We start from the raw sequence: 115343 nt of genomic DNA, 5'->3' as shown, positions 1-115343 counted from the left end.
AGCCGGCTGCTTGTGCGTGCGAATAATCCCCCCTTTCAAGCGATGGACATCCTTTTCCTTCCTTAAATAAAGCGCTTTCGAAATCGATCAAACGGCATGAGCCGACCTTTGCTCTTGCTGCTCAGATCCGGCTCATGCTGCTTCCATGCAGATTCCAATAAGAACACAAGCTCCCTTGTGCTTTGCGATTGCACAGATTAACAGATTGTACAGGCGCCTCTTAGATAGGAGGCTCCTGCCTAGCCTTCGTTAGTAGAGCGCTCTGAAAGTCATGTAATCATGTAGCAATATAGGAGCGGTGGCGGGGTTACGGTTAACGGACCTCAGAGTCTCTATTTGCAGCATTTTCGCGATATTGAAAATCTAACGGACTCAGATGACGCTATTTGGTGCATTTCCGCCCATTCTATGCGGTTTTGACGTAAGTAAGGTCGTCTGTGTCCGTTACAATTTGAACAGGCCCCATTTTTGTGAAATAGCGACTTTGGTGTCCGTTACGATCAGCCTTTACTTAACTGCGCTGCCGTCCACAATGAATCGACAACCTCATATGGGACCGTAAGAGCGACAATTTCTTGGTTTTCCGGACGTTTGGGACCGCTAAAAGTACGCCATGTCCGTTAGCCGATCCCGATACCTATGCAGGTATGGGATGGGAACGTTCTACTAGCTTGCGTGTTCGGCGCGCGCCGACACCGCGTTTTGAATCAGCCGTCCCTCCTCCTTCAGCCACCGGTCCGCATCGGGCAGGTCGAAGTAGCGGAGCATCCCCGGCAGAATAAAGCTGAGCGAGTCCGTCTCGTCATAGAACGGCTCCCTGATCCAATCGCCGATGCTGTTCATCCGTCGATCCGTCTGCACTCCTCCGATGCGCGGGTCCAGCAGAGCGGCAAGCAGCGCATAGATGCCGTAGCGGCCGCTGCCGTATAACCGGATATCGCGGTCATCCACGTTGGCCAGACCGCTGACCAGCTCGACCGCGCGCAGCACGTCGAAGGTGCGGACGGCGGCCATACTGTCGCCCAGCCACATCAATTCGTCCGTGAACCGGTCCATCAGCCCGAAGCGCTTGAACGGCTTCTCCTCCGGGTGATTCAGATGAGGCAGCAGCGCACCGATGCCCGTCGGATTCAGCACGATGACGAGGCGGCCTGACGCGCTTGTCTCCTCGATCCAGTCGGCGTGCTCCTCCAGACGGCTTGTGCCTCCGTCCCAAACGGCGATCGTGACAGGAAGCGGCTGGTCGGCCAGCCTCGCTTCAAAGAACTGAAGGGCATGCCCGAGCAAGCCCGGCTGGCTCCACCATGCGGTGCGAAGCACCCACATGCTTCCGATCTCTCCCCCTCCCGATAGCCGGGGATTCAGCTCGCATGGCGGACGGTCCTTGAAGACGCGCTCGCGCAGCCACGCAATCGCCTGCTGCTTCTGGCTGGTATCATCCGTTTCCCCGCGCAGATGCTCAAAAACAGTCAGCCGGCCTGCGTTCTCGGCATGCACGTTTAGCGCCCCGGGCCAGTCCGCATTCACTTGGCCGCTTCGCGTGCAAAGCAGCTGATCGGCCGGAAGCAGCTCAACCACATCCGCTGCCGGTTCCACTCCCTTCCCGAGCAAATGCTCGGAGAAGAATCGGGCCGCGCCCCTCACCAACGGGACTGAGAACTTATGGACATTCACGTCCTCGCAAATCCCGAGCTTGTCGCCCTGTCCGTACAGCTCCCAGAACCTGCGGTTCACGGCTACCGTATGGCGCGGGGCTTCGATGGGCACGGAATCGTAGGTGGTCGCCAGCACAAGTACCGGGCGCGGGGCCATTGCCAGCACGATGTCCTCGTGATCGAAGCCAAGCTCGGAAAATCCGGGCCATTTCTGCTCCGCATCCTGGGCTTTGCCCGTCAGCAGGAAATACGGGCGGTTCATAATAAAGCCCGCCGGGGCTGCGGCCGCTATCCGCTTGTCGTACATCATCAACAGCGCCGTCTGCGTCCCGCCGCCGGAATGGCCCGTTACGCCGATCCGCGCCGGATCGACTTCCGCGCGCGTGCACAGATAATCGATCGCCCGCATGGCGTCATGAAGCATATACTTCGCATAGCTGTCGCCAAGCGGCAGACACTGACGGCCGACATTCTCATGCTCCGTCACGCTCGTCATCGGCGCCACGCCTGCTGCCGGATCGTAGAATCCGAACCGTTCTCCCTGTCCTACCGGGTCCAGCGATAGAACGACCAGTCCCGCATGCGTCAAGTATTGGCAGACCGTCTGGTATTCATCGCAATGCTTCGCCTGCTCCCGGTGGCCGCACAAGACGAGCACCGCTCCGCGAGGTTCTGTCAACCCGTCCGGAATATACAGATTGGCCGTGGCATAGACACGCGGCCTTGGCTCGAACACAACCTTGTCGACCCGAAAGCCGTTCCCCGTCACCATCCCCGTGACCCTCGGGTTCAACGGCGTATCGGAAGCCGGGAGCCCTCCCAGGCATTGCTCCAGCCCTTCCTTAATAGCCTGCTGCCGGCGCTCGACATCCGAAATATCCTTCAAGGCCTCCCGTGCGGCTTCTCCCTCCCGGGCTGCGTTCATGGCCTTTTCGTAGATCCATCTGGGCAGCTGGCTTTTGACATCGAAATGCGCGATTTGAACATTTTGCAGCTTCTCGTACAACATTTAACCTCCTCCTATTCCGGTCGGCTCCGATGGAACGAGCAGCTCCTCGATCCGTACCGGCTTGCCCGTCCGTACCGACTTCCATACCGCTTCTCCCGTCAGTACGGAGCGTGCTCCGGCCGCTGCGCCCGCCAGAATATCATAGGACCTAAGCGGGTCCGGACCGAGAAACAAATCCTCCAGCAGCAGCGGGTCTCCTCCGCCGTGCCCTCCTGGCCTCGGGACGACATGGATCGTTTCCTTGCCTCCGAACAGCGGATAATAGTCGATCGTCTGCGGAGGCACTTCGAAGGAAGCGCGCCCCGAGACCATCTCCATCGTCTCCAGCCTGCCCTTCGTTCCATTAATCGCGAGACGATAGCCCTCGTACGGCAGCGAGAAATTGACGGAATAACTCAGCAGTGCGCCGCGGTCGTACTTCACGACCGCTGTATACGTATCCTCGATGTCGATCTCGGAATCGAAGATGCAGGCATCCGCCCGGTATCCCGTGTAGCTGCTGGGCTTCACCTCGATCTGGCCGACGTGGTCGTCGGCGGGTACCGTTTCCTTGCTCCGCGATGACCATCGCATGGCATACGTACAGGCCGGCTTGACGCGGCATGTTCCGCAGAACCGGCCATCCTCCTTCGCCGGATTCAGCTCCCCTTCAGCGCCATAGTAATGCAGCGCCCCATATGAGAACGCTTCCAATGGAACTTGGTCAATCCACCAGTTGACCAGATCAAAGTGATGGGTGCTTTTATGGATGGACAAGCCGCCGGAGTGGCTCCGCTTGCGGTTCCATCGTTTGAAATAGCTAGCTCCATGATACGTATCGAGATACCAGTTCAAGTCCACCGACGTTATTCGTCCTACCCGTCCCTCAAGAATAAGCTCCTTGATTCGCGTATGGACCGGTGAGTACCGGTAGTTAAACGCCACGTAAAGCCGGCCGTGGCTGGCCGCCTGCGCATCCAGCACCCGCTTGCAGTCCGCTCCCGTGGTGACCATCGGCTTCTCCGAGATCACGTCGAGGTTTCGTTCCAGCCCCTTCACAATATAGTCGGCATGGGTATGGTCGGCACCGGCTACGAGGATGACGTCCGGCTTCGTTTCCTGAATCATCTGGTCGAACTGGTCGGGCCTGTAGACCGGTTTGCCGCTCAGCGCCGGAAACTTGGCGAAGCAGTTGCGGAACCGGGCCGGGTCCGCATCCAATAAGCCGACGATCTCGCAGTAGGCTTGAAACGTATCCAGCATGTTGCGGATGAACATGCCGTTCGCCCGTGCGCTCACGCCGCAGATCACATATCGTTTTTTGGTCAACCTGGCTCCCTCCTGTCTACTGTCCAGTATACAAGCCGATGATTCGCCCACCAGTAGCGGAAACGACCGTCATTATAGGGGGATCATGCCGATGGAAAAATAGGCGGCACCCCATGAATAACCCCTGCCGGAAATCCGGCAGGGGCTGGGTGGGTTACGGATCAAGGATAGAGAATGAACCGTTTTTTCTTAATGCCATGCGTCGACGCCAGATAGAGGGTAAACTCCTTGATATTATTCCGGCTCGGGTCTCCCTTCCGTGTGTAAACCAACTTGAAGTCAGGACTGACGGAGATCGTATCGCGTTCTTTATGGGCCGGATCCGTATACGGCTCGATGTACTTGACATTGCCCACGAACATCTTCACATCCATTAAGCCATTATAGATGGGAATATTAAAATCGATGGTGTGACCGTATTGGTCGCGGATCTGGAAGTTGGCTCTGTTATTGCCGATCAGTTCCTTATCCCAGAGACTCAACCCGTTCAGATTCAGCGTAGCCCCATTCGTTTTGACGACATCGCTGTCATTCATCTTCGACTCTTTGACATACAGTTCGTCCGAATTGACCGACACATCCTTGGATACGGATTGAATATCCCCATTGTACGCTTCAAAAAAGGCCGTGACGGTAGCCTTACCGCTATCCAGTCCGACTACCTTCTCTTTGTTGTCATGTCCGATGACTCTCGTCGCGTTCGAAGTAATCCCGATGATCGGAATCGTCCGCTTGTATTCCGTGCCAAGCGCATTCTTTGCTCGGACTTCGACCTTTTTGCCAAATTCAGTGTAATGCTTAAGCACATAGGTCGCATCCGTTACGCTGCTGATCATGTTCCGGTCGTACAGAGCCCGGCCGGTAGCAAACAGACTGTCAGGCAAGTCTAGCTCATACTTCACATAAGCGGTCGCCGGGTTTACTGCCTCCACTGTCGAGATCAGCGAGCCGAGAGTCCGAACGATGCTCTGATCGACGGGATTGACCTCGACCAGAGAAGCGGTCAACTGGTAGCTGCCCACCAGATTGGCAGAGGCTGTGTACTTAATTTCCCTGGAAGAAAAGTCCTTCAGCTCCAGCCGTGTCCCATATACGTCATTGACGACCACGTTGTTAATCTTGGTTTGCGTGATCGAGCCCGTTTGTCCGCTCGTTTTCTCCAGCTTCAGGTCCACCTTGAAATTCGTTTTTTCTTGCCTGAATTCGTCTCCATACTGATCCACTACCTTGAAGGTCGGGCCGGCCTCGGTACCCCAGAGCAGCGAATAATGAAGCGGCTTTACGACTTCCACGTCGTTCTCATCCTTTTGCGTTCCGGAATTGATCGCATTGGCTGTCCGCTTCTCCTTGATTTCGAGCGGCAGCGTTTCCATCATATTGAGCTCCACCAGCCTGACCATTACACTCGCAGGCCCTCGACCGTTAATTTCCTTGATGCGAATTTTCCCTTGCGAGCTCCCTTTGCTTTGGACCTTTAACCCGTTTACGAGTTGCCCGGAGCTATTGGTTCGGCTCGGTGCATCCGACTCCAGCACGAGCGGTCCGGTGCTGCTGATCGCAAGCTGACCCTGCAGCTCCGCGTACACAATTTCGCTGACGGTCAGCTTGTAGCCGGTGGCGTCCTTGACGATTATCTCCACGAATTTCTCGGCATCGCCATCGGCCAGCGTCTTATCCCACGCGTAGAATTCGACGGATGCGGGTGCTTTTGGAGCAGCTACCTTCAAGGTTTTGGACACTTCGTCTCCGCCGCCCGGAGCAAATAAATGAACCGTTACCTCTTTATCGATTTTGAGGTTGGGATACGTATCCAGCTGCAGCTCCGGATAGCCGTCATTATCGATGTCCTGGAAGTTATTGATCGTTTTGTCGTAGTTGATGACATCGCCAGGCGTCATAAACACCTGAACGCCCATCCCGCTGTTCAGCACGCCCGTATCAACCACCCGGTTGCCGTATTGATCATAGGCTTTGAAGTTCAGGAATGCCCGGAAGCCTGTCTTGAGGACCGATTGGCCATCCTGAAATTTCAAGTCTCCGACTTCTACCTTGGATACGATCGGCTTGTCTCCCACCGTAAAGATATGGCTGGCCTGTTGGAAGTTCTTGTGGTCAAACAGAGATACGAAGACTTGACTATCCCTTACCTCCTCGCTCAGATCCAGGATAAGAAAGCGGCTGTTCGGGACCATGATCGGAGTCCGATTTCTCGCCCCTATCGAGATGTTCACATTGCTCGCCTTCAGACTCGTTTCTTCGTCATACTGGTTGATCGCCTTGTAGGGAATCATCACCTTCGATTGAGGCAGCTTATCGGAGGTCGGGACGAACTCGATGTGACTGATCTTCTCCTCCTCCGCTTCGAATTCAAAGGTGCCCTTCTCTACATCGCTCTCCGGCAAGCCCTTCAGCTCGATGATATACTTCCCTTGCTCCAGCTTGAGATCAAGCTCCATCGTCGCCTCGGTCAGGCTGGCATCGGTCCATTGGACGAAGGCGGCCAGCGGTTTGATTTCCGTCGTGGTCGTCGACTGGCTGTCGGTGGTTGTCGTGTCCTTCAATCCTTTTTTGATAATGACCAGCTCTGCCGTCGTATCGACCTCACGGTCCAGCTTGATCAGCAGCTTATTCGACTTGATCGCTTTGACCTCGATGATCGATACTTTATCGGGTTTGTTTTTCTCCTTCTCCACAGCCTTGGCGTATTGCAGTACCTCGTAGGCGGCCAGCGCAAGCGTTTTGCGCGTAGCCGGCAGGCTGCCTTCGAATAGGCCCCCGGCTTCTGCGGTCATGAGCTTCTTCTCAAGCGCCAAAGCGACATGCCCTTCCGCCCAGACACTTACCGTTTCATCATCGCCAGGTTCGGCTTGGCCGGCCTCCTCCTCAAGTCCGAGCCCGCGAATCAGGAACACAGCAAGCTCCTGCCGGGTTACCTCGCCGGAGGGATGGTACAGCTTTCCTTCCGCATCGTATCCGGTCGTAAGCCCCGCTTTCTTCAAAGCTTCTACATACGGCAGCGCATACGAATGGGCCGGATCGTCCGCCGACACGTCCTCGAAGCTCGACTGTTTCAGCGTGTTGTCTACCTCCAGAGAGAAGATCAGAGCGGCGATCTTGGCGAATTGGGCGCGATTAACCTTCTCATCGATCCCGAAGGTATCGGCGGAAATGCCTTCAAAGATCCCCTGCTTAAGCAACTCGTCGATAGCAGCCTTCTCTTCTTCCGATAAATCCTTCAGATCCGCGAAGTCATCCGAAGACCTGCCTGTCTTCGCCGGCTTTGCCGTGCTCTCTCCCGCTGCATCGGACGAGGGGGAGGTTGACGCCGCAGGAAGCCCCTGCTCCTGCACTTGCGTCTCCGCTCCCTTCGTGGCGGGTTCCTCCGCATGAACCAGCGGAGTCAAGCACGAAAGCGCCAGTGCGAAGGATAATATCGTTGCTACTCGTTTAACCAAAATGACACCTCCGTATGAAATAGTATGTATGCGCTTTCTTAAATCTATTACAACCTTATCTTCCGGGCATGGGGGTGTTTCTGCTACTTTATAGGTTATTCAAGTCATCGTGACTTCGGCGGCAGAAGGACGATCTTGCCTTCCTCCAGCGTAACCTGCACTTTGTTGGATTGACGGGCGCCGATCGATTCCAGAAAGCCCGCGGGAATTTGCACCCTTCCCGCCTGGTCGAGTACGGCGTATTCCACATGGGAATCCTCCTCGCTCGCCGCATCCTCTCCAACCCCTTCCTCAGCCGATGCTCCCGTCTTCCGGCGCACAAGTTCCGAGGAGGTCTTCCCGTCGCGTATGGCCACCACCCGGTCCACCTTCTTCGCCAGCAGCGGATCATGAGTGACGATAACTACAGTCAACCCTAAGGTATGGGATAAATGGCGGAACAGATCGAGAATTTGATTAGCCATGTTCGTATCAACCGAGCCCGTAGGTTCGTCCGCCAGCAGCAGCCTGGGCCGGTTCGCCAGCGCGATGGCAATCGCCACCCGCTGCTGCTCGCCCCCGGAAAGCTGATGCAGCCGGTTATGCTGCCTGTGCCCGAGCCCGACCGCTTCCAGAAGCTCGCGGGCGCGTTCCCGTCTGCGCTTCCCTTGAAGGAGCATAGGAAGCTCCACATTTTGCAGCGCCGATAAGTATGGGATCAGATTGCGGGCGTTATTTTGCCAGACGAAGCCAACCGTCTCCCGCTTGTAGCGGATCAGATCCTTCTCCGACATGTTCAGCAGATCCTGGCCGTCCACGATGAGCCGGCCGGCGGACGGGCGGTCCAGGCCGCCGAGCATATTCAGCAGCGTCGACTTGCCGCTTCCGCTATTGCCGATGATGGCCATCACCTCTCCGGCTTGCACCTGCAGATCCAGCCCCTGCAGCGCGACGACCTCCAGATCGGCGATTTTATAAATTTTCACCAAATTATCGCAATGAATCATGGTTAATCCTCCCCGAGCTTCACAGCCTGATGAATGCGGATGCGGGACACGATCACCGCGATTACCGACAGCCCAAGCGTCATCATCACCGTCACGATGGCATAAAGCCTGGTTTGATCCCGCGGATCGAACATCACCTGGAAGGGCGGGACCTGGGCGCGAGGATCGAAGGACATTTCGAACAGGGGGACGAACAATTGACTCGTTAAGCTGCCCGTCATCATGCCGATGGCGATGGCTGCGCCAGAGATCATAATCTGCTCGCCGACCAGCATCCCGACCAGCTGCGGCAAGGAAATGCCCATGGCCCGAAAGATGCCATACTGAAGAGTTCGGGCATGAAGGGATAGAATCCAGTACAGCAGGAAGCCGAAGAAACAGATGCTGACCGATATGAGAAAGCCGAGCGTCATCACGCCGTTAATCGCCAGCTGGAACGGATCCTTGAGCGCCCGAATCTGCTCCTGCTTGGCATCCTGCAGCTCGTCGATCTGGAAGCCTTGATCCGTCACGGCCTTGTATACCGCCTGACTGGGCGCGTCAGGCTTCAGCTTCAGCCAGATCTGGTACGGCTCAAGACCCAGGTTGTTTTGGATGTACGTCAAATGCCCGATGACCAGCATCGGCTTGCGGACCTTCGTCGCATTTCCGTCCTTCGACGTCACCGTGACGGAGCCGGCCGCTCCCGGATTCGGATTCCAGGAAGGCCAGTAATCGATAACCCCGTAGACGGTAAACGATGCTTTCTCCACACCCTTCCATCCGATCGAAATCGTCTCTCCGGGCTGAATCCCGTGTTCGTCTGCAAGCGATCGGGAGATCAGCACGGCGGACGGACGGGGAGCGATCAGGTTCAAGTAATCCCGGATATGATGATCCAGCAGCTTGTCGCGCATCCAGGCCGTTTCGCCGAAAGCCTTCGTATCGATCCCCATCAGCTCGACGGTTTCGGTCGTTTTGCCCTTCTCCAGCTCCGCTTGAGGCTGTACAAACACCTTGGCAGCGCTTTGGACTCCCGGCAGCTGGGTGAAGGGCAGGAAGGACGGCTCGGCATATTGGATTCGGCGAGGCGGCTCCTTCTCCGCTTCCCCTTCGTTCTGCCCGCTGCTTGCCGCTTCCTCCTCCTCCTGCATCAAGCTGTAAAGGATGACAGGAGGGGCGTCATTCTCCCAGCGGATATCGAGGGTAATATCCGCGCCAGCCGCATAGCGGATTTTATCCATCGTATTGGCATTGATGGTGCGTGTGGCGCTGGCGCCGTACAGCCCTGTTGCGATCGTGACGATCAGAAAGACCATGATGACCTGGTATTGGAGCGTCGAGCGGCTGACCTGAATGATGGTGGCATACAAGGAGGGCGGCCACCAGCGCCGTCCGGCTTGGTAGATCAGCCTCATCAGCCATGGATATAAGCGCAGCACCAGCAGGCCGGTACCGAGGATGAACAGAGCCGGTATCAGAAACAGCAGCGGATCTATCCGAAGATCCCCGGACTTCAGTCCGAGCGACTGCAGGTCCTCCATACGCGTCCTGTAGGTATACAAGCCGTACAGAGCGATCCCGATCAGCGCGAAGTCGAGCAAGTATTTGTGCCAGAACGAGGTCGTCCCCTGCCTCGCCGACTGCTGCTTGTGACCGACGATCGATACCCGCATGGCGAGTGCCACAGGAATGAGCGTCATGATCAAAGAGACGGCTACCGCAATCAGCGCGTACAGGTAGGCGTCTCCGTTCAGACTGACGTCGACCTTGGCGCGCTGCACGAATTCGAGAAAACCGCTGGAAGCGCCAAGCATCCGGGTCAGAACAAGGCCCAGATACGGACCGATCAGGAAAGCCAAAGCGCCAAGCACGAGTCCCTCCGCCACATAGCTGCCCATGATCTGCAGCCGGCTCGCTCCCCGGCTGCGAAGCACGGCGATCTCGGTTTTTTGCCTTTCCGTAATCAGGTTCGCCACCATATACAGGTAAAATGCAAGCATCAGCATCACCGGCACGTTCAGCGACCAAAGCAGCTGCCTGAGGCTGGTTTCCTTCACGTAATAAGTGCCCAGCGTCCTCATCGCCGGTGCATTCTTGTTATGCGCCTCATAGCGCTCATCCATATGCTTCTGGATCATCCGGTCCGCTCTCTGGAAGTCGGTGGCTGAAGCAAGCGTCATCTGGGTATAATCCAGGGCCGTATACCAGTAGCTGGACTGGACGTTCAGCTTGCCCGAGTCCGTAAAATCCCGCTCGAATAGGGCGAAATCGATCAGGAAACTGTTCTTGTAGCTGCTTGGGATGTTATACCAGAACAGGTCCTGGTAATCGCTGCGCTCGAACACGCCGACGGGCTTGACATAGACGGGCGCCTCTCCCTGCGGAACGCCCAGGGCGAATTCGTGGCCGAGTACCATCCCGAGCTCCGTCAAGGCATCGGGTACGACCAGCGCTTCATATACGCCGTCCAAAGGCTCCGCTGCCGGCATTCTGCCATCGATCAGACGAATGTGCTGCTCCATCCCTTCGATCGCCGTCATATCGGCCGAACGCTGCTTCCCGGGATCCGCCTTGTTGGTCAAGGCCGGAGTCAGGCTATATCGCTGGGTCGCTCTCTCCCGGACATAGGCTTGCACCGGCAGGTCGAACCAATGGACGGCCTCGCTCATGAAGACGTCGGTTTCGGACACCTTGGAACGGCTTGAGGCTTCACCCGAGGGCAGCTGAGCCGACAGCCAATATATGCCGGGATATTGACTGTTAGTAAGCTGCAGCTGCTTCAGCTCCTGAACCAGCAAGCGCTGCAGGATAGCATTCGTATAGATCGGCATGCTGCTGGCGAGCGCGACTGAGAGCACCAGACCGAACAGCAGGCTGAGCTCCAGCCATTTGTTATTGATCATTTTGCGCAGGATCATGAGAAACAAAGCCAACGTCCCAGCCTCCTAATTGTTCAGAATGATCCGCTGACCTTCTGTGATCCCCTTGCGAATCTCAACCTCCGTAGCGGCAACGATGCCTTTCTCCACGTCAACCTCTTTGCGGCTGTCGCCCTCCATCACCTGTACATAGTCACGGCCCATATAGCTGCGCAGCCCGGCTCTTGGAATCACCAGCACCTTCTCCCGCTGCTCCGTGACGATCGTGATATCGGCATGGGAGCCGATCTTCGTCTCAGGCGGCAAACCATCGACCTGAATAACGAGCGATTTCGCATTCTTATCGTCGATCGCTTTGTTGCCGGTAGGAGGCGCGCTGAGCGGCGTCTGGACGACTTGACCCGTCAGCGTCATGTCCTTGAGCTTAACCCCTACCTCCATATGCAGCTCCACGCCCGCCAAATCATTGGAAGTTGCGGCTGTATACACAAGCTTCATCCGGGTGGGGTCCGATAAGGTGACGATGTCTTTGTAGGCGGACACTTGCTCGCCGGGCTTGATGGGATCGAGATAGGTGACGATCCCGTCCATCGTAGCGACCAGCTGAGAGCGCTTAACTTGTTCCTTCAGCGATTTCATCTGAATCCGCGCGCTTTCCAGGTCAAGCACCTTCAGACGGATCGCAGGATCGTCCATCGATTTATCCACCAGCTCCTGCTTCAATGCAATTTCGATCTTCTCGATCGCGATTTCCTGCAGCCGGATTTTATTATCCATATCGTTCATCTCTGTCGTCGCTACCACATCGCCGGCCTTTACCCGATCATTAAGTCTGACGTTCAGACCGACGAGGCGCGCTCCGGATTCGGTATAATGCAAATAATCCATCTTATCGGAAGCGAAAGTGGCGACGCCGGTCAACTGCTTCGTAATATCGGCACGCTTCACCTCGTAGATCGTCAGCGTTTCCTTGACGGGCTCGACCAAAGGCGGCTGAAGCTCCTCCTCCTCGACCGGAAGCAAAGAACAGCCTGCCAGCATGGCCGACAAGGCTCCGATAGCGATGGCATGCCGCAGCGATAGTCTAGGTTTCCTCCACAATTCGGCCATCCTCCAGTGTATACACATGATCGGCGATACTCATAATGGCAGGGTCATGCGTGGTCAGGATCACGGTAATGCCCTCTTCCTTCACCAGCACTTGAAACGCTCTCATCACCTGCAGGCCCATCTTGCTGTCAAGCTCGGCCGTCGGCTCGTCCGCCAGAATCAGCGATGGTTTATGAGCGATCGCTCTTGCGATGGCCACGCGCTGCTGCTCGCCTCCCGACATCTCGAAGGGACGGTGCTTCATCCGCCCCTTCAATCCGACCAGGTCGAGTGCCCGCTCGGCATACGGCTTGTGCAGCTCCGGCTTTACGCCTGCAATCCGCAGACCGAACTCGACATTTTCGTAAGCCGTCATCAGGGACACCAAGCCGAAGGACTGAAAGATAAGTCCCATCCGCGTTCTTCGCAGCTCATTGCGACGGCGCTCAGACAGCAGGCCCAGATCGATCCCGTCAAAATAAACCTGTCCGTCCGTCGGCCGGTCCAGCGTACCCAAAATATTGATCAACGTTGTTTTGCCCGAGCCCGATCGTCCGCGAAGCGCAATCAGTCGCTTCGCTGGAATATGCAGGTCTGCGCCATTCAGGGCATGCACGGCTGCAGAGCCTTTGCCGAACACCCGGGATATGCCGACTGCCCGGATAAGGGGCACTGAACTTGGCTCCACATGAGATATCAAGGTTTCCGCCCTCCTTCTCGGACCCCGCGGGGTCCGTTCCGCTTGTCAAGCCACGCCTGCCTCCTCAGGGACAAATAGCCCCAATCCGGTTAGATTGGGGCGGGGCCGCTTACGTTATTTGTTCTGCAAGGCCCAGAGGAAGGTGGCTTCGATCAGCTTCCAGGCGGTATCCGTCGTTTTGGTGGACATGCCGGCCGCCATGTAGAAGAACACGGTGCGGGCTGGAACCGGCTCGCCTTTCAGATTTTTAGCGCCCTTCTCATACGCATAGATGGTCGCTTTCTTCTCATCCCCGGCGACGGTAGCAATGACCGTAGCTTCTTTGGCGGGCACGCCGTAGTAGATGATGCCGTCTTCCGTATACACCTCAGGCGTGCCTGTCACACCGGCTGCCAGAGGATGGCTGGCATTTTTGATCGAGATGGTTTTCACCTTGTTCACACGGCTGTTTTCCGACGTTTCAGACAGCTGCAGGTCGCCCATAGATATCGATTTGTTATAGATTACCGGGATCGTCAGCTTCTTCATCTCATCCAGGTTGCTCTGCACATACTTGGAGTTCGTCGTTTCGCTGATGAAGATCAGATCGAAATCCTTGATTCTATCGGGAGCCAGACGACGGTCGACGAGATAGCTGACCACAAATCCAAGCGCCTTCATGCGGTCGCCGATCACTACATCCTCTGCGGCTCTCTCACGACCTACGATGAGCAGCTTTTTACCCTTCGGCGAAACCTCGCCTGCAGGCTTCTCCTTCCCGGGTTCCGGGGCCGGAGCGGCCGGCTGGGCAGGCGTTTGCGCCGGCGGCGTCGCAGTGCCGCTGCTGCCGAGCTGCTGCTTGGCTTCATAGCTGGCAAGGACCAGCATGCGGCGCGTCGCCGGAGACTTGCCGTCAAACTCTCCGCCTTGTGCAGAAGTCAGCAGCTTCTTCTCCAGCGCGAGGCTTACGTAACGCTTAGCCCACTCATCTACAGTCGAATCGGCAACGGCTGTTGCTTTACCCGCCGCTTCCTCCCAGCCGAGACCGCGGATCAGGAAAGCGGACAGCTCTTGTCTGGACACGGGCCCAGCAGGGTTATAGAGCTTCCCTTCACTGTCATAGCCATTCGTCAATCCTGCTTCCTTCAACGCCTCGATGTAAGGAAGCGCATAGGAGTTCGCCGGATCATCGGCCCGAACATCCGTGAAGGAGGAAACCGCCAGCGTCTGATCGACAGTCAATCCGAATATGATCGCTGCGACCTTGGCGAATTGAGCCCGGTTCATCTGGACATCAAGCCCGAAGGTATCATCCGATACTCCATTGAACACGCCGTCGGCCAGCAGCTTGTCGAACTTATCCTTCTGTTCCTTAGGCAAATCCTTCAAATCTCCGAAATCATCGGCCTTCTTCGCAGCCGCGATCCGAACCTCGCCGGCCGCTCCGGCGACTGCCGTGAAGGAAAGCACGGTCATCCATACGAGCATCAGGGACAGCAGGACCAACATACTCTTTTTCAAACGGTTCACCTTCTCTTCTCGAATTTATGGGGAAGACTGCTTCAACGTCTGGATCGCTTTGGTAGACTGCTCTTCCATCATCCTCAGCGCCGTGACGGAATCCTTGGATTCCTTGAATATTAACGGATCGAATACATTTTGCATCGGAACGTCGTACCAGACTAAGCCGGACATGCGGGCTGCGGGAGGCATCGCCGGTTGACCGTAAAAAATCGACGGTACATGCTTGCCTCGCATTTGCGGCAAATGCTGCCCGAATGCTTCCTGCACCGCCTTCGATTCCAGCGGACCGATCACCCCCTCCTTGGCCAGCTCGATCTGATGCTCCTCGGACAAAATGGCGGCCATCGCTTGGAAAGCCAAATCCTTCTTCGTCGATTGCTTCGTGATATACATCGAATACACATTCGGCTGATACCGCATGCCTGGAGCTTCTGCAAAGGAAGGAACCGAGACGATATCGAAGTTCAACTGCTTATTCTGCTCGTAAAAAGAAACCAGATGATCGACCGTAGCGACAGCCATCGCGATATTCCCCTTGGAAGCGAATACCTCCACCGTATCGAACTGGTTGGCCGGAATCTCATAAAACCGTCTCAAATTATCGACAACCGTCTTCCACTCGGGCGAGTTTAAACTCGCCTTATCCTCCGTGAGACTGAGCGGAGACAACGACAACTGATTGTAATTCATGTAATGCCCGGGATTTTGCGCAAAGCCCTTGTAGGTGATCTCGCCTTCCACGCGCGTCAATTGTTTGGCCAGCTCATAGATCTGATCGTACGTCATCCCATCCGTCGGATAATCGATACCGAATTTGTCAAAGATGTCTTTGTTGTAAAACAGAACAAAGTCATTATTGTTAAAAGGCAGCCCGAAGATTTTTCCCTCCGTCGACAAATTTTTCATCTGCGCAAACAAGGACGGATTCAATCGGGACGTATCAAAGTTATATTTCTTGATCAAATCGCTAAGGTCGTATTGAAGGTCATTCGCGAAAATCCATCTTTGCACGTTCATCCGGGTATTATCGAAAATTATATCGGGGATCGTCCCCGCTGCAATCAGGTCCTTATACTGCCGACCCGGATTGTCCCAATGGATATGCTTGATGGTGACATCGGGAAATTTCTTCTTTAGCAGCTGACCGACCTGCTTCTCGAAATACTCTTCCTTGGCAAAGTAAGGCGGATTTACCGTATAAATCAGCAGTTCATTGGCAGACGACGCGCCGGCTGGCTTCGTCTCCCCCTGCTCCTTTCCCGAGGCTGGGTTGGCAGGCGCCGCTTCGCAGCCTGCCAGGAAAACGAGCGAAGCCGCAGCCGCAAGCAACCCTCTCATACCTTTACCGAATGTGACCATGAGGCTTGGAACACCTCCTTAACCGTTCTGCAGGGTCCACAAGACGATTCTGTCCAGAAGCTCCCAGCCTGCATCGGTCGAGTTTTCATGCATGCCGTTGCTCCAGAAGTAGAAGGACGTCCGGGCTTTTACCTCGTAGCCGTTGTCGGCCTTAGTTCCCTTGTCGTAGTAATACAAAGCGGCCTTCTTTTTATCTCCGGGAATGGTAGCGATCACCTTAGCTTCCTTGCCCGGCAGCCCGTAGCTGACGCCGAACTTGTCTCCGGCTTCCTTGAAGACATCGATCTTCCCTGACAGACCGCCCGCAACCTTGTGCTTGCTGTCTGTGATTTCGATCGTCTTTACATTTTTCTCCGTAGCGTTTTCTTCAATAGCGGACAGGCCCAGGTAATACATCCCATGATTTTTAACGTAAACCGTCGGGATGGCGATATCCTTCATGAAGCCGTCCTTCAAGTATTTGGAATTGGTAGTCTGGCTGTAATAGATCAGATCGAACCCTTTCACCTCATCGGCATTCACATCGCGGTCTTCGAGATTGGTTATCTGGAAGCCGAGCGCCTGCAGACGTTTGGCTACGGCCACATCCTCCGCCGGGGATCTTTCACGCCCGACGAAAAGCAGCTTTTTCCCCTTGGCGGAAACCTCTTCCGCCTGGGGCGCCGCTTCGGGCTGTGCCGGAGGCGTAGCAGGAGCCGGCTTGGCCTCGGGTTTAGCCTCAGGCTTGGGCTCGGGTTTGGGTTCCGGCTTGCTGTCGGAGCCGGCTGCCGGCTTAGCTTCCGGCTGAACTGTCGACGGCTGAGCCGCCTTACCGTCTGCCGGCGGCTGCGTATCGGCCGGTTTAGCGTCAGGCTGGACAGCACCCTCCGGCTTCGTATCCGTTGCCGGAGGCGCTGTCGTTTCGGGCTTGGACGCATCAGCCGGCGGTGTGGTTCCGGCAGGCTTCGCAGGCTCCGGCTGCAGCGCTACAGCCTGCTCCGAGGGAGCAGGCGTACCCGGAGCCGCCTCTTGACCTGCGCCGGATGAGCAGGCGATCAGCGAGAAAGCCATCACGGCGATGATCAGCCAGGTTAGGTATCGTTTCATGTTAGCCAATCCCCTTTCGTTCGTTATTTAGCCGCTTTCTCCGTTTGAATGCCCTTGGTCGTCTGCTCTTCGATCATCCGGAGCGCGGTGGCGGAATCCTTCGACTCGCCGAAGATGAGCGGAGCGAACACGTTATGCACCGGCACATCGATATAAGTCAGTCCTTTAGCGCGCGCTGCCGGCGGCATGGCGTTTTTGCTATAGAAGATCGCCTGCGTATTTTTGCCCTGCATCTGAGGCAGGTTTTTGCCGAAGGCCTCCTGCACGGCCTTGCTTTCGAGCGGACCGATGATCCCTTCCTTCGAAAGCTCGATCTGCATTTCCTCGGAAAGCAAGTAAGAGATGACCTGAAACGCCATATCCTTCTTGGTCGACTGCTTCGTGATATAGGCTGCATACATATTCGGCTGAGCCTTCGTCTGCGGAACGTCGGCAAACGACGGCATAGCCGCAATGTCGAAGTTCAGGTTCTTGTTCTGCTCATGCCATTGAATAATTTTCTCCGACACGTGAACCGACATGGCCATCTTGCCCTTCGGAAAGTCATCGACCGAAGTAAACTGGTTGGCCGGAATTTCGTAGAACCGCCGCAAATTGTCGACCGCCTTCTTCCAGCCGTCCGTGCCGAGCTCCGCCTTATCCTCGGTCAAGCTGAGCGGGGACAGCGAAAGCTGGTTGTAGTTCATGTACAGACCGGGATGCTGCTGATAGCCCTTGTAGGTATTTTCGCCTTCTACGCGGGTCAGCTTCTTGGCAATTTCATAAATTTCGTCGTACGTCATCCCGTCCTTCGGATAATCGACCCCGAATTTATCGAAAATATCTTTATTGTAGAATAGGACGAAATCGCTAAGCTGGAAGGGCAGCCCATAGATATGGCCCTCCGGCGTCACATTTTTCATCTGCGCCATGGCGGCCGGATTTAATTTGCTCGTGTCGAAATTATATTTCTTGATCAGCTCGGTCATATCATATTGCAGGTCGTTGGCCAGGATATACCGCTGCAAGTTCATGCGGGCATTGTCGATTATGACATCGGGAATGGTGCCGGCCGCGATCAAATCCTTATACTGGCGCCCCGGATTGTCCCAATGCACATGCTTGAAGCTCACATCCGGGAATTTCTTCTTCAGATGCTGGCCGATCTGCTTCTCGTAGTTTTCCTCCTTTGCGTAGAAAGCCGGATAGACCGTATAAATGAACAGCTCATTATCCGGAGCCTTCTCTCCCTTTTGAACCTCCTGCGCCTTGTCGGAACCTGCGGGTTCGTCCGTACATCCTGCTGCAACAGACATTGTCAAGGCCAGCGTCAACACGGCTGAAATAAACTTTTTCATGCTGGTATAGAGCCTCCCTTTTCCATTCATACTTTCCTTCAAAGCCATCAACCTGCATATAGTAAACGCTTACTTGACTAACTTTAATACGAAAGCAGCTCGCTTTCATTAGGGGTGCAATTCCAATATATAGGTTATTTGGCGCATGTTACTTCGCGCTCGTTACCCAGCGTACGGCCGCATCGAACAGCTTCCAGCCGTCATCGGTCTGATTGATTTCCTCGCCGTAAAATAAGTAGTACAGCATTTCGCGGGCCGGAACGGTCTCGCCCTTCTCGTTCTTCGAGCCCTTCTCGTAGGCGAATATCGTTGCATTCTGATCCTCGCCCGGTACTGTCGCGATGACGATCGCTTCCTTGCCCGGAGTAGCGTAGCCCATCTTGCCATTCTCCTTGTAGACGTCGATCTTCCCTTCAAGTCCAGCTGCCAGCGGATGCTTGCTGTCCTTGATCTCGATCGTCTTGGCGGCATTCGCCCCGCCCAGATGACCGTAAGATTCAGGCGGCGACAGCCCGATATCTGCGGTCGCCTGAACTTCGGCATAGATGACCGGTACGGGAGCGCTCGAAAAATTATCCCGGATTTTGCCCGAGTTGACCGACTCGCTGACATACACCAATCCATAACCGGCAGACGATTCCTTCGTTACCTCCTTATCCGCGATTACGGTAACCTCCATGCCGTGCACTTCGCGAAGACGCTTCGCTATGATCGCGTCCCCTCCGCTTTCCTTGCCGACCAACAGCGTCTTATTGGAGACATTGATCTTCACCGCTTCTGTCGAAGCGGACTGGCAGGAGACAAGTAACAGAAGTACCAGGACTAACGAGATGGAGCCGAGCCAACGTATCATATCGCTTCCCCCTATTTCGTCGGATTTTGGACTGCCCATGCCAGAGCCGCATCCAGCAGCTTCCAGCCGTCTTCCGTAAGATTCGCCTCGTCCCCGGTAGGCAGGAACACAAACACCTGCCGAGCCGGGACGGGCTGATCAAGCGCATTGCGCGAGCCCTTCTCATAGGCGAAAAGGACCGCCTTCTTCTCATCGTCCGCAGCGGCCGCGATGACGACCGCTTCCTTGCTAGGCACGGCATAGTTTAGCTTGCCGGCGGACTGATAGACGGCAGGCTGCTCCGTCAAGCCGGCAGCGAGCGGATGCTTCATCTGCCGGATGGCGACCTTGCTGACGCCTTCCAGCTGCCCGTATCCTTGCATCTCTGCCACGCCGGATGTTCCGGCCAGCTGAGGCTTGGCGTACACGACCGGCAGCGCCAGCTTCGTCAATCCGCTGTCCAGCCGGGCCGCATTGACCGATTCGCTGACATAGATCGCCGCGTATCCGGCAGTCTGATCCGCCTTAAACTCATTTTCCGACATCTCGAAAACCAGATAGCCTTGCTTCTCCCAGCGCTTGACCAACAGTCCGTCGCCGCTGCCTTCCTTCTTCTTGAGCAGCAGCAGCTTCTTCGGAAGGTTCGCAGAGGCTGGCTCTTCCCCGCCCCCGGCCGCCGGAAGACTGCAACCGGCGAGTGCGAGGGTCAGCAGAAGCGCCAGAAGTCGCAACCAACTACGTTTCATGTCATTCTCCCTTCTGTACCTTACTCGACCAATCCGGTCCGTTCGACACCCTCGATAAACCAGCGCTGGGTGAACAAATACAGCAGCATTGGCGGAATTATCATCAGGAAGGTCGTCGCCATCCGGATCGCCTCGTCCGTCACCGACGGTCCATACACCTCCGCCTGCTGCTTCAGAGCCGAGGAGATCCGGGAGATGCCCATGGATAAGGGGGCGGTTTCGATGTCCGATAAGTACATGCTGGGCAGATAGAAGTCATTCCATGTCCAGACGAAGGAGAACAGGAAGACGACGAGAATGGCGGGCTTGGCAAGCGGCATCATGACCTTGTAGAAAATTTTGAACACGCCTGCGCCGTCGATCCGGGCCGCTTCCTCCAGTTCCTTGGGCTGTGTGGAGAAAAACTGGCGATAGATAATGACGAACAGCGCCCCTTTCAGTCCGAGTCCGAAAAAAGCGGGGACAATGATCGGGTAAATCGTATTCAGCAGCCCCAGTTCCCGCGCATAGATGATGTTCGGCAAAATCGTCACCTGCATCGGTACGATAAAGGTAAGCAGCAGGAAGAAGAACAGCAGCCGCTTGAACGGAATCTTCAGCCTGGCGAAGGCGTAGCCGGTCACCGCGCAGGAGAGCGTCTGCAGAATGGCGACGGACAGCGATAGCGTCAGCGAGATGCTGAATGCCTTGGGGTATTTCAGCCACACCCAGGCCTCCTGCAGATTTCCCAGATAAAGCGTATGCGGGAACCATTTGACCGACGGGTCCAGCAAATCATCCGCATTTTTCACCATAGTAGCCAGCATATGAAAGACCGGCTTCAGATAAATATAAGCGGCGTCAAGCAAAATTAAATAGATGAAAAACTTGAACAGCAGCCCCTTATCCGCTTCCCTGCCGACGATCGCATACCTCGCCTTGTTCAGCCAAAGCGGCACCGGCTTCTGTCGCATTCGGTTCACTTTTAATTGGATCACTCGGGTACTCCTCCCTAAGCCGTTTCCCGCTGTGAGCGGGTCGCCCTGTGAAATACGAAGAAAATGATAGCCAAGAAGAAGCTGATAATGACGAAATAAATCCAGATCAATGCACTGTACTGACCATACTCGCTCTCCCTCACCCGCTGCAGGATCGGGTTAGTCGGGAAGGTAAATAGATCGACTACCGTATAGATCATGTTCAGGAAAATAAACGGCGTCATCGCGGGCAGCGTGATCTTCCAGAAGGTCTCCCATGGCCCCGCCCCGTCGATCCGGGCCGCTTCGTATGCCGAATTGGAGATCGTCTGACGGCCCCCGAGGAAGATCAGGATCTGAACCCCCGAGTACCACAGCACCAGCACGAAGGAATTCAGGATCGAAAGCAGCGGTGTGGACCACGTCGACGATAAGTAGGCGCTGATGATGCCCGCCACATCGTATTTGGCCATAAAGCCGAGGTCGCCCTCGCCCTGCATAAGGAATTCCTTCACCACCTCGCCTGTCGCCAGAATCACGGGCAGGAAGAAGATGGCTCGGAACGCGGTTCGTCCGGGAAAGTTCTGGTTCAGCATGATCGCGATCAGCAGCGCAAAGATAACAATGATCGGAATCATAAACAAAGCCTGCCTCAGAAACGGCAGCAAATCATTGTACAGAATACTTCCGTTCTCGAACAAAATCGTCCGGTAATGGGTCAAGCCGATAAACTCGGTCGTCGTGCTGGATGCCGTGATGGTCACCTTCTGGAAGCTCATGAACAGCGAGTAGCCGATCGGGAAAGCCATGAATATGAGAAACCCGATCAGCCATGGGGCGATGAATATTGTCCCTTCCATGTATTCGACCAGGGATGCGTTCAAGCGCCATTTCCTTCTCATCGTCCCGCCCCTCCCTGAATCGCGATAAAGTCTTGTGCCGGAACGACCTGATCTCCGATCTGATAAGGCTCCGTCTTGTAATTAACGATAATCCGCTTGCCGCTTGCATAGGTCGTTTCCTTCACGTTCGGAGCGAGCGTCCGGTGATTCGTAATGAATTGATCCTGAACGTCCCCCAGCGCCTCGTTATAACGCTTGTATTGCTCGACGGCATAATTCTCCCAGTTGGGAAAATGGGTATTGTAGTACCGAAGTCCGTAGGCATTCACGAACGTCTTCGTCTCCGCCTGCGTGAAGATAAAGGATGGCACGGCGCCGTACTCGATATCCCTCAGAAAATCATTCACGTCCTCCTGGCGGTTGTTGACATACTCGGAGGAATAGGAAACCAGCCCATGCGCCGCTATTTGGGCAAAAGGAACCGCCTCGTCCGTGAACAAATCGTAGGAATGGTCGTAGACCATCGATTTGATATGATTGACATACGGCAGTGCGTAAAAATTCGACTTGACGCCCTTTACGCCTCCGAGCGTTTCCCCGACTTGCTTCAACAGACTCTCCTGCACATCTCTAGCTTCGTCGCGCGGGGCACCGTAGCTCGTGTTATAGTCGCTGAACAGCCGCCCGCCTATACGGTTCATCACGAGTCCGCTTACCCCCAGCTCCCGATAGGCAGACAGGCTCTCGTTCACGCTTTTCTCGGCGAATTTGTCGCTCACGACCGGCACGCGCTCCGCATTGTACAGCAAGCCCAGCGACAGCTTCCGCCCGGCCTTGTTGACCATCGCGTGAAATTTATCCTCGAAGCCTCCACCGCCCGTATTGTTCGCTCCGTACTCCGTATCGAGGTACACGGGGAAATTGTGACTTTTCGCTTGATCGACGAAAGCCTTGATTCCTGCACTGCCTCCGATGCGCGAGTCAGCAGGCAGCGATCGGCCGAATGCGCTGTAGCCGCCCTTCTGCCAGCCCATATACGTCAGCGACATGCGCGGGATGCCCTTCTCCTTCAGCGCCTCCATCATACGAATGGCGTCGGACGTATCGGTAAGCTTCACATAGCGATCGGTGAGCACCCCCTTCTCCCGGTCTCCGCCGATGATATCCACATGAAGCGGGAGATTCTTGTCGTCATCCTTCACAGACTTAACGCCCTTCTCGCGAATCAGGTATTGGCGGTACGCCTGGGCCATGCCGGCATAATCCGCTTTCGTACGGTCGAGGATATAGTAGCGGACGACGCGGTCGCTTCCGAAAAGCTCATCCCGGTTATAGTCGACATAACCCCATTCGTCCGGGGAATTGCGGCTCGTAAATTGAAGGAAGCTGGCCCGATAGTTCATCTGTGCCGTCGCCCAGTTGTAATTACTCAGCACGCCTGACGGGGATGCGACGATATTCGCATACTCCTCGCCCTCATGCAGCACGGCGAGGAAGCCCTTCTCTCCCGTCTTCATGCCGAACACCGGCATGATGATCGGATTGCGGTTATTGCTTAAGCCGGTGAAGGTTAGATCTTGCCCATACACGCTCTCGTCATACATTTTATTGACATTCAGCATATTTTCCTTATACCGGATCAGGGCGCCGGCACCGTCGGGGATAAACAAATAGCCGTCTTGCCCGGCGGAATGCTCGGCTCCCAGGAATGGAAAGAGCCGTACCCAGATGAGCCCCATTTTCGTTTCCTGAAGGCCTTCGCGGACGATTCTCGTTTGCAGGTAATCCTCCTTCACCGTAACCTCCACGGGGATGGTAAAGCCGGAGACCGGCAGCACATAGGTCAAGGAAAACCCGCCCGGTATCGCCTGAACATCCTTGACCTGACCGCCTTCAGCAGCCATATTCGTTTCCTTCGCCTGGAGAATGCTTTTGCTGAAGTCCACATATTGAACCATGATCGGGGAAGCGAGATGCTTCTTCCAGTTCTCGGATATTTGCTCCTTGGCCCAATATGCAGGCTCTGGATACGAACGGTACACCTGGCCGCTCCGCTTATCCTCGACCTTGAAGTGTCCGGTCTTGTCATCCAGCTCCAGCCGCAGCGTCCCGGAGTCCGCTACGCTGCGAAAGCCGTTCTCGTCCGGAAGCTGAGCTGGAGCGGCTCCTTCGGATGCGGAGGGCGCGGAGCCCGAGGCAGCCATCGCCGTGCGCTCGCCTTCGGCGGCCTTGAACTCTACAGGAATGCGCGTGAGGGCAAACAAAGCGGCAGCCACGAGCAGAACAGCGACAATCGCGATCTTTTTATTCAGCTTGTCGAACCCTCTCATCTCATGACCACCTCCTGGAACATTTCTCTAAGTAATGACAGCAAATCACTGGTCAGCCCGCTTGTCACGAAGAGCAGCACGCCGATCACAAGCATCGTGCACAAGGTCAACGCGATATTGATCGCCGTTTCTCCGACGCTGTAATTATGGATAAACTGGACCTTCCAGAACAGCAGCAGACCGATCCAGATCGACATCCCGTTAAGCAGCAGATTGTACATGGACGATTCGGACATGGTCATCCCATTGGAAAGCAAGGTCAGAGGCACCCCGACTACGAGCAGCGGAACGAGGACATAAGCGCTGCCGATCACAATATCGCGAAGTCGTCCTTCTCCCCGGTAGATCGAGCTTACCAAGTAATTAGCGAGCACCCACGCTACCCAGACAATCAGCACTTGAACGAACAAGGTGTACACATCGACCGTCACCACAGGGTTGAACGCAAAGCCGGTCGCGGCATCCTTCAGCACCAAAGCCAGATAGACGGCGAATAACAGAATAGCTGCGGCCCCGTAGCTTCCCTTACCCTCATAGCGAACCGCCGAGAAGCCGTCGACCGGATGCTTCAAGATGTAGAAGGCGTGCTTCAGATGGAGGACAAGCCCGTTTTGCGACCGGCTCCGATTTTTCCATCGGCTCCGCAGCTTGCTGTTGGCCGTCCATTTATCCGCTACGAGGAGCAGCAGACCGACCAGGACGACAAGCGTAGCCAGCCACGAGAAATTGGTCTGGAACCAGAGCATCCGGATCTGCCAGAACGATTCGGAGTAGCCCTCACGGTCGCCCGCTTCCTTAAACAGGGCCTGAGCCTCCGCATACTGCTCCTTATGGAGAGCCGCCTTGGCAAGTCCAAGAATCGCGGGAGCAAATTGGGCATTCATGCGCAGCACATCTTCCCAAGGAGTGATGCTTGCCTCGTAATGGCCGGCCAGCGTAAGCTGATTCGCCTCATTGACCTTCTGTCCGAATTCGGATAAGCGAAACACCTGCACAATGTTCTCCTGATCGTCCAGAATATACAGCTCGTTGCGCGAATTCACATCGACCGCTACCGGACTTTTCAGCAAGCCGACCTGTGAGGAACCGACCGCTGAGGGGCCGCCCCAGAAGTACAGCAGATTGCCGGAGAAGTCATAATGACTGATGTATTTGAACTGTTGATCCACGACGATCATATTGCCGCTTTCGTCGACGGCGACGTCGATGAGCTGGGGCGTCTGCGCTCCCTGGGGCCCGAACGAAGCCGCTTCCCCCGGTCGGTATTCGCCGAATGTGTTGCGCGAGCTGCGCAGCAGGTTCGCCCCCTTCGAATTCAGCTTTTTCAGCTGCTCGCTTTTGGCCATGCCGCCCGTAACGGTATAAATATAGCCGTTATTGTCTGTCGCTACGCTGTTGATCGTCTCCGGCTTCTTGGCCACCTCATTGGCATACATTTGCTTCGTATACAGCATCCGCTTCAGCGCATCAAGCGGGGATAGCGCAGTCTGGTTGGCGCCGAAGAAGCCCTGGAACGTACCGCGCGGGTCCAGCAGCACCAAGCCTTCATACCCGCCGTGAACGGCGATATACAGAAAGCCGCGCTCATCCACCATCACCTTGGCAGGATCATAGGTGAATGTGTCGGAGACATACTTGGAGTCGGGGCGCTTGAACTCTTGCTGGAGCTTGCCGTCCGGCGAGAGCTTGATCACCCGTTTATTGCCGGTATCGGCGATGTAGATGTCGCCTTCCTTGGTCACGAATACGCCCTCGGGCTTCGCAAGCGGACTTTCCGGCAGCGTGATATAGCGTGCCAGCGCCCCACCCTCCGTCAAATGAACGATCCGGTCGTTGCCGGTGTCGGCAATATAGATTTCATTGCGGGCATCCACGAAAATATCCTTCGGATTGCGCATCGCCGACTTGGTGCGCACAGCCGGATCCTTGAGATCCGTGACGAACAAGTCTTCTCCAAGCACGCCAACCGGATAATAGGCGGGCTGCAGCCAGATCAGATTGTTATAGCTGTCCTTCGTATAAGTGGAATACTTGACTGCGGCCTGCATCTGCAGGGGCAGCAGCGTCAAGCATAAGACGATCGTGACGGTGATGATCATCCACCGCTTGCATCCCTTGGTCATGCCATACCTCCATTTCCGCCTCTATTCCTGCCTGATGTATAGATTGACGCTGCCGTTCAAGCCGTAAGGCCGCAGTTGATAGGCCGGGGTGTAATCGCTTCCTTCCTTGCGAAAGGAAGCCCAGCTCGTCGTCGCCGTATCGCCGGATACCTGATGGAAGGGACCGAGCATATTCCGCGGGCTGCCTACCGTTTCGATCTCAATCACGTTCCGGCCTGTCTGCAGATAGTTTCCGACGTCGAGCCGATTCTCCGAGCGCCAAGGTACATGACCGGCCGTTACTCCGTTGACCTTGACTACCAGCGTGACGGCGTCATAGTCACCGATTTCCAGGATAGCCGAGCCGCCGGTGAAGACGCCCTCCTCCAGCTCATAGCGGTACACCATACTTCCGGCATAATGCGGATACCCTTGCAAGCACCAGTCCCCGAACGCCAGCTTGTCGCTCTCGGCCTCAATCCTCCGCGAACGGTCGACCGCGAAGTCGCCGATGATGTACACATCCTCCACTTCCATCCGGTGATCATACCTTGTAGCCAGCACCAGCTCGTTATCGCCCTTGCGCAGCCCGTGCAGTCTCACCTTATCGAAGGCCCGGTCCAGAAACCAGCCCTCCGCTTTATTCGGAACAAGGCTGCCGTTGAGGGTGATCTCATAGTGCTCAGCGGACTCCACGATCAGATAAACCTCCCGCTCCGGCACTTGCCCGACTTCAAACTTGAACCGGAAGGCAGCCGGCGTGCCGTTGGCCGGATGCGACTCATGTACCCAGCGGTACCTCTGCTCCAGCCCGTTCGCTACCACCTGCCTCATCCCCAGCGCTTCCCGGATCGCCCTCTGAGCCTGCCAGACGCCCGTCTCCTCGGACCAGCTCTCCTCCCCGATGCGGCAGGAACAGCAGTCCAGAGTCAGCACGTTGGGCGCGGTGCGAGAAAAGCTGCACACCGGACCCAGCTCGATGACCGAAGCGGGGCTGCCGGATGCTTGCGCGGCAGCAGGTGGGCCAGCCGATCTCTTAGGCTGGCGGCTATGATGCAGAACGTACAGCCTGGACTCCGCCGGGCCGAACGCAGCCTGGAAGCGCACGCTATTCGAGCTGCTGTCGAGAAGCTCGACTTCGCTCTTGTCGGCTGTAAGCGCCTTCCATTCTTCCAAAGCACCATGTCCTTCTAGAGTAACGGATACCTCATGCCCCATATTCCGGTCGTTGTTCACTAGAAATAAGAGTCGGCAGTCGCCCGCTTCTCTCAGCATGTACAAGAATCCGGGGGCTTCCTCTCCGCTTGCGTCTACGATGCTGATCCGGCGGGGCAACACCTGCTCCAAGGCGGCAATCGCTGCTTGGGGAGCCTCGACGACGGTCATATTCGGATGCCGGTAAAGCTCGCCCGGTCTTTCGTCGGTCCGCCCTTCGAGCAGTAGCGGCGGAGGTCCGACGGCTACCGCTTTCCCTCCCGCATGCAGAAATTCCTGCAGCAGCCGGTACGTGCTCTCCAGCATCGTGCGGATCTGCGGCAGGACCACCACCCGGTAGCGAGCCAGATGAACGGCCAGTCTGCCGTCGCGTACCGATCCCGTCTCCGACATGATCGTTTCGTCGCCCAGGTCGAAATCATAATGCGCGGCCAGCAGCTTCTGAAGAAACCCATTGAACTCATGTCCGAGCTTGTTGACGGCGGAAACATCGCGGTCCTTGCCCCGGGCCGGAAAGCCGTATGGACCCGTACCGATCAGGCTCCAAGCCGTCGACGACGGATGGAGCACCAGCACGTCACGGATCGGGCGGCCTTCGCTTAGGACCGCCGACAGTCTGGCGAAGTAATCCTCTACGATCCGGTTATGGGCCCACCAGCTCGTGTTGTAGTTGAAGACGGGCGGATAATCCCGTTTACGGCAGCCCCGGATCGAATAAAGGGCCAGATGCTGCGAACGGACGTTGACGCCGAGCGCGTACTGGAAGTCGCCGATCCACTTCTGTCCTTCGAAGGTAAAGCCCCACCCGGTGCAGCCGTACGTCTCGGTGAGTACATGCTTTCTCCCGTACTGGTTGGCCACGCTGGTGCACTGCTTCACGGTGATGGCCTCATTCGTCTGCTCGTTCAGCATATCGATGCCGGGCACGTGCTGGTACCGGTAGTTCGGCATGACTGCTCCGCATACCCGAGTAGCCGTACCCATGTTGTTTTCCCACAGGAAGTGGCCGGTGAACGCCAGGCCGTTATCCTCGCACCATTGACCGATCTGCTTGGAGTAAGCCTCGCTAAACCTCTCCGTCACCGTACGCCAGTAATCGTGACGGGCTTGCGAGGATAATTCCCCGTCGAAGAACAAGTACGGGGCGAGATCCAGAAGGTCATACCCCCTCCGTTCCTTGAAGAACCCGGGAAACGACCAGCTCCACGGCATCCAGCCTCTCCCCGGCGTAAACCGGCAGTGCCGGTCATGGATGCTGGGCTCGTCGGTGAACACGCCCCGGATGGTCGTACCGAACCGGTCGCCTACCTCGCGCTTGTAGGCTTCATAGGTAAGGTCGATAAAGGCCCCCACCGTATCGGGATTTAAGTTATCGGGCGGCGCTTCGTGGTTGAACCATTCGCTTCTCTCGGAGATCTCGACACGGAAGACGAGAACCGCCTCGCCCTCCCGAATCGAGCAGCGAACGCCGAGCGGTAGCCGCTTGTGGCACACGAGCCGCCGATCGTCGATCACGGCCTTGAACAGCGCGACAACCTGGGAATCGCCTGCTAGCTCGGAGATGCTGGAAGCGTCGCCAAGTACCTCCATCGTCAAGCCCTTCGCGCGGAAGGCATCCCCGCCCCGGGCTTGGACGAGCCCCCCGGCGAATCCGGACGGCCATCGGTCCTCATCATACAGCCACGCCTGCATGCCGTTCGCTTCGGCCGCGTCCACGGTGGACCGGACCAGGTCCATCCATTCCCTCCCCATATATTCGGTCTCCAGGCCGTCGCGGGAGTGAATGAAGAAGCCGCCCATCCCCTGCTCGTTCATCTCCTCTACCTGGCGGACCAGCTCCTGCTCCTCCAGCAGGTCGTTCCAGCCCCAGAATGGAGCCGAGCGGCATTCGGCCGGCGGATTGTCGAACCGCTGACGCAAGCTGTCGGCTGCGCTCATCTTCCTTCCTCGCTTTCCTCATGCAGGATTAAGACGTCCCGGGGAGCCAGCCTCGTATCTCCTTCATAGATGCTGCCGGTTAGCAAATCTGTCCGCTTCCCTCGGCCCAGCCGGATATCCCGGTGTTGATCGCTATGATTGATCACGAACGTATAACGAGCCCCGTCCTTCCGACGGGAGGCTACTTCGACGTCCGGCGTCGCTTCGCAGGCCGGATGGATGCCTCGTTCTGCGCACAGCTCCTTAAGCCACAGACGCATGAATTCCCGGTCCGGCTCCGTAGCCGCATACCAGGCCTCGCCCTGACCAAAGCGGTGACGCGTCAAAGCGGGTGAACCGCTGTAGTAATCTTCCTCGAACACGGCTACTGTGTCCGCACCCTCCGGGTGAACCACCTCGCAAGCGATCGCGCAGCCGTAAGCTCCCTCAAGCTGTCCCAGCGATTGCTTCATAAGCAGCCGATTGCTCTGTCCCAGGAACATCGGGTCGATCTCCTCCACCCAGATGCCCAGCAGCCGCCGCAGGTATCCCGGATAGCCGCCAGGCACGACCTGATCATGCTCATCGGCTATCCCGCTGAAGAAGGTCGTCAAGAACGTGCCGCCCTGTTCCACGAAGCGTTCCAGGCGGTCGGCCAGATCCGGCTTCGCCATATACAACAGCGGGGCCAGCACCAGCTCGTAACGGCTGAGATCCGCATCGGCCGCTATCAGATCGACGGGGATACCGTTATCGTACAGCGCATCGTACATATGCTGAACCCGGTCCACATACTTGAACAAGGTGGACGGACCGCCTCCCATCTCGACGGCCCACCAGTTGTCCCAGTCGAACATCAACGCGACCCGGCTCTCGGTCCGGGCGTCCAACAGCCGATCGCCGAGCGACTTCAACTCATCTCCGAGCGTGGCGCATTCCCGGAAAATCCGGGTATGCTCATGCCCGCAATGATCGATGACGGCGCCATGAAACTTCTCGTAAGCGCCAAGCGACCGGCGCAGCTGGAAGAACATCACCGACTCCGCGCCGCGGGCGATCGCCTGATAGCTGCGCAGCCGCATGACGCCGGGCCGCTTCGCCGGATTGACCGGCTTCCAGTTGATCGCCCCGGGCGTCGACTCCATCAGGAGAAACGACGCTCCTTCCTTTAGTCCCCGCATCAGATCATACCGGAGCGCCATGACGCTGGGCGGCGTATCGTTCTCCGGGTACATATCGAGAGCGATGATATCCAGATAACGGGCCCACTTGAAATAATCCAGCGGTTTATAGGTGCCGTTGCCCTGAAAGTTGGTCGTGACCAGCGCGTCCGGTATGACCGACTTGATCGCTTCAGCCTCAAGCAGGTAACACTCGAGCCAGCTGTCGGAATTAAACCGGTAATAATCGAGCGTCATGCCTTGAAAAGCCGAATGATCGGAGTTTCCGCCCTGCATTCCTTCGCTCAACCCGCTTGGCAGCACGATATCTTCCCATTCGTAATAAGTATGGCCCCAGAAGCGGGTGTACCAGGCCCGGTTCACGGCGTCGATCGTCCCGTATTTCTTCTTCAGCCATTCCCGGAAGGCCGCTTCGCAGTTGTCGCAGTAGCAGCGAATCCCGATTTCATTGTTCACATGCCAGAGCTGGACGGCGGGATGCGACTTGTAGCGCCTGGCCAGTTCAAGCGCCATACGCGGAGCGAATCGCCGGAAAGCGGGGCTGTTCGGGCAAGAGTTATGTCGCCGTCCGAACTTTCGCTTCTTGCCGTCATACGTCACGGCCAAAATATCCGGATACTTGCGCGCCATCCAGGCGGGATGTGCCGCCGTACTCGTCCCCATACATACGTGAATCCCCTTTGCATGCAGCAGATCCACCGCCTCGTCCAGCCATTCGAACCGGTAGGTGTCTTCATCCGGTTGATTCCAGGCCCAGGAAAATACATTGATCGAGGCGATATCGATGCCTGCCGCCTGAAAAAGCCGCATATCCTCGTCCCATATTTCTCTCGGGAACTGCTCAGGATTATAGTCACCGCCGAACATCAGCTTAGGGAACCGACGCCGCGTCGTCATACGCTTACCTCCTCCCGGAACCGCAAGGCGTTCTGCAGCACCAGGGCCACCACCCAGGATGGATTCCATCGATTGCAATGCCCCCTGTGATTCCAGTTTGTTTGGAACAATCCTTCCGCTTGCTCTCCGATAACATCGAAGCCCCATTCCCCCGGCTCCGTGCATATCCCTTGCCCCATGGCATCGAAGCTTAAGCGCCCCATTCGTTCATAATCGCTGTTGCCCGTAAGCCGTCCGAGCCGCCACAAGGCATAGGTCGGGAAGAAGACGTCCAGATGGTGATTCTGCACGCTCACCCCCGGCCAGCCTGCTGCCCGGAAGTCCGCTTCTCTGAAGGCAGTTCCCCGGTCATAGACGGGACTCCACATAAAGACGAAGGTCAGCAGCCAGTCTGCGGCCAGCTCCGCCCATACCAGGTAATCCGTGCGAGCCGTCGTCTCGTAAAGCTCCAAGGCCGCCTGAAAGAAATACATGCCGGCTTCCTTGTCCTCGCATCTCGCATCCAGCGTAGAGCGGGCAAACGGCCGCTCAAACGTGAGTGCATGCTGCAAGTAATATTGGCTCATCGCCGACTCCGCAGCCTCCAAATATCCGCGCACGCCGGTGACCTGGAAGGCTTTGGCCAGCGCCATCACGCAGGGAAGGCCAGCGGCCGTAATCATCTCATCCGCAGGCGATCCGTCCGGCTGCCAGGCAGCCGGGTATACCCCGGACGGAAGCAGACCGCTGAGCAGGAAGTCCGCGGAGGTCTGGATCGCTTCGATCCAGCCTGCAGGGACTTCCAGTCCCTGCCCGCGGTAGAGCAGAACCATATCCGCCAGGTCGGTCAGCGTCTCCCCCATCGCCCGGCTTGATACGACTGGCTGCTTGTTGGAGCGGAAGTACTCCCAGCGTCCTTCCTCCATATAATAGATCCCCCGCCTCAAGCCCGCCGTCTCCCCCAAGCTTTCCTCCACATAGAAATTGACCGCCTGCTTGCTTCGCGCCAGCCTCGCCTGTTCGCCCAGACGGAAGCCCAGCTTCGCGTCGCACCAGGCCAGCTTCAGACATTGTCCGGTCCAGCCGTACATGTAGTGCGGCGGATGCTTGGAGACATTCCCGAACCCATTGGAGTCCGAGAATTTCACATATCCGGCTTCTCCATTTGCTCCGGCTCTCCACCGGTCATCCAGCGCATTCGTCTTCAGCCGGATCATCTCGTCCAGCGTGAGCGGCTTGGCCCCTTCCGGCCGATACAGCCGCAAGCCTTGACGGACGATTTCACGGAAGGCCCGGCCGGAGCGCTCTGGCCCGCCCATATCGATCGCATAGCTCTTCGTCAGGGCTGCGCCCGGAGCCAAGCTCACATAACCGCCGGCATAGGAGGAAGTTGTGCTTTTAGCGATACAGATGACATCCTTCTCGCCGTTCAGCATCACCGCGCCGCTTAACGCGACGGCTGTCGTAGACGTCTCTTCCTCGATCGCACCCAACGATCCGTAGTGTACCTTTCCTTCCGCCGACTCTTCGTAACACGGGAGCGAGAACAAGGAGATGTATCGAGAGCCGCCTTCGTGCTCAGGCTCCTTCCACTCCACATTCACACAAGGGACGGGCAGCCGGTGCTCCTCGAATATCGAACCGCGGTGAGGGCCAACCCCCAGCCTAGGCACAATCCGCGAAGGATCGGAGGACGGATTGTTGTTGTAGATCATATGAGGAATCGTGACGATCTCCGAGCCGCGCTTCGGTAACCGGAACAGCAGGCCGACCGCTAGATCGGTGAGCATGCCTTCTGCGAGATTGTTCCAGACGGCCTCTAGCCGAAGCAGCTGATTCTCATCGAAGGCAAGCTTCATCGAGAAGGCAAGCCGATCCTTCAGCACGGCTTGCAGCCGGAGAATACCGCCTGTCTCTCCCTCTTCCTGCGTTATGCGGACCGAATCCAGCTGAACGTTCTCGACGCGCCAAGGCTTTCCCTCCGAGAAGGTCAGCATATCGTGCAGATATCCGCTGAAGACAGGAATGACGACGCCCTCTTCCGATAAGCTGAACCGAACGCCCCCCTGCTCGGGGGCTAGCTCGGCTGCTTTTCGCTTATCCGTGCTGTAGATGATGTAGCTGTGCATGGCTTGCTCTCTCCTTTCCCACCAAGCAGCGAGACCAACAGGCGGTCGAGCGGAGGATTCCATCCGACCCTGCCGGTCAACGGCAGACTGACAAAGATCAAACGGCCCTTCCCATACCGTTTCAATCCGACTACCGGCAGCTTGCGCTTTCCATTCGATTCGCCCTCCGTCCGATAGCTGTACAGGATCGGCTCGATACCCTCCCCATCCAGCCAGCAGCGGGCAATTCCATCGATTCGGTCGTTCGATAGATTATAGAAATAACGGAAATCCCCCGGTCTCATCCAGCTCAGCTGTCGCTCATCAGGCTCAGCGCTGCAGGCAAGCGTATACACCTCGCGGAACTTCATGGCCTTGATCGGAGAATCGCCAGCCTCCCACACTCCGGAATCGATGCCTCGCAGCACGCACAGCACGGTGTTTCCTTGCTCAGCCGCTTCCAGCAGCGCAGTGCGGTGACGCGTGAAGGCATCCCGTGAAGTTACCACGACCGGCAGCTCCGGGGGCATCGGTCCATGCTCATAAGATTCCCCCGCAACGCCGAGCAGGGAACAGAGCATCCGGGCCTCGGCGTCCAGACATGCGACTCTCACCGATGTCGGCTGAGAAGGAGACTTTCGCGCGAAAGCCTCGAAGGCGAAGCGCTCCACAAGGGAAGCAACCCCTTGTTCATCGATCAGAACGGCATCCACATACAGCGTCTTGCGATCTGCAACTTGCGGTACGGTGAGGCGGACGGTGCCGGCATAGTGAGCTTGCGTCGCGGGAAGAGGGCTAGTGATCTCATAGTGGGCGTACTCCGTTTCGTCATCTCGCAGCGTGGCCAGGACGCGGCAGTTCGCGTAAGCCTCAGGCGTGTCGTTCAGCAGCCAAGCCTCGATCTCCACCGTTTCTCCCTCATAGGCCCTCCACCTGTCGCAGCGCAAGCTGACGCGCTTGGGCACTAAGCAGTCTTTATAGGCAAAATAAGCAGGCTTCGGTATCCGGTCCACCCCGACAAGCGCTTTCATCCAGCCGGACGGCCAAGCATCGATTAACAGATGGATGGCGGTAGAGACGACCGTATCGGCTCTCCTCCTCCAGGCATCCGTCATCAGCTTCGTAGCCAGCGCCTGATGCTTCTGACTCGCCTCGATCCACTCGCTTATCGTCGATTGCTCCGGGTACCAATCCCCGTGCAGCCCATAGGTTTGTGCGCCATGAATCCGGCTTGGCAGCCAGCGCTCATCTGGCGAGGCAGGCAGCCATTCTTCGGGATAGCGGCCATACATAAGCTCCAGGTTGTCGAGCCCCTCTGTTCCGTATTCCCCGCAGCCGGCCTTCCACCCGTCGCGGATGAATGGCAAGTAGCCTTTGTACATACTGCCGACCGCAACGCCGTTATTCGTATACCAAAGGTTATAGCAGTGAAAGTCAGGCAGTCCTTCCCGCGTCGGCGGGTTATAGTCGCCGTCCGCGTTCTTCACGACGCGATCGGGATTTTCCACGTAGATCGCCTGTCTCGAAGCAACGAAGAAAGCTTCCAGCTCATTGCGGTGCAGATGCCGATGTCCCTTGCGCCGCTTCTCGGTGCGTGACGGCTCGTTGATTAGAGAGACCATCACGGAGGAGGGATGGCTGCGAATCAGCCTCTCCATCTCGGCGGCTTGCCGGACGCCCTCGACGAACTGGCTTCTCCGGATAAAACCGAAGGTCGGCAGATCGCACTGATGCATCATGCCGAGCATGTCGAAGTAATCGTAGATTTCTTCCTGGACAGGACGCTGGGTGATGCGGTAAAAGTTCATATTCGCCAGCTTGGCGATCAAAATATCGTCGATCAGCTGGGCAAAGTCGTTCTTCATGACACATTGCTGCAGATGGCCCATTTCATTGGCTCCCCGCAGGATGATCGGGCGATTGTTCAGGTACAGCGTGCCCTTAGGCGACGCCTCTTCATCCATATGGAACTTCCGCATGCCGAAGGTCCGGTCGAACCGATCGGAGCCTTCGCTGCCATTCAATACTCCGACTCGCGCTACGTACAGATATGGCTGCTCCGGCTTCCACAGACGGAAGTCGGGGAACTCGACCTTATACCGGTAGTAATTCAACCCTGGCCCGGCGTAGGCGACCGGAAAGGTAAGGGGTCCCAGCTTTTCGCCTTCGAAGTTTTTCGGCATGAGCTCCAGACTCAGCTCGAAGTTTTCCTTCAGACGATCGGCCGACTGGATGACATCCACCCACACTTCCACGTAGCTTTCGTCAATATTAGGGCGGACGAACACATCCTGCACGAAGATGGACGGACGTTCCTCCAGATATACCGCGTTATAGATACCCGCTCCCGGGGGACAATGCTTCCACCCGCTGTAGGGATCGTCCCACCCCGGACCTGTCGCCGCATACAGCTTCTCCCCATCCAGCTTCGTACCATCAACGCCCATCATCGGATAATCGTTATATACCTCGACGACCAGCGTGTTTCGCTCCTGCAGGTAATCGGTCACATCAAACTCGAACGGGGAAAAAAATCCTTCATGACTCCCTATGCACTTGCGGTTCACGTACACCGTCGCTTTGTAATCGACTCCTTTGAAGACGAGATAGACCCGCTTCCCCGGGGATATGGGGCCCGAGACAAATTCCGTACGGTAGAACCCCGTCCACCGGCCTCTCGCTCCCGTCGGCCCGCGGAAATCAGGGATGCTCACCGTCTCCCAGCTCCCCGCCCCCTCGAGCACGCGGGTAAAATCCGCATCCTCCGGCGTTTGATAACGGAACTGGAACCGGTCGAGCACTTGGCGGGAGCGGCGCACAGCCGTCGCCTCCGTCAGATCGCGCATATAGGGAAGATAGGCTTCCCGCAGCTCCTGCAGCTCCTTGTGAAAGCCAGCCAGCTGCGTCGCGTAGGATGGTCCTGCACCATCAGGCGCCTGTTCCGTACCCGGTGTAAAATATTGCTTGTCGTAGCTGACGGGAGGAACTTCCCTTCGTTCATCCCCGCTTCCGGGATGTTCGCGAAACGCAATTTCCGCGAACGGATCCTGATGCTTGTTAGGTTCCACTCTCATCTCCACCTTCATCCCACATCATAGGGCCGCAATTTCGAAGTCCAGCGTGAAGCCGTTCTCATCCTTGGCCGCCATCCTTACTTCTGTATGTCCGAACCTTTGAGTCCATTCACGCCCGGTTCCGAGAAAAGGCTCCGCCGTCTCCAGCACCCGCTCGTCGAGAAAATGCTCCGTTACGATCCACTGGCCGAACCCTTGCTTGCCGCTGCTTCTTAGCTTCGAAGGACAGTCATCGGGCAGGGCCTTCCTCTCGATGATGACAACGCCGCCGGCTTCCGCCCTCGCGACGACTGCCTTGAATGTCTGCTCGGAGGGTGGCGCAACGCCGCCTACCAGCGTCAGCTTAGGCTCTCCCAGCTGCCGGGCATCGACCTGATCGTCGAACGCAAGCACATTCCGTACCGGATACCAGAGCGGATGCATCGGCTTGAGGACAGCTGCTCTGCCTTGTTCCAGCGGAAAGCTGTCCAGCGCTACGCTGCTCTTCAGCTCATGTCTCGGAAACTCAAAGCCCGGAATATGCATGCAGCTTCCATGAGCGGGTATCGTTCCATGGCTGAGCACGTGCCAGATATGGAACAGGCTCTGCGAAGCCTCTTCTACACCAAGCGTGCGATTCCCGAACAATCGTTGATTTTGTCCGTAATTGGCGTCATCCGTATGGATAACCGCGATATCCGCCTGCGCCTGCGCGTGGCTCCATGTAAGCGGATGCGCAGGAATGAACGACCGGACGAACCGCTCCCAGACATCGCCGAATTCGGTATGTCGGAAGCCGGCATGCGTATGCCGCATGAGAACATCCACGTTCTCCACGAACAAGTGGGTCGGCCCCATATAATAAGCCATCTTCAGTGCGGATTCGAACTCCTCCGGGGAATGTCCGGGCAAGCCGGGCATCCGGGTAAACCAGTCTCCCGCATCCGGTCCCCACAGGTCTGCGCATATCCACAGCGAACGGCCATACTGACTTGCCGCTCCCAGAGCCGTCGACAGCTGCAAGGACTGAAACGATTCCTTCATGACCTTGGGGCAAAGGTCCATTCCGGCCCTGGCGAACGTATGGAACATGGTCGGAAATACATGCTCTGCGATCAGCGGCATAGAGCCGCTGGGCAGCCCGCTGCGCTCCAGCACGCTTCGGACCTGCTGTCCGCGGGCATCGATCGCTTGCTCCACCCGTTCGCGCGAGGCTTCCAGGCTGAGTCCGTCCGTATTCCCCCAATGCGGGAACCAGCCGTCCTTGCGGTATTGCCCCGCATTAATCTGCAGATGCTCCGGCTCATCATACAGCAGCCCAATGCATCGCCCCGTGGAAGCGGCCTGGCGGATCGTCTCGTCCTCCACGTCGTACCGATTCGTTCCTTCGATCCACGGACCGTTGATATTGCCGTATTCGTTGCCGAGGCAAACCTCTAGATCCGCCTCCGCTATATCGGTCAGCAGCTGCGAGTAATCGCTCATCCCCGGGATGACGTGATGGACGTAAAAGTCCGCCCCCAGCCTGCGCAATGCCTGCGCGAAAGCGGCCGGCTCCGGCCTCGGGTCCTGAGAAGGACAGATCGTTCCGGTTCCTGTCCGCATCACCCGGTCGGAGGACTCGCCTGCCCAAGGGTCCTGCCACGCGATAACTGGACCCTGAATGCCGAGCTTCGGTCTGTGATTCGCAAGCTGCTCGGTCTCCAATCGTTTCTTATCTGCCATCTTAGCCTCCCGCCCCTTCCCGGCTTGCGGCCGCCTGCCCGCTTGGTCCAAGCTCTTCCGCTTGCCGGAAGGCGTGACGGACCAGCTCCAGGCATTCCGTCACCTCTTGCGGCTCGGCATGCTCCAGGATGAGTGGGACGTTCGGCAGCCGGTCATGCACATACTTGGCATATACAGCCCAGTCGGACTTGCCGGCGCCAACCCGTGGCGTAGTGAAGGTCCCATCCTCGGCATAAAGCGTATCCTTCGCATGAGCCAACGGACAGTAGGGCGCAAGTTGATCGAAGAGGCGCTTCATCGCCGATTCCTGATCGGTCAGGTCTTCCCGCGTCATATAGTTGAATGGATCCATGACGAAGCCGATCCCTTCTGTCCCAAGCTCATTCAACAGCCGGACGGCTTGCCCGCCCGTACTCAGCACATTGCAGACGAATCCTTCCAGGATCAGCACCGCTCCATTTTTCACTGCCCGGGTCCGAAGCCGGTCAACGGTGCGCACAAGCTGCTCCCATGCCTCCTCCGTCCGATTCTCGGGCGTGTCGCGCCAGGTGCCTCCAGGGTGCAGACTGCCCGTTTCCGTTAGGATATACCGGGTCCCATAAGCCGGACAAAGATCGATCAGCTTCTCCAGCTGCTGCAGCTTTTGTTCTCTTTTGGCAAGATCGGGGTTCATCAGATTGGTATAGCCGGAGAGACCGATCAGCTCAATGCCGAAGCTTGCGAACAACGTGCGCACACGCTCCGCGCGTAAGGGCGAGAAAGGCTCATCGTCCATCAGCTGCAGCTTCTGACGCGGATCGAGCTGTACGAAGCCGAAGCCGTGCCGGCTTGCTTCCTGCGCCATCTCTTCTGCCGAGAGGCCCATATAGATATAGCTCATGAAGCCGAGACGGTTCATAGCGATACGCTCCCTTCCAGCACATCCATCCGTTCCACCACGCGTCCCTCCTGGCTGGACAGCACCATGGCCGTCGTCAGCGCGATGGTCTGCAGATTATCCTCCGCCGTCACCGGCGGCTTCCTGCCCTCCGACACTTCGTTGATGAATGCGATCATCGATCCGGCGAAAGCATCCGGGAACCAGGAGCCCTTCAGCTTGATCTCGTGAATCACGTTCTTATGCCGGTTTAATGCCATATATAACGTATCCTGCGTGCACCATACACTGCCTTCCGTACCGTCTACCCACCAGGTATGGCTGTGGGAGCGGCTCGCCTTGACGATATTGTTAAAGTGAAGCGAAGCCATCAGCGGGTTGCGGCCGCCGGCCGGGCCGAACTCGACGCTCGCCGAATAGATCAGCGGATCGACGGCATTTTGACCGGGCAGCTGGGCCGTCGTACAGTGCACCCTCGACCATTCCTCCTGCGATGGGTTGAAATGTCGGCACAGATCGGCGTAATGCACGCCATGATCGACGATATTGAAGTTTTTCATCGTCGTCCACCACCAGCCCGGCTGATCCTGAAATGCCCGCATGTGATGATGGATGCTGTAAACATGGCCGATCAAGTCCTGTTCAAGCACCGTCTTCAGCGCCTTATGCGCCGGAGCCCAGCGCGCCTGCTGATTGACGCCGAGCACGATGCCCAGACGATCCGCTTCGCGGGCCAGCTCCCGGGCATGCTGCAGATCGAGCGCCAGCGGCTTCTGACATAGCACCGGACGCGGCGCTTCCGCGATCTGACGAAGCACCCCCAGCCTAGGCTCCGGATGGATAGCCAGATCGATGATGCCGACCTCCTCTTGCTGCAGCAGCTCGCGTACGTCCGTCGTCCAAAAGGGGATGCCGAACTTCTCTGCGGTCGCCTTGGCCGCCTGCTCGCTCACATCGCAGCAAGCGGCTATCGGCAGACCATGCTTGCGATAGGCCGGCAGATGCGCGCTGTTCGCGATGCTTCCGCAGCCGATGATCCCGATTCCATATGATTTCCCTTGGGCGGTCTTCAGCTTTCCGGGCGAATAATGTTCAGGTCTGATAAATTCCATAAGCTCACCTCTCTGTTTCTTACAATACACCGATCCCGAAAAACGGTTATAGGGGGTTTATGCTCTTTTTGGGGACGATTCGAGCATAAGAATCTGCATCCTCGACATCCCAAAAAGCCGCAAAACGACAGTTCGTCGCTTTGCGGCTTTTAGCGCCTTTAGATCGATGTCGCGACCGGAAGATCGGCGATCTCCGGCTGCTTGTTCGCATACAGCACATACGTTTGCCCGGCTTTAGCCTGGAAGCGGACGAGCTCCCCTTCCCGCTCCGTCCGTATCGCGGCGCCATGGGCTTCGACCGCCAGCTCCGCTACCGGACGGCGGCAGGTGACGGCGCACACGCCATCCTTGTCGGCCCGGATCACACAGCGCTTCAGCACGCCTCCCTCCCATTCCAGCTCCAGCTCGAAGCCTCCGCGCGCCCGCAGCCCCGACACCTTCCCTTGCGGCCAGGCGCTTGGCAGCGCAGGCAGAAGCGCAATTTCGCCTCGATGCGATTGCACCAGCATCTCCGCAATACCTGCTGTTCCCCCAAAATTTCCGTCGATCTGAAAAGGCGGATGGTTATCAAACAGGTTCGGCAGCGTCGACAGCGACAACAATGCCCGGAGATGCTCGTAGGTCGTGTCTCCCTCCTCCAGCCGCGCAAAGAAATTGATAATCCAGGCCCGGCTCCAGCCGGTATGCCCGCCTCCGTTCTGCAGGCGGCGTTCCAGCGTCCGCCTAGCGGCCTGCGCCCATTCCGGCGTATGGCGGACATGTATGATTTCGCCGGGATGCAGGGCGAACAGATGGGAGATATGACGGTGGCCCGGATGCACCTCATCCCAATCCTCCGTCCATTCCTGAAGCTGACCGTGCTTGCCGATCTGCGGCTGAGGCAGCTTTCTTAGCGACTGCTCCCATCGTTCGCGCAGCTTGTCATCCGTCTTCAGAATTCCTGCCGCATCCGAGCAGGCGCGGAACAACGTATAGACGATCTGAATGTCCATCGACGGTCCGATCGAAAGTGTTCCCACGCTGCCGTCCTGGCCGATAAATTTGTTCTCCGGCGAAGTGGACGGTCCGGTGACCAAGCGCCCCTTGCTATCCTCAAACATATAGTCGAGGAAAAATTCGGCCGCTTCCTTCAGCACGGGATAGGCTCTTTCGCGCAGGAAGCGCTCGTCCAGTCCAAACTTGTAATGCTCCCATAGATGCAGCGACAGCCAGGCAGCCCCCATCGGCCAGATCGAGCCGGGCATGTAATTGCCCTCGACCTGGGTAGAGCCCCACATATCCGTGTTGTGATGCGCGACAAACCCTTTGCACCCGTAGACCTGCTCAGCCGTTCTCCGCCCATTGGGCCGCATCCGGTCGATCAGATCGAACAGAGGCTCGTGGCACTCGGGCAGATTGCAGCTTTCAGCCGGCCAATAATTCATCTCGGTGTTGATATTAATGGTATATTTGGACTCCCATGGCGGGGTAAAGCTCTCATTCCAGATCCCCTGCAGGTTGGACGGATTGGAGCCCGGCCTGGAGCTGGCCATCATGAGATAGCGGCCGTACTGGAAGTAGAGCTCGTAGAGCGCCGGGTCCTCCGCCCCCTCCCTGAACCGGTTCAGCCGGGCATCGGTCGGCAGTGCGGCCGCTTCAAGCCGCTGCTCCTCCGAAGCCAGCTGGAGCTGGACCCGTCGAATCAGAGCAAGATGGTCGGCCTGGTGCTCCCGCTTCACCTGCTCATAGCCTTTGCTTTCCGCCCGCTCCAGCTGCCTGACGCATTCGGCCAGCGGATTCTCATAGCGGAAGGTCGTGCCCCCTGCGACGTAGACCGTGACCGCCTGCGCCTCGCGGACGGTCAAGAAATCCCCGATGGCATGAACCCAGCCGCCCTCAGGCACTGCCTTGACGGCAAGGCAATACGTCACGCCGTCTTTCCCGTTCGTCCCCTGCATCGCCATCGTATCGTGAGCGACCTGCTCCGTTCCTTCATCGAACGGTCTGCGGCTAATATTCATCCGCAGGTTCAGCTTGGCCGGATAATCGCAGCTGATCCGCACAACCAGCACCTGGTCCACAGCACTGCTGAACATCTCTCGAACATGCTGGACGTCATTGAGGCAGTAGCTCACATGTGCGATCCCTTCCTCGATATCCAGATCCCGGTAGTAGCTGGAGATCATCTTCTTCTCGCCGTCATGATAAATCTGCAGGTCGCCTAGAGGCTGATAAGGCCGCATCGACTTGGGAATCGACATCATGCCCATCTGCGCCGTCTCTTCCGCCTCGAGCTGCTGTCCTTTCATGAGCAGACGCCGCACCTCCGGAAAATAACGGCGGCCCTCGGGATTATCCCCATGGAGCGGTCCTCCGTACCAGACGGAATCCTCATTGAGCTGGAGACGCTCCTGATTCACTTTGCCGAAGATCATCGCGCCCAGACGGCCGTTTCCGATCGGGAGCGCTTCCGTCCAAGCCCGGGCCGGTTTTTCATACCACAATTTTGCATGGGTGGATTGGCGAAGCTTTTGCATGTAATTCCTCCTCTTTTCGATTCGCTCTGTATTGGATGTACGGTTCCGATCCTTAACGCTCACGCTATCTAGGAGAGTTCCTCAGCTGCCGCTTGTCTTCGCAGACGCAATGCATAATAAAGCTTGCCCGGCAAATCGATGCGAAACCTTCCTTCCCATACCCCGGGCAAGGGCGTAATCGTCATATTCCAGGTATCGATCAGCTCCGCTTCGTACCGGCCCTCCGGCAGATCGAAGCCGCGATAGGCAAAGCGATGGGGACCGAAATATTGCAAGTAGCACTCCCCCCGAATCTCCAGCGTAGCCGCATCGTAACGGTCGCTGTTATAGCTCATCCCGGGCGGGTTCGACTCCAGGATGTGGCTGAGAAAGGCCACACGCTGGATACCCACTCCTCCAAGCTCTCCTCCCTGCACTTGCCATTGCGTGCCATCGGGGCGCAGATAGCATTCCCTGTAGGCGGCGAAGCCGCCTCTGGCCGTCGCCTCCCATAGCCGGCACACCATCTCCTCGGCGTTCAGTCCGGTCCAGTCCGTATCCAGATTTCCTTCTCCGCCGCAATCGTCCAGAATGACCGGCTTGCCATAGGCCTTCGTCAAGTCCGACGCGATCCTGACATCCCGGCTCTTGAGGCTGGCATGCGTCACCCAGGGCACCCCGAAGTCGTAGGCCTCCGGACGGGATAGCAGCGAGCGCATATGCCCCCCGCAGTCCCACTCTTGGAGAACCCGGAACAACCGGTTCCAATCCTCGGGAAGTCTGCCGGCGAAGGCTTCGGGTTCCTCGCACAAAGACCACCAGACATTGCGGAAAGCGCCGTAGCGTGCGGCGCAATAGCGGACATACCGCTCCTCGTCTTCAAGGCTAAGCCCTTCGGCACATGGCGTATGGGGCTGGAACAAGACGAGCTCGGCCTCGATGCCTGCCAGATCGAGCCGCGCCAGCAGCCGGTCCAGACGAGTGAAGTAGTCCGGTCCCGGCCATGCTTTACCTGTGTCTGCCCCGGCCGCCGCATAAGACGGGACAGCTCGGGAATCCCGGGCGGCCGCAGACTCCGCGAACGCGACCTGGCCGCTTCCGGGAAGCACAGCCATCCGCAGCTTGTTGAACGGCGACGCCTGCAGCGATTCAAGCGTCTGCTCCAGCAGGTGTTCATCCCCCAGATGCCACGCATAGCTGACCGTCCCGAGCGGGACATATCGGGTGCCGTCAGCATAAGCAAAGTGTGCCTCATCCTGTACCTGAACCGGCCCCCGATTGCCAGGAGAGGGAGCGGTGCAGGCGAACTCGCCGCTGATCCCGTCCATGTCCGGGCAGCTGCTTTGCGTTACATAAGTCCAGATACCTTCCTCCCCGGGCATAAACCGGATCAAGTAGCTCCCTGCTTCTGCCGGGAAGCCTTCCGCTTCCCCGTAGTGAAGCCCATTCGTGAACCGGCAGACCAGATAGGGTTGTTCCTCCGCAAGCGGCTCCTCGGAACAAGCCAGCTTCAGCTCGAACCTTCCCCACTTCTCCACCAGCGCTAGCGCTTGCCCGCTCATCCGCATCTGCCTCCTTCCGCATGTACAGCCTGTTCCCGAGGATGTCCCGCATCAGACTCGGTTTCCAAGCGTACGCGTAATGCCAGATAGGGCCTGCCGGGCAGCTCCACCTTGCTCCGGCCTTGGAAGACACCGGCAAGCGGAGTCACCTGCATATTCCAGGTATCGATCACTTCCACGCGGTACGCCGCTTGCTCCGGCCAGTCGATCCAGTGAAAGACCGGCTGGCGCCTGCCGAAGTACAACAGGCTGTACGTGCCTGCCGACCGGGCGCCCAGCCAATCCTCCGGGCCTTCCTCCATAATCCGCCTCAAGAACGCGAGGCGCTCCACGCACTCCCCGTACAGCTTGCCTCCGGATGAAATCCAGGCCCTCGTCTCCTTGTCGATAAACGACTCGCCGTGACCGACAAATCCTCCGCGGCTCATGCCCTCCCAGAAGCGGTGCACAAGCTCTTCGCCCGAAATATTGCCCCATCGCCGGGAGCTGTTGCCCTCGTACGAGATTTCGTCGATTACGATCGGCTTCGCCACCGCATTTCTCCAGCTCGTCGTCAGCTCCGCATCCCAGTGCTGGATGCTTTGATGGGTGATCCAGGGCTTGGAGAAATCATACAGACTGGAGGATTTGTACATCTTGGTTCCGTTATGGATGGACCGCAGATGCTGGTAGGGATCGCAGCGCTGGGTAAGCTGAAGCAGCCGGTCCCAGTCGGCCGCCGTCTTGAATTTGTTGAAGTCGTACTCATTGCAGAGCGACCACCAGACATGCCGGTAAGCGCCCAGCCTCGCGATACAGTAGCGTATGTAACTTGCGTCGGACTCCGCATCCATGTTGTCCACCCCCCAGAATCCTTTGTCATAGGGGTGAAACAACACAAGGTCAGCTTCGATACCGAGCCGCAGCAGATCCTCCAGCCTTCGCTCTAGACGCCGGAAGAAATCGGGATTGAACCGTGTCCGGTCCAGCTCTTCCGGATACTCCCCCGTGAAGACGAGCTGAAGAGGCGGCTTCATATCCTGCGTAGGAAGCAGGCACATCCTAATCTTATTAAACGGCGAGGCCGCCAGTGACTCCAGCGTCTGCTCCTCCAGCCTTTCATCGCCGCCATGCGTCCAGTGATAGCAGGTCGTGCCGAAAGGCATATATCGTGTGCCGTCCTCATAAGCGAACAAGTAACGTTCCTTCACCCGGACCGGACCATGGTTGCCTTCCTGAGCTTCGGTGCAGACGAATGCTCCTGCGTGCCCATCCAGCTCGGAGCAATTGCTGCTTGTCACGTAGCGCCATACGCCTGGACAATCCGGCATAAACCGGATTCGGTATGTTCCGTCCCCGTCATAGAACCCCTCGGGCTCGACGATCCTGTTGCGGTATTGGAACCGGGCGGACAGCCGGACCTCGCGGAAGGGGTTGCCTTCGGACGGCCCCGAGAGCGTCAGCTCGAATCGTCCCCATCGTTCCACTTCCTGCAGCTTCAGTTTCATATGCCTACCCACGTCCTCCATTCTCTGGCGGCCTCCAGCCCCTTATTTAATGCCCGAATGCGCCATCGTCGCAATGACCTTGCTCTGGAAGGCGAGAAAAATGATCAGATTGGGCAGAAACAGCAGCAGGGTTGCCGCCGCCATCGCCCCCTGCCGAGCCACGCTGTTGGCCATGCCGCTCGTCAGCGTTTCGACATAGAAGGGGAAGGTTCTCATCTCTTCGTCCTGCATATAATTGATGGACGTTTCCGTATTCTGCCAAGCGCTCTGGAAGGCGATAATCCCGATGGTCGCAATCGCGGGCAGCACGACCGGGATAATAATGCGAACGAACAGCGTCCATTCCTGCGCGCCATCCATCTTGGCGGAATCCAGAAGCTCGCCCGGCACCTGATCGATAAACTGCTTCATAAGAAACACCCCGGTCGGAACGGCTACCAGCGGAAGCACATGCCCCCAGTACGTATTGAAGATGCCCAGATGGCTGACAACGAGATATTTGGGTATGGCGACCGTCTCCGGCACGAATACGAGCGTAAGCAGAATCGTGGCGAATACGATCTTATGTCCGGGAAATTGATGCTTGGATATCGCATAGGCGCACATCGCGCTGACCAGCGTGATCAAAAACACGGTCAGCCCGGTAACTACCGCGCTGTTGAACATATACCGGGTGACGGGCACAGCCGTGGACTTCGTAGAAGCCAGCAGCTCGATGAAGCTTTGGAAAGACGGATTTCTCACCAAAATATTAGGCGGATACACAAACAGCTCCTGATAAGGCTTGAATGCGTGATTGAATATATACACGATCGGCAGCAGCATGAAGATGCTGATGAGCGCAAGCAAGACAAATGCTACCTTCTCGGTCGGACTCCATCGGCTTAATCTTGGTTTCCGCCGCCAGGCCGCCAACCGGCCCAGCTTAGCCATGACGTTCATTTATTCATCCTCCTTTGTGCCGAACAGCTTCCAGCACAGCTTCTGGGCGAGGTACACCAGCGCGAGCAGACAGACGGTCAGCGAAGTGGCATAGCCCAGCTCGAAGCGGGTAAACGCATAGTCGTCCGTATGCGTGGTGATCATATGCGCCGCATATTCCGGCGTCGGATTCATCCCGGAGAGCACCGTACCGATCTCACTGATCTGGATGGCTCCGACGATCGCCATTACCGCGCCGAACAGCATCTGCGGCTTGGTCGCCGGAATCGTAATATACCAGATCTCCTCGAGTCTGCTGCGGATACCGTCCAGCTTGCCCGCCTCGTACATCTCCGGATTGACATTCAGCAGACCGGCCAGCATCCCGAGAAATCCGATCCCCATGCTCTTCCACAACGTTACAACCACCATCGAGTTCATCAGATGCTCCTTGCTTGTCACCCATTGAACAGGCTCGCTGATCAGGCTCAGACTGAGCAGGAAGTGGTTCAGGTATCCGATCCGGTCGCTGGAAAACAACGGCGTCCAGATAATACTCATCGCGACCAGACTTGCCAGCGAGGGCGTATACATAGCGAGCGTAAACCACTTGCGGAACACCGCCGGCAGGATCGAGATCAGCCATGCGAGCAGGAAAGCGCAAAGGTAGCCGCCGGGTCCTACGATCAATGCGAAGGTCAAGGTGTTAGGCAGGGCGTGCTTCATCATGATCAAGTCCTGCGTCAGCATGTACCGGAAGTTATCCCAGCCGACGAAGCGCGGCGGCTCGATCGAGTTATAGTGCGTGAAACTGAGAGCCACGGCCGCGAGGACGGGCAGCAGAATAAAGGTGAAGAAGCAGAGCATGAACGGGGCGATGAACAAATAGGACACGCGGTACTCCCAGATCCGCTGCAGGGCGGCAACCAGCCTCCCTTTCGGCTTGCTTTCCAGCTTCAATCGGATCGGCATCGCCGAAGCCTCATTTTTTGACATACGGTTCCACCCCTTCCCATGGCTTGTTGACGACCGGAAGATTCATCGTACGGACTACATTGCCGTTCGAATCGATAAATCCGAATTCTTGCACCTTCCGGCGGATTTCCCGGTTGACTTCCTTGACGGCAGTCTCCAGCGATGTCCTTGAATTCATCCCGTTAATGACGGTCCGGGTCCAGGCGTTGCGGAGCTCGCGCTCCATGAAATAGCTGCCCGGCACATTCGGAATTTCCCGGAACCATCTCCACTGCTCCATGATGGCCTTCAGGTCATCCTCCTTCCAGGGAAGCTTCGTGAACGCCTCGATGTTGGAGGTATTCCAGCGGAAGGTGACCCCATTGAGCATCTCCAGATCGGTGCCGAACCTTTCCTGAACTCCCGCCGATGTCCACCATTTAATAAACTCCCAGCCTTCGTTCGGCCGTTTGGCATGCTTCATGATGACGGATGACTGCATATTGCCGCCCAGCCATCTGACTACCTGGCCGTCCTCTTGACGTACCCCAGGCACTGGCGCCAGTCCCCATAATCCGTTCAGCTCCGGAGCGGCTACCGTCAGTTGAATGTACGTATTGATATCTGCTACGCCGATCGGGTACGAGCCTTCGCGAAAATGCTGATAAAAACTGTCCATACGCTGATCGAGCGCGAATTTGTTCTGCAGGTCGGTCCATTGCTTGAAGGTCTCGAAGCCTTTTTCCGCGCCCAGACCGGTCTTCAAGCCGTCCTGCGCATAATATTCGGCGCCATGCATCTGCATGAAGCCGTTATGCTCGATCGGCGTAAAATTCATCCCGCTCTGCTGCAGGACGGGCAGCATCTTATACAGCTCCTCCCACGTGTCGGGGATGCCGAGGCCCAGCCTTTGCAAAATATCCTTGCGGTAGTATAGCATTTGGAACGATTGGGTCTCCGGCACTCCGTAGTAGCCTCCGTCGTAAAAATACGGCGTCCAGGAGCCGGGAGAGAACCGGCCGTAAAATTGGTCAAAGTCTGAAAACTGCTTCAGATTGTAAATGCCGCCACGTATCGCATAATCAAACGGGATGTCTTGAGGAAGACCGAGCGCGACGTCGGGCGCTATGCCTGCGGCATTCATCAGCACAAGCTGCTTCTCATCCTTGAGCAGATTCACCTTCACCTTGATCCCCGTCTGGGGAGTGAACATCTCATCCGCGAGCCCCTGGAGCAGATTGACATAGTCCCGTCCTCGATACATCCAGACGTCCAGCGTATCTGCCTGATCCGTACTCCATTTCCCCTTCGCCTTGAAGGAGTCGAAAAAATTCGCCAGGCCGCCCCACAGCTTCTCGCTGAAGCCAGCCTCCATCTTGGGCAGCTTCTGGCCTGCGGGCACGACGTACAAGCGGTCGAGCTGGAGCGGCTGCGAGTTGAGAGCTTGGATCTGGGCCATGATCTTGCCTTGAATCTCGATAAGCCGGCCCGGCTCATACGGGATTTCATCCGCATCCTTTAACAGCGAATCGATATCCTTGCGGGCCGAGACGAGACCCTGGGAGACGGCATCGGGCCGCCCGTTCAAGAGGACGAGCTTCTCGCGGATCGCTTCGAGCCTGTCTCCGTTATCCTTCAGCTGCGCGGTAAAGCCGGGCAAATCCCGGTCAATCTCCCATGTCCGGTTTTTGTCGTTTACTCCACCCGTCAGCGCCCGGATGTCATTGAACTGCTTGCTTAAGCCGCCAATGACCTGCTCCAATTCCATAGCAAGCGGTTTCAACGGCGCTTGCGTCACGCGCATTGAGATGGTATTCGTTCCTTTTTTCAGGTAAAACTCGAACGGAACCCCTTGATTGTCGGACAGCGCGAGACCCTTCCAGCCGGTTGCGTACAGAAACCGGTATGCCTTCAGCTCCGAGAAAGGAACCTCGCCGTTAATCAGGATGGTGCGGAACGAGGAACGGTTGGATACAAAGCCTTGCTGCGCACGAAGCGCTATCTGATACAGACCGGTTTCGGGCGCCTCGAAGCTCCAGGCGATTTCCTGATTTTCCGAGTTCCAGCGTTCGCCGTTCAGCGTATTATAAGTAATCTTCCCCTGAACGTAAGGCGTGTTTCCGACATCGTTATCGTACGCTAGCGCCAGTGAAGAGTCGCTCTTCCATAGCACCTGCTCGGCTTCGATGACGACCGGATCAGCCTGGACCGGGGCTAAGCCGGAAGGCCAGCTGTCCTTCACCGTGAGGTAATCCGCCGTCTTGTTTACGGCTTGCAGAGTAATGGACTCGATCGCTAGCGGATCGCTGCCCGCGAAGCGAAGCTTATGCTTGCCTGGCGTCAGATACCATTGAAGCGGATCTTCGTAAGCGCCTGCCTTATCCCGCAGCTCCCAGGTCATCCACCCGGAAATATCCTCGGCGATCGGGCGAATCTCATCCCCTCTGTCATCCTTGCGGATCGGCAGCTTATCCTTCCAATGCCGGCGCAGCTCGATAGAGCGCGCTTCCAGGAAGGGAGTATTGCCGTCGATCGTCAGGTTCAGCGCCATCGGCTTCCGGTATTTGGAGCCCAAGAAAGGATGATACGACAACTGGATGGTGTAAAGACCGCCCTGAGCTACTTCGATCTCATACTCGATCCATTCATCCTGTGCGGCGCTCCAGATCAGGACGTTGTCCTTCCCGTGATAGGTGCCCACCTTTACTTGGGCTCCAGCCGAGCTTCCTGCAAGGTTCGAGCCGGCAATAGCCAGCTTGGCCGAATGCCCGCTCGAAGCTCCCTCCTGCTTCCATTTCTCCATAGCTTCTGCATAATCGGGCTCAGTCCGGTGAAATCCGATTAACTCGCCATCCATCCCGCCCGCCTCGGGCTTCGCTCCCGTCGCAGCTTCACCCGGGTCAGCGAAGCCGGGAAGCGCCGGACTCAGCACCAGGACAAGGGCGAGCATGGAAACCATCCAGACCCGGGTTCGACTTAACGCCTTCAACTTCATCCCTCCGCACTTCGTTTAATCCGATAAATTTTGCGTGGTATCGGCATCGAAAAAAATAGCCTTCTGCACATTTAGCGTCAGCCTCAGCTTCTCATTGTCTGAGAACAGACGATCCGCCTGGGAGCGGATAACCAGCAGCTTCGGCGCTCCGATATCGGCGTACACGTACCGGTCTGCCCCCATAAGCTCGCACAGCTTATATACGCCGGTCATATGCGAAGGCGCTTGCTCGGTATCCGTGTCAAGGCCGGTCGGCGCAATGTCAATATTCTCACTGCGTATTCCCATGATAACCGTCCGGTTCACCTTGTTCTTTAGCTTCAACACATTCGATTGATGCGCGGGCAGCCGGAAGTAATGCCGCTTCGTATGAAATTCCAGCAGGCCCTCGGGAGCCTCCAGAAGCTTGCCTTCGATAAAGTTGATGGGCGGCGAGCCGATAAACCCGGCGACAAACATATTGGCCGGATGGTTGTAGATACGCTGCGGCGTGTCCACCTGCTGGATCAATCCGTCCTTCATGACGACGATCCGATGCCCCATCGTCATGGCCTCGACCTGATCATGCGTGACATATACCATCGTCACGCCAAGCTGCTTGTGCAGCGATATAATCTCCGTGCGCATCTGGACCCTCAGCTTGGCATCCAGATTCGAAAGCGGCTCATCCATAAGGAATACCTGGGGATTGCGCACGATCGCCCGCCCCAGCGCGACGCGCTGCCGCTGACCGCCGGAGAGCTGCTTCGGCTTCCGGTCCAGATAGGGCTCGATTTCCAGCGTCCTCGATGTCCGCTTGACCGACTGCTCGATCTCATGCTTCGGCGTTTTACGCAGCCTTAGCCCAAATGCGATATTCTCGAACACGCTCATGTTCGGATACAGCGCATAGTTTTGAAAGACCATCGCAATATCCCGGTCTTTGGGGGGCAAATGATTGACCAGCCGGTCTCCGATATACAGCTCCCCCGAGCTTATATCCTCCAGACCTGCTATCATTCGCAGCGTTGTCGATTTCCCGCAGCCGGAAGGACCGACCATCACGAGAAATTCGCCATCGTGAATTTCCAGGTTGAAGTCTTTGACGGCATAACCTCGTTCCTTGCCGAATCGTTTTTCGATATGCTTTAATACAATACGTCCCACGCCCGCACCTCCCACAGTTTCCCTCTTCATGTTGGGAACGGTTACAATTGTCCCGAATGTCCTTCATTATACAGGCTGCTCCATGGCGGATTATAGGGGATCATAACTTACTCTATAGGCGAATAGTGCTTTCAGCCGGCAGCTCTTAGCCTGTCTTCGCGGGAGCGCTGCCAAGCGAACCGTTCTCGTTTTCCAACCCGAAAAAAAAGAGCTGGTCCCATTGCAATGGTCAGCCCTAATCGATTAAAACGACATTGCTCCTTCTTCAAGCTCTTGAAAGTTTTGCCGATACTGCCTTGGGGTTACACCCGTTTTTTTGCGAAAAAGCGCATGGAAAAACTTCATATCCTGATAGCCCACCTGATTCGCGATCTGATAGATCGGAATATCGGTCGCCTTCAGCAGCTCGCAGCATTTCTGAACGCGTACATTTTGCAAATATTGCGTAAACGACAGTCCGGTCGACTTCTTGAACAACCGCTGGAAGTGGCTGGCGCTCAGGAAAAAATAATCGGCCACATGCTGCACCGTAATATTTTGCGTATAATTCGACTTGATGAAATGAACGACATCATCCAACATCCGCGCGGGCACGGGCTCCGCATCGTTCTGCAGTTCGAAGCGCTGAAGCATCACCAGCATCTGGATCAGCTGCACCGTCAACACCGTTTCAAACCCGGTATTGCGCTTCAGATATTCACTGTACATCGCCTGGACGATGGCCTGGAACGTATCGTACTTATCCTGGATATGCAGCCAGGGCTGGGCCAGCCCATTCGGATTGTAAATGGCATTATAGGTGTAACAGTCTTCCTGCAAATAGCTTTTCCAGCCATCCAGCAAGCGGCCGTTGAAGATACAGTTATAGATGACCAGCATCTTGTCCTGCCGGGGCGAGGACGGCCGGAATACATGCGATGTCCCCACCGGGATGACGAACAGATCCCCCTGCTTGACGGGTATGACCCGATCCTCGATGTAATGGTACCCGCAGCCTTCTCCGACAAAGCAGATTTCCACAAAATCGTGGGTATGCTGAGACAATGTAAACGATTCCAACTCGCGGTTTATAAAAATATCTAGGTTATCGTCGAAAAATAAGTCCCCGCTTAAATGCTCGATTCTTCCGGACATCCCCATCACCCCAAATACAGGTTTGCAAATCGACGCAATTCCAATTTCGATCGTTCCATTGCTCTACCGAGCAGCTTTATGTACTTTAATATGACATGATTGTCGTTCCATTTCAATCCTCAAATACCAGTTGTTCCCCGAGGCGCACATATTTAATGCCTTTGCGCAAGTAGGAGAAAGCGATGTGCAGGTTCCCGTCGCGGGTAGCTAGGATAGACGGGTAAGAGTAGCCAATCTCGGAATCCTTGTATTCCAGGTCCGCCATCTGGATATTGCGGGAATAAGGCCAGGTTTGTCCGTCATCCTCCGAGAGGGATAACGTCAGCGGCGTGCGCAGCGGCTTCTTGCGGAACTCGCCCTTCCTCTGCACCCAGCGGAACTGGTCGCGCTCCATCGTAGAGTCGTTATAGATCAGTGCCATACGACCGCTCGGCAGCTTCACAGCCTGCGTAGAGGAATTGTTGTTCGCAAGTACGCTTTTGACAGGCTTCGACCAGGTGCGGCCGCCATCGCGGGATTCGCTCATATAGATGCGGTCGGCCTGCCTGCTGCGGAACATGGCGAGCAAAGATCCGTCGCTGCGTTCCAGCACATTCATCTGAACCCGGTGCGTGCTGCCGGACACCTCGTATTCCGTCCACGTTGCCCCCTGGTCGCTGCTGATCTGTACGACGCTGTAATGTCCGTCCAGCTTGCAGTAATAAGCCGGGAGCAGCCAGTCACCGTTGCTCAGGACGATCGGAGGATGTCTTAGAAAAATACCAAGTCTATCGAATAACACCTCGGCAGGACTCCAGGTCTCTCCCCTGTCCTCCGATGTCCGGTACACGACTCTGGAGGTTTTCTGATTATGCGGCTCATTGGACGTATGAAACAGCCACAGCTTGCCGTCCGGCGCTTGAAAGAGCACCGGATTTTGCTCGGAGCGGCCTGCGTCCTCTGAAAGCGGGACAGGCTGCGTCCAGCAGTCCGTCCCGGCAGGCAGCCGAGACAAGACGATATGGGTATCGGGATTTCCTTCCCCGCTCCCGGAAAACCACGTGCACAGCAGGTCTCCGTTATCCAGCTCCAGCAGATTGGCAGCATGGTTGTCGCTGGGCTCGGATAGCGGAAGATAAGCCTCCATGATCCGAGAATCTGCCTCGCTGGGGGTGATCATACCATTAAAGCGATTCACTCGCATACACTCCTTGCATCTCGTTTAGTCGTTCCCTGTTCCGTCCCGTCCCGAAGACTCTTCCATGAGAGCTCCATACGGCACAGCTTGTCGCTGGCGAATGCCTCCTTGCCGTTGACGTACAACCGGTATCCGGGCTCCAGTCCGGCGATGTCCGCGTCCTGCGAGGACGCATCGGGCCCAAGGTAGGTGATCCGCAGCTCCAGCCCGCCGGCTTTTACCCTATCCAATGCGAAGTAGTCCAGCCCGATATCCAGCGGGTCAAGCGTCAGCCCCTGCTGCCCGACGGACAATCCGGCGACATGGCTGATCAGCAGATCGATGTAAAAGGAATGATTATACTCCTGTTCGTCGCTTAACGGCTCTCCGGTAGCGCTGTTATAATGCTCGACAAGTCCGGGTCGGTTCAAGTCGCGATTTTGGAAATGCAGAAACGAATATTCCCGCAAATAATAGGCGAAATCCGCATCGTACTTATGGCCGCTTCGCTTGCTCTCCTTAGCCAGCGCATCAAGCGCGATAGAATTCGTGTAAGGCCAGGTGGGGCCGTCCCAAACGCAGCCGTTGCGGCCTTTGACGAAGTGCCCCATCCACCCTCCTTCCTTCGCGTACGCCGGACAGTCCGCCGATACGGAGGGGAAGGGGCAACCGGTACGAAATTCTTCTTCATTGAATAAATGCCCGATCATGCCATCGAACCGCGCGTCCAGCATTTGGGCCCAGCCGGGATATACACCGACCAGATTTTTAACCCATGCCTTCTCATCCGTCTCGTAGTGAAGATCGTAGAAAAACTGCGTTTCCTCGTCCCACATTTTCGCCAATACATCTTGCCGGATCGCATCGGCCCGCCGAAGGTAGTCCTCCGCCTTAGGATCGCCTGCAGCTTCGCATAGTCGCGCAATAGCCAGCGTGTTCAAGTAGTGGTAGACCGTACGATCCACCCGCTTGAGCGGCGTATAGGTTTGTTTGTCCTTCGGATTTTTCGGATAGTCATGAAAATACCAGTAGCTCGGCTGGTATTCCTTGCCTGTCCGCGTATGCTTGTACTCGATCATCAGCTTGTCGCTTTCGCTGCCGTACACGTCGATCCAAGCCTCCACATTGCGCTTCAGCGCCGGCAGCCATCCGGCGACCGTCTCCAGATTGCCATGCACCAGATACAGCTGATAAGCCGCCCAACAGGCAAAGTTCGCGAAGGAATGCATGATCGTATCGACCGTCAGGCAGCTCAGCATGCCCCCCTCGCCCGGGGCCTGGACCATATTGCGGAAGGGTCCCTCCGCATATGCCGGATCGTGATACCAGCGGGCATCCGTCACATGCAAGGGCACTGACAGATTGATCAGCTTGCTGAATTCCCAACCGCCCTTGCCGAAGGGCGTCTTGCTTTTCTTGTGGGACCTGCCCTCATAGAACAACGGATAAGATAAGTGCCCGTACCTCGGATCGGCCAGATTGTGCCGAAGCAGAAACCAGCGGTAGCTCCAAGTGCGGGTAAGCAGCTCGTCGCTGCTGGCGAAGACAGGCGCTTTGTCGAACCAAGCGTCATATTCCTCCTGCTGGCGAGCGACGACCTCAGCCCCGTTCCTTCCGCTTTCCGCATAGCCCGCTGCGCGCTGGAGGAGCGCTTCCGCCTCGTCCTGGCCTTCGATACCGAAGGCTGCGGCTACAATAAACGAACGGGACTCCCCCGGCTTCAGGCGCACTTCCTCCAGCAATGACGGATCGCTGACGGCGATCGCCCCCGCGATGGCAAAGCTGTAATGACCAGGGTCGAACTTGCCCAGCAGCCTGTTGCCCACTCTCCGGGAGAAGGCATCCTGCCAGGTTTCCAGGCTCAGAACCAAGTCCCGGGAACTGCGATTGGTCCAGGTTTGGCAGGATACCGCGCAGTCGTCCCATGTAATGAACTTGCTTTCGGACAGCTTAAGCCGGCTGTTCTCGAACTCCATCCGCAGATGGCTCGGACGCCACTGAGTCTGGCAGGGCTCGAAGCTGTCTGTCAAATTATTCGCGATGCGGTACAGCAAAGGGATATTTGCTTTATGTATAAAGTCGAACCGGCCGGAGAAGCCTGGCACAGGCTCGACATAATCAGCCCATAAGCGCGCTCCCGTCGAACCTAGCAGCAGAGCGCCCGGCAAGGTGCGAAGCGCTTTCTTTTCGGCGTGAAGCACATCGTCTATTCGTCTTGAAGCTGGCATCCTTCCTCATCCCTCCATTCCGGCAGCAAGTGAACCTCCTGACTTTCTCCTTATATCATAAAATATTCCAATGATCGCTTCAGGGTGTTAACCGCTCAATCTATAGGTCAATCCTGCTCATTCGATGAACAGTCGTCTTCCAATAAGCAATCCGTTCTCTTTTCCACGTATAAGTGACATGCAGCTCTTGACCTTTCGCGATGACGGCCGGATAGGAATACTGCTTATCCCCCTCATCGATGAGCGTTTCGCCCCCCCATGTGAATCCGTTGTCGCGGGAAAGCAGCAGCACAAGCGGCGTCCTCGGGCCCTTCAGCTTCCCCGGCTCGGGTCGTGTGGGATTGCACACGAGCGCGAGCATGCCGTCTGCGAGCTTGACCAGGTCGATTCCGCTGTTATTGTTCGGGACTGAGGTTGCGTAAGCCAAGCTCCACGTTCGGCCTCCGTCCGTCGAATCGCTGCGGTAAATAGCGCCTGCGGTGCTGCGGGCCAGCATATGCACGATGCCCGGAGACGACTCCCAGAGGGCAGGCTGGATTATACCCTTGCCGAGAAAGCCGCTTCGATCCTCGGGCAGCGGCACCGGCTCGCTGCGCGTCCATGTCCGGCCCCCGTCTGCGGACAGGTCCACAAAGGCGTCCCACGCGGGCTCCAGCGACGCAGGTGCGGCAATCGTCCCGTCCGCGAGCGTAATCGGCTTGTTCTTCACCGGCCCGCGCCCGCCCTGGTCCCCTTCGACGAGCGGAACAGGCTCGGTCCACGTATGTCCGTTATCCGGCGAGCTCATCACCATGGTCATCCAGTACTCGATCTTCGGGCCGATTTTATAATACAAAAACAGCATGCCGTCATTCCTGCGGAAGAGGACCGGGTTCCAGTGCGCGACATCCGTCCGATCCGCTATACATAGCGGAGCCGACCAGTCTCCTGCGGGCGAACGCCGCGATATCCAGATCGCAACATCGGCCGCTCCCTCCCGGCTGCCGCCGAACCAGGCGGCGATCAGTTCGCCGCCGGGAAGCGCCTCTACTGTTGAAGCATGGCAGCTGGCAAAGGGCCGCTCCTCTCCGAATATAAATGTCCGGCTTCTAGGTTCAGGTTGCTCGTTCAATCGGTTCGCCTCCTCGGTTCGCTTCCAGCGGGACGGCTCGAAGCTCGTATCGCCTTCCGGCTTCGGTAGAGATGGACAGCGTCTGCAGCCCATCCTTTAAGGAGAACTCCTGCTGCGCATTCAAGGCCTGGCCCTCCCAGGTCAGCTCCACATCTCCGGCCATGCGCAGCCTTAACGGTCTGCCCGCGCGGGACAGAACGGACACCCGGGTCAGGCTTCCGGCCTCCCATTCGAGATCTACCTCGAAGCCGCCTCGCGCGCGCAGTCCTTTCACCTTGCCCCGGCTCCAGCTGCGGGGAAGCGCAGGCAGCAGATGCACGATGCCGCGATGACTCTGGAGCAGCAGTTCAAGTATGCCAGCCGTACCGGCCAAATTGCCGTCAATCTGGAAAATATCCAGCTTAACTTTCGGATGCCGGTGAGCGTTCGTCAGGTTCGGATGCAGCCCGGCAAGCAGCTCGGACAAATAATGGTGCGCCTGAGCGGGCTCCCGCAGCCGCGCCCAGAAGCTTACCGTCCATGCGCAGCTCCAGCCGGTATGAGCGCCTCCGTGCTCAAGCCTACGCTCCAGGGAGCGGCGGCAGGCCGCCGCCAGCTCAGGCTCGGTATCGACGGTGATCTGCTCCAGCGGGTGCAGCGCGACCAGATGAGCGGTATGGCGGTGGCCCGGCTCGGCCTCCTCGTAATCATCCGCCCATTCCTGCAGCTGTCCATGCCGACCGATCCGATACGGAAGCAATTGCTCCAGCGCCTGCTCCAGCTCTTCGCGAAAACCTTCGTCTTCACCGAGCGTTACGCTCGCTTCGATGCAATGAGCGAATAAGCTGCGCAGCAGCGCCATATCCATCGTAGCCCCATGCGTAACGCTGCTTGTATAACCGTCAGGTCCCATGAAGCTGTTCTCGGGCGATGTGGACGGGCAGGTGACCAACCGGCCGCCTGGCCCTTCCACCAGCCAGTCCAGCCCGAATTGCGCCGCTTCCTTCATCGTAGGATAAGCCTTGGCCAAAAATTGTTCATCCTGGCTGAAAGCATAGCGCTCCCACAGGTGCTCGCAGAGCCAGACGCCGGCCATGGGCCAAAACGCCCAGCTCGGCGAACCCCCGACCGGTGTAGCGGTGCGCCACAGATCGACGTTGTGGTGGGCTGTCCAGCCCCGGCACCCGTAGTGGACAGCCGCGACCTTCCTTCCCTTATCCCGCAAGCCCTCGATCAGATCGAACAGAGGCTCGTGACACTCGGACAGATGGGCGGCCTCCGCAGGCCAATAATTCATCTGCACATTAATATTGGTCGTCCAGCTGCTGCACCAGGGTGGCTGCGGCTTATCGTTCCAGATGCCCTGCAGATTCGCCGGCTGCGAGCCCGGTCTGGAGCTGGCAAGGAGCAGATAGCGTCCGTATTGAAAAAATAACGCCGCCAGTCCCGGGTCGTCCTCGCCGTCGCGCACCGCAAGGATGCGGCGATCTGTCGGAAGAGAGGCACCCCGAGGCTCGCTGCTTGGCCCTTTGTCGGCACTTGCTCCCAACTGGAGCGATACCCTGCCGAACATGCCGGCATGCTCGCGCACATGCCGCTCTCGCAGAGCCTCGTAGCCGAGCGCCTCCGCCTCCCGCAGCCAGGCTTCGCAAAGGATGGCGGGCTGACGTCCGGCAGCCGCCCGGGCCGGGTCATACCCCGCATAGCTCGTCGCTGCCGCGATCAGCAGCGTCACCGGGCCCTTGGAACGAATGCGCAGCCTCCCCCCGCTCGCCTCTACCCTCCCGTTGCAAGCTGTAGCATGCGCCATAACCTCGAAGCCGATCCCTTTTCCCTCGGCATATTGCACCGGCTCCAAGGTCTTGACCGTATTCGGCTGTACGATAGCCGGGCATCTGCCGGATAACGACAGGCGGTTCCAGGCCGCCTGCCTTACGGCGAACTGCAGCGGGCTGTGGAGCAGCACGGTGAAGCTCATCGGCGCTTCGCTCTCCAGATGGATCGCCAGCACTTGATCGACGGCCGATACAAAAACTTCCCGGGTATGCCGAAGCCCTCCCGAACGGAAGCTCGTACGGACAATTCCTTCGTCCAAGCTCAGCTCTCTGCGGTAGTCCGTGATCTCGCCGACCTCGTCGAACAACAGCTCCAGGTCCCCGAGCGGCTGATAGGAATCGATCTCGGACCCCTGCATGTTGCGCTCGATCAACCTCTCCGCTTCCGCATGACGTCCCGAGAAGATCAGCCTCCTCGCTTCCTCCAGATACAGGCGGGCGTCATAGCGAACCGTATCCCTCGGCTCCCCCGACCATAGGGTATCCTCATTCAGGGCAAGACGCTCCCGCTGCGGGCCTCCGAATACCATCGCGCCCATGCGGCCGTTGCCGACCGGAAGCGCCTCGAACCAGCTGTGCGCCGGCTCCCGGTACCACAGCGTCGTATCGTAATCTGACATAAGCAACCCCTCTCTGCTGCACCGCAGCCTCGCATCCTTGCAGCGGCTATTCGTACAGCCAGTCTAACGTATTGACGCCATCGTTCTTATGCTCCACGTCCCTCACCCGGAGCGGCTGATCGTCGTCGATCACCCCTGCGATGACATAAGCCCCTCGTCCCAGATCAAGCACATGCCGCCCTGCTTCGAACCGGAAGGCATGAATGTTGACGGACGGATACGCATACAAGCGGAAGCCTTTGCGCAGCACGGGCTCATATCCCCCCTGATCGTCCGCATGGGTGTTCTCCTCGAGGCTTGGGACCTGCAGCCACTGCTCTTCCTTGGAGTTAAAATATCCCACCAGCACCTTCGATGGGCGGGTCAGCTCCAGCTCGACCGCAAATCCCCGCTTGCCCGCCTCCATCTGACTGAAGCGGACGCCGGTCAGGCCATCCAACTCCTCGGCGCAGCCGACGATATGAATATCGCCATCCGTAAACACGCACGCTTCCTTCGTCACCCGGTACGTTTGCGCATCCGGCGACAGCAAGGTAAACGGAGCTTCCCGGTAGGCCGTGATCGGCTCTTCCAGGTTCTGCAGGGCCGCGGGCAGAACCCCTGCTCTCAGCTCGCCGAGATGCAAGCGGAATTGGTCCAGCTCCTTCTCATAGACGGGCAGGCACGCTTGCCAATGCCCATAGTCAAGGCCTCCGCGAACGGGAACCTTGCGCTGCTGGGTCTGCATGCTGTTGGCGAACGTATAGGTCCGGGCCGTCAGCTCGGCGAGCTCGCGATAGTCGTCCAGACCATGCATCAGCTGTTCTTCCGCCGCCTCCAGCAGGTCCAGCCGCTGGAAATAGTCTCCGCACACCGTATGCTTGTAGGTCAGAATCTGTATCGCCGCCCGCACCTTATGCGCATACGAGCGAACCATCAGGCGGATCGCCTTCATGTCATCAGCCAGTCTGTCGAACTCCTCGCGGTTGAGGGTCGTATGGCGGCGCGCCCGTGCGATGGCATTCACCGCTTCCTCGGCGTGAAGCTCGCAAGCTGCGATCAGCTCCGGCGGCGTTTCTCCGACATGCGGCTCCCCCTTCACTTCGCGAAGCACGTATTCCTCCAGCCGTTCGCCTGCAGGAGCCTGGGATTCCCATAGATCCGGCCAGGGCATATGGCGTTCCGGGTTCGTCAGCTGGCTCATGGTCATGCCAAGGCTCATCGTCTGCCGATTCCCCTCCGTGATGCCGAATCGTCTCAGCAGCTTGGGCGCGCATGCTCCCGACGCCTCGTACGCATCCAGGATCGCCTCTCCCGCTTCGCGGCTGCCGTACCGCCTCCCCAGCACCTCGCTCCAATAACGACGCTCGGCCTCCGGCTCGCGATCCGGGTTCCAGGCGTAGCGGAACCACGTCGCGTACCAGATCCAGTCGCGGTCGAGCTGCCTCAGCCTGGGGACCGTGTTATCCGGGGAATAAGGCCAATCCCAGAAGAACAGCGGATAGAGATGCAAGCCGTTCGATTTAAGCCGGTATTTAGCCGCCTGCATGCATTTTTGGATGAAGGACGGGGCGCCGAAGCGGAACGGCTCCAGATTGGCTAAAATATGCACATTCACAATATGTACCGAATCGAGCGAGCTGAGTCTGTGATGGATTTGCTGCCATTTGCCTCTTGGCGTGTACGTGGTCAGTGACTCGCCATTATACTTGGCCTCCGTATACAGACGCGGATATAGGGGCAGCGCGGCTTCGATCACCTTCTGCGGCTCGATGGCATGGGAACGAAGGATGATCGGCGGCTTTTCCTTGACATCCGCCTTGCTTAAGCCCTCCAGCAAGCCGGCCAGAATCGTCTCAGTAAACCATTCCACCCCGTAGATCTGTCCCTGCAGCGCTTCCCCGAGACATACCATCAGGCCCACGTTGGGGAACGAGCTGACGAACGCCGACAGCGACTTTTTGTAATAATCGCTTGTGATCGGCAGCGGCTTCGGCTGATGCTGCTTCAAGCCGTGCTTCTGGGCAAACGGCAGCGGAATATGGATGTTGTAGAACTTCAATACAACCCAGATACCGCGACGGTCCGCCTCCTCCGCGATCCAGCGGAAGGTGTCCACATTGAGAGCGAACTCCTCGTCCGTCACCTCCAGCGCCTCTGGATAATCCGCAAGCTTCACCAGCGAGGAGAAGGGATGACCGCTCCATAGATAGACGATATTGCATCGTTCCTCCAGCATCATATCGAGAAAATCCCGCCACAAGTCACGGTCGTAAAACCATGGAAAACGGTCCGGCGTGATCGGATATTCATACGTAAGCCGCGGGGGCTCCACCGTCGTCTTCTGCAGCCCGATAGCCGGGCCGCGAATAGAAAAGCGGGGGGCATCCCCGAAGGCGAGATCGACCGGCAAGCGTCCTTCGGCTTGAATGCGCCTTGCCAGCTCCATACAACCGTATAGAACGCCTGAGTCGCTTCCGCCCGAGATCGTCGTCAGGCTTCCCGGGCAGGACGCCAGATAAAACCCTTCTTCCTCGGGGGCATGCGTATGGTACAGCAGCACATCGCGCTCCTCCAGCTGCCGAAGCAGCTCCGATTCTCCGCGATTGGCGGCAAAGAGCTTCAACCCGGGTGCGGATCGGTACGTGTCCCAGGTCCACGACACCTCCTCGGCGTTTACTTCATAGCCGCAGCTCTCCAGCGCCTCCTTGAGCAGCTGGACACCGTATGCTACCCGGGGAACGGGGTTTCGTTCATAGCCTAGCGTGATTGCTTTCATCGCGGCGATATTCCTCCATTTGCGGACTCGGGGCCGGACGGCCCCCCGCCTTATTTTAAAAACAGCTCGATCACCGGCACCGTCACATTCGGCTGCTTCACCGGGATGGAAAGCGTCAGCGTCTCGGTGTCCCGGCCTTCCCGGAACGCCCCTTCCTCGATCCCGCTCGGGACGAAGCCTTCCTTCATGCGGATTTCCGAGGCGTCATGCAGCAGCTGCGCATACTCCACCTTGCCCGCGAGGCCGCGCAGATGAATGTTCTTGAACGGCCAGCTCAACACATGGACATACAGCCGGTTTGTCTGGGGGTTATACGTAAGTCTGCAGTCAGGGGGACATACGAACTCCTCGGGCGCCTGCGTGCAGCCATAGATCGAACGACTGTGCCTCCGCATCCAGGACCCGATGCCCTTCAGGCGGTCGACCGCCCGCTCATCGAACTCCCCGCGTCCCGTCGGTCCGACGTTCAGCAGCAGGTTGCCGCCCTTGCTGACCACATCGATCAGCATCTTGACCAGCACTTCGACACTCTTCCACGAGTCCTCCTCGCGGTGATACCCCCATGAGCCGCTGAACGTATGGCAGGTTTCCCAGACGACCTTCCTGCCGTTCACCTCGACCCATCGAGTGGGCATGTATTGCTCCGGCGTCGTGATGTCTCCGCCGATCTGCAGGCGGTCATTGAGCAGAATATGCGGCTGAAGCGAACGGATCCGGCTGACGAGTTCCTCGCTGCCCCAGTCCTCCTTGCCTTTCCCCGCAAGCCCGTTCTCCTCGGGGAAGGAGAAATCATAGAACATCAGATCGATCTTCCCGAATTCGGTCAGCAGCTCCTCCGTTTGCCCTCGCAGGTAGCTCCGGTAGATCGACATATCCCGCTGCCGGCTGCTTTCGATAAAGGCCGGGTCGAGCCGCAGGGGATGCTTCGGATCGACGGTATAATGGGGGTGGTTCCAATCCAGCAGCGAGTAGTAAAAACCTACCTTCATTCCCCGGTTACGGAAAGCATCGACCATCGGACGCAGTACATCTCGCCGTGCCGGCGTAAGAGGGGCCTTGAAGTCCGTCAGCTTGCTGTCCCACAGGCAGAAGCCTTCGTGGTGCTTCGTCGTCGCGATCATATACTGCATGCCTGCCTCATGGGCAAGCTGAGCCCACAGCTCGGGATCATACAGATCCGGGTCGAAACGCTTGAAATACTTGCCTCCGTACTTCTCCGTACTCGATCTTTCGCGGGACTGCAGCCATTCGTGCCGGGCCCCAAGCGAATATAGCCCCCAATGAATAAACAAGCCGAACCGGTCATGCGTAAACCAACTGCTGTCTCCGGTTGTCGGCTGAACCTCGTAGGTCATCCCGTTCTCCTCCATCCTTAACTTCTGTTCTTTCCTGAATGGCGTTCAGTTTACAGGAAAGCGCGTGGACCGATATAGGGCAATTTCATCATGTTTATAGGCGGCCGCCGCTTCCGCCCTTCACGGATTTCAACCAGGTTGCCGCCATCAGCATGTCGCCGAGCGGGTTCATATGCACGCCGTCCGTGGTCAGATCCTTACCCGTGTCCTGCCGCAGGAAATCAACGAACGCCTCATGAGTCGGCACCAGCACAGCCCCGAAGCGCTCCGCCAAGCGGTTGACGGCCTCTACATACGGCACGAGCAGACGGTTCCCGGTCGAATCCGGGTATTCCTTGATGACCGTCGGCTGCATCAGAATCAACCGGCAATCCGGAAGCGCCCGGGTTTGCTCCAGCAGCTGCCCGTAGATCTCCTCGAAGCGGTCCGGAAGCACCTGCTCCATATCGGGCGAATCGAGCTGCCGCCACACATCATTGATCCCGATCGAAATCGATATCCACTGCGGCTTATGGTCAAGCACGTCGAGCGTCCATCGCTTCGCCAGGTCCGTCACACGGTTGCCGGAAACCCCTTCGTTGATGATCCGGAGCGAAAGCTCGGGATAGGTCGCCGTCAGCCAATCATGCAGCAGCCGAACGTAGCTAGTACCGAGCTTCATCGGATCTTTCTTTCTTCCTTTGTCGGTGATGCTGTCACCGATAAATACGATTTTGTCTTTAGCCTTGAACGGCATAGAGCCGACCTCCTCGAATATTATGGACCTTGCGCTAGCCGCGGCCCTGCTCCCCACGTGTCTGAGTATTCCATGGCTACTACCTGGCCTGAGCTATCGTTATTGGGTCCCAGCGCTCATGCTTGCTTCACACTTGCTTTAGGCTTGCTTTGGGCGACATCGCCCCTTGCTCGGCATAACGGCTCATCACAGCCTGCAGCTCCGCTCTGGTGGAAGGACTGAGCGGCTGGACCGGCAGACGGGGCTCGCCCGCAGGCAGTCCGATCATATTCATCGCTTCCTTCAGGACGGAGGGCAGCGTACCGAGCGAGAAGGCGCTGCGGAGAGCTCTCAGCTTGCGCTGCTCCTGCTCCGCCTCCACCACCCTCCCTTCGCTCCACAGCTCGTAGATGGAGAGCAACACCTCGGGAAACACGTTGGCCGTCGCCGCGACGGCGCCCTGTCCCCCTGCCAGCAGCGTAGGCAAAATCAACGAATCCGTCCCCGCCAGCACGGCAAAATCGGGACCGGCCAGCTCCAGCAGCTGCAGAATCGTGTCGAAGCTTCCGCTGCTGTCCTTGATCCCGACGATATGAGGCACTTGGCTGAGCTCCGCCACCGTCTTCGGCTGCAGCGAATTGCCCGTTCGGGCAGGAATGTTATACAGCACGATCGGCAAGTTCGTCGCAGCCGCAACGGCCTGAAAATGTCCGATCAGCTCCTGCTGCGTAAAGGTAAGGAAATAGGGAGTGATGAGGGTTAGCGCATCCGCTCCCATCTGTTCGAGGCGGACGGCCAAGCGGATCGTTTCCAAGGTTCCGGCGCAGCCTGCGCCGATGTAGACCGGCAGCCGTCCTCCTGCCTCTTCGAGCAGGATCTCGGCGACGCGCAGCTTCTCGTCGGTTGTCAACGAGAAAAATTCTCCGTTCGTCCCAAGTCCGAACAATCCATGCACACCCGCGTTAACGAATCTCCGTGTCAGCTGTCGGAGTGCGGCTTCATCCAGCTGCTGCTCGCGGTTAAACGGCGTAATCATGGCCGGAATAATCCCTGCCGGCTTTAACATAGCTCTCGCTCCTTCCGAATATGGCCGAATGTCTGGCCGCGCCTTGCGCGGTCTTCAGCCGGGTCGGTCACTGCCTGAAGCTGCGGCTGACCTCCCCGCATCATACGTTTGCCCCCATCCTAACGCCGCGTTCCGGGCCAAGTCAATCAGGTGTGAAGCTTGAAGATGTGATTGCCCTATAGATCAGAGTCAATCCCCCCCACAGGGGGCATGGGGGCGATAGTAATCTGGTAGAAACCGCGCCATCGGTGCCGGAAAAACGAACAACCCCAGGAGGTCCCTATGCGAATTGAACCTTATTTGACCCCATATAAGCTTGGAGAGCCGGTATTGGTCGGATCGGGAATTGCCGGAAGCTTTGACGAGCGTGCCGTCGATTGTCCGTTCGTTTTTCGGCATAACGACCTGTTCTACATGATGTACGTCGGCTTCGACGGGATCGGCTACCAGACAGCTCTTGCGACCAGCGAAGACTTGCTCGAATGGAAGCACCTGGACGTCATCCTAAGGCGGGATGAAGGAAACGGCTGGGATGCCAAAAACGTAGCCGGCACCTGGATGCTGAAGGAAAACCGGATCGATGCTCCGCCTGTTCTGCAGAAATGGCAGGGGAAATATTGGCTGGTCTATCATGCCTATCCGGAATTCGGCTATGAGGTCGGCTCCGCCAAAATAGGCATCGCCTGGACGGAGGACGAACGGCTGCTCGACTGGCATCGTTGTCCCGAGCCGATCCTCACCCCCGAGGCAGGCGCAGATTGGGAGCAAGGCGGATTGTACAAGGAGTGCCTGATCCGGCATGAAGAGCGGTTCTATTTGTTCTACAACGCCAAGAATAAAAACAAAGGCCGCTGGCTAGAGCAGACCGGCGTTGCTTTCTCGGACGATCTGATCACCTGGAGCCGGTACGAGCATAACCCTGTGCTGAAGGTGACCCCGGACGGATGGGATAGCGGCTTCGTCAGCGACCCCTGTGTCCTCCGAGACGATAACGGCTGGATCATGTACTATTTCGGCTACGACTACAAGAAGGCGCAGGAAGGCATCGCGCTTTCTGCCGATTTGCTGAACTGGGAAAAGTATCCCGAGCCGATCATCCGGGTCGGCGATGGGGACAGTCTGGATGCCGTCTTCGCGCATAAGCCCTCTGTCGTTACGCATAACGGTGTTTTGTATCATTTTTACTGCGCCTGCCGTCTAACCCGCGAAGGCGATCCGACCGTCAACTATGGCCGGGAGTTCCGTACGATCAGCGTAGCGACTTCGCGTCCCCTCGACCGGAAAGCAAAGCCCGCAGCCGTACAAGGAGGGATAAGCGGATGAGGATCGGGCAGCTTTATGTGGAGGCGATGAAGGAGCCGCTGGGCATCGATGTCGCGCGCCCGGCTTTCCGCTGGTCCTTCGCAGCCCCCGGCGCCGAGCGCTGCGAGCGGCAAACCGCCTATCGCCTTATCGTAGCCTCCAGACCGGAGGATGCGGCGCTAGGGATCGGCGAACTGTGGGACAGCGGGAGACGAACAAGCGGCAGCCATGCCCATGTGCGGTATGAGGGTAGCCCCCTGGAGTCCCGAACCCGCTATTATTGGAGGGTCGAAATTTGGGATCAGGCCGGCGTTCGTATTGTCAGCGACACCGCCTGGTTCGAAATGGGCCTGCTGGAGGAGGCGGATTGGCAAGCCCGCTGGATCGGCGCAGCGCTCACGCCGGAGGACGCTCCGGCGCATCTCCCTCTTTTCCGCGAGGAATTTCAGCTGGAGCAGCAAGTTCGCTCCGCACGCGTCTACGTATCCGGACTTGGCCATTACGAGCTGCGCCTGAACGGGTGCAAGATCGGCAACCGGGTGCTCGAGCCCGGGTGGACCCAGTATAACCGCACCTGCCTCTACTCGGTGTATGATGTGACCGAAGCGCTGCAGGCCGGTCCCAATGCGATCGGAATCATGCTGGGCAATGGATTCTACCATATCCCCGGCGGACGCTATCGGAAGTTCAATGGCTCCTTCGGAATACCGGTGTGCCGGGTTCAACTGGAAGCGGTCCTTGCGGACGGGTCGCGGGTCACGATTTCCAGCAGCAGAAGCTGGCGAACCTCGCCTGGCCCCCTTACCTTCTCCTGCATCTATGGAGGCGAGGATTATGATGCCAGACTGGAGCAGCCGGGCTGGGATTGCGCCAATTACATGGAGATGGACAGCTGGGGCCAAGCCGCCGAGCCCAAGCCTCCGGCCGGAGCGATGAAAGCGCAGATGCTGGCTCCCTTGAAGACAATGCGAACGTTCCGTCCTCTTCGCTATACAGAGCCGTTTCCCGGCGTCTATGTGGCGGATCTGGGGCAAAATTTCTCCGGCTGGGTCGAGGTTGCAGTGAGCGGTCCTGCTGGCGCTGTGATTACTTTGTCCCCGGCCGAGCTGCTCAAGGCGGATGGTACGGCCAATCAGAAATGGACCGGGTCGCCTTACCGGTTCCACTACACGCTAAAGGGCGAAGGCGTGGAAATCTGGTCTCCCCGGTTCAGCTATTACGGCTTCCGCTATGTGCAGATCGAGGGCGCCACACCCGTGGAGACAGCGGGCTCCGACACTGGGGGCCCGATCCTCCATGAACTAAAGGGGCAGATGATATATCCGGATACGGAGACGAAAGGTTCCTTCGCCTGCTCGGATGAGCTGCTCAACCGAACGCACAGTCTGATTAATTACGCGATACTCAGCAATATGAAAAGCATTTTTACCGATTGTCCGCACCGCGAGAAGCTGGGGTGGCTGGAGCAAGTTCATTTGATGGGACCTTCCGTTGCCTTTAATTACGACATCGAGCGCCTGCTCGTCAAAACGATGGAGGACATCCGCGATGCCCAGCTCCCAAGCGGCATGCTGCCGACGACAGCGCCTGAATATGTCGTTTTCTCCGAGGAATGGCGGTGCTTCCGCGATTCGGTCTCCTGGGGAGCCGCCTACGTGCTGACCGGCTGGAACTTGCTTCAGTGGTACGGCAACCGCCGTATGCTGGAGGAGCATTATGCGGGCATGCGCGCCTACATCGAGTACGTAACGGATAGCTCCAAGGGCTATCTGGTCGATTTCGGACTGGGTGACTGGTACGACGTCGGCGAGCAAGGGCCCGGCTTCGTGCAGAATACCCCCATCGCCCATACGGAAACCGCCATGTATTACCAGATGGTCGATGTGTTCCTGCGCATCTCGGAGCTGCTGGGGCACAGCGAGGATGTCGTGCGATACGGCCAGCTTCGCGAAGGGATCAAGGAAGCGTTCAATGCCGAGTTCTTCGATCCCGAGGCGATCCAGTATGCGACGGGCAGCCAGACGTCCAATGCCATGCCGCTTGTGCTGGGACTTGTCGAGGAGCAGCACAGGGAGGCCGTTCTATCCCGGCTCGTAGCGGATATCCGGCGGCACGGGACGCATACGACGGCCGGCGATGTCGGGCACCGCTACGTCTTGCTGGCGCTTGCCCGGCATGGTCTCTCCGATCTGATCTATGAAATGGCCCGGCAAACCGAGCATCCGAGCTACGGCTACCAGCTCCAGCATGGCGCGACCGCTTTGACGGAGGCTTGGGACGGTCCGACAGTAGGAAAGTCCCAGAATCATTTTATGCTGGGCCATATCGAGGAATGGTTCTATACAGGCATCGCGGGCATCAGCTACCGCTTCAAGCCCGCTACAGATACTTACGAGCTGAAGCTTCGGCCCTGCTTCCTTGAGGGAATGGACAGCGCCGAAGCCAGTCACCAGCTTCCCTGCGGGACGGTGAGGATCGCCTGGAAGCGCAGTCAGAAGGGTACACTAACGCTTGCCGTCGACATTCCGGTGAACTGCAGCGCCGAGCTTCATATTCCGGCCGATTCCTTGGAGCAACTGACGGAAAGCGGCCTAGCGGTGACAGAGAGCGACCAGGTGTCCTGCCTTCGGCTTGAATCCGGTCACGCCGTCCTCCGCCTGGGCTCGGGCTCCTACCGGTTCGAAAACGAGAGGCTCGATGTTAAGCTCGGTCACGCATAAAAAGAAGAGGATGTCCCAAGAGTGACCATTAGAACACCCAAAGCAACAATATATGATGACATTCAATAAAAACCAAGGAGCTATGCGACCTGTTCTCGCTTAGCTCCTTGGTTTTTGGCATCCACTGCGACTTTCTTGAGCAGATTGTGGGAAAGGGAATGCCGGCCGACCTCCAGACCTGCTTTTGGTAAGCCTCGAAGCAGTAACCTTTTAAATCCTCGGTGGTTCTTCAGATCGCCAAACACGGGCTCCGGCTCGAATCATACGCCTCACGACTGAGCATAGCCTTCTTCGCAGCGAAGTTTTTGACTTGATTGTTTTGTTAGCCGTATATACTTCATGCTGACCTTGATCTCACGATTCACCTCGGGCTTTCGTACACTGCGCTTCAGCGGACAGCCCTCACAGTCGGTGCTTTATCATGTAACTAGGAACGAAAAATGCCCGGAAAACCAAAAATTGTCGCTCGAACAGTCCGATATGTCCCATACATTCGGATCCACTTCAATCCCAACTGCTAACGGTTTTATACGAAAAATCGTACATATATCCCCGGCTAAGGTTAAAATGAGTTATTTTGTACGAAAAATCGTACAAATATCTCCACCTAAGGTGAAAATGAGTTATTTTGTACGATAAATCGTATAAGATGCACATATAACTGATAGAACATGTCCGTAGAGAGATACCATGCCGTTTCAATAGAAAAAAGACAAATTACAACTGATCGATGTGAAACGAGAAATGCTACTAAAGAGCAGCCAGGCTAGAACGGAAGAATACCGACGCGTTGAGCGGGCTCGTATGCTTCTTCACTATGCAGACGGACTAAGCGTGGCAAAAATTGCTGATGATTAGTGGGAATGTCTGCTTCTAAATCCATTGGTATGCAAAGTTGATCCATGCCACATTGAATGTACAAAGAAACCGTCTCCTTTTGTAATGGTTGATCGTACTTCCCTATTACAAAAGAACGGTTTCTTTTTTCTGAACATACTAGGAAAAGAGCGGGGACCCTCGGCTATCTTCAGGCTTTTGGGACACCCTCTACCCCTGTTAACTGCTTACCCGATCAGGCTTCCGGGACAGCGGCTCCAAGCTTTACTTTCATGTCAGTCAGGCATGAAGCCTCTTGAAGCGTAACGGGCCCATATAAGCCCCCGGACGCAAACCAGGGCTGCCAAGCCTGCTCCTGCGGCCGCTCCGTGCTCCAATACGTCATGTCCGGGCTGCCGCCCACCAGGCTCGTCGGCCGTCCGACCTCATAGTGGGCCCCCAGCGTATTGGCCACGCGGACGGTCAGCTCGTGCTCGCCTTCCGTTACCTGCCCGGGCAGCTCGTATCGGTACGGCTTCCAAAGTCTGACGCCCAGCGGCTCTCCATCCAGCCACGCTTCGGCCGTACCCCGCACATGCCCAAGATCGAGCACGGCGCGAGTCAGATCCTTCCGCAGGCTGATCTTAGTGCGGTATTCGACGATGCCGCTGTGATGAGGCAGCTCAAGCGCCGTCCTCCAATCGCCCAGATCGCCTGGAGCTGCCGTTGTCTCAAAGCGAATCGGCGCGCGCAGCACGGCGGCTTCCGTTCTCCAAGCCGTCGGCTCGATCCGAATGGCCGCTATTGCCCCCGCCCGCTGCACGGGAAACTCGGCGACACCGCCTCGCATGCTCGCCTCCGCGCCATTCACCCAAATCCTCGCCTCGCCTTCGCAGGCGAGCCGCAGCTTGAACGCTCCTACCGGCACGGGGAAGCGGAGCCATACGGGCCGGCCGAGCTTGGCCGGATCGGCGACGAACGGCAGCGGCGCGTGCTGAGCCTCGTGCTCAGGCATCAGCCAGCCCACCTCCGGCAGTGGATGGGGGCGGGGCGAGAGCCACAGCGACTCCGTCTCGGCATACTGCAGCACGGACGAATGTAAGATGCCCGGCTCGCCTCCCGCTTCATCCGTCCAATCCGAGCCTGTGCAGAAGGAGATCGTCTCGCCTCCCGTCAGTTCGACGAGGCCGTCTATGAACACCTCGCCCTTGCCCTCTGGCAGTACGATCGTCACTTCGTTCTCCCCGATTCTCCAGCAAGAGGTAACGTCAACCTCCTCCTGTCCCTGGCGGATATAAGGATTGTAATCCCCGTGCTCCGTAAGCTTTACGCCGTTCACCACCAGCGCCGCTCTCCCGCGGGCGGCGAAGACGAGCCGCACCCGCCGCACGGGCTGTTCTGGACCCGTGACAAGCGTGCGGCTCAGCCGGGCATTCGGCAGAGGCTCGCGAACGAACAGCCATTTGGGCAAGGGAGGACGCGGCAGCGCGTTGACTTCAACGGCCGCGCGCAGCGGTCCTTTACCGGCAGGCCGCGCTTGCAGCAGCAGCTCGTTGGGGCCTTTGGCAAGACGGATGCGTGCCGTCTGTTCCTCCGGTCCGCCGCTCCAGTCTATGGGCCGGCCACCTACTTCGCCGGTTATCTCGGCGTTGCTTTCCAGTCGAATCCAGTAGTCCCCGGCCTCGGGAGCGACACAATAGGTTTTCGCCCAGGCCGACTCTCCCCGGCCGACCCGGCCAAAATTCAGAAACCGCCGGGGCACCCGTCCCATCCTTCCCGCCCATGGCCGAACGGATAGATCGCCGAAGGCGAGGCTGAATACCGCAGGCTGCGCCTGACTGTCGTCGAATCGGTCGCCTCGGCAGAGGTGAAAGTAAGCGGCCTCGCTCCATAGACGCTCCTGCCAGTCTCCGTCGTCATATTCCGCCGTATGCCATTTGTCCGCCGGCTCCTCGTCCCCTTCGGTCCGCACACGCAGGCTGCGCCGTTCGATCGGCATCAAGCCGCCGGAATCGCCGGTCTGGTCGTGCAGATCGAAATCGCCGTACCGGTTATCCAGCGTCGGTATCGCCTTGATCCGCCAGTCGTTCACCGGCAGCGCCGTTCCAGGGCCAGCCGCGCTGTTGTCAAGAAAATGATGCTGCGCGACCGGTCTTTGGCCTTTGTCGTTGTCGCCTGATAAAGGGAGGCCGCCAGCGGCTCCGTAGACATCTGTTCCCGAAACGCCCAGGTCATCGGCTGTCAGTTTGGCCGCAGAGCCCGCCTTCCCTCCAGCGGGCAGCGCAGGCCCGTGGTCCGAGCAGACGACAAGCGCTGCCGGCCAAGTATCGAACGGCGCCGTGATCTCGATCCACTCGCCGTCCCGGCGGTAGGGCAGCGGTTGTGTGGTTCCGCTGACCGGGTCCCAGAGCTCGGGCTCGCGGACGGTTTTGAGCCGGTAAAGCGTCTGCGCCGGTGCCGCCAGCTCCGGCCTTGCGGGCTCATGCATAGCAAGCAGCCCGCCCTCGCCATCCCGGGGCAGCAGGAGGAAAATATCCGCTTCCGGCGTTCTTCGCTGCAGCGTCGCCCCTGCCCCCTTCACGCTGTGCGGCAGCTGCGGCGCGATAAGCGCCACCGCCTCCTCGGTGCTTGCCGCATACACGATTCCGGGCCAATTCCGCTCGTCTGCCGGGATCTCGACTCCGACAACCAGTCCCCCTTGTCCGATCCAGTCCTCGACGCGCCTTCGCGCCTCCGCATCCATCAAGGTCGTCCCGCACAGCAACAGCGCAGAGAAGGCTTCATCGGCAATTTGCAGCCGTCCGCCGTCGGGAACCGACTTCGCCAGCGCCGCATCGTCGGCGATATCAAAGTCGATGCGAGCCTTCCGCAGCGCCCCCGGACGGGCATGATCCCGCCGGTTCCAGCTGCCCGCGACCTCGCGGTAAACGCGCTGCAAGCGGGTGACCGACTCGTTCGGATCGCGGTTCGCTACCGCCATCGGATGCTCCAACTCGCCGCCGTCGTTCAATGAAAAGTGACCGCATACCGCGTAAGCGGGATAATGTACGGCTACCTCGCATACATGCACCCCTTCGCTTAGAAGCGCACAAACCCGGCTGACCGTATCCGCGAAGATCGGATAATGTTCGAAATAAGGCTGTCTCCAGCCCGTATCCGGCGGAGCCCACTCCCACCAGCCTCCCCGGGTGCTGTAGTAGATCGAATGCGGGCTGTACAGCGTCGCCCCGGCCTGCAGCCAAGGGATAAGCCAATGCATAGTCTCCTCTAACGTCCCGCCCCAGCCGCTGGAATGAAAGCCTTCCAGCCAGACGCGCGAGCCGCTCTCGCCATGGAGATGTACCATCGAGGCATGCGGCTTGATCTCGCCGTCCATATCGGTCCCGGGCGCATTGTACCAGCGATGGGTCCGGAAATAATCCAGGTACAGCCGCTGCGCTCCGTTCGGATCCCCCCGCCTGGCAGGTCCCGCTTGATCGCAGCCGATCAGCATCCCATGTCTTCGATGCCAATCCCCAAGCGGGATAAACCAGGACTCCTCAGCCAGCTCGGCCGCTAGCCGGTACACCCGCCGGCGAACCGTCTCCGCTCCCGGCAGCGGGTCGAACAAGGCCGGCAGCAGCGGAGCGAGCGCCTCGCCGAACCGCTCCCGGTATTTCCCGTCCAGGGCAGGAGTCCACAGAGGAAGCGGCGGCAGCTCATCCTGGAAGCTTCCGGCAATGACCCGCCCCAACTGAGGGCCGAAGCGGCGCTCCATCTCGCCGTGCACCCTGCGGAGCAGCTCTCCGGCTGCCGCCGGATCGAGCCAATTAAAGCCTTGCCTTACCGCGGCATAGATGGCTTCCCCGTCCTCATAGAGCCTCTCGGCATCCTTCGGCAGCTCTTGGTTTCCGGCGAACCGGCGCAGGTGATACCCGGCATACGCCGGTTGTTCTGCCACGATCCGGGCAATAAGGTTGGCGCCGGAGAAGCCGATCTGATCGTAAAACCAAACAAACATCCCGAGCTTCTCCGCCTCTCGGACCGTAAAGCCGAACAGCTCCCACCACGCCTCGCTTCCGTAGGCTGGCTGATCCCCGATCGAGCCGTATTGCGGTCCGGTCGGAGCCAGGTTGATAATGCCGATGTTTCTAAGCCCACCCTGACGGAATTTCTGCATCTGCCACCGTATCCGTTCCTCGGTCACAGGTTCGGCGCTCCACCACCAGAAAGGAACCGGACCGAACCTCGGATCGGCCTGGGCGAATTGCTGCTTCAGTTCACGCATGTCATGCATGGGCTTGTTCCCCCTCCCGGCTATTCGCATGTCCGCTGTCATGTTCTGGCTGCCTTGCCGCCTTTAGTGCCTGAGCCGACGGCCAGCCCTGATGTACAGCTGCGGCCAGTCCCTTGGCATCCGACATCGCCGTGCGGGCTTCCAGCGCCGCAGGCTTCAATACAACACGCAGCGTCTGTTCCCCGGGCTGAACCAGATAAGCCGGCAGCGTCGGCGCGTATCCGCAGCTGTGATTCCCTATTCCGCTTTGACGGCTGTCGATATAGACATATGTCCGGTCTTCACCTACCAGATCGGACTGTTTTTTCGCCGCCGTCAGCCGGTCCGTGCCAAAGGGATGAGCGCTTATCTCAAATAACGGCATCCCGATAGCCAGCAGTCCGTCGCCGGCACGGCTTGTTACCGCGGCCCAGCGCACATCCGCTTTATTGCCCGTTTCCTGGGGCTTGATGTACGGAACGAGTTGCTCCTCGATTGTCCCGGCATATACGCCCAGCTTCCCGCTCTCCTTGCGGTCGGGGTAGCATTCGTGCGGCCCCCGGCCGAACCAGGTCAGCCGGTCGAAGCGTTCCGGGAGTACGAGCTGTATCCCGAACCGGGGCAGCGGAGGCAAGCCTTCCCTGGCCGGAGTCAGCTTGGCCTCTATGGCGAGCTCTCCATTTCCATAAAGCGTATAGGTCGTCTCCGACGTAAAAGCGACGGCCTCTCCCTTAGCACCGATCGTTTCGCTCACGACCCATTGGATCGTCTGTTCCTCGACCATCCGGTAAGTCAGCTCTTTAAAGCTTGCCTTCAGCTTATCGTACTTGAACTTCCGCCATTCCTTGGCCAGATGCACATCATTATCGACTGGCGCTCGCCAGAGCTTCAGGCTCGGCCCCTCCTCAAGCAGCCGCACGCCCCTGCTGCTCCAGTCGGTCAGCTCGCCCGTGTCCGGCCGCAGCGTCAGCGCGAAATCGTCTCCGCTTACCCGAAGCCGCTGCCCCGCGCGTTCGGTCCGCAGCGGCGGCAGCCCGTCTATGGACAGCCTGAAACCCGGCTGCGCGGGCAATGAAGGCAGCGGCAGATCGGCCCACGCCACCTCATGCCCTTTGGGCGCCCACAAAGCCGCTTGCTTGAGGACAAATCGGACATGCACCCAATACTCGCACCCTGGCTGGGCCGTGTGCTGTCCAAGGGGGAGTTGCACCTCGCACTCCCCGCCCGGCGGCACGTCCGGCACGGACAGCTCTCCTTGCGCGATCGCTACATGATCCCTGTATAGCGTCCACTCCGCCTGCAGATGGTCCAGGCTTCGCATATCATAGCGGTTAGCGACCGCGATAAGGCCTTTTGACAGATCGACGGCTTGCACCTTGACCGGCTCAATCGCCTTCTTGTACTCCAGCAGCGCCGGCTTGATCGTTCTGTCCGGGAACAGAAGCCCGTCGATGCAGAAGTGACCGCTGTGCGGCTCGTCGCCATAATCTCCTCCGTACGCATAGTCTGCGCGTCCGTCTCTGTCGGTCCTCCGCAGTCCCTGATCCGCCCATTCCCAGATCAGACCGCCCAGCAGCCGGGGATAGGCGTACACCGTCTCCCAATATTCCTTCTGATTGCCGAGCGAATTGCCCATCGCATGCCCGAATTCGACCATCAGGTAAGGGCGTGGGTCCTCCTTCTTTCCTTCCTCGATCAGCATATCGACCGATGGGTACATCGAGCTGACGATATCGACAGACTCCGCTTCATATGCCCTTTCATAGTGGACCGGACGCGTCGGGTCGGCAGCGCGAACCCAGTCGGCCATCGCCTCATGGTTGCAGCCGTAGCCGGATTCATTGCCCAGCGACCAGACGATAACGGACGGGTGGTTCTTGTCCCGTTCCACGAGCCGGGCGATCCGGTCAAGGTACGGCGCTCGCCACGCCGGATCGTTCGACAGCCGGCTCTCGTCGCCGCCGGCCAACACAAAGCCGTGCGTCTCGAGATCCGCTTCGTCGATCACGTACAAGCCGTACCGGTCGCATAGATCCAGCCACCGCTTGTCATTCGGATAATGCGACGTGCGAACGGCGTTGATATTGTGCTGCTTCATCAGCCTAATATCCTGGAGCATCGACTCGCGCGTGACGACGAATCCAAGCTCGGGATCGAACTCGTTGCGGTTCACGCCCTTGAGGATCACGGGAGCTCCGTTCACCAGAAGCCGTCCTTCGCAAATCTCAAGCTCGCGGAAGCCGACCGCCACCCGCCTCACCTCCGTCACTTGACCCTCCGGGCCTGTGTTTAGAAGCAGCAGCGTATACAAGACGGGCTCTTCGGCCGACCAGCCCCGCACGTCGGAGATCCGGAGGGTCGTCCTTGCTTTCATTACTCCACCCTCCTCCTTCTGGAAGGATTCCCGGAGAATCAGTCCGTCATAGCGCACGGCTCCCGATTCATCCATCAGCAGCAGCTTCACGGCAGGGAAGTCCTCTCCGGTCTGGACTGGAATCCCTCTGCAAGCCAGCTTGAGCTCGATATCCAGCTCGCCTCCGCCATGGCCGTCGAGACGGGTTCGGACCGCAGCGTCGGCCAGATGCGTGTTCGGCAGGGAGACCAGATACACATCCCGGAAGATGCCGCTCATTCTCCATTTATCCTGATCCTCCAGATAACTGCCGGCGCACCACTGATAGACGCGGACCGCTATATGATTATCTCCTTCCCGAAGGAATCGCGTCACATCGAACTCATGGGGATAATGGCTTCCTTGCCCGTAACCGGCCAGCTCGCCATTCACCCATACATGAAAAGCCGCATCGACGCCCTCGAAGACAAGCCTTGTCCGGCGCCCCTGCCAGCCCTCCTGTAGATGGAAAGTACGCCTGTAGCAGCCGGTCGGATTGGCCTGCGGGATATGCGGCGGGTCTACAGGAAACGGGTACGGGCAGCTGGAATACTGCGGTATGCCGTAGCCGTGAAGCTGCCAGTTGGATGGTACGGGGATGGTAGGCCAGTCCTTGACTGCATAGTCTGGCTGTTCGAAGCCCTCAGGCGTCTCAGCGGGGATCGCCGCATAGCTGAAGGACCAGCGGCCATTGAGCAATACAAAGTAAGGCGAAGCCCCCCGCTCATCCTCCTGCGCCGTTCGAATGTCTGCGTAGGGAATGGACAGCGCGTGAGGAGGCTCTACATGCCTCCCTAGCATCTCTAGATGCTTCCAATCCTCCGGTATGCCCGGCCTTCCTGTCCCGGGTCCGGTCTGCGGGCATGCTGGGGAAACGCTTTCTTCCCGATATATGGGTACCTCATTAGTCACGAAACGCTCCTCCTTGTCATGGTTCTCCTGCGCGCCAGCAGGTAGAGCTGGCCCGCCGATGAACTTCATGCTAATTGTTCAAAGAGGCAATAACAATGGGGGGAAACGGCTATGTTCTCCCCCTCCCCGTTCAATTTCTCGGCAAGCCCAAGAAATTCCTGGTATAGGGTTAGCTTCATTAATTTCCCATCAGAGTGAGGTGGATCACACTTTTAATCTTGGAAAGTTGGTAAAGTAAAAAGGGTAAACGATCAATTGGAGGCGATCTCATGTTTTGTTATCAATGCGAACAAACACCCAAGGGCGGATGCAAGGTCATCGGCGTATGCGGGAAGGACGAGACGATAGCCAGTTTGCAGGACACGATGATCTTCGCTCTCAAAGGAATCGCCGCTTATGCGACGCATGCCAGGCAGCTTGGCTACACCGATCCTGACGTGGATCGCATCACCCATGAAGCCTTGTATATGACGCTGACCAACTCTAACTTTAACGTACAGGAGCATATCGAGATGGCGATGCAGGTCGGGTCGGCCGCCGTCAAGATTATGGATGTGCTCGACCGCGCCCATACGACCCGCTTCGGCATCCCTCAGCCGGTCAAGGTGTCCCAGAACAAAGTGGAAGGCAAGGCCATCGTGATCACCGGACATAACCTGTATGCGCTGGAGGAACTGCTGAAGCAGAGCGAGGGCACGGGCATTAACATCTACACCCACTCTGAGATGCTCCCGGCGCATGGCTATCCGCAGCTCAAGAAATATGCCCACTTGAAGGGAAATATCGGGAAAGCGTGGTATGATCAGCGCAGATTGTTCGAGCAATTCCCGGGGGCTATTCTGGCGACCACGAACTGTGTGATGCCGATCAAGGGAACCTATGCGGACCGTTTCTTCTCCTACGAGGTCGCCGGTCTGGAGGGGGTAACGAAGATAACGGACGACGACTTCTCCCCGCTCATCGAGAAAGCACTGTCTTTGCCGGACGCGCATCTGGACTCCGAGCAGACGTTGACCACAGGCTACCATCACGAGACGGTAATCGGGCTCGCCCCCGAAATCATTCAAGCGGTCAAGGACGGAAAGATCAAGCGCTTTTTCGTTATCGCGGGCTGTGATGCGCCCGGCAAGGATGGCGAGTATTATCGCGAGCTGGCGACCTCCTTGCCGAATGACACGGTCATTCTGACAACCTCCTGCGGAAAATTCCGCTTCAATGATGTCGAGTACGGAACAGTCGCCGATACGGGCATTCCCCGGTACATCGATCTCGGACAGTGCAATAATTCGGGCTCAACGGTCAAAATAGCGCTGGCGCTGGCCGATGCGTTCGGATGCACGGTAAACGAGCTCCCGGTAAGCATCGTGCTGTCCTGGTTTGAGCAAAAGGCGGTCGCTATCCTGCTCGGATTGTTCAGTCTGGGCATTCAGGATATCCGGATCGGGCCCAAGCCGCCGGAGTTCATCTCCCAAGGCGTGCTCGACGTGCTGGTGCAAAACTTCGGCTTGAAGCTGACCGGCAACGCGCAGGAGGATATGGCCGCGATGCTGGCCTAGATTAGATAAGAAAGCGGCGGTCCGGATGCTTGCGCATCGGCCGCCGCTTCTTAGGTTAGGCAGATCTCTGAATAGGACTAGCCTGTCTTTGCCTTAATCGTCGTCAAGCTTGTACGGAGCCCGTTTCGCGGCCAAGCGGCCGCTTCTTCTTCGGGACAAAGGCGAGCATGAAGATGGTACTGAGAATACATACCGTACCGAGCCATTCCTCCCAGCCAAATGCAAGCTGAAGCCAGGCTACGGAAAGGAAGGCCGCGGTCAGCGGCTCAAACGTAGCCAGGACGCTGGTTTCGGAGGCCGATATATAAGTCAGGCTTTCCAGGTAGCAGCAAAAAGAGATCAGCGTACCGAAAAGAACAACAAACAGGACTGACCCGACCAAGGGCAGCGACCACTCTCCCTGAAAGCTCCAAGGGGGGTGGACAAAGCTGATCGCGATCCCTCCCAGCAGCATACCCCAGCCCACGACCACCGTCGAGCCCCATCGCGCCAGCAGCCGCTGAGGCTGCAGCGTATAGATGACGAGTGCGACCGCCGATCCGATCCCCCAAAGAAACGCAGGCCAGGAAATGGACAAGCTGTTGGTTTGGCCATGCGTGACGAGCAGATAAGTGCCTGCGAAGGATAAACAGACCGCCACCAGCTCCTTGATCGTAGGCCATCGTTTGCCGCGTATAGCCAAATAACATGAAATAAGTACAGGAGACAGACATTGGAGCACCGTGGCCGTAGCGGCGTTAGAGTGCTCGATCGCGCTGAAAAACGTGTATTGGACGGCTACCATGCCGAAGATACTGAACAATAGAAGGCTTACCGCATCCCGCTTGCTGCTCCAGACCCCCCAGACGCGGCGCTTTTCTTTGAAGAAAGCGAACCCGAGCAGCAGCGCGCCCGCCAGCAAGAGACGCACGTCGACCAGCCATGCGGTATTCACGCTGTGTCTTTCAAACAAATACTGGACGACGGTACCCGATATTCCCCACAAGCCTGCCGCTGCAAGCACAAGAATAATTCCCTTGATACGTGACCTTGTTGGTGGATGACTCATAGCATACTCCTTATCGATAGCTATACGGCCAGACGTTCCTGACTCCAAACTACCACCGTACTATATCACATCCCGATCAGGAGGTCACTACGCAGAGGAACGGCCCCTATCATGGGGCTTGCAACAATAGACCGTGCAGCACCGTTTGTTAGGAAAAGGGGGAATGACTATGAAGAGAAGCATGTCCATTTTCGTTCTGTGCCTTGCGGTCTTGATGACCGGATGGCTGGGCATGGTGCCGTCGGCGGCTCATGCCTGTTCTTGCGCTGCGCCGGGATCCGCCCAGAAGCAGGTAGAGGATGAACTGACGCGAAAATCCGCCATGTTCGCAGGACTTGTGAGTCAGGTCAAGCAGCCTGCGTGGAAAATCAGCATGTCGTCGGCAGACAAGGTGAAAGTAACCTTTGAGGTGTCTACCGTTTGGAAGGGAGAGCTGGGAAAAACGGTGGAGGTCTACACGGCGAGAAGCTCGGCGAGCTGCGGGTATGAAAATTTTGAGGAGGGCAAGTCGTATATCGTCTCCGCCTATCTACAAGAGGGTCAGCTGGAGACGAATATATGCGACTTGACCAAACCGCTTGCATCAGCAAGCGAGGAGGTCGCTATTCTGGGAGACGGCTATCCGCCAACTCCGAACCAGGCGGCTGTAGGCGGCGGCGCGGCATCCATAGCAGCCATCCTGGCAGCTGCGGCAGCGCTAATCGCGGTCTCCGCGGTAATCATCATCAGGCTTCGCCGGTCGAAACGGTAGTCCCTTCCGAATTTCCCCACTCATCCCAGGAGCCTTCATACGGACGCACATCGGGATAGCCCATCAGTCTCAGGACGAAGTAGGCGTGGGCGCCACGTTGATTGGACTGACAATAAGGGATGACGGTAAGCTGGGGATCCGCTCCCAGCTCTTCGAGCTCGCGCTTCAGTTCCGCGTATGCCTTGAACCTTACGACGCCCTGCGGATCGGCCGGACCCAGCGATTCCTTCCATTCCTTATGAACCGCTCCCGGGATGTGGCCAGCTTTGCGATTGTCCCGCGCATCCTGGCCGGTGTATTCCCCGGCCGAACGGGCGTCCAGCAGCAGGCTGTTCGGAACCCCGACCTGGAGACTCTCCCGGGTAGCGACCAACCGGGCGTCAGGGCTGACGGCAAGGGTGCCCGGCCGGACGTCCGGCGCTTCGGTGGAGACATGCTTTCCTGCTGCCGTCCAAGCGGTATACCCGCCGTTCAGCAGCTTCACGCGATCGCGGAAGCCCACATACTCCAGCACGTAGAACAGGCGAGTCGCCAACACCCCTTGGCCGTCGTCATAGACGACGATTGTACTGCCTATGTCCACCCCGCTTTGCTCCAGCGCTTGCCTGATCGCGTCCTCCGAGGCAAACGTATGCCCGTAGGCATCCTTCAACACTTTGACATCAAATTGAACAGCGCCGGGAATATGTCCTTCCTCGTACCCCTTGGCCCTCGCGTCCAACAGAACGACCCCCGGCGCAGCCCGGTTTTCGTCTAACCAGTCTATATCCGCTAGCAGATGTCCTTGTGGATATTCGAATTCGTAAGCTGTAGCATCGGTTACCATAGCTTTTCCTCCTTCATTGCGCTCTTGCATGAGGCTTGAGACCCAGATTTTCCCGCAGCGTCGTACCGGCATACGAGGTCGGAAACAAGCCTCTTCGCTGCAGCTCCGGGACGACGCCAGTCAGGAAAGCCTCAGCTCCGCCTGACGCCAGCTGCGGCATCACATTGAAGCCGTCCGCTGCGCCGTTCAGAAACCATTCCTCCATCACATCCGCGATCTGCTGCGGCGTTCCGGCAACCCTCAGCTGACCGCTTCCCACCCAGTATTTGTCAAGAAATTCGCGGATCGTCAGCGTTTTATGATCGACGATTTTTTTGACCATCTTATGAAAGGACTGGTAGGCATTGACGTGCTCCGGCTCCGGCAGCTTGGGAAACGGGTCATCCAACCCATAGACGGAAAAGTCGATACCTAGCAGGTTGGACAACGACATCACCGAACGCTCTATCGGACCCAGCCTGCGCAGCTCGCCGGCCTTCTCAAGCGCCTCCTCCTCGGTGGCCCCGACAATGACGAGAAGGCCCGGCAGAATATGAAGGCTCTCGGGAGACCTTCCCTCTGCAGCCGTTCTTGACTTGATGTCGCGGTAGAACTGCTGGGCATCCTCAAGCGTAGGCTGGACGGTGAAAATAACCTCGGCAAACCGGGCTGCCAGCGCTTTTCCTTCGTCGGACGCTCCTGCCTGCACAAGCAGAGGCCTGCCTTGCGGCGGACGCATAATGTTAAGCGCCCCGCGTACGGAATAATACGCGCCTTTATGATGAATGTCATGAACCTTCCCCGCATCCGCATAGATGCCTGCTTCTTTATCCTGCACCAGCGCGTCCTCTTCCCAGCTATCCCATAATTTCTGGACAACCTCTGTGAATTCCCTGGCCCGTTCATAACGTTCCTTATGCGGAGGTAGCTGTTCCAGACCAAAGTTGAAGGCCGTCCGCTCCACCCCTGTCGTTACAATATTCCATCCGGCTCTCCCGCCGCTAATATGATCCAGAGAGGCAAACTGTCTGGCTACATTATACGGTTCATTGAAGGTGGTGGATACCGTCGCGATCAGGCCGATTCGTTCGGTCACTGTTGCTATGGAAGATAACAAGGTCAGCGGCTCGAAGCCAAAGATAGGACCATGCTGAACGGCCTTTGCTTCGATGGACAGCCCGTCCGCGATGAACAGCGAATCGATCCGAGCCGCCTCCGCTTTTTGCGCCAATCGGTGAATGTATTTAATATCATGGATTTCATCCAGCCTTGCACTTGAGTGGCGCCAAGCCCCCCGATGAGACCCTCCGTTTTGCAGAACCAAGTTCAATATCATTCTTCGGTTGTGTTCGCCCATATTCATCACCTTTTCGATTGATAGATATCAGCGCATAGAGGTGTCTCCTTTGCTTCATTTTATTGTACTCAGTTCCATGGATTTTGTAAACTATTCTTACTTGTTTACTTGGGATTGGGCGTGTACTTCTTCAATCCTATAACTCGCCATGCCCCCGTTGATACGTAAGCGTCAATTGAAACCGAAAAGATTGATTTGGAAAGTTGTTATTGCTGCTCAAATAATTACAGAGCAGCCGCGTCAATTGGTGATGTTCGGAAAGCTGCTAAATCCGCTTTCCGGCCAAAGATCCCCCAATTTTCTTCGGGGACTTCGTGAATGATGATATAGACGGGGATGGGATCAGAAGTGCCGAGCTGCCGTCCGAAAATGGTGGTAGCTCCTTCGACCAGCCTCATTTTGACGTCGCTGTCTAAACCGCCCTCAATGACGAAGATCTGCACGCTGACAACATTCGTTGTCGCTTCTTCTTCTCCCATAAAGACGGTATCCTGATCGTAAAGTTTAAAATAGGTCCAAACCGTACTTTTGACGAAGGGTGACTTTGGCAAGGTTTCGCATTCAAGCGCAAAATCTGTAAGTTCTCCGACAATTGATCGCCGCGCCTTCAAATCGAACGCAGCTTCAGGTGCGTGAACAATAATCAATGGCATTGTATTTCCTTTCCTTAGACATATTAGGAGGCCGCCGCATCTCCACGCAGCGGCCTCTGACAACTAGAAGGAAGGTGTTTTGCGGCCCTTACTAGCGATCAGATGTTCTGACCACCCGAGACCTCGATTCTCTGCGCATTAACCCAGCGATTGTCGGAACCGAGTAAGCTGGCGACTGCGGGACCAATGTCGTCGGGTACGCCGACACGACCAAGGGCAACCATCGCGGCAAATGCGTCGTTGTAAGCAGGCGTGTCACGTACAGCACCGCCTAGAAAATCGGTTTCGATTGCACCTGGTGCAATGGTATTAGCGGTGATACCGCGATGACCGAGTTCTTTGGCCATATAGATGGTTAGAATCTCGACCGCTCCCTTCGCCGCAGAGTAGGCGGAGAATCCGGGATAAGATACACGAGTGAGACCTGATGAGAAATTCACAATACGGCCACCATCTGCAAGAAGCGGCAGAAGGGTCTGAGTCAAGAAAAACACGCCCTTGACGTGCACATTGAACAAGCCGTCGAACTGAGCTTCTGTTGTTTCGGCGAAATCTATCATTTCTCCGTGGCCGGCATTGTTCACCAGATGATGGAAAGTGGCGCTATTCCAAGTAGAATGCAAGGTCGAACGGACTGTATTGGCAAAGGCCGCAAAGCTGGCGATGTTTCCAACATCGAGTTGTAGAGCGACTGCTTTTCGCCCCAAAGCTTCGATTTCAGTAACAACAGACTTTGCTTCTTCTGCTTGGCTGCGATAGGTCAGGATGACATCACCGCCATGACGCGCAATACTAATGGCAGTATTGCGACCAAGTCCGCGGCTGCCGCCAGTAACGATTGAGATAGTTGTCATTGTAACTTCATCCTTTCAAAAATGATTATTAATTACACTGTTATCATAAGAGATAAAGTTTACTTGAAGTCAAGGCTTTTTTTCTGAAATAATAAGTGTATACTTGAACAGAGGAATTCTTTGTTTTAATCATATTTATACCATTATCCACAGCAAAAATACGGCTAATTTAATTAGAAAAGTTAAGGAATTATTTAAAGTGTACTTTAACACAAGGAGATGAAGGTTTATTTATGTTGACAATAAAAGAAGTAACTGAATTGACAGGAATAGCGGCTCCCACACTTCGATATTACGAAAAGGAGGGGCTGCTTCCACATGTGAAGAGAAATGAAAGTGGGAAGCGGTTATATGACGAAGAAGATTTAAGCTGGATACACTTTGTTACTGCACTTCGGGCAACAGGAATGCCGATTGCCCAAATTCAGAAGTATGTATACTTGTATAAAGAAGGGGACTCGACGATTTCGGAACGAAAAAGGATGATGCTTCATCATAAAAAAGAAATTGAGAAGAGTATAAGGGAACTATATTTTAATTTGGACAAAATAAACTATAAACTTGCTCTATATGATGTATTAGAATCACAGATTGAACGGACTAGCATAAAAATTTGAAGGCTCCCAGCCGGTGTTCCGACGGAGAGCCTTGACGTCATTTCCTTGTTTATTTTAAGCGGACTAAGGATATACGCTGTGTGTATCGCTGCCGAAATGAAGCGTCTTCAGCGGCGTCATAGACTCCTTCGGGACATAATAATGGAAGGGATTATCGTCGATAACGCCCAGCAGCTGCCTGCGTATCGGAGATGCGCCCTCCAGCAGGCGCTCCGAAGCGGCATGATAATCGATCGGGCGCATCCAGATAGGACTGTAGCCGAAGAACAACTGACGCCGTGTGAAATCAGAGTGGTTAGGTGCACCGGAGTGCCACAGGTTCTGGGCAAATACGAAGACATCCCCCGGCTTGCCGCAAACTTGAATCTCATCGCCCAGCTGACCGTCTACATTCGTATGCTCCGGCACGAACGCCCGGTTATGACTGCCCGGAATGACTTTGGTATTCCCTCTGTTCGGCTCCGACATATCGCTCAGAATATAGCAGGCCTTGATATAATAAGTCGAAGTCAAGCCGTGTATGCTTGGAAACTGAGGATGAGGCCCGTCCTGATGCCAGTTAATGAAGCTGTTGGTCTCCGTCTTGACATTGTCCGGATTGGGCTTGCGGATAGTCAGATGCGAGATATGCAGCTGAATATTATAGCCCAGCAAATTGACAATCAGCGGCAAGATCGTCGGATCATCGATCAGCGAAGCAATCTCGGGATGCCGTTCGACGGAGTTATATATATTGTGAGCCAGGCTATCCGGCTCGGCCTCGAGCAATTCGTCTATCGCCATGTTGAGGCGGTCCACCTTCTCCTGCGGCAATACCCCAGGCAAGATCAAGTAGCCTTGTTCGTGGAATTGCTCCATCCACTTCCCGATCTGTTCCTTCGCCGCCTCGCTTATTGTCCCTGTGTCCGATAACTTCATGTTTTTCCTCCCTTTCCATCCTCTGATAAAGCGCCAGTACGTATCCCCCTACTTCTTGCCGAATCCGAGCTCGGCCAGCTGCTTCATGCCCTCATCCAGATAAACCTTGTAATTCATGGACGTTTCCAGCGTCTTGATAAAGGCATCGTACTCGCTAAGCGGTCGCTTGCCATAGACGAACTTCGCCAGTTCTTCGTCGATGAAGCGCGTGGCGTCCGCGCTGTTGTAGCCGGTCGGATTATCGACGAATCCGTTAAGTGTCTTAATACGAGGCTGATTGTTGGCGAACTCGATGTAGGGAGCCTGCTGGGCAAATTTCACGAACAAGTATTCCATCTCGGGCCGCCCCGTGAACTGGTACAGCCAGGAATAGTTCATCTCCTTGGCCATCAGCTCGGTGGGCACGATCTTGCCGTTCTCTTCGTTGTAATGCTTGCCCTTGATGCCGAATTGGACAAGCGCGGAGCCTGTGTCCTTCGTCGAAACATAGTTCAACAGCTCGATGACTTTAGTGAGCTTCTCGGGATTTTTCTCCAGGCCTTTGGGGATGGCATACATGCCCGACGCCGCTCCGATATCGTATGCCCCTTCGAACTGACCGCCCGGACCTTTCAATGCGGGAAGCTGGATCCATTCGGCATCGGCGTTTACAGCTTTGATCTGAGCGACAAACTCGTCCTTGGTTACGTTCGGCCAGTCGATCCACATAATGCCCGCCTGACCTTTAATCCCCTTCTGCTGATACTGCGGCGTACTGTTGATCGAAAGCAGCTCGGGGTCGACGGCTCCGGAATCGACAACTTGTTTGATAAAGGCGAGCGCGTCCTTGAAGGCAGGGTCGTAGAAAGAGTTGACGACCTTGCCGTCCTTCTCGTAAAAGTTGCCCGGCCCCCCTACACCGAAGGCGCCAAAGATCGGCGAGAAAGCAGCCAGCTTGCCGCCGGTTATGCCAAACGTATCCTTCTTCCCGTTGCCATCCGGATCTTTCTCCGTAAACGCTTTGGCCGCTTCAAGCAGCTCTTCGATTGTTTTCGGGGGCTGCAGTCCTACTTTATCCAGCCAATCCTTGCGTATCCAGAAGGTATTGTATGGAATATTTGGCGCCTTGGCTATCGCATAAAATTTATTGTTCAGGCTGCCTTTTTTTATACTATCTTCCCCGATGAAGTCCAGTGTGGGCCTTAGCTTGTCTTTATAGGCGGATAGATCGAGCAGCAGCCCCTGCTCCGCGTACTGCTTCAGCTGGGCGCGGTCCAAAGCGAACAAGTCCGGGAAGTTACCGGAGGCCATCCGTACGTTCAGCTGGTTTTTATAATCGTCGCCGGAAGCATACACGGTCAGATTCGACTCGATGCCCAGCGCTTTGTCCAGCTCCTGCTTGATCTGATCCTGATCGGGTGCAGGCAGTCCGTTTCCGGTCGAAATAATGTCCAGCTTCACCGGCTTCGCCGAAGACTTCGGAGCCTCCTGCCCCACGGCCTCTCCAGCGGGTTGGCCGGCCGTCGCTTCCGGCTGCTGTGTGCTGCAGCCGGCCAGTATCGTGCCGCCCAGCAGTACCGTGGTCAGGGCGAGAGAGAAGCTTGCTTTACGGTTCATGTTCATCGAAACCCCTTCTTTCTTCATTATTAGGTCATCAGCTTTTGTCCAATCGCAGATCGTTCAACCTTTGATGGAGCCCAGCAGCATCCCCTTTGTAAAGTGCTTCTGGAGAAACGGGTACACCATAATGATAGGCAAGCTGGCCAATATGACCGACGCCATCTGCATCGTTTCGGTAGGCGTCATGTTATCGACCGATTCCAGCGGTTGCTGGGTCAGCATCAGTATTTCTCGGACCACAACCTGCAGAGGGAATAGCGTGCGGTCCGTGACATACATGATCGCCTGGAAAAATTCATTCCAATGCCCGACCATGTAGAAAAGTCCAACCGTCAGCATCGAAGGTACGGAAAGCGGTACTACGATCTGCCACAGGATGCGGAATTCCCCCGCTCCGTCCATCCGGGCCGACTCGAACAGCTCCTCGGGCAAGCTTTCGAAGAAGCTTTTCATGATCAAAATATTGAAGCTCCAGATGATGTTCGGCACGATCATGGCCCAGACCGAGTCAAGCAGCCCTACCGCCTTGACCACGAGATAGGTCGGGATCAATCCTCCGCTGAACAGCATCGTGAAGACGACCATCATCAGGAACAGGCTTCGGCCGGGTAATTTCTTCCGGCTCAACGGGTATGCCATAAGCGTCGTAAGGAGCAGATTGGCGGCAGTGCCGACGACCGTGATGAAGATCGTCACCAGGAAAGCACGCGGAATATTGGACTCGGTCAGCAGCTTGATGTAAGCGTCAAACGTAATTTTCTTAGGGAGCAGGATGAACCCGCCGTTTTTCAACACCTCGGCGAACGGAGTGATCGATACCGAGACGACGTACAGGAGCGGAAAGATGGCGGACACGGCGGCCAGCGCCAAAATGCAGATGACCACGGCGTTGACAAAGCGGTCCTCGTAGCCTTTTACCATATGTTCTCCCCCCACTTCTTGGCCAGCTGGTTCGACAGAACGACCAGAACCAGTCCGATAGCCGACTTGAACAGTCCGACTGCCGAGGCCAGGCTGAAATTCAGCTGCTGCAGCCCTGTCCGGAATACCCAGGTATCCAAAATATCAGCTACGGGATACACCTGAATGTTGTACAGGATGTAAATCTGATCGAAGCCTGCGTCCATAATATGTCCGAGATTTAGAATGAACAGAAGCACGATGACCGTGCGGATGCCCGGCAGCGTAATATGCCAGATCATGCGGATCCGGCTGGCTCCATCCACACGGGCAGCTTCGTAAAGCGTCGGATCAATGCCTGCGATGGCAGCCAGGTAGATGATCGCACCCCAGCCCAGGTTTTGCCAGATCGCCGATCCAACCAGCAGACTGCGGAAATACTCGGTCGACGTCAGAAACGGGATGGAGCTGCCGCCCCCCTCCACGATCCAGCGGTTGAACAAGCCCGAGCTTTGCCCGAACAAGGCGAGCATAATGCCGTAGATGATGACCCAGGACAAAAAATGCGGCATATACGTCAAGGTTTGCACAAGCGACTTGAACCAGCGAACCCGGCATTCGTTCAGCAGCAGCGCCATCACGATCGGCGGGATCGTACCGAACACCAGCTTATAGATGCTGATCAGCAGCGTGTTCGTCAAGAGCTGACTGAAGTAAGGCGAGCGGTAGAACGTTTCAAAGTGCCGGTACCAGGGATCGGACCATCCGCTTCCCATCACCCCTTCGAGCATGTTGAAATCCTTGAAGGCGATCACGACGCCATACATGGGAACATACTTGAAAATGATGTAATACAGCACACCCGGCAGCAGCATGAGGTAAAATGCCTTGTACTGCCATACCGTCAGTCCCAGCAGCTGTTTCTTGGCCTTGCGGTCGGACTGCCTGGCAGCGATGGCCGCAGCCGATGCTTGCTTCATGCTCTCACCCCTTTTTGATTGCGCTTTCATTTCCTGGTCCCCAGTATAGCAATCCGATGCTTTCGATGAATATACATGAAACCGACAAAACTGTTCGAGTTACGGTTTTTCCTGCGCGGCAGGCTCTTCTCCCCACCGCTCAAAGGGCATCAGAAGGCGGACGAGCGTACCCTTCCCTAGAAGCGATCGAACCTTGAGTCCATACGGACGTCCGTAATGGAGGCGGATTCGTTCATGCACATTGATCATACCCATGCCGGTAAAGGAGTATTTGGACGGCACATCCTTGGGCTTTATCAGCAAGCTCTGCACCATATCCGGACTCATCCCAAGCCCGTCGTCGCAGATCGACAGCCTCAGCATGCCTTGCGCCAAGCGTCCCCGGACATGGATATGCCCTTTTATTTTTTTCGGTACAAGGCCATGGAAGATCGCGTTTTCCACGACGGGCTGAAGCGTAAGCTTCAGCAGCTTGCCTTGAAGAGCGGCTTGATCCACATCGATCGTAAGCTTGAAGACATCCCCGTAGCGCACCCGCTGGATTTGCACATATCTTTGCAGTCCTTCCAGCTCTTCCGCCAGCGTGACGTACTCGGACGATTTGTTAAAGCTGAAGGAGAGCAGCGCTACCAGCGACTTTATCGTTTCCCGTACATCGTCTACTCTTCCTTGACGGGCGAGGCTGCTGATGCAGGCGAGGGTATTGTAAAGGAAGTGGGGGGCGATTTGGCTCTGAAGCATGTTCAGCTCGAATTGCTTCTTCTTCGCCTCCATCTCCTTCGTTTCATTGAGCAGCGTGTGGATGCGCTCCATCATCGCGTTATAGCTGCGGGCCAGCCGGCCGATCTCGTCGGAACGGTCGATCGAAATATGCGAAAGCACGCCCAGATCGCGGACCCGGTCCATCTTGGCCGCCAGCCCTCGGACAGGCTTGGTGAAGTGGCGAGTCATGATCCATGTACTGATAAAAAGCACGACCAGCCAGATCATACCGGCATCCCGGTAATTTTGATACAGCTTCAGCACATTTTGATAAAAAAAGTCCTCCTTTATAAAGCAAATAAGCGACCAGCCGAGCCGGTTGCTCGTCGATTTGATCACGACCAGCGAATTGTCGTTGCCCTGCATCGTCCTTACCCCGATCGGAAGCTCGGCGAGACTTTCCAAAAATTCCGGCTTCAGCTGCGGCAGGAATGTTCCGGGGACGTAAGGCAGCAGCTTGTCCTTCGGATCGGTATACGTAATCACATTATTTTTTCTGGAAATGATCGTAAAGGTCTGGTTGTCGTTCACCAGCAGAGGAGCTACGAGGCCGGTCAGCCGTTCAAGATCGATTTCGACTATGGCGACCCCCTTGGTATGGGATTTGTCCTTATCGGTAACCGGGAGCACGTAGGCGATCGTTGTCCCGGATAGCGGCGAGCTATAAGGCTCGCTGACATTCATGGCTCCGTAGTTGGACAGCGCCAGCCGATACAAGGATTTCAGATGCGGATTGCCTATGATTTCATAGGTGACCTGGTTGTTCGAGAACACCCGTCCGTCTTCGCTGATCAGATACAACGTCCGCGCCACGGAGCTGTTGTAGCTGGCATAGGTTTTTAACGTCTTCAGCGCCTCCTCCTCCTGCCCTTCAAGAAACAAGTCGTCCCGGGTAGAGAGCAGAAGCAGCATATTTTGCACATTGTCGAGATAGGAGTCGATATACTGGTTGGTCCTCCCGATTAGCTGCTGCGCATCGCGAACGACCTGATCGCGGAACAGCGCTTCGGCATCGCGCAGATTGTTCAACGCAAGGGCAATAAACATAATGAAGGTGACGAAGAACAGAAACACGAATTGCTTCGTCGCGATCCCCACACGGTGGTACCTCTTGAGCCAGCCGCTCATCTGCCCTCTCCTCCTTCGTCCCGGGCTTGACCGCCCTGTTGTTTCTTATACTCCGTCGGGGATACACCGGTCCAGCTGCGGAACATCGTGGAGAAATAGCGGTAGCTCGGTATACCTGCGCGCTCCGCCACCTCATAGACCTTCAGATTGGTTTGCTGAAGCAACCGGATAGCCAGCTCCATGCGGAGTCTAGTTATATATTCGTGGACGGATTCGCCGATCTCCTCGCGGAACAGCCGACTGAGGTAATGGGGACTTAAAGCAACCTTGTCGGCCAGCAACTGCAGCGTAACCGGTTCATGGAGATGCTGCTCGATATACTGCTTCGCCTCTTGAATCTCCAGGCGAAGCCTGCTGCGTTGGCTGTTCTTCCGTTCCATACAACGAACCATGGCTTCCACCAAATGACTCAATGTCGCCGCATGCCGGATATCCGACAGCTCGGGATCGGATGCTCCGCCGGAGTCCCATGCCTCGAGGAAATCGCTAACGCCTTCCTTCAGGTCATCGGGCGAATAGCGCAGCTTGAGGCAATTCCGGACAAATTCGGTTTGCAAATAGACAATCAAATCGTCGCTTTCCGCTGCCGAGTAGCGCTGCAAAGGGCCGAGCAGCTGAGCAGACGAAGCCTTATCCATAGCGCTTAGAGGTACCGGCCTGCCGATAAATATCGATTGTGCAGCTTCAGGCTCGTAAAACTTGGCCTCCTGCCAAAGCTTGCTTAAAGCGAAGGCTTGCCGGTACTCCTTGACGTTCGTCAGCGACTCGCTGATCACGCCATAAATAACCGCCTTATTCGGGAGAAAAGGCAAATTAACGTCGAGCGCTTGGTTCAAGCCGCGCACGACAGCCTCCAGCCTGATCCGGAGCTGACTGGCTTGCGGTTCGTCTTCTTGAAAAAACAGAGCATACTCCATGCTGCTCACCGGAAGCCAGGAGAAACCGGGGCTCGCCGAAAGCTCCATCGCCTCCAGGGCCGACTGAATCTCCTGCTCGACAAATACGCGATCCTCTTCGCCGCTTTGCACCTTAATCATGGCCAGCCTCGCCGGCAGCTTCGAGATTAGGCCGCTGCCGATCAGCTCGGAGGCCATCGCCTCGTCTTCGCGGGATCGGTCCTTGAGCAGACGGCCAATAAGCTTGGATTGCTCGCGCCTGCGCTGCTCCAGCGCCGTCCTGCGGTGAGCCCATTCACGCTCGATCGCCTCACGCGCCCGGTTGATCGCCCTCTCCAGCTCGCTTTCATCCAGGGTAACCTTGACCAGATACTCCAGGGCTCCCAGCCTCAGCGCCTCGCGAGCATACTCGAAATCGCTGTGACATGTCAGCAGAATTACCTGCGCAGCGGGAAATTCACGCTTGAGATGCGCGGTAAGCTCAATTCCGTTCATAAGCGGCATCGTAATATCCGTCACGATGACATCAGGCTGGCAATCCCGGCAAAGCCTGAGCGCCTCCAGTCCGTTTTCGGCCTCTCCGGCAAGCACCGCCCCCCAGTCTCCCCATGGAAACGACCTCAGCTCTTGACGGAGCGGCAGTTCATCATCCACTACGATCACATTCAGCCATCTTTTGTACATGCTCGTTTCCTCCTCTTTATGATTTACTTATTTGTAAGCGTTATCAAAATGGGTAATAAGTAAATATACCACGACAAACTTCTTTTCCACTATACATGAAAACGTAAATGGTGTTCAAAATGCGGCGAGGGTTTAGGGCGAGCCATGTCAAAGAACCGTCCGGCTCAATCACCGGACGGTTCTTTAAAAATCCAATGGCCTGGGCATCGCGCCTACGGCCGTACGCTCTCCATCAGTTCGCGGATCTGATCGACGCTTGCCAGCTCGCCGGGGACGATCTGGGCGATACGCCCTTGCTTATCGATCAGAAAAGTCCGCGGGAGGCCGATCAGCCCGTAGCTGTCAGCCGCTTCCCCGCTCGGATCGAGCAGGATCGGGAAGGTCAGCTTATGATCCGAGACGAATCCGGCCGCCGTCCCTCTGGATTCGCCAACATTGACGGCAAGCACCGCCACCCCGGGCAAGTCATCCTCGTATGCTTCATTCATCCGCGGCATCTCGCTGACGCAGGGTCCGCACCAGGATGCCCAGAAATTAAGCATAACCCCCTGTCCCCGGTAGTCGGACAGGGCGACCGCCTCCCCTTCCAGCGTCATGGCGGTAAACTCGGGCGCGGCATCCCCTACCCTCAAGATTCCTTGCTTATCCGTGCGAATCTGCAGCAGCGTATACAGCAGAGCTGCCGCCAGCAGGATAAGGATCGCCGCGTTCAAAGCCGTTCTCGGCCGAATCCTCGCGCCTCTGCTCATGGCACCCGCGCCTGACCCGGTTGACTGCCGCCGAACAGCCGGCTGAATACCGTTTGAAGTCCGTACGGACCATACCTCTCGAGTATGGATGCCGTCGTACCTTGCTCCGCGATGCCGCCGTCCTTCAGGAAGACGACGTGATCGGCCGTCGCCTCGGCGATCTGGAGCTGATGCGTGGAGAACAGCACGGCATGCCCCTCACCCTTGGCGAACCGGACAAGCTCGGCGAACGAATCCATCCAGTAAGGGTCGAGCCCGTTCGTTGGCTCGTCCATCAGCAGCAATGCGGGCTTCGCCAGAAGCGCCTGTGCGAACAGCAGACGCTGGCGCATCCCTTTGGAGAAAGAAGTAACCGGATTGCGCCGAACCTCGCTTAAGCCGACAAGCTCCAGCGTTTCGCTGACGCGGGCTTGCGATACCTTGCGCAAGGAGGCCCAGAAGGACAGCGTTTCTTCCGCCGACAGCCCCTGACCGAACAAGTAGTCGTCCGGCATATAGCCGAGCTGGTCGGCATACCGCCTCCGGTTGTCCGCCCACTGGATGCCGCCCAGGGCGATACTGCCCCTCGTCGGCCGGGTAATCCCGGCAATCATCCGCAGAAGCGTGCTTTTTCCGACGCCGTTGCCGCCGCATAGCGCAAGCGATTGGCCCGAGCGGAGCTGCAGATCGATCGATCCGAGAATGGTTTTTTTTCCGATATCCTTCCCTACACCCTTCACGACTAATACAGGCTTATCCACGGGACCGCCCCCTTTCCCATACGAGATTGGCCCAACCGATGGCCGCAGTTACCCACAGTGCGCAGACCAGCAGAAACAGCCCGCTGCCGGATGGCTTCGAGATCCACCCGACCCATTGATAATACTCGGGACCGAGAGCCGCCCCTCCGCCAAGCTTGATGACGACGAACAGGCGGACGAGCTCAGCCGGGTTGAGGAAGGTAAGCGCCACCAGGACTGGCTTAATCCATACATAAGGCAGCAGGCCAAGCAGCGCGATGAGCAAGGTAGGCCAGCCGATAATGGCGAAAAACCAGATCGCGACGCCAAGCGTCAAGGCTTGCCAGCGATTTTTGGCTATCGTGCCAATCACGAGCGCGATCGAGAGGAATAAGAGTATGAGTCCGAACGAAAACGCCAGAAACATCCCGAAGGTCCGGCTATCCAGACCTCTTCCCGTCAAGGAGCCGACGACCCCGGTCAGTCCGTAGCCGAAGGTGACGATGGTGATCAGCACAGCCGTAAGCCCCACATACTTGCCGACGATAAAAGAGAATGTACTAAGAGGGTAAGTCGAAAGCAGCTGCCAGCTTCCCTCTTCCTTCTCCGCCGTGAGCGAAAAAGAGCCTAGCAGCAGCGTCATTAGCGGTAATAGGTACAAAATCAGGTTCAGCATTGACGAAGTTGTGCTGGAATATCCCTGCACGAACCTCTGGGCATTGATCAGCAGCAGGGACAAGCTGAATAGAGCAAAAAGGGCCATAAACGAGTAGGCCCATGGATTGCGAAATCCGATCTTAATTTCTCTTAAAGCGATGTGCAGCAGATTCATTTGCCGTGCATCCCTTTGTCATCCGTCTTCGCCGCGCCGCCGCTCTCCGCCCCATGGCCGTGAGAGTGAGAGTCCATCGCGCCCTTGCTCTGCTCCCAAGTGTGGGTGGCGAGCTCTGCTGCGGTCATCACCTTGCCTTTTTTCTGCGTATCGACGAACTTCTGAGCCTCGGCTTTGTCCTTGAAGGTATAGATTCCGTAGGCCATCGGAGTCTTAAATGAGGCGTCATACACATAAGTCGCCTGGTCAAACGCAATCCAGTCCTTGTTGTTATAGTCGCGCACATACTGGGCGCCGATAGCTGCCGTGCTGTTCTTTTGCTTCCATTCGTTCATGCAGCCCAGGTCGTCAAACTTGTAGTTTTTGCCGTCCGTTGTTGTCAGCTGAGTGGCAAAGGCATCGTCCTTCACCTGCATGTTGCAGATCGCGCACTTATCGACGGCTTCATTGATGGCAAGCGCCGGGAATTTTTCCTTTGCCCCGCAACCTGCCAAGATCACGACCAGAAAAAACGCGGTAATAAACAGCTTTACTTGTCTACTCATCTTCTTCTAACCCCCAGATAATAGGTTGTGAATATGGAGCTTGCCAACAAAAACAGCCCTATGGCAAGCGTACCGGCCGGAGCGGGTCCCCTGCTTGCTTCCCCAGACGGGGCATTCACGGCAGGCGACATCCGCGGCGCAACGTCGACCGACCATTGCTCTTGTCCCGACGTAAACATACTTTCCAGGAAGAGCATCCCCGGCGACTGGAAAAAAAGCTGAAAGGCGGGCACGGCCGAGGTCAGACGCTCAAAAAAAGGATTCATGGCGTATTCCAGCTCGCTGACGCCATCGCCGTTCGTATCGAGGCCTTTAAACGCTTCCCAGTAGTTTCCGGTGAATACATTGTCCTCGCTCTCGTTCGCCTGAGACTCGATGACGTTCCCGATGAAGCGGTTGCCAGTGAAGCGGTTTCCTTCCGATTCCAGAAACTGGACGCCTACAAAATTTCTCAGTACGTCATTATTCCCGAATTCATTGCGATGAGACTGCTCGATGAAAAGGCCGACCCGGTTTCCTTCCACCTTATTGCCGGCGATCCGGGACGTTTCTACATCGAAGAACAGCAGCCCCTGCGAATTCACGCTTTCGCTTTGCTTCATGAACGTATTGTCCGTCACTTCGGCGTCCTTAACCCCCATCACCATCGCACCGGTAATGTTGTACGCCCCCCGGTTGCCGCGTACCACCGTTCCGTCCGTGTACATAAGATGGATGCCGTAGCGGGAATGCTCCACATAGTTGTTCTCCACCAGGTTGCGGTGACTGCTTTCCAGATAAATGCCATCGTTCATCCCTGCAATGTCGTTGTCATGTATCCGATTTTGATGAGAGTTATACAGATCGATCCCGTTGCGCTTGTCCGAAGCCATCCTCGAATTTGCTCCTGACGGGTCTTCTCCTTCACCTAGCCTGCGGACGGTCGTTTGCCGAATTTCGTTGCGCTCATTATCCCGAAGCACGATGCCGAAAGCCACCGTGCGGACGGTCAGCTCTTCAAGCAGGGTGCCGCTGCCCGTAACGAGCAAGGCTGCTGTTTCATCCCCGGCGTTCTGCTCCAGAACGACACCGCGGAGTTGAACGTTGTCGGCTTGGATATGCAAGGCCGGCTCCGGGCCGTCACCCTGGATGAGAACCTCACCCCGGGCTTCCACCCGAATGGACTTGCCGATCGTCGAGCCGCCCGCATACCGGCCTGCCTGGAGAATGAGAGTGCCTCCCTCCGGCGTGGCGTCGATGAGCTTCTGCAAGCCAGGCGAGGAAGCCGTCTGCGGTGCGGGCTGAGCAAAGGCCGCTCCTGCTGGCAACCACAGGCACCATAGGCACCACAGGCACAGGAAGACCCAGCCTGACAGGCGGAGCCAGCGAATCAGATCATTCACGGCATCACTCCCCTTCCTTTTCTTTACCGATTGTCTCCCTTTTATTCTAGACAATTATAACCGGATTCATATGACCCGATCGGGCTATTCCGAGTAAGATTGTGTGAACATTATCCGATAGAACCGTCTATTCCCCCTGCTGACCGGTGGCAGCTCTTCCCTCGCCAAGCAGCTTGGCCGTAAGGGTACCGATAAGCAGCGACCAGACGGCGGCCGAGACGCCCCAAACCTGGACATTCGAGATGGCGATCACAAACGAAAATAACACCGAAAACCGATAGGAAGATTCGGCAAATGCCGATCTCATGCTGCTCAACAGCACCCCGAGGAGAGAAAAACCGGTGATGATCACAATGAACGACTTCGGAACCAGCTCGATGACGGCGATCGCCTTCCAGGCAAACAAACCGAATAATGCGACAAGTACGCCAGACACTACGGCAGCCCGGTAACGTTCTTCCTTGATCCCTGCCTCCTCGCTGCTGCATAAGGTCGTCATCATCCCTCCGATGTTTACCGAATGACCGCCGAACAAACTCACAAACGCGGTCCCTAGACCGGATATGGCAATGAGCTTGTTGAACGGCGCTTGAAAGCCATTTTTTTTCAGCGCGGCCAGCGCGACCGCCACATCATTGCTCAGAATAAGCACAGCGATCGGAACCGCGAGCGAGAAGAAGCCGTTGACGGTGAACTCCGGTACAACCAACTGCGGAAGCGTAAAGCCCGACGTCTGCAAGGCGGGAAAATCATGCTCCAGCAGCAGTCCGGCGATCCCGAACACGAGTACGCCCAGCAGGGGCGGGATGATGCGTGAGATTTTCGGAACAAGAAAGAAGCCTATAACAGCCAGACCTCCTGAGATTGGGGACTGCTGGAGAGCTGGAATCATATCGACCGCATAATGCAGGATCATCCCCGCCAGCATCGCATCCAGCAATGGCCTCGGAATCCACTGGAACACCTTCGTCAATAAACCGGAGAAGCCCAGTATGGCGATCAGGCAGCCAGCCATAAGAAAGCTTCCGGCAAGCTCGCTAAGTGAATAATGGGCTGCGGCTGTGCTTAGGAAAGCGGCAGCTGTTATCGAGTGGGCTCCCGCCATCGGTATTCTATAGAAAAGCGACAACAGGAGATTCAATAGGCCGCCGACGAAGTAGACGACAAACAGCCAGGAGATCAGTTCGGGACGCGAGAGCCCTGCGGCCTCTGCCGAGCTGATGATTAAGACGGCGCCTCCCGTGCAAGCCATAAGAGCCGATAAGGTCCCGGCTGCAACGTTTTTAGCGTTTAGCATAAGCTCATTCCTTTATCCTCAAAGATTCGTATTGTGTTCCGCCTATGTTAAGATAGTTAACGAAGAACCTTCCCCTACCAAAACAAGCCGGAGGATGAACGATGATGTGGAAGCCCGACCGCGAGAGCGGAGTGCCGCTCTATCAGCAAATCGCGGATGATCTAGAAAAAAGGATAGCTTACGGCGAGTTTCCGCCCGGAAGCCTGCTTCCGTCCGAACGAAAACTGGCCGACCAGCTCGGCGTCAACCGCAGCACCGTGATTCTCGCTTATTCCGAGCTTCGCTCCTTAGGTATCATTGAAAGTCAGATGGGGAGCGGGACTCGGGTCAGTAAATTCAAATGGGGCGTAACTACGAAGCATACGCCGAACTGGCACCGCTATGTGGAAGGTGGCAGCTTCCTGCCCAATCTGGCCTTCCTTCGCCGGATTCGTGAAGCGCTGCTGGCCGATAATCGGCTGATCGACTTCGCCAGCGGGGAGTTAAGCGCCGACCTGTCCCCGGTGGCAGAGCTCAACCGGCTTATTCTAGAGCATCCTTATACCGAGCATCTCGGGTATGACAATCCCCAAGGGCTTGTCCAGCTCCGGAAGGCGCTTGTCGGATTTTTAAGTCATTATCGTAACATTCAAACGACCGATTCGTCCATTCTGATTACGTCAGGCTCCCAGCAGTCGTTATACTTAATAACCCAATGTTTGTTGGCGCCCGGCGATGCGGTGGCGATCGAGGATCCTTCGTACTGTTATTCCCTGCCTATGTTCCAATCTGCCGGGCTCCGCTTGTTCCGGTTGCCGGTCGACGATAAAGGAATACGTCCCGACGACATTCGTATGCTGTACAGGAAGCACCGGATCAAAATGGTGTTCGTTAACCCGAACTTCCAAAATCCAACGGGAACGGTGCTCGATCCCGAGCGGCGCAGGGAGCTGCTGGAGGTGGCTAGCGAGCTCGGGCTCCCCCTGGTCGAGGATGATCCGTTCGGCTTGACCGCTTACGACGGACTCCCGCCCCTGCCGCTCAAATCGATGGACACGGTCGGATCGGTGCTGTATATCGGCTCTTTCTCCAAAATCGCAGCCTCCGGCCTGAGGGTAGGCTGGATGGTGGCGCCGAATCCCGTCGTCGAACGGTTAGCCGACGCCCGGCAGCAGATGGATTTCGGCCTGAGCGTCATTCCTCAGAGGCTGGCTGCCCATTTCCTGAAATCCCCTTATATACAGCCGCATCTGGACCGCCTTCAGATGAATCTTCAACTCAAGAGGGACTTGGTTATGGAGGCGCTTCACCGCGAACTGCCTGAACTGGTTACGTTTACGGGCCCCCAAGGAGGCCTGCACCTATGGTGCAGAATCAACGCCCAGGTTCAGGATCATCGGCTGCTGGAAGAAGCGATCCGGCACGGGGTTGTCTTCGTCCCGGGCAGCGTCTACGGCTCGGATTCCGGGTATGTACGGTTCACCTTCGCCAGAGCCAGGGCCGAGGACATTGGTCCCGGTATTTCCAGATTCGCGTCCGCCTTGCGTCGAGTTCTTGATCCTTAGTCTTAAGGAGAATTAACTGAATAACAATGAACAAGGAGCAGTTGCCTCGGCAATCTGCTCCTTGTTCATTGAATTCACGTTTCCTGCTCATCGGCGATGCTCCTCTAACTAAGGAAAATAAACCAATCATACTTATATCCCAGAATGAAGAATACGGAGATACAAATCCATAAGAGAAGCAGACGAATGCTTCTAGGGATACTTAAAAATATTGAAAACAGGTTCATAGTCCAGTTATTCATCGATTCTTTCATGACATCACTCCTTTATCAGCCGCTTAAAACGCTGGATTGATCATTTTAATGGTATTGTAACAAAGTAATTGCAACATGATCTAGCGTGGTTCAAGTCTGTTTTATTCCTTTAGGCCTAAAAGTTCTTCCTCTGGAAGATACCTGTTTTGCTGTAAACCAAGGTTTATATTTTACACCGGAGCCCTGACCTTTACCTTCCTTTATCCAACGTTTAATTAATGATTGAATTGAACTACTCTCGATCATAAAAGCCCCCTTTCAATACATCTAGTTATACATTGGATGTTACTATACTATATATACGTTTTCAATATTCAGACTATTTATTTATCATATATTCTCTCTTTATACTAGAACTGTAGAGTTGTCCTTCAAGTTCCTCAACACTCCATTCCAGCGTTTTTATGTATGCTAATATTTCTTCTTCAGTTGCCTTCGTTATAAATCCAGGAGCCCCCCTTTTTTCTTAGCGTCAATTATTCTTTTGAAATCTTTACTTCGTCTATACATTAGAGGTCCCATTCGGATCTTCTTATACTTTTCTATCGACTTTCGAAGTTTTGTTGTAATAGAATTAATTGATAGTAATGATCGCAGTTTTGAGTGAAAGGGAAATCATGATACTTATTATTTCTTTCTATGTTTGCATTGCAAGTTCTTAGTATCCTATCTAGCCCTTCTAAAAGTTCTTCCAAGTTTATTCCCCTCCCGGTATTAATTCTACAGCTTATTGTTCAATACTCTCGCCGCTCGCTCCCTTCCATTTTGCTTTCTTTATTTTCTTTATAGTTCTGCGCTTGCTTTTCTTTCGTAAAGCTATTAATAATTGAATACTTTGGAAATATCGTTCAAGCTTGCTTCAGGGGAAATCGCTCGCATTAATTGCATTACAAATATCTAAGGATTCCTCCTCCGTATTTAATATAAAAATATTTGATGCATTGTCTTCATAATAGTAAACTTTAATCCTCCACCCCTTCTCATTCATCGCTTTTTCAAACCATTGCTCTCGAATAGCCCGTATACAAGAGAACCTAATACCCAAAAATAAAATTCCTTTTGGTGTCACCTTTGCAAAACTAGCTTTTAAATCTTTTGGTGCTGATTTTTCCATATTAAAAATCTCCTCTCTATGAATCTATCACTAGTATTATCTAAAATTATTATTTTAATACTAAAAAAAATACTGTCTTTTGATATTTTAGAATTGATCAATATTCCTAAAATAGATCTCGTTTGATATATGCATTTCCTCAATTATTAGATGAATAAAAAAAGCACAAAGATTACTAATCATCGGTATACCCCATTTGCTTAGATAAAATGAGGAAGAACCAGCCTGTCCAGGATGATTCCTCATTTAAAGTGTAAGATGTTCACGCCAGGGCAAGAGAACACTTTCAAAAATAACCATGTCAATTTACAACACTTATTCTCCTAAATTCACAAGCACGCTATTCCAGCAAACCTTCGTTCTGATAGAATGAATCGTATCACGTTGTATCACGGTGCTGAATGGAAAAACCGATTTTTGCATGTAAAATTCCGTCCTTTCAAATCAACTAACACATAGATTGTGAAGTACTATATACTATCTTCGTTCGTAGCAAAAACAGTCCGAATCTTAGAAGATTCGGACTGTACTATGTAATCATTTATGTTGAGCCACTGGAAAATTAATTATCGTAAAAACAGCATTAGCAGCTGCAGCTTGAGGGCCTTAAGATCTTCGTAGACAAGCTTGGCAACTTCAATGCCGCCCTGCTACTGAAAATGCTTATTATCCTCGACGCTGTTTGAAAAATTCATAAACTCTCCGGGCGCAAGCTACAAGTACAGTTTCTTCGTCGCCTCCGGTCCCCACTGTTCGATCAGCGCTTTACTCGACTTGGCCAAATCGATGAGCGGCACGCTTTCGTCCGCCGACCGTATGCAATTTTGCCGTCTTTGAATTGGATATTACGTAATAAGCCGAAAGTAGGAGCGAAATCGTGAAGCCTGATCAGATTTCCCGAACCCATGCCTGATAACGGAAGCTCATCCTTACAATTAACAATAAGGAAGGAATACCCTTCCTTAGGATGAATCCTCTCGCAAAACGATCTAAGATCTCTTTGACCATACGCGTTAAAGAGCTAGAATACCACTTACCATTCACTGAAGGCTATAATCAAATATAGTCAATGTAACCACACTATACCCAGAACATTGTGCTCAAAACAATCGATTTGTTTCTGTTGATATGCCGATTTCCGAATTACTTGATACGGCTGGGATTTCGGCAGATTTCAACCTATATTTTTCCAAGAAACCCGCAATATATGCTGCTTGCAAGCATCGTATTTCCTCCTTAAAATGTACATGATCACAATATGCACTTGCGCCGAAGATCCGGGTGAATGAATAAAGATCAACCATAGAAACCCCTTGATTGTTCATTATTTCGTCCGCGACGGCATTATAGGCTACTACATCTTCATGAAAACGATGAAATGTTGTTGTCGCTCTGGTATTATGAATTTCCTCCAAAGCATCTGTCGTACGGACCCAAATCAAAGTTTGTGCCGTCTCTCGGGCTATAAGAACAATCTTTTCAAGATTATCTCGGTACTGATTCACAGGTACTTGCTTCATGCCCGTAACCAGTTGGGTTTTGATATCGTGTAGCCCGCAGTTGAGCAACAACAGGTCATAGCGCACTCCCCTGTCTCGTTCCCCTTTCAAATATTCCAGAACCATATTGCTGTCCCCACCATTCGCGCCGACGGGATTGTCCAAATCTGCCAATGCCTGCTCTTCTCCCCGCTTACGATCATAATGGAAGCTATTTTCGACCATCCCTTTCAAGTAGGGGCCATATTTGATCGAAATACTGTCACCAAAGACAAATAACTTTCTCATTCATGTTTTCTCCTTCCAGAATATCTACATAATTCTAAGTATTCAACATCTTCATCATCTTTTTTTTCGCATACCTTTGGCCCAACAACCGCCGGCAAGCAGAGTCGAAGTGCGTGCCATAACCGATACTATCCGTGCCCTCGCTGAATACCCAGTCGGAGTTGCCGATGAAGTCCTGGATCCGAGTGATCATTTCGTTGAAGCTTAAGCGTGGCTCCGTTATTGTTGTTTCAGAATTGATTAGAATTCGAAACGCACCTCGTGCTAGGCGAGAACAGGCTGCCTAGCACCTTGATTTCTTCTAAATACCACCTTGTTTTGTTGACGAGGGTGTTCCAAACATTACTTTTGGAACACCCTCAAACCTGGTTATTGACGGACTTGTACAGTAATAGTGGAACTTACCGTCTCTCCCGCAGGATTGCTCAATACAGCCTTGTACTCATAAACTCCCTTAACCTTATCATTGATAAGAGATTTTGTAGATTGGGCTCCAGGAGTATGGGCGCTCAGCGTCTGGGAATCAACTAGGATTCCGTTTTCGTAAAGATCATAACGAGTAGCATTCGTTCCCCACCACATATTCATGGTGACCTTGTAGTTGCCGTCTCCGTCCCAATTATCTTGGGAGAGAACGGGCTGACCTGGCGCAGCGTCCGTTACGGTCACGGTCAACGGATCGCTTGTTGTAGAGCCGTACGCATTGAGCAACTCACCTTTGTAAACATAGGTGCCGTTCTTCTTGCCCGTTATGTCAATCTTCAGTGTCTGTGCTGATGGTTTAATGTATAAGCCGAAGACAGATCCCCGTCCCGGTCCAGGATTTTCGTTGCACCGGTAATTGGAGTCTCGTTTTAAACTCAAACGCCTCATATTTCCGCCAAATCGGCGTTGGATTTACGGAACTATGAGGCGCCTGTACAATCTGTATGCTCTATTCTCCCTGGCGCTGGAGCAACGACACCAGAAACGCCAGTGTCAGTCCTTGCCCCCAACCCTGAATTCTTTTGGTGGAGATAGCCTTGTAATCTTCTGCAGAATACATCACGGCTGTTCCCGCTGACACCTTCCGAACCGAACCGTCATCATCGATCTGGGCTACAATTCCTTCATACGCTTTAGCAATGGCCTGCTCGTGCAGCGGATGGCCCTTGACTACCAAGGCGGCAGCGATGCCTGCGGAAGCGGAGGTTTCCAGATAAGAGGTGTCATCATCCAACACCGTCCGCCACAGTCCTTCCTGTGACTGCAGCCGGACCAGTGCGCTCAATTGATCGCTGAGAGCGCCGCCGATCTGCATCCACATGGGCATGAACGGATTCAGCATCTTGGAGGCTTGCGCCATGGTATAAGAGGCCCATGCATTGGCCCGGCCCCAGTAGATGGCCGACAGATGATCCTGTCTCACATTATCCCAAGCATGATAGAACAGGTTCGTCTTCATATCCTGCAGGTATTCCTCATGCCAATAATATTGGTTCAGTGCGTCCTCGATATAGGCTTTGTTGTCCACTTTATAACCAAGGCGAAGCAGGAAGTAGGCCGCCATGAACAGCGTATCCGCCCATGCCTGTTCCGGAAAATCATTTTTCGAAGATACGGTATGCTGGAATACCCCTTCACCGAAGCGGATGGCGTCGTTGCGGAGATACTCCGCCTTCTTCACGGCCAGGTCCAGATACCTAGAATCGCCTGTCGCCTCATGCAGCGTCAGCATGGTATGCCCCATGGCGCAAGCATTGACCATCAGCGGAGGCAACCCAAGCTCCAGATACTCATCCACCCACTTGACCAGAAAATCAATATATTCTTGCTTGCGGGTTACTTCCCAGGCTTTGCATATGCCGTAATAGGCCACCCCGCATGACCAGTTCCATGTGAAATCCATGCTCATGGTCCGGTGGACAACCCGGTCTATAAGCTCCTTCACTTCATTCTCATCAAATTCAAATCTGCGCATGGCAGCCATCCTCCTACTTTATCTCAGATACATAATCAGGTTCTGCATACGATTCTCCCGGATGCCCTGCACGACCAGTTCGGCAACCCGCAGACCGCCGCGCTCCTGAAAATGTGTGTTGTCAGCTACCCCCGATGAACGACTCTTCCATTCTCCGGGACTGCCCCAGAGGAAGATGGATTTGGTTTCTTCCGGTCCCAGCTCCTCGAACAGCCGCTTGCTCTTGTCAGCCAAATCGATCAGCGGAACCCCTTCCTCCTCAGCCAGCTGTCTGACGGCATCCAAATAAGAACCGTGAGTATTCTCTACCTTCCCCTCAGCGTCAAAGTAACGGCGGTGTACCGAGGTTACGAGTACAGGGTTCGCCTTCTTCGAGCGGGCAGCCGCAATATATTGGCGAAGATGCTCGGGGTAAGTAGTCGTAGGGTCGGTATGCCGCTCCGGGTCCGCCTTCTGATCGTTATGGCCGAACTGAATGAACAGAAAGTCGCCTTCCTTAAGCTCTTCGTCGATGAGCGCAAGCCGCCCTTCGGAGATAAAGCTCTTGGAGCTGCGTCCTCCCTTGGCATGGTTAGCTACGGCCACATCATGCTTGAAGAAGCACTGAAGCATCTGGCCCCAGCCGGAGAAAGGAAATCCTTCTTCGCTGGAATCGGTTACGGTTGAATCTCCGGCAAGAAATAAGGTGATCTGCTCGTGGGACGGGGTGATTTCCAGTGCATTGATGCGAGGAGCTGTTCCCTTGAAGCTCAGCTTCAATTGTCCGCCGAGTACATTTACAGCAAACCTTTCCCGGACATATTGACCCTCTACCGTATTTACGTTCCGCAGCACAAGGCGCTCACCGTTTGTTTTTACCGTTGTATCGGTTGGGGCGAAGGTGTCTCCCATGGTCACGGTCACAATGTAGTTCCCATCTTCTACATCAGCCAGGAAGGAGGTGCCAAAAGGAATACAAAAATCTCCCGTTAGCCGAGTTTCTTCTCTTCTGTCAGCAGAAACCCTAGAGCAATCGGTAAATCCATACCCCTTACCGGAATGATACAGGTCAGTCGCAGTCACTTTTACATATCCGTCCGCTGCTGTCCCCTCGGGTCCAAAATCAAAACGTAATGTCATCGTGATCCTCCATATGATTGAGTTGCCAAGCGTCAGACAAAGCACACCGTACTTCCGCCGGGAATCTCTGTAGTAATGCTGTCCACGCTAAGCCAGATGCTCATTGCTGTAGGATTATAGACAAAATCACAGGCTGCTGAAAACTTCAGTTGACCATACGCTTTGACATAATCGGCAATCTGAATGTTCGTGGCATACCAGATGTCCTCCCGGCCGCCTATGAGCTCACTAAACTGCTCAATCAGTTCCCAGTTGTTGTCGTTATCGAATTCGTAGCTGTGACCCCAGACATACATCAGGTACAGACCCTTGGTTTTGGTATTCTGAATGAACGCCTCTGCATGCTTCATCAAGTTTTCTTTATGGTGGCATGTGCCCTTCCACTCCAGCCAGTCATCCGGCAGACCAAAGCCTCCCGTCGTCTCCACCACCCGGGCGTACTCGATGCCCAGATGTGGAAGCAGGTTCTTAATGGCCTGGTTAAAGGAGCCGCCCGGGATAAGACATGCCTCTGATCGTATAGCCGAAGATCCGCTCCAGGTTCTTGCGGTCTTCCATCACCTCATGCACGAGCAATTCCTTGGGAATCCGGGCAATGCTCGGATGGGTTAGCGTATGGGCTGATGCTTCATGCCCTTCATACGTACGGCCAAGCTCCCCTTCCTCCACCCGGTCAAGCTTCCCCGTCAGACCTGAGTTAATATGGAAGGTTCCTTTAATTCCGTTGCGGTTAAAGATGTCAACCAGCCGCTTATCGGCATTGCGTCCATCATCATAACTCATGGTCAACGCCTTGAACTTCCCTTGTGGATAACACAACCGGATACTTTTCATCGTCATGCCTCCCATAATGAAATCGACGGGATGTGATTGCCTCCATCCGCTGGAGTTCCGGTTCGCTTGCTTTTCCGGATGAATCATATCCCGACGAAACTTTCAGGTATCCTGTTTACTTTATGGAAAAATCTTGAACCTGCAAATTCGATACGTTGTTAAGCTCGATGTCTTTATCGCCTGTTGCCTGCAAATGGACATTCTTGATCTCCACGGTCTCAGCATCATTGCAGACCAAGGCGTTTCCGCTGTTAAGGTGATATTTTCCAGTCGAATGGTTTTAAGTTTATGCTCCGGCAAGCCACCAATTTGACCATTCATTCTGTCATCTCGTAAGCACGTCCAGATAGACGTCGGCATGGCCCAATACGGCATGGAGCAGCAAGCGGACATGTCCGGTTTGTTCCATCCGCACGGTTCTTCTGTACCAGGCTACTCCCTCATAGTCGCACAGGAAAAGCTCGTTATTCCAGCAAGCGGGAACATACATCTTCTGTGGAGCATGTGGAAATCGCTCAAACCATTTTAGTTCAATTCCCACATTGGCCGCGTCGGTTATAAAGTCCCATGGGCCATCCAATTTTTGTGTGGAGCGGATATAATGTTCTTGAAACGTCCTTGAAAATCGCGTTCCTCCTTGGTGGATTACATCTTTATTGCAACCTTGCTAGCAGACTGATAATATGAATAATATCACTTCCAACTTGGATCAGGAATGGAAAAAAAAGATCGAGACTTGTAAATATCGCTCCTTCCTCCACCCAACCTTAAGGAGAAAGCGATCATGATGACACGCACGTATGATTTGAACCAGCTTGCGCTGCATATCCACTTCTTCCTCGACAAAATGACCTACCCCGGGTGGGAAGTTATCCGCAATCTGGTCAATGTGCATAGTCTGTACTGGATTCATGAGGCGGAAGGAACCTTCCGGACCAATACCGAACATAAGGTTAGAGCAGGAAAACCGATGTTGTGTGAGCTCGTTTCAATTTCGGTCTTTGATTCTGCCAGCTCCAATCTGGTAATCAGCTGATAAAGATTAGAAGCCTCCGTACTATGGATTCTTCGGTTTATGTAAACGGGCAATTGGCGGGAGAATGGAAGTACGGATATTCTTCGTTTGAACACGACATTACCAAGGCTGTAATCCCGGGAATCAATGAAATTGTCGTGAAGGTCGTTCATCAAAGTCCTAACAGCAGATGGTACTCGGGAGCGGGCATTTACCGCAATGTTTGGCTGAACAAATCCATCACTTCGGGAGCCGGCATATTATGGGCCGTCCGTATCGCGTTGACCCCCATCTCTATGAGGATCTCGAATCTTCGCTTCATGGCCGTTTTTTTAAACGCTACTCCTAGGGCACCCAAATCATGATGCTCGCAAACGCCGTTCAGCTTCATCTTTTGACCGTTTAGACGGAATCCTTCCTGGGGGTCCAGATCGATCGTTCGGATACACACCGTCAAAATATAACAATTGCTGTTTTTCTGCATCCGCACAAACAAAGCGCTTCCGATACCAGCCGATACTGTTTTCATAAAGATTCCGCGTATCATAGATCAGCCAATCATGGGGGAGATCGACGGGCTCAAACTGGAGATCCTTACAATCCGTCACTTCCAAACTGCTTTTTGCAAATTCCCAACCGTCGTTAAAAAGCGTCTTTTCATTTAAAGCGATATGCCCCCCTCAGCTTTCCACTACTATTTCCTTCTCTCATCTCTTGTGGTTATTAGCTTACTTCACGAAAAACCTTGTACTTTCAAACTATACTTGGAGCATCGGAAAATATACAATAGATATGATTCCGTTAATATTCTGAATTCTGAAACCCTTGATACGACTGGGTTTTTCGGCAGACCTAATGAAATTCCTAGGGAACAACAAAGCAGCCTTTGCCAATAAATCGCTTTGGTCGCCTGCGTCGAAAATGATTTCAAATTTAAGCGTATACATGAACAAAGCCGCCCCTGGTTTTAAGGGCGACCTCGTTGTATGGCAAATACGGTTAAGCCAAAATCTTCTCGTACCAATGATCGATTAAGGTGAAACAGAAGATTTCAATTTGTAAAGTATAACTTTAATCGCAAATCGCTTATTCTTCGCGTATTACAAAAAGGCACTCTTCCCTTCCCCGGGAGCAGTACCTTTTGCTTCATCCGATTTGCGCATTTGCTCTACAGACGTTTGTCCCGTTTGATTCGCCACGACAGTCCAATTGACTCCATCGCTTGATACTTGAATGACATGTCACTTTTCCCAAGTATTGAGTAGAGTCTCGTATTCAACGCGGGTTATGTTTAAGACAGATCCATGTCTTTTTAAGGAATGGCCCATATCATATTCATTTTCACTTAAAATGTGGAAATCACCGGTGGATAAATCTTTGGAAACTAGAGGAAAATAACCTTTCTGAGCTCTATACTGATCCACTAACAGACACCACTCATCCCGGTCATTGAATTTGAAAATTGCCGGCCCTTCTACCCCTTGTATCTTTACTAGGACAGGTGCATGCAAATAAGTGAACGATGATGACGATAAGGAACTACCGGTTTCTAATGTAATACATTTCGTCGCTTCATCCTTGGAGAACCTGTAATAAACTTCATCCGCCTTGATGATGGTAGTGTCAATAATATGATTATCACGTTCGATATAGACTTCAGGCTTGGAGAAGCTTCTAAAGTCCTTTGTACGAAAACTATAAATGATTTGTTTGGGAGGATTGCCATCTTTCTCTACCATAGATGCCCAGAATATCAAGTGCTCAGATGTTGACTCATCATAGATAGATTCTGGTGCCCATACACAACCTGCACCGGGAAGATCGACCTCAACGCTTCTCTCTGTTGACCAATGAATAAGATCCTCCGACTCCCATATAATGATTGAACGACTTCCGTTATTTTTAGCTACATCCCAGCCTTTGCCGGCATTGATCCGCAGGTCCGTTGCGATAATATAAAATTTTTGGTCCAGAGGGGAACGCAGAATAAAGGGGTCGCGCACTCCACCTTCCCCTATATTGGAGATCAAAACAGGCTGGCCGCCATTCAGATCCTTCCAATGCAAGCCATCCTTACTCAATGAGAAATATACTTGCTCTCCCCCTTGATCCTCCACAGTGAAGTAACAAAAAAGGTAAGCATCGTAGCGTTGAACACTTGAATGGTTAGTTGACATTTCTTATCCTCCTATACGTATATTCCAAAACCCTTGATATGACTGGGCTGTTCGTTCTTGTTTCTATGAAGTCCACAATCTCTTTCATAGTGCCTTTCAAATTTAAGCCTATACATCAACAAAGCCGCCCCTGGTTTTAAGGATGACTTCGTTGTATCCCAAATATGGTTAAGCCAGACTCTTTGCATACCAATGATCGGGAATAATATCCTTCTCTAACTCAAGAAGCTCCGTGATGATTTGATCAGCATCGGCGATCGAGTTGAGCAGCGGATCCGTCAACATGGCCCTTCTAAGCTTCTCGCGGCTGCCTTCAACTACGGCTTCAGCTGTCAATTCGTGCGTATCCAGCACGAGCTCCTGCATTCCTCGGATACCCCGTGGCATCTCGCCCACGTGGAACGGCTTCACCCCATCCATGGTAACCTCGCACAACAGCTCCAGGAAAGCATCGTCGTTCATATTCGTTACCGCACCTTCGTTGAAGGTGTTAATATAGAACGGCTTCCCTAATCCCGCGACCATATTTTCAATAATATCCGTCGCATGGTCCGGACCGAAAGAAGTCATATATTTCTCGATCGGCGTTTCACCGCTAAGGAAACTGTCCACTTGCCGCCACATATCCGCATGGCGCTTATACCGGGCTTCCGTTTCCCAAATCGACAGCGGCGGGATGGCATCCTTCAGTTTGCCGAGTCCTTGCCAATAAGGGACATATTCTTTAGTATGGGCCGTGCAGGTAGGGACATAACCAAAAATGTCGTACAATTGGTAGCTTACCGCATCATTAAAGAGTGCCTTGGCTCCTGTATCGCCCCCTACCGTCTCCGTCTCCGCCGATCGCTTCATCGACCCGGCAATCTCAGGAAGTATATCCTTGCCCTCATACTCCGCCTTCAACAGCCAAGTGAAATGGTTCACACCGGCGATACGCAAATCGAATTTGCGGTCAATTTCCTCGGTGTACTCGCTTTTATTTTTAATAATCCCCGCCCGCTCCGCATAGATAATTTTCTTATGAGGCATATGGTGCGAATCGCATAGGGCGAAGCTCTTAAGCTTAGGCGCAAATCGCTTCAACGCCATCCCGTGTACGGTGGACGGGTTTATATAATTTATGACCCATGCCTCCGGACAAAGAGCTTCAATATCCCTGGCGCAATCCATAATGACAGGCAGCTCGCGCATCGCCCGGAAGATCCCGCCCGGACCGATCGTATCTCCGGAGCACATTCTTATCCCATATTTCTCGGAGACCGCACAGTCGATTCCTCTGTACTGTACCGTATCCTCGGCGAAGCTAAGCACGACGAAGTCCGCGTCCTTAAGCACCTGCTTCCGGTCAACCGATCCCTCAATCTTCAGATCAACATTATTGGACTTGGCAACCATCTTGGCGAGCTTCAACAGTTTATTCAAGCGCTCTTCGTTCGTATCCACCAAGGCCAATGTTCCTTTGTTCAAATGCTCAGAATGAACCATTTGCCAGATGGCCTGCCTTCCAAAAAACAAACTTCCAGCTCCCAACACGACTACTTTCGGCTTTTGACTAGTAATGTTCATCTACTCCATTCATAGTTTAATTGTAGGTTACTTTTATCTAAAACTATTTGATTAAATCTGCAACCGATGTCAGCGCGACATCCGCACCGCCCATAACTGTCGTGGTGTAAACAATCCATGTGTCCTTGGGAGAAAACTGCGGATGCGGATCAAGATGATACGGGCTGCGATGGCCATAAATAGGAACAGGCAGACCGGAGACGATATCGATTTCGGCACCTGTATTTCTGTTGAAGAAGGATACGCGGCAAGGCGTGGTTTCCCATTTATATGGAGACTCGTCGGCGCAGTAAAATTCGCGCGTGCTGTTGCAGTGGGCATGGCATAGGGGCGTTTTCCATACATGTGTAGTGATATCGGCATCGACATCATGCTCAAATACGCCTTTGTTGTAATCCACCCAGCACATCAGGCCGTCCTTGCTCCACCATTCGTGGCAGGCATCTGTACCGTGATCAAACCAATCCTTTGGCTTCATTGGCTCGTATTTTGTCCCAAGGGTATCCATCAACCATATGCGGTGGTCAAAGCCGGTTCGTCTTCCGGTGATTCTATCGTACCACCAGTCCTCAGCCATTGAGAACAGCTCGGGCTTTGTAGGGTTGAACTGCGCGTGGTTATACCTACGCGGAAACTCCTTAAGAATCTCGACGGTGCCTTTTTCCTTGTCCGCGATAGCGATAAACCAATGGTTGCCGACCTCGCCATCCAGCAAGAAATATTTGCCGTCAGCCGACATAGTGAGATGCGAACACATCCTATACAGTGTTCTGCCATTGATATAGTCCTTGTCCATCGAACATATAATTCGAGGCTTGTCACCAATACGAAAATGCCAGACATGGCTGTCCTGACAAAAATAAACCGCGTCGCCCTCTGGGGCGATCATAGGCCCGCCTATAAGGGTAATTTCTGGGAAACACTGAATGAAAGGATTATCCGGGTCAAGCGATACAACGCCAAGGGAACGATAGGTTGCCGGAGGGTAGAATGTAAAGAACCACAGCCATTTTTCATCGTTAGATATGCTGTAATTTGAAAAGTAAAAGGATTGCTGGATAGGCGCCTGTTTTTTGGTCAGGACATAGCTCTTTACACCGCTTATAGGGTCTACCCATTCGGTAAAATAGGGATGGTTTTCTAAATTGAATGCCACGTTAAAGCCCCTTTCATATTGCTGAATCTGAACTTCTCATTTCTTATAACTAATAGCTTACTTCACGGAAAAACCTTGCACCTTCAAACTATTGATATTCGCAAATTCCGTGCTTTTATTGACGTCTGCATGGATATCGATATCCCGGATTTCTATGGTTTCTACGTCGGTGCAGACTATTGCCGTTTCAGCACTTAAATTGATGTTTTCAAGGATAATATCCTGTAGTCGGTGTTCAGGCAAACCTCTGATTTCTACTGCGATTTTGGCGCCTTTTCCCGTAATATGTTTGATCGTAATATTTTTGAAATCGGAAGGTGTTGCCGTTTTGGGAACAACCGTACTATAGGGATAGTACATATTGATTTGTATGGCCTCTTCCCTTACGTCGTTAATGTCTATATGTTCAAACCAGACATTTTCAACAAAGCCGCCCCGGCCGCGCATCGACTTCAAACGGATGCCTCGATCTCCCCCGCCGATCTTGCAATGCGAAGCGTAAATATTTCTTACTCCCCCGGACATGCCGCTGCCGATGACCAATCCGCCATGACCTTCCTTCATCACGCAATTCCTAATCACAATATTTTCGCAAGGCTTGTTTACTCTCCAGCCGTCCTCATTCATACCGGAGTTGATTGCGATGCAATCATCGCCTGTTTCAAAATAGCTATCCTCGACAAGGACATTTTTGCACGAATCAGGATTTAATCCGTCGGTATTCGGTCCGCAGCTTACAATATGAATATTGCGTATAATGACATTTTCGCAGTATACCGGATGTACCGTCCACTGAGGGCCGTCCTTAATAGAAATCCCCTCGATTAGTACATTTTTACAATGAATAGGTTGGATAAAGGAAGGTCTTAAAGCATCTTTCTCCGTACCATAAATGCGATCCTGAACGGGAATACCAAGACTCTCGGCATAGCACAGCCTGTTTGCCGCATCTTGTTGCAGCTTTTTCCAATGCCACCATGCCTCCCCATTCCCGACAAGCGTACCTTCTCCTGTTACTGCAATATTTTCGCAATCTTTAGCATAGATAAGAGGGGAATAATTATAGCACTCCATCCCCTCCCACCTTGTAAAAACGACAGGAAGATAGTCGGCAAACCTATCGCTAAATCGAATCGTTGCCCCTTTTTCAAACTTCAAATGAATGTTGCTTCTTAAGTGAATCGGTCCCGACACCCATTCCCCTTGAGGCACAATTACCGTACCTCCTCCTTGCTCGGAGCATGCTTCAACGGCCCTTTGGATAACACGATAATCCGCTTCTCGTTCCTGATCCCCGGTTAAATAGTCATCTACTTGAAACCGCTTATCCGGAAACGTTGGTGCGGCTATTTCATCCATTTCGAACGGTGTTCCATAAAAGTTATTGCCCATAACTATTCTTAGTACCTTCCTTCATTAGACATTCGGGAATCTCTGTAGTGATGCTGTCCACGCTAAGCCAGATGCTCATTGCTGTAGGATTATAAACAAAATCACAGGCTGCCGAAAACTTCAGTTGACCATACGCTTTGACATAATCGGCAATCTGAATGTTCGTGGCATACCAGATGTCCTCCCGGCCGCCTATGAGCTCACTAAACTGCTCAATCAGTTCCCAAGTTGTTGTCGTTATCGAATTCGTAGCTGTGAC

At 55.5% G+C, this 115343-nt stretch carries 80 protein-coding genes and 4 pseudogenes (1 of these 84 running past the window's edge); 8 read left to right on the top strand and 76 right to left on the bottom strand.

The window, feature by feature from the left end; translation table 11 throughout:
• The 41 genes from GSF01_RS13800 to dapA form a co-directional block, all read right to left on the bottom strand.
• A protein-coding gene (locus GSF01_RS13800) for a pectin esterase (protein ID WP_235941481.1) crosses the window boundary here: on the bottom strand, positions 1 to 39 show its start. The gene continues 2406 nt to the left of window position 1, outside the view; the window shows 39 of its 2445 coding nt (coding positions 1–39); the start codon lies at positions 37 to 39; its stop codon lies off the left edge, out of view.
• 627 nt (positions 40 to 666) lie between these two features.
• A complete protein-coding gene (locus tag GSF01_RS13795) occupies positions 667 to 2664 on the bottom strand; it encodes an alpha/beta hydrolase family protein (protein ID WP_235941479.1) in 1998 nt (665 codons plus the stop codon).
• Positions 2665 to 3972, bottom strand: coding sequence for a Gfo/Idh/MocA family protein (locus GSF01_RS13790; protein WP_159884917.1), 1308 nt, complete (start codon positions 3970 to 3972; stop codon positions 2665 to 2667).
• A 161-nt stretch (positions 3973 to 4133) separates the two neighbouring features.
• Positions 4134 to 7427, bottom strand: coding sequence for an S-layer homology domain-containing protein (locus GSF01_RS13785; RefSeq protein WP_159884916.1), 3294 nt, complete (start codon positions 7425 to 7427; stop codon positions 4134 to 4136).
• A gap of 104 nt (positions 7428 to 7531) precedes the next feature.
• Positions 7532 to 8413, bottom strand: a complete 882-nt coding sequence (locus GSF01_RS13780) for an ABC transporter ATP-binding protein (RefSeq protein WP_159884915.1) — start codon at positions 8411 to 8413, stop codon at positions 7532 to 7534.
• Between the two features lie 2 nt (positions 8414 to 8415).
• Positions 8416 to 11328 carry an ABC transporter permease gene (locus GSF01_RS13775; protein WP_159884914.1) on the bottom strand — a complete coding sequence of 971 codons (2913 nt, stop codon included), beginning with the start codon at positions 11326 to 11328 and terminating at the stop codon, positions 8416 to 8418.
• Positions 11329 to 11340: 12 nt separating this feature from the next.
• Complete coding sequence (locus GSF01_RS13770; RefSeq protein ID WP_235941477.1) at positions 11341 to 12375, bottom strand: efflux RND transporter periplasmic adaptor subunit; 1035 nt, start codon at positions 12373 to 12375, stop codon at positions 11341 to 11343.
• On the bottom strand, positions 12359 to 13060 hold the full coding sequence (locus tag GSF01_RS13765; protein ID WP_201305389.1) for an ABC transporter ATP-binding protein: 702 nt from the start codon (positions 13058 to 13060) through the stop codon (positions 12359 to 12361). The genes GSF01_RS13770 and GSF01_RS13765 overlap by 17 nt, the downstream gene beginning before the upstream one ends.
• 117 nt (positions 13061 to 13177) lie before the next feature.
• Positions 13178 to 14563: an S-layer homology domain-containing protein gene (locus GSF01_RS13760; RefSeq protein WP_159884911.1), complete on the bottom strand. Its 1386-nt coding sequence runs from the start codon at positions 14561 to 14563 to the stop codon at positions 13178 to 13180.
• A gap of 24 nt (positions 14564 to 14587) precedes the next feature.
• Entirely contained in the window at positions 14588 to 15925 is a 1338-nt protein-coding gene (locus GSF01_RS13755) for an ABC transporter substrate-binding protein (RefSeq protein ID WP_235941474.1), read from the bottom strand.
• An 18-nt stretch (positions 15926 to 15943) separates the two neighbouring features.
• Positions 15944 to 17011, bottom strand: coding sequence for a hypothetical protein (locus GSF01_RS13750; protein WP_159884909.1), 1068 nt, complete (start codon positions 17009 to 17011; stop codon positions 15944 to 15946).
• Between the two features lie 23 nt (positions 17012 to 17034).
• Positions 17035 to 18348 carry an ABC transporter substrate-binding protein gene (locus GSF01_RS13745; RefSeq protein ID WP_201305388.1) on the bottom strand — a complete coding sequence of 438 codons (1314 nt, stop codon included), beginning with the start codon at positions 18346 to 18348 and terminating at the stop codon, positions 17035 to 17037.
• A 148-nt stretch (positions 18349 to 18496) separates the two neighbouring features.
• Positions 18497 to 19201, bottom strand: coding sequence for a hypothetical protein (locus GSF01_RS13740; RefSeq protein WP_159884905.1), 705 nt, complete (start codon positions 19199 to 19201; stop codon positions 18497 to 18499).
• Between the two features lie 11 nt (positions 19202 to 19212).
• On the bottom strand, positions 19213 to 19926 hold the full coding sequence (locus GSF01_RS13735) for a lipoprotein (RefSeq protein WP_159884903.1): 714 nt from the start codon (positions 19924 to 19926) through the stop codon (positions 19213 to 19215).
• Positions 19927 to 19946: 20 nt separating this feature from the next.
• On the bottom strand, positions 19947 to 20879 hold the full coding sequence (locus GSF01_RS13730) for a carbohydrate ABC transporter permease (protein ID WP_159885000.1): 933 nt from the start codon (positions 20877 to 20879) through the stop codon (positions 19947 to 19949).
• Between the two features lie 38 nt (positions 20880 to 20917).
• Positions 20918 to 21784: a carbohydrate ABC transporter permease gene (locus GSF01_RS13725; protein WP_159884901.1), complete on the bottom strand. Its 867-nt coding sequence runs from the start codon at positions 21782 to 21784 to the stop codon at positions 20918 to 20920.
• Positions 21781 to 24054: a DUF5696 domain-containing protein gene (locus tag GSF01_RS13720; RefSeq protein ID WP_159884899.1), complete on the bottom strand. Its 2274-nt coding sequence runs from the start codon at positions 24052 to 24054 to the stop codon at positions 21781 to 21783. Before GSF01_RS13720 ends, GSF01_RS13725 begins: the two co-directional genes overlap by 4 nt.
• Positions 24051 to 26177: a YIP1 family protein gene (locus tag GSF01_RS13715; protein ID WP_159884897.1), complete on the bottom strand. Its 2127-nt coding sequence runs from the start codon at positions 26175 to 26177 to the stop codon at positions 24051 to 24053. The genes GSF01_RS13720 and GSF01_RS13715 overlap by 4 nt, the downstream gene beginning before the upstream one ends.
• A 21-nt stretch (positions 26178 to 26198) precedes the next feature.
• The gene (locus tag GSF01_RS13710) at positions 26199 to 29309 is read right to left on the bottom strand and encodes a glycosyl hydrolase (RefSeq protein WP_235941472.1); all 3111 of its coding nucleotides are present in this window, start codon (positions 29307 to 29309) and stop codon (positions 26199 to 26201) included.
• The gene (locus GSF01_RS13705; protein ID WP_159884895.1) at positions 29306 to 31366 is read right to left on the bottom strand and encodes a beta-galactosidase; all 2061 of its coding nucleotides are present in this window, start codon (positions 31364 to 31366) and stop codon (positions 29306 to 29308) included. The genes GSF01_RS13710 and GSF01_RS13705 overlap by 4 nt, the downstream gene beginning before the upstream one ends.
• Entirely contained in the window at positions 31363 to 33474 is a 2112-nt protein-coding gene (locus GSF01_RS13700) for a hypothetical protein (RefSeq protein ID WP_159884893.1), read from the bottom strand. The genes GSF01_RS13705 and GSF01_RS13700 overlap by 4 nt, the downstream gene beginning before the upstream one ends.
• Positions 33423 to 36527 carry a glycoside hydrolase family 2 protein gene (locus tag GSF01_RS13695; RefSeq protein WP_159884891.1) on the bottom strand — a complete coding sequence of 1035 codons (3105 nt, stop codon included), beginning with the start codon at positions 36525 to 36527 and terminating at the stop codon, positions 33423 to 33425. The genes GSF01_RS13700 and GSF01_RS13695 overlap by 52 nt, the downstream gene beginning before the upstream one ends.
• A gap of 18 nt (positions 36528 to 36545) precedes the next feature.
• Positions 36546 to 38231: a hypothetical protein gene (locus tag GSF01_RS13690; RefSeq protein ID WP_159884889.1), complete on the bottom strand. Its 1686-nt coding sequence runs from the start codon at positions 38229 to 38231 to the stop codon at positions 36546 to 36548.
• Position 38232: 1 nt separating this feature from the next.
• On the bottom strand, positions 38233 to 39129 hold the full coding sequence (locus GSF01_RS13685) for a sugar phosphate isomerase/epimerase family protein (protein ID WP_159884887.1): 897 nt from the start codon (positions 39127 to 39129) through the stop codon (positions 38233 to 38235).
• On the bottom strand, positions 39126 to 40220 hold the full coding sequence (locus GSF01_RS13680) for a Gfo/Idh/MocA family protein (protein WP_159884885.1): 1095 nt from the start codon (positions 40218 to 40220) through the stop codon (positions 39126 to 39128). The genes GSF01_RS13685 and GSF01_RS13680 overlap by 4 nt, the downstream gene beginning before the upstream one ends.
• A gap of 158 nt (positions 40221 to 40378) precedes the next feature.
• Positions 40379 to 42736 carry a glycoside hydrolase family 95 protein gene (locus tag GSF01_RS13675; protein ID WP_159884883.1) on the bottom strand — a complete coding sequence of 786 codons (2358 nt, stop codon included), beginning with the start codon at positions 42734 to 42736 and terminating at the stop codon, positions 40379 to 40381.
• 68 nt (positions 42737 to 42804) lie between these two features.
• Complete coding sequence (locus tag GSF01_RS13670) at positions 42805 to 44277, bottom strand: DUF5605 domain-containing protein (protein ID WP_159884881.1); 1473 nt, start codon at positions 44275 to 44277, stop codon at positions 42805 to 42807.
• Positions 44274 to 45785, bottom strand: coding sequence for a DUF5060 domain-containing protein (locus GSF01_RS13665; protein WP_235941471.1), 1512 nt, complete (start codon positions 45783 to 45785; stop codon positions 44274 to 44276). The genes GSF01_RS13670 and GSF01_RS13665 overlap by 4 nt, the downstream gene beginning before the upstream one ends.
• Before the next feature lie 21 nt (positions 45786 to 45806).
• On the bottom strand, positions 45807 to 46706 hold the full coding sequence (locus GSF01_RS13660) for a carbohydrate ABC transporter permease (RefSeq protein WP_159884879.1): 900 nt from the start codon (positions 46704 to 46706) through the stop codon (positions 45807 to 45809).
• The gene (locus tag GSF01_RS13655; RefSeq protein ID WP_407945767.1) at positions 46707 to 47657 is read right to left on the bottom strand and encodes a carbohydrate ABC transporter permease; all 951 of its coding nucleotides are present in this window, start codon (positions 47655 to 47657) and stop codon (positions 46707 to 46709) included.
• A 10-nt stretch (positions 47658 to 47667) separates the two neighbouring features.
• Positions 47668 to 50634: an extracellular solute-binding protein gene (locus GSF01_RS13650; protein ID WP_159884875.1), complete on the bottom strand. Its 2967-nt coding sequence runs from the start codon at positions 50632 to 50634 to the stop codon at positions 47668 to 47670.
• 15 nt (positions 50635 to 50649) lie between these two features.
• Positions 50650 to 51780 (bottom strand): ABC transporter ATP-binding protein, encoded by a 1131-nt coding sequence (locus tag GSF01_RS13645; RefSeq protein WP_159884873.1) that lies wholly within the window; start codon positions 51778 to 51780, stop codon positions 50650 to 50652.
• 243 nt (positions 51781 to 52023) lie between these two features.
• Positions 52024 to 52914 (bottom strand): AraC family transcriptional regulator, encoded by an 891-nt coding sequence (locus GSF01_RS13640; RefSeq protein WP_159884871.1) that lies wholly within the window; start codon positions 52912 to 52914, stop codon positions 52024 to 52026.
• 112 nt (positions 52915 to 53026) lie between these two features.
• Entirely contained in the window at positions 53027 to 54091 is a 1065-nt protein-coding gene (locus GSF01_RS13635; RefSeq protein ID WP_159884869.1) for a sialidase family protein, read from the bottom strand.
• Positions 54088 to 56298 (bottom strand): MGH1-like glycoside hydrolase domain-containing protein, encoded by a 2211-nt coding sequence (locus GSF01_RS13630; protein ID WP_235941470.1) that lies wholly within the window; start codon positions 56296 to 56298, stop codon positions 54088 to 54090. The genes GSF01_RS13635 and GSF01_RS13630 overlap by 4 nt, the downstream gene beginning before the upstream one ends.
• Before the next feature lie 100 nt (positions 56299 to 56398).
• On the bottom strand, positions 56399 to 57409 hold the full coding sequence (locus GSF01_RS13625) for a sialidase family protein (protein WP_235941469.1): 1011 nt from the start codon (positions 57407 to 57409) through the stop codon (positions 56399 to 56401).
• Complete coding sequence (locus tag GSF01_RS13620) at positions 57393 to 59843, bottom strand: glycoside hydrolase family 95 protein (protein ID WP_159884865.1); 2451 nt, start codon at positions 59841 to 59843, stop codon at positions 57393 to 57395. The genes GSF01_RS13625 and GSF01_RS13620 overlap by 17 nt, the downstream gene beginning before the upstream one ends.
• A 46-nt stretch (positions 59844 to 59889) precedes the next feature.
• A complete protein-coding gene (locus tag GSF01_RS13615; protein WP_159884863.1) occupies positions 59890 to 62601 on the bottom strand; it encodes a hypothetical protein in 2712 nt (903 codons plus the stop codon).
• Positions 62602 to 62651: 50 nt separating this feature from the next.
• Positions 62652 to 63956 carry an alpha-L-fucosidase gene (locus GSF01_RS13610; protein WP_159884861.1) on the bottom strand — a complete coding sequence of 435 codons (1305 nt, stop codon included), beginning with the start codon at positions 63954 to 63956 and terminating at the stop codon, positions 62652 to 62654.
• Between the two features lie 94 nt (positions 63957 to 64050).
• A complete protein-coding gene (locus GSF01_RS13605) occupies positions 64051 to 64692 on the bottom strand; it encodes an SGNH/GDSL hydrolase family protein (RefSeq protein WP_159884859.1) in 642 nt (213 codons plus the stop codon).
• A 127-nt stretch (positions 64693 to 64819) separates the two neighbouring features.
• Positions 64820 to 65737, bottom strand: coding sequence for a 4-hydroxy-tetrahydrodipicolinate synthase (dapA, locus tag GSF01_RS13600; protein ID WP_159884857.1), 918 nt, complete (start codon positions 65735 to 65737; stop codon positions 64820 to 64822).
• A gap of 282 nt (positions 65738 to 66019) precedes the next feature.
• Between dapA and GSF01_RS13595 the strand changes: the two genes are divergently transcribed.
• Together GSF01_RS13595 and GSF01_RS13590 are read left to right on the top strand one after the other, a co-directional pair.
• Positions 66020 to 67060, top strand: coding sequence for a glycoside hydrolase family protein (locus GSF01_RS13595; protein ID WP_159884855.1), 1041 nt, complete (start codon positions 66020 to 66022; stop codon positions 67058 to 67060).
• Positions 67057 to 69759, top strand: coding sequence for an alpha-L-rhamnosidase (locus GSF01_RS13590; RefSeq protein WP_159884849.1), 2703 nt, complete (start codon positions 67057 to 67059; stop codon positions 69757 to 69759). Before GSF01_RS13595 ends, GSF01_RS13590 begins: the two co-directional genes overlap by 4 nt.
• An 80-nt stretch (positions 69760 to 69839) precedes the next feature.
• Here GSF01_RS13590 and GSF01_RS30590 read toward each other — a convergent pair.
• The 3 genes and pseudogenes from GSF01_RS30590 to GSF01_RS13580 form a co-directional block, all read right to left on the bottom strand.
• Positions 69840 to 70175: pseudogene (locus tag GSF01_RS30590) on the bottom strand (transposase); the annotation flags it as partial.
• Between the two features lie 656 nt (positions 70176 to 70831).
• The gene (locus GSF01_RS13585; RefSeq protein WP_235941467.1) at positions 70832 to 74851 is read right to left on the bottom strand and encodes a hypothetical protein; all 4020 of its coding nucleotides are present in this window, start codon (positions 74849 to 74851) and stop codon (positions 70832 to 70834) included.
• Positions 74844 to 78134, bottom strand: coding sequence for a glycoside hydrolase family 2 TIM barrel-domain containing protein (locus GSF01_RS13580; protein ID WP_235941465.1), 3291 nt, complete (start codon positions 78132 to 78134; stop codon positions 74844 to 74846). Before GSF01_RS13580 ends, GSF01_RS13585 begins: the two co-directional genes overlap by 8 nt.
• 269 nt (positions 78135 to 78403) lie before the next feature.
• Here GSF01_RS13580 and hcp point away from each other — a divergent pair, with 269 nt between their 5' ends.
• The gene (gene hcp / locus GSF01_RS13575) at positions 78404 to 79690 is read left to right on the top strand and encodes a hydroxylamine reductase (protein WP_159884845.1); all 1287 of its coding nucleotides are present in this window, start codon (positions 78404 to 78406) and stop codon (positions 79688 to 79690) included.
• Between the two features lie 103 nt (positions 79691 to 79793).
• Here hcp and GSF01_RS13570 read toward each other — a convergent pair whose 3' ends face one another.
• Positions 79794 to 80738, bottom strand: a complete 945-nt coding sequence (locus tag GSF01_RS13570) for a DMT family transporter (RefSeq protein WP_159884843.1) — start codon at positions 80736 to 80738, stop codon at positions 79794 to 79796.
• A 169-nt stretch (positions 80739 to 80907) separates the two neighbouring features.
• On the opposite strand from GSF01_RS13570, the gene GSF01_RS13565 reads away from it, so the two are divergent.
• Positions 80908 to 81489, top strand: a complete 582-nt coding sequence (locus tag GSF01_RS13565) for a hypothetical protein (protein ID WP_159884841.1) — start codon at positions 80908 to 80910, stop codon at positions 81487 to 81489.
• Here GSF01_RS13565 and GSF01_RS13560 read toward each other — a convergent pair.
• The 4 genes from GSF01_RS13560 to GSF01_RS13545 all read right to left on the bottom strand — a co-directional run bounded on the left by GSF01_RS13560 (position 81464) and on the right by GSF01_RS13545 (position 85158).
• Complete coding sequence (locus GSF01_RS13560; protein WP_235941463.1) at positions 81464 to 82315, bottom strand: sulfurtransferase; 852 nt, start codon at positions 82313 to 82315, stop codon at positions 81464 to 81466. The genes GSF01_RS13565 and GSF01_RS13560 overlap by 26 nt on opposite strands.
• A gap of 13 nt (positions 82316 to 82328) precedes the next feature.
• Positions 82329 to 83651 carry an LLM class flavin-dependent oxidoreductase gene (locus GSF01_RS13555; protein WP_159884837.1) on the bottom strand — a complete coding sequence of 441 codons (1323 nt, stop codon included), beginning with the start codon at positions 83649 to 83651 and terminating at the stop codon, positions 82329 to 82331.
• A gap of 224 nt (positions 83652 to 83875) precedes the next feature.
• Complete coding sequence (locus GSF01_RS13550) at positions 83876 to 84304, bottom strand: tautomerase family protein (protein WP_235941462.1); 429 nt, start codon at positions 84302 to 84304, stop codon at positions 83876 to 83878.
• A gap of 98 nt (positions 84305 to 84402) precedes the next feature.
• Positions 84403 to 85158: an SDR family NAD(P)-dependent oxidoreductase gene (locus GSF01_RS13545; RefSeq protein ID WP_159884835.1), complete on the bottom strand. Its 756-nt coding sequence runs from the start codon at positions 85156 to 85158 to the stop codon at positions 84403 to 84405.
• Between the two features lie 233 nt (positions 85159 to 85391).
• Here GSF01_RS13545 and GSF01_RS13540 point away from each other — a divergent pair, with 233 nt between their 5' ends.
• On the top strand, positions 85392 to 85775 hold the full coding sequence (locus GSF01_RS13540) for a MerR family transcriptional regulator (RefSeq protein WP_159884833.1): 384 nt from the start codon (positions 85392 to 85394) through the stop codon (positions 85773 to 85775).
• A 63-nt stretch (positions 85776 to 85838) separates the two neighbouring features.
• Here GSF01_RS13540 and GSF01_RS13535 read toward each other — a convergent pair whose 3' ends face one another.
• The 12 genes from GSF01_RS13535 to GSF01_RS13480 all read right to left on the bottom strand — a co-directional run bounded on the left by GSF01_RS13535 (position 85839) and on the right by GSF01_RS13480 (position 99166).
• Positions 85839 to 86633: a phytanoyl-CoA dioxygenase family protein gene (locus GSF01_RS13535; RefSeq protein ID WP_159884990.1), complete on the bottom strand. Its 795-nt coding sequence runs from the start codon at positions 86631 to 86633 to the stop codon at positions 85839 to 85841.
• Between the two features lie 108 nt (positions 86634 to 86741).
• The gene (locus tag GSF01_RS13530) at positions 86742 to 88289 is read right to left on the bottom strand and encodes an extracellular solute-binding protein (protein ID WP_407945765.1); all 1548 of its coding nucleotides are present in this window, start codon (positions 88287 to 88289) and stop codon (positions 86742 to 86744) included.
• 63 nt (positions 88290 to 88352) lie between these two features.
• The gene (locus GSF01_RS13525; protein ID WP_159884829.1) at positions 88353 to 89213 is read right to left on the bottom strand and encodes a carbohydrate ABC transporter permease; all 861 of its coding nucleotides are present in this window, start codon (positions 89211 to 89213) and stop codon (positions 88353 to 88355) included.
• Positions 89207 to 90172, bottom strand: a complete 966-nt coding sequence (locus tag GSF01_RS13520; RefSeq protein ID WP_159884827.1) for an ABC transporter permease — start codon at positions 90170 to 90172, stop codon at positions 89207 to 89209. The genes GSF01_RS13525 and GSF01_RS13520 overlap by 7 nt, the downstream gene beginning before the upstream one ends.
• A gap of 99 nt (positions 90173 to 90271) precedes the next feature.
• Entirely contained in the window at positions 90272 to 92062 is a 1791-nt protein-coding gene (locus GSF01_RS13515; protein WP_159884825.1) for a cache domain-containing sensor histidine kinase, read from the bottom strand.
• Positions 92059 to 93642, bottom strand: coding sequence for a helix-turn-helix domain-containing protein (locus GSF01_RS13510; RefSeq protein ID WP_159884823.1), 1584 nt, complete (start codon positions 93640 to 93642; stop codon positions 92059 to 92061). Before GSF01_RS13510 ends, GSF01_RS13515 begins: the two co-directional genes overlap by 4 nt.
• Before the next feature lie 212 nt (positions 93643 to 93854).
• Positions 93855 to 94391, bottom strand: a complete 537-nt coding sequence (locus GSF01_RS13505) for a redoxin domain-containing protein (protein WP_159884821.1) — start codon at positions 94389 to 94391, stop codon at positions 93855 to 93857.
• The gene (locus tag GSF01_RS13500; protein ID WP_159884819.1) at positions 94388 to 95131 is read right to left on the bottom strand and encodes an ABC transporter ATP-binding protein; all 744 of its coding nucleotides are present in this window, start codon (positions 95129 to 95131) and stop codon (positions 94388 to 94390) included. The genes GSF01_RS13505 and GSF01_RS13500 overlap by 4 nt, the downstream gene beginning before the upstream one ends.
• A complete protein-coding gene (locus GSF01_RS13495) occupies positions 95124 to 95942 on the bottom strand; it encodes an ABC transporter permease (RefSeq protein WP_159884817.1) in 819 nt (272 codons plus the stop codon). The genes GSF01_RS13500 and GSF01_RS13495 overlap by 8 nt, the downstream gene beginning before the upstream one ends.
• Positions 95939 to 96487: a nitrous oxide reductase accessory protein NosL gene (locus GSF01_RS13490; RefSeq protein WP_159884815.1), complete on the bottom strand. Its 549-nt coding sequence runs from the start codon at positions 96485 to 96487 to the stop codon at positions 95939 to 95941. Before GSF01_RS13490 ends, GSF01_RS13495 begins: the two co-directional genes overlap by 4 nt.
• Positions 96484 to 97869: a right-handed parallel beta-helix repeat-containing protein gene (locus tag GSF01_RS13485; RefSeq protein ID WP_235941460.1), complete on the bottom strand. Its 1386-nt coding sequence runs from the start codon at positions 97867 to 97869 to the stop codon at positions 96484 to 96486. The genes GSF01_RS13490 and GSF01_RS13485 overlap by 4 nt, the downstream gene beginning before the upstream one ends.
• Before the next feature lie 127 nt (positions 97870 to 97996).
• Positions 97997 to 99166 (bottom strand): benzoate/H(+) symporter BenE family transporter, encoded by a 1170-nt coding sequence (locus tag GSF01_RS13480; RefSeq protein ID WP_159884813.1) that lies wholly within the window; start codon positions 99164 to 99166, stop codon positions 97997 to 97999.
• Between the two features lie 104 nt (positions 99167 to 99270).
• Between GSF01_RS13480 and pdxR the strand changes: the two genes are divergently transcribed.
• Entirely contained in the window at positions 99271 to 100710 is a 1440-nt protein-coding gene (gene pdxR, locus GSF01_RS13475) for a MocR-like pyridoxine biosynthesis transcription factor PdxR (RefSeq protein ID WP_159884986.1), read from the top strand.
• Between the two features lie 344 nt (positions 100711 to 101054).
• Here pdxR and GSF01_RS13470 read toward each other — a convergent pair whose 3' ends face one another.
• The 9 genes from GSF01_RS13470 to GSF01_RS13435 all read right to left on the bottom strand — a co-directional run bounded on the left by GSF01_RS13470 (position 101055) and on the right by GSF01_RS13435 (position 108319).
• Complete coding sequence (locus tag GSF01_RS13470; RefSeq protein WP_159884811.1) at positions 101055 to 101210, bottom strand: hypothetical protein; 156 nt, start codon at positions 101208 to 101210, stop codon at positions 101055 to 101057.
• A 613-nt stretch (positions 101211 to 101823) separates the two neighbouring features.
• On the bottom strand, positions 101824 to 102078 hold the full coding sequence (locus GSF01_RS13465) for a hypothetical protein (RefSeq protein ID WP_159884809.1): 255 nt from the start codon (positions 102076 to 102078) through the stop codon (positions 101824 to 101826).
• A gap of 1100 nt (positions 102079 to 103178) precedes the next feature.
• Positions 103179 to 103865: an SGNH/GDSL hydrolase family protein gene (locus GSF01_RS13460; RefSeq protein WP_159884807.1), complete on the bottom strand. Its 687-nt coding sequence runs from the start codon at positions 103863 to 103865 to the stop codon at positions 103179 to 103181.
• A gap of 369 nt (positions 103866 to 104234) precedes the next feature.
• A complete protein-coding gene (locus GSF01_RS13455) occupies positions 104235 to 104729 on the bottom strand; it encodes a hypothetical protein (protein ID WP_159884805.1) in 495 nt (164 codons plus the stop codon).
• 70 nt (positions 104730 to 104799) lie between these two features.
• The gene (locus GSF01_RS13450) at positions 104800 to 105825 is read right to left on the bottom strand and encodes a glycoside hydrolase family 88/105 protein (RefSeq protein WP_159884803.1); all 1026 of its coding nucleotides are present in this window, start codon (positions 105823 to 105825) and stop codon (positions 104800 to 104802) included.
• Positions 105826 to 105843: 18 nt separating this feature from the next.
• Complete coding sequence (locus tag GSF01_RS13445; protein ID WP_159884801.1) at positions 105844 to 106944, bottom strand: rhamnogalacturonan acetylesterase; 1101 nt, start codon at positions 106942 to 106944, stop codon at positions 105844 to 105846.
• 32 nt (positions 106945 to 106976) lie between these two features.
• Positions 106977 to 107375 (bottom strand): polysaccharide deacetylase family protein, encoded by a 399-nt coding sequence (locus tag GSF01_RS30365; RefSeq protein ID WP_407945764.1) that lies wholly within the window; start codon positions 107373 to 107375, stop codon positions 106977 to 106979.
• Positions 107376 to 107424: 49 nt separating this feature from the next.
• Positions 107425 to 107778 (bottom strand): polysaccharide deacetylase family protein, encoded by a 354-nt coding sequence (locus tag GSF01_RS30360; protein ID WP_407945763.1) that lies wholly within the window; start codon positions 107776 to 107778, stop codon positions 107425 to 107427.
• Positions 107779 to 108103: 325 nt separating this feature from the next.
• Positions 108104 to 108319: a hypothetical protein gene (locus GSF01_RS13435; RefSeq protein WP_159884799.1), complete on the bottom strand. Its 216-nt coding sequence runs from the start codon at positions 108317 to 108319 to the stop codon at positions 108104 to 108106.
• Between the two features lie 243 nt (positions 108320 to 108562).
• Between GSF01_RS13435 and GSF01_RS13430 the strand changes: the two genes are divergently transcribed.
• Both GSF01_RS13430 and GSF01_RS13425 read left to right on the top strand, forming a co-directional pair.
• Positions 108563 to 108814, top strand: coding sequence for a hypothetical protein (locus GSF01_RS13430; RefSeq protein WP_159884797.1), 252 nt, complete (start codon positions 108563 to 108565; stop codon positions 108812 to 108814).
• 23 nt (positions 108815 to 108837) lie between these two features.
• Positions 108838 to 109023: pseudogene (locus GSF01_RS13425) on the top strand (sugar-binding domain-containing protein); the annotation flags it as partial.
• Between the two features lie 2 nt (positions 109024 to 109025).
• Here GSF01_RS13425 and GSF01_RS13420 read toward each other — a convergent pair.
• The 6 genes and pseudogenes from GSF01_RS13420 to GSF01_RS29655 all read right to left on the bottom strand — a co-directional run.
• Positions 109026 to 109464, bottom strand: a pseudogene (locus GSF01_RS13420) (glycoside hydrolase family 2 TIM barrel-domain containing protein); the annotation flags it as partial.
• Between the two features lie 570 nt (positions 109465 to 110034).
• On the bottom strand, positions 110035 to 110970 hold the full coding sequence (locus GSF01_RS13415) for a glycoside hydrolase family 43 protein (RefSeq protein WP_159884795.1): 936 nt from the start codon (positions 110968 to 110970) through the stop codon (positions 110035 to 110037).
• A 168-nt stretch (positions 110971 to 111138) separates the two neighbouring features.
• Positions 111139 to 112536, bottom strand: a complete 1398-nt coding sequence (locus GSF01_RS13410) for a family 4 glycosyl hydrolase (protein ID WP_159884793.1) — start codon at positions 112534 to 112536, stop codon at positions 111139 to 111141.
• A gap of 43 nt (positions 112537 to 112579) precedes the next feature.
• Complete coding sequence (locus GSF01_RS13405; RefSeq protein ID WP_159884791.1) at positions 112580 to 113692, bottom strand: hypothetical protein; 1113 nt, start codon at positions 113690 to 113692, stop codon at positions 112580 to 112582.
• 57 nt (positions 113693 to 113749) lie between these two features.
• Positions 113750 to 115084 carry a glycoside hydrolase family 28 protein gene (locus GSF01_RS13400; RefSeq protein ID WP_159884789.1) on the bottom strand — a complete coding sequence of 445 codons (1335 nt, stop codon included), beginning with the start codon at positions 115082 to 115084 and terminating at the stop codon, positions 113750 to 113752.
• Positions 115074 to 115343 (bottom strand): annotated as a pseudogene (locus GSF01_RS29655) (hypothetical protein); the annotation flags it as partial. The gene GSF01_RS13400 and the pseudogene GSF01_RS29655, both read right to left, overlap by 11 nt.

The organism is Paenibacillus puerhi, from assembly GCF_009846885.1.
Taxonomy (GTDB): Bacteria; Bacillota; Bacilli; order Paenibacillales; family NBRC-103111; genus Paenibacillus_G; species Paenibacillus_G puerhi.
Note: the sequence above shows the minus strand (reverse complement) of the source record. Positions and strands in the feature narration are given on the sequence as shown.

What these genes read in the sequence shown, in the direction of transcription:
- GSF01_RS13795 (WP_235941479.1), bottom strand. Translation starts at nt 2,664, where the DNA reads ATGTTGTACGAGAAGCTGCAAAATGTTCAAATCGCGCATTTCGATGTC.
- GSF01_RS13780 (WP_159884915.1), bottom strand. Translation starts at nt 8,413, where the DNA reads ATGATTCATTGCGATAATTTGGTGAAAATTTATAAAATCGCCGATCTG.
- GSF01_RS13755 (WP_235941474.1), bottom strand. Translation starts at nt 15,925, where the DNA reads ATGGTCACATTCGGTAAAGGTATGAGAGGGTTGCTTGCGGCTGCGGCT.
- GSF01_RS13750 (WP_159884909.1), bottom strand. Translation starts at nt 17,011, where the DNA reads ATGAAACGATACCTAACCTGGCTGATCATCGCCGTGATGGCTTTCTCG.
- GSF01_RS13745 (WP_201305388.1), bottom strand. Translation starts at nt 18,348, where the DNA reads ATGAAAAAGTTTATTTCAGCCGTGTTGACGCTGGCCTTGACAATGTCT.
- GSF01_RS13740 (WP_159884905.1), bottom strand. Translation starts at nt 19,201, where the DNA reads ATGATACGTTGGCTCGGCTCCATCTCGTTAGTCCTGGTACTTCTGTTA.
- GSF01_RS13735 (WP_159884903.1), bottom strand. Translation starts at nt 19,926, where the DNA reads ATGAAACGTAGTTGGTTGCGACTTCTGGCGCTTCTGCTGACCCTCGCA.
- GSF01_RS13730 (WP_159885000.1), bottom strand. Translation starts at nt 20,879, where the DNA reads ATGCGACAGAAGCCGGTGCCGCTTTGGCTGAACAAGGCGAGGTATGCG.
- GSF01_RS13725 (WP_159884901.1), bottom strand. Translation starts at nt 21,784, where the DNA reads ATGAGAAGGAAATGGCGCTTGAACGCATCCCTGGTCGAATACATGGAA.
- GSF01_RS13720 (WP_159884899.1), bottom strand. Translation starts at nt 24,054, where the DNA reads ATGAGAGGGTTCGACAAGCTGAATAAAAAGATCGCGATTGTCGCTGTT.
- GSF01_RS13715 (WP_159884897.1), bottom strand. Translation starts at nt 26,177, where the DNA reads ATGACCAAGGGATGCAAGCGGTGGATGATCATCACCGTCACGATCGTC.
- GSF01_RS13710 (WP_235941472.1), bottom strand. Translation starts at nt 29,309, where the DNA reads ATGAGCGCAGCCGACAGCTTGCGTCAGCGGTTCGACAATCCGCCGGCC.
- GSF01_RS13705 (WP_159884895.1), bottom strand. Translation starts at nt 31,366, where the DNA reads ATGACGACGCGGCGTCGGTTCCCTAAGCTGATGTTCGGCGGTGACTAT.
- GSF01_RS13700 (WP_159884893.1), bottom strand. Translation starts at nt 33,474, where the DNA reads ATGCACAGCTACATCATCTACAGCACGGATAAGCGAAAAGCAGCCGAG.
- GSF01_RS13695 (WP_159884891.1), bottom strand. Translation starts at nt 36,527, where the DNA reads ATGAGAGTGGAACCTAACAAGCATCAGGATCCGTTCGCGGAAATTGCG.
- GSF01_RS13690 (WP_159884889.1), bottom strand. Translation starts at nt 38,231, where the DNA reads ATGGCAGATAAGAAACGATTGGAGACCGAGCAGCTTGCGAATCACAGA.
- GSF01_RS13685 (WP_159884887.1), bottom strand. Translation starts at nt 39,129, where the DNA reads ATGAACCGTCTCGGCTTCATGAGCTATATCTATATGGGCCTCTCGGCA.
- GSF01_RS13680 (WP_159884885.1), bottom strand. Translation starts at nt 40,220, where the DNA reads ATGGAATTTATCAGACCTGAACATTATTCGCCCGGAAAGCTGAAGACC.
- GSF01_RS13675 (WP_159884883.1), bottom strand. Translation starts at nt 42,736, where the DNA reads ATGCAAAAGCTTCGCCAATCCACCCATGCAAAATTGTGGTATGAAAAA.
- GSF01_RS13670 (WP_159884881.1), bottom strand. Translation starts at nt 44,277, where the DNA reads ATGAGCGGGCAAGCGCTAGCGCTGGTGGAGAAGTGGGGAAGGTTCGAG.
- GSF01_RS13665 (WP_235941471.1), bottom strand. Translation starts at nt 45,785, where the DNA reads ATGGAGGACGTGGGTAGGCATATGAAACTGAAGCTGCAGGAAGTGGAA.
- GSF01_RS13660 (WP_159884879.1), bottom strand. Translation starts at nt 46,706, where the DNA reads ATGAACGTCATGGCTAAGCTGGGCCGGTTGGCGGCCTGGCGGCGGAAA.
- GSF01_RS13655 (WP_407945767.1), bottom strand. Translation starts at nt 47,657, where the DNA reads ATGCCGATCCGATTGAAGCTGGAAAGCAAGCCGAAAGGGAGGCTGGTT.
- GSF01_RS13650 (WP_159884875.1), bottom strand. Translation starts at nt 50,634, where the DNA reads ATGAAGTTGAAGGCGTTAAGTCGAACCCGGGTCTGGATGGTTTCCATG.
- GSF01_RS13640 (WP_159884871.1), bottom strand. Translation starts at nt 52,914, where the DNA reads ATGTCCGGAAGAATCGAGCATTTAAGCGGGGACTTATTTTTCGACGAT.
- GSF01_RS13630 (WP_235941470.1), bottom strand. Translation starts at nt 56,298, where the DNA reads ATGCCAGCTTCAAGACGAATAGACGATGTGCTTCACGCCGAAAAGAAA.
- GSF01_RS13620 (WP_159884865.1), bottom strand. Translation starts at nt 59,843, where the DNA reads ATGTCAGATTACGATACGACGCTGTGGTACCGGGAGCCGGCGCACAGC.
- GSF01_RS13615 (WP_159884863.1), bottom strand. Translation starts at nt 62,601, where the DNA reads ATGAAAGCAATCACGCTAGGCTATGAACGAAACCCCGTTCCCCGGGTA.
- GSF01_RS13610 (WP_159884861.1), bottom strand. Translation starts at nt 63,956, where the DNA reads ATGACCTACGAGGTTCAGCCGACAACCGGAGACAGCAGTTGGTTTACG.
- GSF01_RS13605 (WP_159884859.1), bottom strand. Translation starts at nt 64,692, where the DNA reads ATGCCGTTCAAGGCTAAAGACAAAATCGTATTTATCGGTGACAGCATC.
- dapA (WP_159884857.1), bottom strand. Translation starts at nt 65,737, where the DNA reads ATGTTAAAGCCGGCAGGGATTATTCCGGCCATGATTACGCCGTTTAAC.
- GSF01_RS13595 (WP_159884855.1), top strand. Translation starts at nt 66,020, where the DNA reads ATGCGAATTGAACCTTATTTGACCCCATATAAGCTTGGAGAGCCGGTA.
- GSF01_RS13590 (WP_159884849.1), top strand. Translation starts at nt 67,057, where the DNA reads ATGAGGATCGGGCAGCTTTATGTGGAGGCGATGAAGGAGCCGCTGGGC.
- GSF01_RS13585 (WP_235941467.1), bottom strand. Translation starts at nt 74,851, where the DNA reads ATGCATGACATGCGTGAACTGAAGCAGCAATTCGCCCAGGCCGATCCG.
- hcp (WP_159884845.1), top strand. Translation starts at nt 78,404, where the DNA reads ATGTTTTGTTATCAATGCGAACAAACACCCAAGGGCGGATGCAAGGTC.
- GSF01_RS13570 (WP_159884843.1), bottom strand. Translation starts at nt 80,738, where the DNA reads ATGAGTCATCCACCAACAAGGTCACGTATCAAGGGAATTATTCTTGTG.
- GSF01_RS13565 (WP_159884841.1), top strand. Translation starts at nt 80,908, where the DNA reads ATGAAGAGAAGCATGTCCATTTTCGTTCTGTGCCTTGCGGTCTTGATG.
- GSF01_RS13560 (WP_235941463.1), bottom strand. Translation starts at nt 82,315, where the DNA reads ATGGTAACCGATGCTACAGCTTACGAATTCGAATATCCACAAGGACAT.
- GSF01_RS13555 (WP_159884837.1), bottom strand. Translation starts at nt 83,651, where the DNA reads ATGGGCGAACACAACCGAAGAATGATATTGAACTTGGTTCTGCAAAAC.
- GSF01_RS13550 (WP_235941462.1), bottom strand. Translation starts at nt 84,304, where the DNA reads ATGCCATTGATTATTGTTCACGCACCTGAAGCTGCGTTCGATTTGAAG.
- GSF01_RS13545 (WP_159884835.1), bottom strand. Translation starts at nt 85,158, where the DNA reads ATGACAACTATCTCAATCGTTACTGGCGGCAGCCGCGGACTTGGTCGC.
- GSF01_RS13540 (WP_159884833.1), top strand. Translation starts at nt 85,392, where the DNA reads ATGTTGACAATAAAAGAAGTAACTGAATTGACAGGAATAGCGGCTCCC.
- GSF01_RS13535 (WP_159884990.1), bottom strand. Translation starts at nt 86,633, where the DNA reads ATGGAGCAATTCCACGAACAAGGCTACTTGATCTTGCCTGGGGTATTG.
- GSF01_RS13530 (WP_407945765.1), bottom strand. Translation starts at nt 88,289, where the DNA reads ATGAACCGTAAAGCAAGCTTCTCTCTCGCCCTGACCACGGTACTGCTG.
- GSF01_RS13525 (WP_159884829.1), bottom strand. Translation starts at nt 89,213, where the DNA reads ATGGTAAAAGGCTACGAGGACCGCTTTGTCAACGCCGTGGTCATCTGC.
- GSF01_RS13520 (WP_159884827.1), bottom strand. Translation starts at nt 90,172, where the DNA reads ATGAAGCAAGCATCGGCTGCGGCCATCGCTGCCAGGCAGTCCGACCGC.
- GSF01_RS13515 (WP_159884825.1), bottom strand. Translation starts at nt 92,062, where the DNA reads ATGAGCGGCTGGCTCAAGAGGTACCACCGTGTGGGGATCGCGACGAAG.
- GSF01_RS13510 (WP_159884823.1), bottom strand. Translation starts at nt 93,642, where the DNA reads ATGTACAAAAGATGGCTGAATGTGATCGTAGTGGATGATGAACTGCCG.
- GSF01_RS13505 (WP_159884821.1), bottom strand. Translation starts at nt 94,391, where the DNA reads ATGAGCAGAGGCGCGAGGATTCGGCCGAGAACGGCTTTGAACGCGGCG.
- GSF01_RS13495 (WP_159884817.1), bottom strand. Translation starts at nt 95,942, where the DNA reads ATGAATCTGCTGCACATCGCTTTAAGAGAAATTAAGATCGGATTTCGC.
- GSF01_RS13490 (WP_159884815.1), bottom strand. Translation starts at nt 96,487, where the DNA reads ATGAGTAGACAAGTAAAGCTGTTTATTACCGCGTTTTTTCTGGTCGTG.
- GSF01_RS13480 (WP_159884813.1), bottom strand. Translation starts at nt 99,166, where the DNA reads ATGCTAAACGCTAAAAACGTTGCAGCCGGGACCTTATCGGCTCTTATG.
- pdxR (WP_159884986.1), top strand. Translation starts at nt 99,271, where the DNA reads ATGTGGAAGCCCGACCGCGAGAGCGGAGTGCCGCTCTATCAGCAAATC.
- GSF01_RS13470 (WP_159884811.1), bottom strand. Translation starts at nt 101,210, where the DNA reads ATGATCGAGAGTAGTTCAATTCAATCATTAATTAAACGTTGGATAAAG.
- GSF01_RS13465 (WP_159884809.1), bottom strand. Translation starts at nt 102,078, where the DNA reads ATGGAAAAATCAGCACCAAAAGATTTAAAAGCTAGTTTTGCAAAGGTG.
- GSF01_RS13460 (WP_159884807.1), bottom strand. Translation starts at nt 103,865, where the DNA reads ATGAGAAAGTTATTTGTCTTTGGTGACAGTATTTCGATCAAATATGGC.
- GSF01_RS13450 (WP_159884803.1), bottom strand. Translation starts at nt 105,825, where the DNA reads ATGCGCAGATTTGAATTTGATGAGAATGAAGTGAAGGAGCTTATAGAC.
- GSF01_RS13445 (WP_159884801.1), bottom strand. Translation starts at nt 106,944, where the DNA reads ATGACATTACGTTTTGATTTTGGACCCGAGGGGACAGCAGCGGACGGA.
- GSF01_RS30360 (WP_407945763.1), bottom strand. Translation starts at nt 107,778, where the DNA reads ATGAAAAGTATCCGGTTGTGTTATCCACAAGGGAAGTTCAAGGCGTTG.
- GSF01_RS13430 (WP_159884797.1), top strand. Translation starts at nt 108,563, where the DNA reads ATGATGACACGCACGTATGATTTGAACCAGCTTGCGCTGCATATCCAC.
- GSF01_RS13415 (WP_159884795.1), bottom strand. Translation starts at nt 110,970, where the DNA reads ATGTCAACTAACCATTCAAGTGTTCAACGCTACGATGCTTACCTTTTT.
- GSF01_RS13410 (WP_159884793.1), bottom strand. Translation starts at nt 112,536, where the DNA reads ATGAACATTACTAGTCAAAAGCCGAAAGTAGTCGTGTTGGGAGCTGGA.
- GSF01_RS13400 (WP_159884789.1), bottom strand. Translation starts at nt 115,084, where the DNA reads ATGGGCAATAACTTTTATGGAACACCGTTCGAAATGGATGAAATAGCC.